Annotated in this window: 114 protein-coding genes, 4 pseudogenes and 1 riboswitch; of the genes and pseudogenes, 43 read left to right on the top strand and 75 right to left on the bottom strand. The window is 57.8% G+C overall.

The genetic code is table 11. The annotated features are described in order from the left end of the window. The first annotated feature begins 69 nt into the window (after window positions 1-69). Window positions 70-573: a GAF domain-containing protein gene (locus EOJ32_RS17525; RefSeq protein ID WP_127899658.1), complete on the top strand. Its 504-nt coding sequence runs from the start codon at window positions 70-72 to the stop codon at window positions 571-573. A gap of 75 nt (window positions 574-648) precedes the next feature. On the opposite strand, the gene EOJ32_RS17520 is transcribed toward EOJ32_RS17525, so the two are convergent. From EOJ32_RS17520 to EOJ32_RS17505, 4 genes are all read right to left on the bottom strand, one after another. Beyond that, on the bottom strand, window positions 649-1230 hold the full coding sequence (locus EOJ32_RS17520; RefSeq protein ID WP_127899657.1) for a histidine phosphatase family protein: 582 nt from the start codon (window positions 1228-1230) through the stop codon (window positions 649-651). Window positions 1231-1436: 206 nt separating this feature from the next. Further along, entirely contained in the window at window positions 1437-2084 is a 648-nt protein-coding gene (locus EOJ32_RS20185) for a TetR/AcrR family transcriptional regulator (protein ID WP_164871498.1), read from the bottom strand. 317 nt (window positions 2085-2401) lie between these two features. Further along, entirely contained in the window at window positions 2402-3703 is a 1302-nt protein-coding gene (locus EOJ32_RS17510) for a YsnF/AvaK domain-containing protein (protein WP_127899656.1), read from the bottom strand. A gap of 31 nt (window positions 3704-3734) precedes the next feature. Further along, on the bottom strand, window positions 3735-4559 hold the full coding sequence (locus tag EOJ32_RS17505) for a PhnA-like protein (protein ID WP_240542577.1): 825 nt from the start codon (window positions 4557-4559) through the stop codon (window positions 3735-3737). Window positions 4560-5014: 455 nt separating this feature from the next. Here EOJ32_RS17505 and EOJ32_RS17500 point away from each other — a divergent pair, with 455 nt between their 5' ends. Then, a complete protein-coding gene (locus EOJ32_RS17500; RefSeq protein ID WP_045983943.1) occupies window positions 5015-5998 on the top strand; it encodes a mechanosensitive ion channel family protein in 984 nt (327 codons plus the stop codon). Window positions 5999-6118: 120 nt separating this feature from the next. Then, window positions 6119-7429: a sodium:proton antiporter gene (locus EOJ32_RS17495; protein WP_127899655.1), complete on the top strand. Its 1311-nt coding sequence runs from the start codon at window positions 6119-6121 to the stop codon at window positions 7427-7429. Between the two features lie 77 nt (window positions 7430-7506). On the opposite strand, the gene EOJ32_RS17490 is transcribed toward EOJ32_RS17495, so the two are convergent. The 11 genes and pseudogenes from EOJ32_RS17490 to EOJ32_RS17440 form a co-directional block, all read right to left on the bottom strand. Then, window positions 7507-8199, bottom strand: a complete 693-nt coding sequence (locus EOJ32_RS17490; RefSeq protein ID WP_127899654.1) for a ferritin-like domain-containing protein — start codon at window positions 8197-8199, stop codon at window positions 7507-7509. Window positions 8200-8296: 97 nt separating this feature from the next. Continuing rightward, complete coding sequence (locus EOJ32_RS17485; protein ID WP_164871497.1) at window positions 8297-8932, bottom strand: phosphatase PAP2 family protein; 636 nt, start codon at window positions 8930-8932, stop codon at window positions 8297-8299. Between the two features lie 249 nt (window positions 8933-9181). Further along, window positions 9182-9352 (bottom strand): annotated as a pseudogene (locus EOJ32_RS20465) (Y-family DNA polymerase); the annotation flags it as partial. A 10-nt stretch (window positions 9353-9362) separates the two neighbouring features. Continuing rightward, window positions 9363-9797 carry a LexA family transcriptional regulator gene (locus tag EOJ32_RS17475; protein WP_127899652.1) on the bottom strand — a complete coding sequence of 145 codons (435 nt, stop codon included), beginning with the start codon at window positions 9795-9797 and terminating at the stop codon, window positions 9363-9365. A gap of 110 nt (window positions 9798-9907) precedes the next feature. After that, entirely contained in the window at window positions 9908-10234 is a 327-nt protein-coding gene (locus EOJ32_RS17470; RefSeq protein ID WP_127899651.1) for a hypothetical protein, read from the bottom strand. 61 nt (window positions 10235-10295) lie between these two features. Then, window positions 10296-10766, bottom strand: a complete 471-nt coding sequence (locus tag EOJ32_RS17465) for a thermonuclease family protein (RefSeq protein WP_127899650.1) — start codon at window positions 10764-10766, stop codon at window positions 10296-10298. A gap of 189 nt (window positions 10767-10955) precedes the next feature. After that, window positions 10956-11726 (bottom strand): helix-turn-helix domain-containing protein, encoded by a 771-nt coding sequence (locus EOJ32_RS17460; RefSeq protein WP_240542576.1) that lies wholly within the window; start codon window positions 11724-11726, stop codon window positions 10956-10958. Window positions 11727-12026: 300 nt separating this feature from the next. Then, on the bottom strand, window positions 12027-12425 hold the full coding sequence (locus EOJ32_RS20720) for a hypothetical protein (RefSeq protein WP_127899649.1): 399 nt from the start codon (window positions 12423-12425) through the stop codon (window positions 12027-12029). A 500-nt stretch (window positions 12426-12925) separates the two neighbouring features. Next, complete coding sequence (locus EOJ32_RS17450) at window positions 12926-13633, bottom strand: recombinase family protein (protein ID WP_240542575.1); 708 nt, start codon at window positions 13631-13633, stop codon at window positions 12926-12928. A gap of 243 nt (window positions 13634-13876) precedes the next feature. Beyond that, window positions 13877-15085: an HNH endonuclease gene (locus EOJ32_RS17445; RefSeq protein ID WP_240542574.1), complete on the bottom strand. Its 1209-nt coding sequence runs from the start codon at window positions 15083-15085 to the stop codon at window positions 13877-13879. Next, window positions 15082-15990, bottom strand: a complete 909-nt coding sequence (locus EOJ32_RS17440; RefSeq protein WP_127899648.1) for a Dam family site-specific DNA-(adenine-N6)-methyltransferase — start codon at window positions 15988-15990, stop codon at window positions 15082-15084. Before EOJ32_RS17440 ends, EOJ32_RS17445 begins: the two co-directional genes overlap by 4 nt. 93 nt (window positions 15991-16083) lie before the next feature. Here EOJ32_RS17440 and EOJ32_RS17435 point away from each other — a divergent pair, with 93 nt between their 5' ends. Next, window positions 16084-17400, top strand: coding sequence for a site-specific DNA-methyltransferase (locus EOJ32_RS17435; protein WP_127899647.1), 1317 nt, complete (start codon window positions 16084-16086; stop codon window positions 17398-17400). Window positions 17401-17596: 196 nt separating this feature from the next. Here the strand turns inward: EOJ32_RS17435 and EOJ32_RS17430 are convergent, their stop codons facing one another. Continuing rightward, complete coding sequence (locus EOJ32_RS17430; protein WP_127899646.1) at window positions 17597-18217, bottom strand: autoinducer binding domain-containing protein; 621 nt, start codon at window positions 18215-18217, stop codon at window positions 17597-17599. A gap of 86 nt (window positions 18218-18303) precedes the next feature. Here EOJ32_RS17430 and EOJ32_RS17425 point away from each other — a divergent pair, with 86 nt between their 5' ends. From EOJ32_RS17425 to EOJ32_RS17350, 16 genes are all read left to right on the top strand, one after another. After that, window positions 18304-18603: a hypothetical protein gene (locus EOJ32_RS17425; RefSeq protein ID WP_127899645.1), complete on the top strand. Its 300-nt coding sequence runs from the start codon at window positions 18304-18306 to the stop codon at window positions 18601-18603. Then, complete coding sequence (locus EOJ32_RS17420) at window positions 18569-19198, top strand: acyl-homoserine-lactone synthase (protein WP_127899644.1); 630 nt, start codon at window positions 18569-18571, stop codon at window positions 19196-19198. The genes EOJ32_RS17425 and EOJ32_RS17420 overlap by 35 nt, the downstream gene beginning before the upstream one ends. A 567-nt stretch (window positions 19199-19765) precedes the next feature. Next, window positions 19766-20386, top strand: coding sequence for a lytic transglycosylase domain-containing protein (locus tag EOJ32_RS17415; RefSeq protein WP_127899643.1), 621 nt, complete (start codon window positions 19766-19768; stop codon window positions 20384-20386). Beyond that, window positions 20383-20703: a TrbC/VirB2 family protein gene (locus EOJ32_RS17410; protein ID WP_240542572.1), complete on the top strand. Its 321-nt coding sequence runs from the start codon at window positions 20383-20385 to the stop codon at window positions 20701-20703. Before EOJ32_RS17415 ends, EOJ32_RS17410 begins: the two co-directional genes overlap by 4 nt. A 5-nt stretch (window positions 20704-20708) precedes the next feature. Next, complete coding sequence (locus EOJ32_RS17405) at window positions 20709-20987, top strand: type IV secretion system protein VirB3 (protein WP_127899642.1); 279 nt, start codon at window positions 20709-20711, stop codon at window positions 20985-20987. Beyond that, window positions 20977-23355: an ATP-binding protein gene (locus EOJ32_RS17400; protein ID WP_127899641.1), complete on the top strand. Its 2379-nt coding sequence runs from the start codon at window positions 20977-20979 to the stop codon at window positions 23353-23355. Before EOJ32_RS17405 ends, EOJ32_RS17400 begins: the two co-directional genes overlap by 11 nt. Further along, complete coding sequence (locus EOJ32_RS17395; protein WP_127899640.1) at window positions 23348-23572, top strand: hypothetical protein; 225 nt, start codon at window positions 23348-23350, stop codon at window positions 23570-23572. The genes EOJ32_RS17400 and EOJ32_RS17395 overlap by 8 nt, the downstream gene beginning before the upstream one ends. Continuing rightward, window positions 23559-24761, top strand: coding sequence for a transglycosylase SLT domain-containing protein (locus tag EOJ32_RS17390; RefSeq protein ID WP_164871496.1), 1203 nt, complete (start codon window positions 23559-23561; stop codon window positions 24759-24761). The genes EOJ32_RS17395 and EOJ32_RS17390 overlap by 14 nt, the downstream gene beginning before the upstream one ends. Window position 24762: 1 nt before the next feature. Further along, complete coding sequence (locus tag EOJ32_RS17385) at window positions 24763-25551, top strand: type IV secretion system protein (protein WP_127899638.1); 789 nt, start codon at window positions 24763-24765, stop codon at window positions 25549-25551. Next, the gene (locus EOJ32_RS17380) at window positions 25548-26258 is read left to right on the top strand and encodes a virB8 family protein (protein ID WP_240542571.1); all 711 of its coding nucleotides are present in this window, start codon (window positions 25548-25550) and stop codon (window positions 26256-26258) included. The genes EOJ32_RS17385 and EOJ32_RS17380 overlap by 4 nt, the downstream gene beginning before the upstream one ends. Window positions 26259-26326: 68 nt before the next feature. Beyond that, a complete protein-coding gene (locus EOJ32_RS17375) occupies window positions 26327-26968 on the top strand; it encodes a TrbG/VirB9 family P-type conjugative transfer protein (protein ID WP_371706260.1) in 642 nt (213 codons plus the stop codon). Beyond that, on the top strand, window positions 26965-28368 hold the full coding sequence (locus tag EOJ32_RS17370) for a TrbI/VirB10 family protein (protein WP_127899637.1): 1404 nt from the start codon (window positions 26965-26967) through the stop codon (window positions 28366-28368). Before EOJ32_RS17375 ends, EOJ32_RS17370 begins: the two co-directional genes overlap by 4 nt. A gap of 2 nt (window positions 28369-28370) precedes the next feature. Continuing rightward, the gene (locus tag EOJ32_RS17365) at window positions 28371-29381 is read left to right on the top strand and encodes an ATPase, T2SS/T4P/T4SS family (RefSeq protein ID WP_371706225.1); all 1011 of its coding nucleotides are present in this window, start codon (window positions 28371-28373) and stop codon (window positions 29379-29381) included. Further along, on the top strand, window positions 29374-29913 hold the full coding sequence (locus EOJ32_RS17360) for a hypothetical protein (protein WP_127899636.1): 540 nt from the start codon (window positions 29374-29376) through the stop codon (window positions 29911-29913). The genes EOJ32_RS17365 and EOJ32_RS17360 overlap by 8 nt, the downstream gene beginning before the upstream one ends. 1 nt (window position 29914) lies before the next feature. Continuing rightward, window positions 29915-30976, top strand: coding sequence for a type IV secretion system protein (locus EOJ32_RS17355; RefSeq protein ID WP_127899635.1), 1062 nt, complete (start codon window positions 29915-29917; stop codon window positions 30974-30976). A gap of 66 nt (window positions 30977-31042) precedes the next feature. Then, complete coding sequence (locus EOJ32_RS17350) at window positions 31043-31366, top strand: H-NS family nucleoid-associated regulatory protein (RefSeq protein WP_127899634.1); 324 nt, start codon at window positions 31043-31045, stop codon at window positions 31364-31366. A 48-nt stretch (window positions 31367-31414) separates the two neighbouring features. Here EOJ32_RS17350 and EOJ32_RS17345 read toward each other — a convergent pair whose 3' ends face one another. The 3 genes from EOJ32_RS17345 to EOJ32_RS17335 are packed head-to-tail and all read right to left on the bottom strand — an operon-like array spanning window position 31415 to window position 35931. Next, on the bottom strand, window positions 31415-33460 hold the full coding sequence (locus tag EOJ32_RS17345; RefSeq protein WP_127899633.1) for a type IV secretory system conjugative DNA transfer family protein: 2046 nt from the start codon (window positions 33458-33460) through the stop codon (window positions 31415-31417). Continuing rightward, window positions 33453-35366, bottom strand: a complete 1914-nt coding sequence (locus tag EOJ32_RS17340; RefSeq protein WP_127899632.1) for a relaxase/mobilization nuclease domain-containing protein — start codon at window positions 35364-35366, stop codon at window positions 33453-33455. Before EOJ32_RS17340 ends, EOJ32_RS17345 begins: the two co-directional genes overlap by 8 nt. Further along, the gene (locus EOJ32_RS17335; protein ID WP_164871495.1) at window positions 35353-35931 is read right to left on the bottom strand and encodes a helix-turn-helix domain-containing protein; all 579 of its coding nucleotides are present in this window, start codon (window positions 35929-35931) and stop codon (window positions 35353-35355) included. Before EOJ32_RS17335 ends, EOJ32_RS17340 begins: the two co-directional genes overlap by 14 nt. An 828-nt stretch (window positions 35932-36759) precedes the next feature. On the opposite strand from EOJ32_RS17335, the gene EOJ32_RS17330 reads away from it, so the two are divergent. Genes EOJ32_RS17330 through EOJ32_RS17320 form a run of 3 tightly spaced genes read left to right on the top strand, consistent with a single transcriptional unit; the run spans window position 36760 to window position 38622 of the window. Beyond that, on the top strand, window positions 36760-37515 hold the full coding sequence (locus EOJ32_RS17330) for a ParA family protein (protein WP_045983120.1): 756 nt from the start codon (window positions 36760-36762) through the stop codon (window positions 37513-37515). Window position 37516: 1 nt separating this feature from the next. After that, complete coding sequence (locus EOJ32_RS17325; protein ID WP_127899630.1) at window positions 37517-38212, top strand: hypothetical protein; 696 nt, start codon at window positions 37517-37519, stop codon at window positions 38210-38212. Next, window positions 38209-38622, top strand: coding sequence for a hypothetical protein (locus EOJ32_RS17320; protein ID WP_127899629.1), 414 nt, complete (start codon window positions 38209-38211; stop codon window positions 38620-38622). Before EOJ32_RS17325 ends, EOJ32_RS17320 begins: the two co-directional genes overlap by 4 nt. Before the next feature lie 391 nt (window positions 38623-39013). Here EOJ32_RS17320 and EOJ32_RS20180 read toward each other — a convergent pair whose 3' ends face one another. The 4 genes from EOJ32_RS20180 to EOJ32_RS17310 all read right to left on the bottom strand — a co-directional run bounded on the left by EOJ32_RS20180 (window position 39014) and on the right by EOJ32_RS17310 (window position 41113). Further along, a complete protein-coding gene (locus tag EOJ32_RS20180; protein ID WP_164871494.1) occupies window positions 39014-39178 on the bottom strand; it encodes a hypothetical protein in 165 nt (54 codons plus the stop codon). Next, a complete protein-coding gene (locus tag EOJ32_RS20175) occupies window positions 39175-39348 on the bottom strand; it encodes a hypothetical protein (protein ID WP_164871493.1) in 174 nt (57 codons plus the stop codon). The genes EOJ32_RS20180 and EOJ32_RS20175 overlap by 4 nt, the downstream gene beginning before the upstream one ends. After that, on the bottom strand, window positions 39345-40232 hold the full coding sequence (locus EOJ32_RS17315; RefSeq protein WP_127899628.1) for an ArdC family protein: 888 nt from the start codon (window positions 40230-40232) through the stop codon (window positions 39345-39347). The genes EOJ32_RS20175 and EOJ32_RS17315 overlap by 4 nt, the downstream gene beginning before the upstream one ends. Before the next feature lie 659 nt (window positions 40233-40891). Beyond that, on the bottom strand, window positions 40892-41113 hold the full coding sequence (locus EOJ32_RS17310; RefSeq protein ID WP_240542586.1) for a hypothetical protein: 222 nt from the start codon (window positions 41111-41113) through the stop codon (window positions 40892-40894). A gap of 225 nt (window positions 41114-41338) precedes the next feature. Between EOJ32_RS17310 and EOJ32_RS17305 the strand changes: the two genes are divergently transcribed. Next, on the top strand, window positions 41339-41842 hold the full coding sequence (locus EOJ32_RS17305; protein WP_127899627.1) for a GNAT family N-acetyltransferase: 504 nt from the start codon (window positions 41339-41341) through the stop codon (window positions 41840-41842). A gap of 150 nt (window positions 41843-41992) precedes the next feature. Continuing rightward, on the top strand, window positions 41993-42883 hold the full coding sequence (locus tag EOJ32_RS17300; RefSeq protein ID WP_127899626.1) for an alpha/beta fold hydrolase: 891 nt from the start codon (window positions 41993-41995) through the stop codon (window positions 42881-42883). Window positions 42884-42961: 78 nt separating this feature from the next. Here the strand turns inward: EOJ32_RS17300 and EOJ32_RS17295 are convergent, their stop codons facing one another. The 4 genes from EOJ32_RS17295 to EOJ32_RS17280 form a co-directional block, all read right to left on the bottom strand. Beyond that, a complete protein-coding gene (locus tag EOJ32_RS17295) occupies window positions 42962-43678 on the bottom strand; it encodes a peptidoglycan peptidase (protein WP_127899625.1) in 717 nt (238 codons plus the stop codon). Between the two features lie 176 nt (window positions 43679-43854). Next, window positions 43855-44502, bottom strand: a complete 648-nt coding sequence (locus EOJ32_RS17290) for an HD family hydrolase (RefSeq protein ID WP_127899624.1) — start codon at window positions 44500-44502, stop codon at window positions 43855-43857. A 166-nt stretch (window positions 44503-44668) separates the two neighbouring features. Then, window positions 44669-45178: a GNAT family N-acetyltransferase gene (locus tag EOJ32_RS17285; protein WP_127899693.1), complete on the bottom strand. Its 510-nt coding sequence runs from the start codon at window positions 45176-45178 to the stop codon at window positions 44669-44671. A gap of 51 nt (window positions 45179-45229) precedes the next feature. Continuing rightward, complete coding sequence (locus tag EOJ32_RS17280; RefSeq protein WP_164871492.1) at window positions 45230-45928, bottom strand: aspartate/glutamate racemase family protein; 699 nt, start codon at window positions 45926-45928, stop codon at window positions 45230-45232. A gap of 294 nt (window positions 45929-46222) precedes the next feature. On the opposite strand from EOJ32_RS17280, the gene EOJ32_RS17275 reads away from it, so the two are divergent. The 5 genes from EOJ32_RS17275 (at window position 46223) to EOJ32_RS17255 (ending at window position 50238) form a co-directional block, all read left to right on the top strand. Next, entirely contained in the window at window positions 46223-46795 is a 573-nt protein-coding gene (locus EOJ32_RS17275; RefSeq protein WP_127899622.1) for a recombinase family protein, read from the top strand. A 341-nt stretch (window positions 46796-47136) separates the two neighbouring features. Beyond that, a complete protein-coding gene (locus EOJ32_RS17270; RefSeq protein ID WP_127899621.1) occupies window positions 47137-48042 on the top strand; it encodes an ABC-three component system protein in 906 nt (301 codons plus the stop codon). Beyond that, the gene (locus EOJ32_RS17265) at window positions 48036-48278 is read left to right on the top strand and encodes an ABC-three component system middle component 6 (protein WP_127899620.1); all 243 of its coding nucleotides are present in this window, start codon (window positions 48036-48038) and stop codon (window positions 48276-48278) included. Before EOJ32_RS17270 ends, EOJ32_RS17265 begins: the two co-directional genes overlap by 7 nt. Further along, the gene (locus EOJ32_RS17260) at window positions 48275-50002 is read left to right on the top strand and encodes a DUF2326 domain-containing protein (protein WP_127899619.1); all 1728 of its coding nucleotides are present in this window, start codon (window positions 48275-48277) and stop codon (window positions 50000-50002) included. The genes EOJ32_RS17265 and EOJ32_RS17260 overlap by 4 nt, the downstream gene beginning before the upstream one ends. Before the next feature lie 41 nt (window positions 50003-50043). Further along, entirely contained in the window at window positions 50044-50238 is a 195-nt protein-coding gene (locus EOJ32_RS17255) for an NUDIX hydrolase (protein ID WP_127899618.1), read from the top strand. A 104-nt stretch (window positions 50239-50342) separates the two neighbouring features. Here EOJ32_RS17255 and EOJ32_RS17250 read toward each other — a convergent pair whose 3' ends face one another. From EOJ32_RS17250 to pyrF, 9 genes are all read right to left on the bottom strand, one after another. Continuing rightward, window positions 50343-50528 (bottom strand): hypothetical protein, encoded by a 186-nt coding sequence (locus tag EOJ32_RS17250; protein WP_127899617.1) that lies wholly within the window; start codon window positions 50526-50528, stop codon window positions 50343-50345. A 105-nt stretch (window positions 50529-50633) separates the two neighbouring features. Beyond that, window positions 50634-51260: a LysE family translocator gene (locus EOJ32_RS17245; protein ID WP_164871491.1), complete on the bottom strand. Its 627-nt coding sequence runs from the start codon at window positions 51258-51260 to the stop codon at window positions 50634-50636. Window positions 51261-51379: 119 nt separating this feature from the next. After that, entirely contained in the window at window positions 51380-52015 is a 636-nt protein-coding gene (locus tag EOJ32_RS17240; RefSeq protein WP_371706252.1) for a DUF2268 domain-containing putative Zn-dependent protease, read from the bottom strand. Next, window positions 52012-53457 carry a DUF4942 domain-containing protein gene (locus EOJ32_RS17235; RefSeq protein ID WP_127899614.1) on the bottom strand — a complete coding sequence of 482 codons (1446 nt, stop codon included), beginning with the start codon at window positions 53455-53457 and terminating at the stop codon, window positions 52012-52014. The genes EOJ32_RS17240 and EOJ32_RS17235 overlap by 4 nt, the downstream gene beginning before the upstream one ends. After that, window positions 53454-53906, bottom strand: a complete 453-nt coding sequence (locus EOJ32_RS17230) for a hypothetical protein (RefSeq protein WP_127899613.1) — start codon at window positions 53904-53906, stop codon at window positions 53454-53456. The genes EOJ32_RS17235 and EOJ32_RS17230 overlap by 4 nt, the downstream gene beginning before the upstream one ends. Continuing rightward, on the bottom strand, window positions 53903-54358 hold the full coding sequence (locus tag EOJ32_RS17225; RefSeq protein ID WP_127899612.1) for a hypothetical protein: 456 nt from the start codon (window positions 54356-54358) through the stop codon (window positions 53903-53905). Before EOJ32_RS17225 ends, EOJ32_RS17230 begins: the two co-directional genes overlap by 4 nt. A gap of 29 nt (window positions 54359-54387) precedes the next feature. After that, window positions 54388-54645 carry a hypothetical protein gene (locus EOJ32_RS17220; protein WP_127899611.1) on the bottom strand — a complete coding sequence of 86 codons (258 nt, stop codon included), beginning with the start codon at window positions 54643-54645 and terminating at the stop codon, window positions 54388-54390. Between the two features lie 512 nt (window positions 54646-55157). Further along, window positions 55158-55319, bottom strand: a complete 162-nt coding sequence (locus tag EOJ32_RS20170; protein WP_164871490.1) for a hypothetical protein — start codon at window positions 55317-55319, stop codon at window positions 55158-55160. Window positions 55320-55328: 9 nt separating this feature from the next. Then, on the bottom strand, window positions 55329-56228 hold the full coding sequence (gene pyrF, locus EOJ32_RS17215) for an orotidine-5'-phosphate decarboxylase (RefSeq protein ID WP_045983955.1): 900 nt from the start codon (window positions 56226-56228) through the stop codon (window positions 55329-55331). A 506-nt stretch (window positions 56229-56734) separates the two neighbouring features. On the opposite strand from pyrF, the gene EOJ32_RS17210 reads away from it, so the two are divergent. Further along, window positions 56735-57418 (top strand): IS6 family transposase, encoded by a 684-nt coding sequence (locus EOJ32_RS17210; RefSeq protein WP_127899610.1) that lies wholly within the window; start codon window positions 56735-56737, stop codon window positions 57416-57418. Window positions 57419-58095: 677 nt separating this feature from the next. Here EOJ32_RS17210 and EOJ32_RS17205 read toward each other — a convergent pair. The 6 genes from EOJ32_RS17205 to adh (EOJ32_RS17180) form a co-directional block, all read right to left on the bottom strand. After that, window positions 58096-58665 (bottom strand): plasmid pRiA4b ORF-3 family protein, encoded by a 570-nt coding sequence (locus tag EOJ32_RS17205; RefSeq protein WP_127899609.1) that lies wholly within the window; start codon window positions 58663-58665, stop codon window positions 58096-58098. Beyond that, the gene (locus tag EOJ32_RS17200) at window positions 58662-60188 is read right to left on the bottom strand and encodes an IS66 family transposase (RefSeq protein WP_127899608.1); all 1527 of its coding nucleotides are present in this window, start codon (window positions 60186-60188) and stop codon (window positions 58662-58664) included. Before EOJ32_RS17200 ends, EOJ32_RS17205 begins: the two co-directional genes overlap by 4 nt. 59 nt (window positions 60189-60247) lie before the next feature. Continuing rightward, window positions 60248-60595, bottom strand: a complete 348-nt coding sequence (tnpB, locus tag EOJ32_RS17195) for an IS66 family insertion sequence element accessory protein TnpB (RefSeq protein WP_127899607.1) — start codon at window positions 60593-60595, stop codon at window positions 60248-60250. Continuing rightward, on the bottom strand, window positions 60592-60957 hold the full coding sequence (locus tag EOJ32_RS17190) for a transposase (protein WP_127899606.1): 366 nt from the start codon (window positions 60955-60957) through the stop codon (window positions 60592-60594). The genes tnpB and EOJ32_RS17190 overlap by 4 nt, the downstream gene beginning before the upstream one ends. An 872-nt stretch (window positions 60958-61829) precedes the next feature. After that, the gene (gene eat / locus EOJ32_RS17185; protein ID WP_127899605.1) at window positions 61830-63215 is read right to left on the bottom strand and encodes an ethanolamine permease; all 1386 of its coding nucleotides are present in this window, start codon (window positions 63213-63215) and stop codon (window positions 61830-61832) included. Between the two features lie 359 nt (window positions 63216-63574). Continuing rightward, the gene (gene adh, locus EOJ32_RS17180) at window positions 63575-65101 is read right to left on the bottom strand and encodes an aldehyde dehydrogenase (protein WP_127899601.1); all 1527 of its coding nucleotides are present in this window, start codon (window positions 65099-65101) and stop codon (window positions 63575-63577) included. 417 nt (window positions 65102-65518) lie between these two features. On the opposite strand from adh (EOJ32_RS17180), the gene acs reads away from it, so the two are divergent. Continuing rightward, window positions 65519-67474: an acetate--CoA ligase gene (acs, locus tag EOJ32_RS17175; RefSeq protein WP_127899604.1), complete on the top strand. Its 1956-nt coding sequence runs from the start codon at window positions 65519-65521 to the stop codon at window positions 67472-67474. A gap of 125 nt (window positions 67475-67599) precedes the next feature. On the opposite strand, the gene EOJ32_RS17170 is transcribed toward acs, so the two are convergent. The 6 genes from EOJ32_RS17170 to EOJ32_RS17145 form a co-directional block, all read right to left on the bottom strand. After that, complete coding sequence (locus EOJ32_RS17170; protein ID WP_127899603.1) at window positions 67600-68142, bottom strand: cysteine hydrolase family protein; 543 nt, start codon at window positions 68140-68142, stop codon at window positions 67600-67602. 260 nt (window positions 68143-68402) lie between these two features. Then, a complete protein-coding gene (locus EOJ32_RS17165; protein WP_127899602.1) occupies window positions 68403-68732 on the bottom strand; it encodes a DUF779 domain-containing protein in 330 nt (109 codons plus the stop codon). A 254-nt stretch (window positions 68733-68986) separates the two neighbouring features. Continuing rightward, window positions 68987-70513 carry an aldehyde dehydrogenase gene (adh, locus tag EOJ32_RS17160; protein WP_127899601.1) on the bottom strand — a complete coding sequence of 509 codons (1527 nt, stop codon included), beginning with the start codon at window positions 70511-70513 and terminating at the stop codon, window positions 68987-68989. A gap of 127 nt (window positions 70514-70640) precedes the next feature. Further along, window positions 70641-71597 carry a GAF domain-containing protein gene (locus tag EOJ32_RS17155; protein WP_205963227.1) on the bottom strand — a complete coding sequence of 319 codons (957 nt, stop codon included), beginning with the start codon at window positions 71595-71597 and terminating at the stop codon, window positions 70641-70643. 117 nt (window positions 71598-71714) lie between these two features. Continuing rightward, entirely contained in the window at window positions 71715-72500 is a 786-nt protein-coding gene (gene eutC, locus EOJ32_RS17150; RefSeq protein ID WP_127899600.1) for an ethanolamine ammonia-lyase subunit EutC, read from the bottom strand. Further along, window positions 72497-73882 (bottom strand): ethanolamine ammonia-lyase subunit EutB, encoded by a 1386-nt coding sequence (locus tag EOJ32_RS17145; protein ID WP_127899599.1) that lies wholly within the window; start codon window positions 73880-73882, stop codon window positions 72497-72499. The genes eutC and EOJ32_RS17145 overlap by 4 nt, the downstream gene beginning before the upstream one ends. Window positions 73883-74573: 691 nt before the next feature. On the opposite strand from EOJ32_RS17145, the gene EOJ32_RS17140 reads away from it, so the two are divergent. After that, window positions 74574-74906 (top strand): SMR family transporter, encoded by a 333-nt coding sequence (locus EOJ32_RS17140; protein ID WP_127899598.1) that lies wholly within the window; start codon window positions 74574-74576, stop codon window positions 74904-74906. Window positions 74907-75196: 290 nt separating this feature from the next. Here EOJ32_RS17140 and EOJ32_RS17135 read toward each other — a convergent pair. The 6 genes and pseudogenes from EOJ32_RS17135 to dctP all read right to left on the bottom strand — a co-directional run. Beyond that, a pseudogene (locus EOJ32_RS17135) lies at window positions 75197-75638 on the bottom strand (trimeric intracellular cation channel family protein); the annotation flags it as partial. 167 nt (window positions 75639-75805) lie between these two features. Then, the gene (locus EOJ32_RS17130; RefSeq protein WP_127899597.1) at window positions 75806-76234 is read right to left on the bottom strand and encodes a heme-binding protein; all 429 of its coding nucleotides are present in this window, start codon (window positions 76232-76234) and stop codon (window positions 75806-75808) included. 197 nt (window positions 76235-76431) lie between these two features. Further along, the gene (locus EOJ32_RS17125; RefSeq protein ID WP_127899596.1) at window positions 76432-77685 is read right to left on the bottom strand and encodes an FAD-binding oxidoreductase; all 1254 of its coding nucleotides are present in this window, start codon (window positions 77683-77685) and stop codon (window positions 76432-76434) included. A 177-nt stretch (window positions 77686-77862) separates the two neighbouring features. Further along, window positions 77863-79173: a TRAP transporter large permease gene (locus EOJ32_RS17120; RefSeq protein WP_127899595.1), complete on the bottom strand. Its 1311-nt coding sequence runs from the start codon at window positions 79171-79173 to the stop codon at window positions 77863-77865. Continuing rightward, the gene (locus tag EOJ32_RS17115; protein WP_127899594.1) at window positions 79170-79787 is read right to left on the bottom strand and encodes a TRAP transporter small permease; all 618 of its coding nucleotides are present in this window, start codon (window positions 79785-79787) and stop codon (window positions 79170-79172) included. Before EOJ32_RS17115 ends, EOJ32_RS17120 begins: the two co-directional genes overlap by 4 nt. 115 nt (window positions 79788-79902) lie before the next feature. After that, window positions 79903-80877 carry a TRAP transporter substrate-binding protein DctP gene (dctP, locus tag EOJ32_RS17110; RefSeq protein ID WP_164871489.1) on the bottom strand — a complete coding sequence of 325 codons (975 nt, stop codon included), beginning with the start codon at window positions 80875-80877 and terminating at the stop codon, window positions 79903-79905. A 250-nt stretch (window positions 80878-81127) separates the two neighbouring features. Between dctP and EOJ32_RS17105 the strand changes: the two genes are divergently transcribed. Next, complete coding sequence (locus EOJ32_RS17105) at window positions 81128-81760, top strand: helix-turn-helix domain-containing protein (RefSeq protein ID WP_127899592.1); 633 nt, start codon at window positions 81128-81130, stop codon at window positions 81758-81760. A 217-nt stretch (window positions 81761-81977) separates the two neighbouring features. Here the strand turns inward: EOJ32_RS17105 and EOJ32_RS17100 are convergent, their stop codons facing one another. The 4 genes from EOJ32_RS17100 to EOJ32_RS17085 form a co-directional block, all read right to left on the bottom strand. Then, complete coding sequence (locus tag EOJ32_RS17100) at window positions 81978-82616, bottom strand: trimeric intracellular cation channel family protein (protein ID WP_127899591.1); 639 nt, start codon at window positions 82614-82616, stop codon at window positions 81978-81980. 427 nt (window positions 82617-83043) lie between these two features. Then, window positions 83044-83230: riboswitch (cobalamin riboswitch) on the top strand. A gap of 77 nt (window positions 83231-83307) precedes the next feature. Further along, window positions 83308-85071, bottom strand: coding sequence for an acetate/propionate family kinase (locus EOJ32_RS17095; RefSeq protein WP_127899590.1), 1764 nt, complete (start codon window positions 85069-85071; stop codon window positions 83308-83310). A gap of 114 nt (window positions 85072-85185) precedes the next feature. Then, complete coding sequence (locus EOJ32_RS17090) at window positions 85186-85653, bottom strand: hypothetical protein (protein ID WP_127899589.1); 468 nt, start codon at window positions 85651-85653, stop codon at window positions 85186-85188. 136 nt (window positions 85654-85789) lie between these two features. Further along, a complete protein-coding gene (locus EOJ32_RS17085; protein ID WP_127899588.1) occupies window positions 85790-86968 on the bottom strand; it encodes a phasin family protein in 1179 nt (392 codons plus the stop codon). A 1031-nt stretch (window positions 86969-87999) separates the two neighbouring features. Here EOJ32_RS17085 and EOJ32_RS17080 point away from each other — a divergent pair. Further along, complete coding sequence (locus EOJ32_RS17080; protein ID WP_127899587.1) at window positions 88000-88284, top strand: HU family DNA-binding protein; 285 nt, start codon at window positions 88000-88002, stop codon at window positions 88282-88284. Between the two features lie 236 nt (window positions 88285-88520). Here the strand turns inward: EOJ32_RS17080 and EOJ32_RS17075 are convergent, their stop codons facing one another. From EOJ32_RS17075 to EOJ32_RS17055, 5 genes are all read right to left on the bottom strand, one after another. Then, window positions 88521-89102 (bottom strand): hypothetical protein, encoded by a 582-nt coding sequence (locus EOJ32_RS17075; RefSeq protein WP_127899586.1) that lies wholly within the window; start codon window positions 89100-89102, stop codon window positions 88521-88523. A gap of 601 nt (window positions 89103-89703) precedes the next feature. Continuing rightward, the gene (locus EOJ32_RS17070) at window positions 89704-91578 is read right to left on the bottom strand and encodes a ParB/RepB/Spo0J family partition protein (RefSeq protein ID WP_127899585.1); all 1875 of its coding nucleotides are present in this window, start codon (window positions 91576-91578) and stop codon (window positions 89704-89706) included. Between the two features lie 260 nt (window positions 91579-91838). Next, on the bottom strand, window positions 91839-92252 hold the full coding sequence (locus EOJ32_RS17065) for a DUF3768 domain-containing protein (protein WP_127899584.1): 414 nt from the start codon (window positions 92250-92252) through the stop codon (window positions 91839-91841). 846 nt (window positions 92253-93098) lie between these two features. Further along, entirely contained in the window at window positions 93099-93527 is a 429-nt protein-coding gene (locus tag EOJ32_RS17060; protein WP_127899583.1) for a hypothetical protein, read from the bottom strand. Window positions 93528-93642: 115 nt separating this feature from the next. Beyond that, window positions 93643-94842 (bottom strand): DUF1173 family protein, encoded by a 1200-nt coding sequence (locus tag EOJ32_RS17055; RefSeq protein ID WP_127899582.1) that lies wholly within the window; start codon window positions 94840-94842, stop codon window positions 93643-93645. 176 nt (window positions 94843-95018) lie between these two features. On the opposite strand from EOJ32_RS17055, the gene EOJ32_RS17050 reads away from it, so the two are divergent. Continuing rightward, a complete protein-coding gene (locus EOJ32_RS17050; protein WP_127899581.1) occupies window positions 95019-95225 on the top strand; it encodes a hypothetical protein in 207 nt (68 codons plus the stop codon). Window positions 95226-95347: 122 nt separating this feature from the next. Here the strand turns inward: EOJ32_RS17050 and EOJ32_RS17045 are convergent, their stop codons facing one another. Beyond that, window positions 95348-96394, bottom strand: a complete 1047-nt coding sequence (locus tag EOJ32_RS17045) for a Y-family DNA polymerase (RefSeq protein ID WP_127899580.1) — start codon at window positions 96392-96394, stop codon at window positions 95348-95350. Window positions 96395-96580: 186 nt separating this feature from the next. Between EOJ32_RS17045 and argC the strand changes: the two genes are divergently transcribed. Genes argC through EOJ32_RS17030 form a run of 3 tightly spaced genes read left to right on the top strand, consistent with a single transcriptional unit; the run spans window position 96581 to window position 98680 of the window. Next, window positions 96581-97558, top strand: coding sequence for an N-acetyl-gamma-glutamyl-phosphate reductase (gene argC / locus EOJ32_RS17040; protein WP_127899579.1), 978 nt, complete (start codon window positions 96581-96583; stop codon window positions 97556-97558). Between the two features lie 12 nt (window positions 97559-97570). Next, window positions 97571-98218, top strand: coding sequence for an HD family hydrolase (locus tag EOJ32_RS17035; RefSeq protein WP_127899578.1), 648 nt, complete (start codon window positions 97571-97573; stop codon window positions 98216-98218). 45 nt (window positions 98219-98263) lie between these two features. After that, window positions 98264-98680 (top strand): VOC family protein, encoded by a 417-nt coding sequence (locus EOJ32_RS17030; protein WP_127899577.1) that lies wholly within the window; start codon window positions 98264-98266, stop codon window positions 98678-98680. 165 nt (window positions 98681-98845) lie between these two features. Here the strand turns inward: EOJ32_RS17030 and EOJ32_RS17025 are convergent, their stop codons facing one another. Then, the gene (locus EOJ32_RS17025; protein WP_240542589.1) at window positions 98846-99175 is read right to left on the bottom strand and encodes a GFA family protein; all 330 of its coding nucleotides are present in this window, start codon (window positions 99173-99175) and stop codon (window positions 98846-98848) included. A gap of 300 nt (window positions 99176-99475) precedes the next feature. On the opposite strand from EOJ32_RS17025, the gene EOJ32_RS17020 reads away from it, so the two are divergent. After that, entirely contained in the window at window positions 99476-99901 is a 426-nt protein-coding gene (locus EOJ32_RS17020) for a GFA family protein (RefSeq protein WP_127899576.1), read from the top strand. Between the two features lie 406 nt (window positions 99902-100307). Continuing rightward, window positions 100308-101456 (top strand): MFS transporter, encoded by a 1149-nt coding sequence (locus EOJ32_RS17010; RefSeq protein ID WP_164871488.1) that lies wholly within the window; start codon window positions 100308-100310, stop codon window positions 101454-101456. Window positions 101457-101695: 239 nt separating this feature from the next. Here EOJ32_RS17010 and EOJ32_RS17005 read toward each other — a convergent pair whose 3' ends face one another. The 8 genes and pseudogenes from EOJ32_RS17005 to EOJ32_RS16970 form a co-directional block, all read right to left on the bottom strand. Continuing rightward, on the bottom strand, window positions 101696-102406 hold the full coding sequence (locus EOJ32_RS17005) for a haloacid dehalogenase type II (RefSeq protein WP_127899574.1): 711 nt from the start codon (window positions 102404-102406) through the stop codon (window positions 101696-101698). A 157-nt stretch (window positions 102407-102563) separates the two neighbouring features. Continuing rightward, complete coding sequence (locus EOJ32_RS20455) at window positions 102564-102860, bottom strand: hypothetical protein (RefSeq protein WP_127899573.1); 297 nt, start codon at window positions 102858-102860, stop codon at window positions 102564-102566. After that, on the bottom strand, window positions 102860-103438 hold the full coding sequence (locus tag EOJ32_RS16995) for a recombinase family protein (RefSeq protein WP_127899572.1): 579 nt from the start codon (window positions 103436-103438) through the stop codon (window positions 102860-102862). The genes EOJ32_RS20455 and EOJ32_RS16995 overlap by 1 nt, the downstream gene beginning before the upstream one ends. Window positions 103439-103649: 211 nt before the next feature. Further along, entirely contained in the window at window positions 103650-105833 is a 2184-nt protein-coding gene (locus EOJ32_RS16990; RefSeq protein WP_240542583.1) for a hypothetical protein, read from the bottom strand. Beyond that, on the bottom strand, window positions 105826-106839 hold the full coding sequence (locus tag EOJ32_RS16985) for a site-specific integrase (protein ID WP_127899571.1): 1014 nt from the start codon (window positions 106837-106839) through the stop codon (window positions 105826-105828). The genes EOJ32_RS16990 and EOJ32_RS16985 overlap by 8 nt, the downstream gene beginning before the upstream one ends. Window positions 106840-106896: 57 nt before the next feature. Further along, a pseudogene (locus EOJ32_RS16980) lies at window positions 106897-107142 on the bottom strand (Y-family DNA polymerase); the annotation flags it as partial. An 11-nt stretch (window positions 107143-107153) separates the two neighbouring features. Further along, window positions 107154-107588, bottom strand: a complete 435-nt coding sequence (locus tag EOJ32_RS16975) for a LexA family transcriptional regulator (RefSeq protein ID WP_127899570.1) — start codon at window positions 107586-107588, stop codon at window positions 107154-107156. Window positions 107589-107692: 104 nt separating this feature from the next. Beyond that, on the bottom strand, window positions 107693-108328 hold the full coding sequence (locus EOJ32_RS16970) for a recombinase family protein (RefSeq protein WP_127899569.1): 636 nt from the start codon (window positions 108326-108328) through the stop codon (window positions 107693-107695). A 333-nt stretch (window positions 108329-108661) separates the two neighbouring features. Here EOJ32_RS16970 and EOJ32_RS16965 point away from each other — a divergent pair, with 333 nt between their 5' ends. Continuing rightward, on the top strand, window positions 108662-109009 hold the full coding sequence (locus EOJ32_RS16965) for a type II toxin-antitoxin system Phd/YefM family antitoxin (RefSeq protein ID WP_240542582.1): 348 nt from the start codon (window positions 108662-108664) through the stop codon (window positions 109007-109009). Further along, window positions 108999-109418 carry a hypothetical protein gene (locus tag EOJ32_RS16960; RefSeq protein WP_127899568.1) on the top strand — a complete coding sequence of 140 codons (420 nt, stop codon included), beginning with the start codon at window positions 108999-109001 and terminating at the stop codon, window positions 109416-109418. Before EOJ32_RS16965 ends, EOJ32_RS16960 begins: the two co-directional genes overlap by 11 nt. 142 nt (window positions 109419-109560) lie before the next feature. Here the strand turns inward: EOJ32_RS16960 and EOJ32_RS16955 are convergent. Both EOJ32_RS16955 and repC read right to left on the bottom strand, forming a co-directional pair. Then, window positions 109561-109784: pseudogene (locus EOJ32_RS16955) on the bottom strand (transposase); the annotation flags it as partial. A gap of 121 nt (window positions 109785-109905) precedes the next feature. Further along, window positions 109906-111123 carry a plasmid replication protein RepC gene (gene repC, locus EOJ32_RS16950; protein WP_127899567.1) on the bottom strand — a complete coding sequence of 406 codons (1218 nt, stop codon included), beginning with the start codon at window positions 111121-111123 and terminating at the stop codon, window positions 109906-109908. Between the last annotated feature and the right edge of the window lie 12 nt (window positions 111124-111135).

Below are 111135 nucleotides of genomic sequence, written 5' to 3'. Positions count from 1 at the left end.
TGCTTTGCGTGCGATGAAATTGCGCGCCTCACGTATGATGATCTCGTAACGCTCACCACGAGGATCGCCATGCCACAAGAGCCCACACCACTGTCCGCTCTTTCCGCCAGCCCTGCCGACAGTGCGGCAATTCAGAATACGCTTGATACCGTGCGCGAGACACTGGGAATGGAAGTCGCCTATCTCTCCGAATTCGTGCAGGAACGGGCGGTTTTTCGGGCGGTCAGTGCGCCTGGCCTCGAGGCGATGATCCGCCCGAGCCAGAGCATGGATCTGCGAGAAGTCTACTGCAAGCACATCCTGGATGGCGGTCTGCCCAGCTTGATCACCGATACCAGCCAGCACGCCATCGCGACCGATCTACCGATCACGCAGATGATCCCGATCGGCAGTCATCTGTCCGTGCCGGTCAGGCGGGCCGATGGCAGCGTCTTCGGAATGTTCTGTTTTCTTAGTCGCCATGCAAGGCCCGACCTTGGGCAGGAAGATCTGACCATGGTGCTGGCACAGTCTGTGGGTGTCGGGACACGGCTCTTCGGAGCACCGGATCGTGCCACCGACAGGGAGTGTTAGCCGAACACTCAAGTTCCAAACGGTTCAACGCGGGGGGCAGAGCGCATTGACCGCTAAGTCTCCTAACGTTTGAAATCAAAGCGCTTCCATGGGTCGCCAGCCTTTTAGAGGTAGACGCAGGATGCTGTCGAACTCAAACCAAACCCCTCCTCCCATGTCCTGCACATGATCCCGGTCGATGGCGTGGCCTGACAGGCCGCAATACAGCAAAGCGCCCACGCCGCCGTGGCCCACGATGAGGACATCACCAAGGAGGTCTCTGTCCAGGCAAGCGTCAACCTCCGACATGATCCTCCGCTGTGCGGCTGAAGCCGCCTCCCAACCCCGCACGCTTCTTTCAGGCTGAGAAAAGTATGCCGAAGAAGCCTGTTCGAGTTCGCGCTTGCTGAGAAAGCCGGTCGAGGATCGATCATGCTCGCGCATGTTTTCACGGATATCGACAACGAGACCCAGAGCTTGCGCCAGAGGGGTAGCGGTTTCCATGGCCGTCTTTTCCGGACTGGAAACGATGTGGCGCGTGAATTGCAGGCAACTCTGCCGGGACGCCAGTCGTGCGACACGCAATGCGCCAGTCGAATTCAAGGACCAGGATCGGCTGTCTTTGGTGGGTTCGATCAAGATCTGGGGGTGTGTAAGGTAGCGGACAGCCGGCGCCATGACAAACCCCTTGGGCTCATGCGACTGATCGACTGTCGTCCCGCAAGGCCGCCCGGTCAAGAGCGATGATGAGTTGGCATCCTACCCGTTGTGAGGTGCCGCACGCTGGCGTCAGCGGCGGAACAGGGCTATGACCGCAACCGTCGCTCCTCCAGGATCGGCAGAGACGCGACATTGAGCTGTGTCAGCCCCAACCTTCACTGTCCTCAGGTCGCAGCGGCCTCCTCGAGCGGCATTGCATATGCAGACAGAAAGAGACGCGTTGCTCCAAGCACGATCTCTTCTCGCTTCGCCTTGGTCGGTACCGAGCCGGTAAACAAGGCATCTTGCTGAATTTGTCCCGCAACCATCGCCACGAGCTGACGCGCCGAGAAATCAAAGTCATGGGCCTTGATCTGCCCCAACTTGATCCAGCCGTCGATCATTTCGGCAAGCGGGTTTGTGATGCAAATATGAACCGCTCGCTCATACTCGGCTGCATCTTGCGGAAAGCGGAGCGCTTCTGCCGTCATGAGCCGTAGCAAGCTGAGACTGGGTTTGCTCGAGGCCCATTCCACCAAAGCTGTCAGCACCTTCGGAAGTGCCTTGTCGGCCTTGCCATTCCGAAACTGCTCGAATGACACCTGGCTGGGAATATCAGCGATTGCTGCCCGCACGACCTCCCGAAACATCACCGATTTATCCGGAAAATAGCTGTACAGCGTCGCTTTCGAGACCTGCGCCTCTCGCGAGATATCGTCGACACTGGCCCCGGAATATCCGTCACGAAGAAACACGACCGCAGCACCGTCACGAACCTGTTCAAGTTTCCGACCCGGCTTCATCGTCCGTTTTAGTTTTTCTTCGGTCGTCATCGTCATCCTTAAAGCTTTGGGGCAATGCACATGATGACGCCTGATCACGTCTGAAATGCCTGAATGGCAAAGATTACCGGCATGAATTTTTAAAACGGCAGAGTTTCGCTTGCGTCCATTTTAAAAAATCATATGCGATGATCATCTCACTGCTGGCGAGGACAGGTTTCAATACGGGATCGATCACACGCGCCTCAGGTGCAGATCATATTGCCGAAGGGTTTTTCAATAGGCTCTTCCTGAAGTTGAGAGGGGTAGCTCGTGCTACCCCTCTCATTTTCTGATCAATCAGTCAGTGCGACATAATCGCCAGCTGATTAGAGATCCTTGGCGGGACGAGCAGCGCTATCTCCAGCCACGCGCTCGTCATCGATCTCGACTTCGGTATGGCGCAGCGTGTCCCGGACGGTCTCGGTGCGTTCACTGGCTTCCGTCTCCAGGCTGATCTCCTCGACGACACGGGCTTCCTTGGACACGACAGCCTCTTCGTGACGCTCTGTGGCCTCAACGGTTCGCTCGGCGAAGATGCCATCGCCGGGATTTACCGCGCGGTCGACGGGACGCCGCGTGACGTGGACAGTTTCATCGCGCAGCGTCACCTGCTCTTCGACAGGGGTCTCGACGACATAGGACCGGATGCGCACACGGCCATGATCGGTTTCCCGCTTCCCGACGCGCAGGTTCTCCTTCATGACCTCGATGGTGCCCTCATCGGCGCCCATAGCTGGGGTATCATAAGGTGCGGTAGGTGCCACACCTGCGGTGCTGCGTGCGGCAAGGGCCGCTGCACCGCCATCCCAGCCTTCGTTGCGCCATTCGGTCTCGCGTTGGTCCATGTCGATCGTCCCCTCGTCATCGAGGATGTCGATGATCCGATCCCGGTTGGCCGCAGTGGTCTGCACCGACACCAGGTATCCGCCGCGATTCAAGCCTTCAGCATAGGTATGCTTGTCCTCGTCGGGCATGAAGAAATCTCCGAGGGCTTCAAAGAAGCCCCGGTCCTCGTCACGAGCGGTCGTGGTTGACGTTGCAGTCGTGTCACGGCCTGCGACGATATCGACCTTCGAGGAGGACAGGCCTTCGGCTTCGATGCGGCGTACCGCGTTGGCAGCCTCCTTCTGAGTGTCGAAGAAAGCGGTGATCTGCTGGCTGTTACGCTCGGTAGACATATCGTCGGTGAAAGACATTTCTCTGCTCCTGGTAAGGGTCCCGAACACTGCGTTGGGACCGGTTCGTTCGATGGTGGCAGTCTGTTTTCGCAGCTCGACGTCGATGCTCTTGGTATCGATCGACGTGATGGACCGAATATGAAGCTCCTCCTTCACCAGAAGGCGGATTTCGGTCACTGCGACTTCTTCAATGACGGGAACCACATACGTGTCACCCTCGTAGCGGGGTTGGGGGGCTGGTTCGCCCTTCTCCAGCATGCGGTTCACCGCCATTCGTTCGATCACTGTCTCGGTCCTTGCGAGATCGACAACTTCCTGATGGACGTCAGAGGATGTCGTCGCGCGGACCGTGACCTTTCCCGTGACCACGTCGTTGATGATGATCTTCGCGCGCTCCTCTGCGAGAGCGATGGTTTGCACAGAAGTCGTCTCAACTGACTGACTCTTCATGGGAAAGATCCTGTTCTTATCGACGAATGGGTCAGATAGTGCGGCGACGAGCCGTGACGACGGGCTCGACGACGCCCATCCGCCCACCGAACCATCCGGCCAAGGCACCCAGGATCAACACGACGGCTGCCAGAAGAGCACCACGCGTGGCAGCCTTCGTGGCCGTGTCAGCAGCCTCCGTCGCAGCAGCCTGAGCCGTATTCACGGCTTCGGTGAACTGCGCTTGATACTCCTCGATCTGCTGCTGGGCTTCGGGAACGGGAATACCTTGTGCCTGGGACAGTGCCTGAGCCGCCTGACGGCGGGCCTGTTCGGCTTCAGCTTCGGTTCCGGTCAGCGCGGTACGCACTGCGGCGATGGCCGCATCACGAGCAGCTTCCGGATCGGCATCGGCGGGCACGGAACCGCGGATCCGCTCTTCAATCGCCGTGAACGGATCGTTGGGAATGGCCGAGCCGACGACGGAACCCGCGGTGCTGGCGGCACCTCCCACAACGTTTCCAACCGTACCGACCGCACCGCCGACAAGGCTCGTGACGCTGGAGCCGATCAGGTAGATTACGAAGATCGTGGAAATGGCCCAAGCCGTAAGACCATGCCATCCGGCTGTGGACGGTTTGGGTTTGCCCGACAGACGACCTGCAGCCACACCACCCAACAGAGCTGCCAGGATGGTAGAGATGGCAAACCAGATCCCTGCACCGATCCCAAACGCGCCGGCTGTCGGATTGTCACCGGTGCTGGGGTCGAGCGTCGCCGCGCCCACACCGACGCCCACCATGTTCAAGACGACCTGTGCGGAAACGGCGATGACAGCACCTGCAAAGATCGCCCCCCAGGAGACCTGATTGATCATCACCGAACGGGCATCCTCCGCAGGCGTCACCGCGCTCATTGAGATATCAGACGTCCCACTATCAGAGGAATATCCTGATCTCGTATCTGAGGTTTGAGCCATACTGCATTCTCGCTTTTTCATGGATGTCAGAGGATGGTTAGGCCGCCAAATACGAATTACAAACCAAGTAAAAACCATTTACATTGCGCGAGGATAAAATGACGGCCCGTTCAGGGTACGATAAGCGCATTCGTCCCTTCATGGCTTGTTAACCAAGATGGCTTTAGGATGTTCCAATAACAAAAGGCATATTGAGCGGTTTGCCGAAAAAAAAGTCGAACCTTTAAGGCGGTACGTTTTTCGGCGCTCAGAGCCTGAACTATTCTGGCGCAACACTGTTCTTCCGGCGACCGGTCGCATTCACCGGAGAGGCGAGGATTATCGCCTTAGCATCTCAAAGGACCCGGAACGGCATGGACGAACTGCTTGATGCAGACGGCGGGCTTGGACCGATCGTGACGAAACTCGAGGCCTGGACCGAGGGACTCATTCGGCTGACACCCAATCTGATCAGCGCCGTCCTTCTCCTGCTGGTCCTCTACGTCGTCGCTCGCGCATTCAGTTATAGCGTCAGTCGGACGTTGAGGTATCGCGGCAGGCCCGCACTTGCCAATGTCGGCTCCGCCCTGGTGCGGTGGTCAATCATGATCCTGGCCCTGCTTCTGGCCGCGACGATCGTTCTTCCCTCGCTCCGCCCCGGAGACCTTCTATCAGGACTGGGGATCGGCTCGGTGGCCATCGGCTTTGCGTTCAAGGATATTCTGCAGAACCTGCTCTCCGGTATCCTGATCCTTCTGCGACAGCCTTTTCGTGTCGGCGATCAGATCGTGGTCAACGGCTTTGAGGGAACCGTCGAAGACATCGAGACGCGGGCGACATACATCAAGACCTACGACGGACGGCGCGTCGTCATTCCAAACTCTCAGATCTACACGGGGACGTTCACGGTCAACACGGCGTTCGACTTCCGGCGGTCGGAATATGATGTCGGGATCGGCGCCAGCGATGACTGGGACAAGGCGATGCAGCTGATGGTCGAGGCCGCGGCGTCGACTGAAGGCGTTCTCGCCGATCCGTCCCCCGAAGCATTTCCCGTCGGTATCGACGCTTATCAGAACACCATTCGTCTGCGCTGGTGGACGAAGCCTGATCGCGCCAGCGTCATCCATACCCAAGGCCGGGTCATCCTGGCGGCCTTCAAGGCGCTCAACGGCGCCGGGATCGATATGCCCTATCCGACGCAGGTGCATCTTTGGCACGACCAGACAGAAGACACCGACGGTGATCGCAAAAGACAGCGCGAGGGGTGGCCTGCCGGCAGAGGCGATGTCCCGCGCTCCCGGTTCGATGCCGCGAAGGAGGCATCGAGGGAAAACCAATCGTCCAGGTCAGACTGATAAGGTCTCCATGATGAAATTTTCCTGATGAGGCGGGATTCACCCCGTCTCTCTGAATGATCCACACATGTTGTTTTGTCCAAAAGCCAAGATTGGCTCAAGAATTGCAAGAGCAGACCGATGCTAGAGAAACTGTCTGAAGCGCCTGATCCCTATATCCTTGTCCTGATGGCATTCGGAGTGCTTATCGCCCTCGTGGCATGGCTGCCGCTGGTGCTTCGCCGCCTGCCCCTGTCGCTTCCGATCGTGTGTATTCTCATCGGGGTCGGGCTGGGGCTGGTTCCTGGGCTACGGTTCGACCCCTCGCCTCTGAAGTATCCCGAGATCGCCGAACGGTTCTCCGAGTTCGTGGTGATCATCGCGCTCATGGGGGCAGGTCTGAAGATCGACCGGGTCCTCGGACTTCGGTCATGGATGATCACCTGGAGGCTCATTTTCCTGACCCTCCCCCTGGGGATCGCGCTCATCGCACTTCTGGGTGGGACATGGCTTGCCCTGCCGTGGACCATGGCCCTTCTGCTCGGTGCCGTGCTTGCCCCGACGGATCCGGTGCTGGCCTCGGACGTCCAGGTCGGTCCGCCAAAGTCGGGTGAGGAAGATGAGGTCCGTTTCGCGCTGACCTCGGAGGCCGGCATTAATGACGGTGCCGCTTTTCCCTTCGTCCACCTGGCCATCGTCCTGTCAGCAGCGGCCGTGACACAGGAGCCCTGGCTCTGGGACTGGCTGAGCTACAATGTCCTGTGGGAAATCGGTATCGGTGTCCTGGGCGGCTATCTGATTGGCAAGCTCTTCGGGTGGATCACATTCCACATTCCTGCCGAGAGCAAACTGGCCCAGACTGGTGACGGGCTGATCGCGCTTGCCGCGACATTTATCTCCTACGGCTTCACCGAGACCCTCCACTCCTACGGGTTTCTATCGGTGTTCGTCACAGCGTTGACCTTCCGTCAGGCTCATCGGGATCACGATTTTCATACGGACATGCACGATCTGACAGAGCAGGTCGAACGGATCGCGATGATGATTCTGCTCCTCATGTTCGGAGGTGCACTGGCCAATGGACTGTTGGCAGCCCTTCGCCCGGTGGACATCGCAGGCGCGCTGCTCATCCTTTTGATCATTCGCCCCGTGACCGGAATGATCGGCCTCGGTGGCACGAAGGCGACGCTCGGCGAACGCTTGACCATCTCGTTCTTCGGGATCCGCGGGATCGGTTCGTTCTATTATCTGGCTTACGGCCTCAACCACATCGACGATTTGACCCATGCCGCGCGTCTATGGGCTATCGTGGGGCTCGTGGTGCTGCTGTCCATCATCATGCACGGCCTCACAGTGACCCCGATCATGAGGCGACTGGACCTCACGCACGGTCGTGACCCTGATGCGGATGATGCCGTGCCCCCACCGGGCTTTCAGGGGCCTGCTGCCTGACACATGCGGCAGCAACGCGACGCAGATAAAAAAGGGCCCCTTAAGGGGCCCTTGCTAGTTGTTACGATGGAAGAACCTTATGCGTGCTCAGACTCGTCCTCGTCGTATTCCGCAGCGGCGTCGTTGATCGTGTCCTCGGCGAGTTCTGAGAGCTTGCTGTCTGCAGCGCTCTCCTGGTCCAGAATGGTCTCGAGATGGGCCTTCGCCTCGTCCAAGCCGAGAGCATCCGCAAAGGCGCTCATGGAGCCGTAGCGGGTGATCTCGTAATGCTCGACGGCCTGGCAGCTGAAGATGATGGCTGCATCGCCAGCGGCAGTTCCTCCAAAATCTTCAAGCAGGCTCTCGCTCTCTTCGAGGATGCCATCGATGGCGTTGCATTTCTCGGCTTTGGCGCGCTTGCCCAAAAGCGCAAAGATCGCCTCCAGACCCTCGATCTGCCCGGCCGTCTCCTCGCGGTGCTGGGTCAGGGCCTCAACCAGGTCCGGGTGATTGGCCGCCTTGATCATCTTGGGAAGGGATTTGTAGATCTTCTTCTCGGCGTAATACATATCCGCCAGCGCATGTTCGAAGAGATCAGCCAAACCCTTCGTCTCGCTGGCCTGCTTTGATGCCTTGGCGGAGGCCGCTTTGGCAGCGATGGTCTGGGAGCGCTTCGCACGTGTTTCAGCGCTGGCTTTTTCGGCTTTCCCACGTGCAGCTTTGCTCGATTTCGACGCTTTTTCCTTTGCCTTGGTCGACGTCTCGTCAGCAGCCTTTTTCTCTTTTGCCATGATCAGGTTCTCTATCGCGTGTTGGTTGGATAATTGTGGAATTGCCTGCTGAAATGCCGGTGTTTAGGCGGCTGTTCCCATGGCAGCGCGGCATTTGTTATCGGGCAGCCAATCGCGAATGTTCCGCTGTTGGTTTTCGGGTTTCCCGGCCCTGAGGCCAAAAGGCGTGAGCGGCGCACGCGGCGGCCAGACCGAGGACAGCGCCGGCTGCAACATCAATGGGATAATGCTTACCGCGGGGCACCTGAATCCCGGCAATCATCGCAGCAACTGCCAGGGCCGGAACGGCTGTCTGCGGCAGATCACGCGCCATGACGGTGGCCACAGCCACGGCTCCGGCAGTGTGACCGGACGGAAACGAAGTGTCGTGTCCGCCTTCGCTTTCACCCGCCTCGCATTCATAGGTCTGCTCTTCGATCATGACTTTCGGGCGTGTCCGCTTGAAATTGTTCTTGATGATCCGTTTGACAGAGTTTGCAAGAACATGAGCGGCCATCATCTTGAGGCCGACCTGCGTCATCTGTGGTCGATGGGTAATCGCCCCTGCCCCGATCATTGCGGCACAGACGATCGACAGCGGGATCTGATCAGCAATTTCGCTGGCAGTACCGAGTGTTTTGACCACTGGATGATGGCGGTGGCGCGCAGCAGAGCGTGCAACTTCCTTGTCCGCTTCTTCGACTGTGGAGGCGACGTCAGACGACGGATCATTATTTTGGCTGTTCGGGTTCATTGCTGATCGCTTTCTTGCTGATCTTGCGCCGGTCATGCGGCGATGATCTGAAAGCAGATATTTCCATCCCTAGTTCCGGCAATAAAAGATGTAGCGCGAGAAGCAGGGGTTATTGTCCCTCGCAGATTCTTGCGTGATGAAGGTTCATCAACCGTTGTTCTGACGCATGATCCAGGCGGGCTACGATGGCGGAGGTCTTTGCCCGCCCGGATCATGCTTTTCCATCGCGAGGCGTTTGCATCAAATCAGAACTCTCACGTTTAATTCCACATAATCATCGCTGCGGGCGACGGCGCAGCCGTCATTGTTCGACAGGACAATGACGGGGATGCCGCGCAACGACACATCAAACACGCGCTCGCAGCTGACATAGAAATTGTTGCAGTCGATCAGCGCAATGGGGCGGTCGGATTGCTCCACCGGGCCTGCCCTATTCGATGGGCAGGCGGCGGACGACGCCGGCGACAACCCCCCATATCTCGGCCGTCTCCGTGACCGGGATTGTGGCATAGCCATCCGCACGGGCGCGCGGATCGAGAAACCAGACACCATCGCGCTTGGCGAGCTTCTTGACGGTAATGGCGCCATCGACCACCGCGACGACGATGCGGCCATGGCGGCGCTTACCCGCGCGATCCACGGCGATCAGGTCGCCGTCCAGGATGCCCTCGGCCTCCAGGCTGTCGCCGGACACGCGCCACCAGAAGGTCGCATGCTCATGCCGCACCACCCACTTGATCGGGTCGATCGTATCCTCAAGATCATCCGCGGCGGGTGACGGAAAACCGGCCGGAACCGGCATGGATGCCAAGGGCACATGCCGGTCTACGAGCGTGATCTTGATAGGGCTGAGGTGCAGGGTCATGACTATTAGAACAATACGGGAACACCAGCCATAACCCGAACACCCCCTGCGGCGTCAAGGACAGATCATAAAAGTTAGCTCTTAGGCTTAACGTGGGGCCCGTACTGCTGTCAGATTGTCTGCATGGGCTTAATGTTCAAGCCGATGGTTTCACCCGCGTAGCGTGCACCAAGCATGAAGCCCGCCGCCCAGGTCCTGATGCGGTTATGGGCTTCGATAGGGTTGTGGGTTTCGTCCTCGGAAAGCAGAAGCTCATAGACTGGAACCGGGTTTTCCCCGTCTCTAGTGTCGCAGAGGCTGAGCCTGATAACACTGTCAGACATTGTTTGCTGACCGCGATCCTCCAGCTCAATAGCTGTCAGATGCTCCAGAACCAAAAAGCCTTTCGTCCCAGGTGGGGGCAGCACAGGCATGAACAGCATAAGGTTCTCTCTCATCGCTTCCTCCCGTCTTGAAAGCTGCGCAACAGGTCATGGAAACCTTACCTGTGTCAATTAGTCAGTTTCCTCTACGCCAATCCTTCGGAAGCTCGAATGTTCCTGCCCAGATCCCCCGCCGCGCTACCTTAGCGCGATCAGCTCCTGCTTCGTGCCTGTCGTCGCGGTCATAGTAGGGCACCGCCCAACCGTTCTCGATCATCCATCCCGAAAGGCTGATATTGGCTACGGCACAGTCTCCGAGGATACGGCGGTAGCGGTCCTTGCCCTGTGATTGGCAAGTTACGGGTCTGCGGGCGATGAAGTCTGAAAGAGCTAGTGCCGCCTGCTGACCGCAGCGCCATGCCCGGCCTTGGCGGTCAAAACAGGGTTGCCGTGATTCAGGCGCGTCCATGGATACCAGCCTGATCCGCTCGCCATGAATTTCAATTGTGTCTCCGTCGATGACGCTGGCCTGCCCGGCAATGCTGTTGGCTAAGCCTGGTCCTGCTACGGAGCAGCACAGGACAGCGACTAAGAAAAACCTATTCATCCGGCGCTTCCTTCCTTGAGACATTCCTGTAGGGCTGACCGGCCGCAACAGGCTGTTATTCACAGCCATGCAACAGTGCTGCTAGGGCTTCCGGTTGATTAGACGCGCATGCGTTGCCACCGTCCCATCCTTCCTCCGCTTCCTCGATGCGCCGTAGGGGCATAAAACGTCCGCCTGGCCCCATCTGCGTCATGATCTTGCATAAGAATAAGAGGTAGATTGGTATTCAGTCCGCTTGGCAGACTCGCGTAAATCAATGGCCTTACCCATCGCGGCCAAAGCCTTTGCAAGATTGGAGTCCTCGATCTTGAAGGCTGCCAGTCCAGCAAGGTCGAGCGTCTTTACATGCTCCGCTTCCATAGCGGAGCGATCCTCACGACCTACTTGTTCATCATCCGGCGTAGCTGGACGGCCAGCCCACCGACCAAGAAGCGCAAGGGCGCGCTTAGGGGCGGACAGTCGATAGGCATTACTGACCTGTCGGACCTGCGGCCCCCGGCCCTCGTTCGGGGCAGGCTCAAAGCGGCGCAGCCAATCCAGAAAGCCGTGTTCACGCAGCGCCTTCAGCGCCCGGACAACCGCGTCACGCGACCGGCACAGCTTGTCAGTGATGTAATCAAGGGACGGGTCCAGTCGGCCCGACTTGAAGTTCACCAGATTGGCAAACAGCGCCAGGACCTCCAATGCCACGCCTCCAAGGGGACCGTTCCGCTTGCCAGGCTCCTTGTTGGCCCGCTCATAGTGTCGAGCTGCCATAAGGAATTTCTGCACGTCTTGACGCGACGTACCGCGCCAAAATGATCCCTCGCATGATCCTTTGCGAAGTGAATTGCGACGGATCGGTCTGCGATCTTCCGCACTGCCGTCTGCGCGCGCGCCATCAATAACGCCGTCTATGCGCCTGAAAAAACTGCCGCGTTCTGCGGCCTCTCCGGTATTCATCTGCTGCTCCTCGATCAAGAAGCGCGGTGTCCGCAGGCAAGCCGTATCCGTTCGCACAGATGCGCTTTTGCTCTTGATTTTCGGGAGTGGGAGGATAACTATAGCAGGTGAAAGTGCTGCTAATTCAGGTCGCCAAACCTGTGTTACCAAACCCAAGCCCCCTCGTGCGGACCCCCGCGCGGGGGGGTTTTCCTTTGGGCTGGTGGTTTTATCTGATTCTGCTCGTCCCTCCCTTTGCGGGCATTTTGCCGCACAGCCTACGCGAGAGGGACAGGTGCGGCAATTCATAGTGTGCGGGTCGGCGGTCAACTACAACCATCAGTAAGTCTCCCAGATAACTTCAGAAATCTGACCACTGTAGTCCGTGGTTCGCATAGCAATGCCGCGCCGTGTTCCAGTGTGCTCTCCGCCTTGAAAACCAGCTCGACTACGGACCCAAGACGGCGTGTCCTGTAGGCGGACGCTGGTCCAATGGAAGTCGCCGTTCTCGTCGTAGAAGCCGCGTTGCGTCGAGTCGAAGACCTCAACGCCACCGCTGTTTCGCTGAACGCGATAGTTGACGTGATAGACCTCAATGCCGTCGCGATAACTTCTAATCTCGTCCGTCAGACCATCACGCCCCTCGTTGGGTAGAGGCGGTAGGCCGCTGGCACGCAAAGGACAATTCCAAAGCTGCAACGGCGGCTCGACAGGCCAAGGCGTCACGCGCCGGATCATCTCAATCCTAGCGGCTGTGCATTCGGCAGACGTAGGAAAGCCACCAGCCAAGCAGAGCAAGATCGCGCAGTCGATAGGATACGCATGCGCTTTTGGCGCAGACACTAGCGCCGCGGCACAGGCTGCGGCAGCGAGAATATTTAGCTTCATCGTAAATCCTCTCGTCGCGAAGATGATCTAAGTTCGCTCAACATAAAATACAATTATTGTTGTTATGCAACCGTTTTAGTTTCGCATGAACTGTTCTTGGTATCTTTCATGCCAAAATCTTCCTTTATCGAGGATGTCGGCCTGAGACTTCTGTAGGCACACAAGGTATGCGTTTAAATCATTGAAATATCTTACGTATTCATCTTCTGGGTCTAAGCCGTGGCGGGCACGTGCATACTCGTCCTCAATCGGATCGGCAGGTGGTGCGCACAGGTGGAGTGGCTGTGGCGCCGTGGCGATGGGTACAGAACCCGCCAGCTGCAAAATTGCTATGATTGCAGCCATGCCCATCACACTGCTGCGTCTGTATTAGTGGCAAGGGCTCGTATGAGGGTAGCGCGACTGACCCCAAGAGCCTTGGCGGCCTGAGCTTGTGTCATTTGCCTGGACGTCAACCATGTTTGGGCCTGGGCAATCTGGGCAGGCGCTAGTAAGCGTCGGCGTCCTATAATCCGGCCACTGGCGCGCGCGGCCTCCAGACCTGCCCGCGTCCTTTCTGCGATCAGGTCACGCTCAAACTGTGCGATCATCGCAAAGACATGAAACATCATCCTGCCCTGCGGGGTGGTCGTGTCGATCTGTTCATTCAGGGACCGCAAGCGAACCTTCCGCTCGGCAAGCTCGTTGGCAATTGCGATCAGCTCTTTGACGCTCCGCGCTAACCTGTCCAGCCGCCAGACAACTAGAGTGTCATCACTGGAAAGGGTGGATAGCAGGCGCTGCAACTGTGGCCGGGCGTTCTCGTCTGCTCCGCTTCCAACCTCTGAGACAACATAGTCGCACCCTGCTGCCTTTAGAGCATCGAGTTGCAGACGATGATCCTGACCGCTGGTCGATACCCTGGAATAGCCCACTACCGCCATCGCCTGCCTCTCCGATGTTGCAAAAGCCAGCCCATATTGGGCATGTCGCAAAATTCGCCTTTGCGACGGCTTTTGCAACATGTTTGACGCTGTTGCGCAAACGATCGATTTTGAACACAGGGCAGAAGAGGTCATTGATCCGTCAAACAGCTAATGATCGGCTCTTCTGCCAACTAGCTAAAAATAAAGGAAGCCTAATGCAATTTTTGGCTAATAGGATAGAACTATTAGCCAAAGTACATATATAGCTTGACATTACCTCTATTGCCTCAGCTGGAGCCGCTGAGGGATTCAATCTCCGCGAAAGGTGAAAAAGCAATCCTAAGAAGACATAAGCACAGGCAAAATAATTTCAAAAAAATGGTTTATTTAATCACCTTATTTAAGGCTCCGTCGTCTCTTCAAATATTCCACTTTGGGTGGATTGGAAACAGGGAGGCTAATTTTAGAGCCGTCTAGATCTTTGAATATATCTATGAGCTTATTGTCCTTTCCTAACTTGGCAAAATCAACTGAAACAGTAAGGTCATCATTTATATTTATAAAGCCGTTTTCAAAGGCCTTATCTACAAGTAAAGAAAGGCAAATACCATTGGAAGGATCTAAACGGATACTCTCATCGAGACTCCACGGAACAATATGCGATGCTATCAAAAATTCGCGAGTTTTTATTCCAGTCAGTGCGCAAGTATTACGGTAGTTTCTCTTAACAGCGTTGGCAAATGCCCGTTGTGCACTGCCACGCGTTTTAACTGTCGCAGTAGAGTTAGCTACAGCATATGATTGCTGATCAATGAGCTCTTCGAAAGCCAAAACTTCTTCTTTTGAGAATGGAAGCGACTCGGCAGATGTATCACTATCTAGCCCCAGGGAGTGCGATTTATGATCAAACAGCGGAGCTTCGTTCTCTGATATTTGGTGACCGAACGGTGTATTCGACCACGGCTTAACTTTCTCACTAGGATCAAAATAAAGACCCATACTCGTATCGCTTTCCGAAAATAACTTCCACGCAAGTGCCGAGTTTTGACTGGTTTGAAAAGCTACCGCTTTAACCACCTCTGGTGCCTTATCTAAAGATGCCCACTCAAATTCCGCGGTCGGTTTATCAATAAGGACTCGAAGATGTAAGATTCTTGGCTCGCCCTTTATTTTTACCGCAATCAAGTAAGGTTGTCCAAATTTTGAGGATGATATTTTTGCAAATTCAGCATCTGCATTAGAAGCAGTTGTCTGATCAGGGTTGCCTAATATTGTTTCCGCTGACAGAGGACCTGAATTTAATGACATCTTCCACGGAGGCGGCGCGCTGTTAGTTCCCCACGAAAGATGAGGCCTGTCAGCAGATCGGCGAAACAGTTTTCCCGTCGCTGAGCCAGACGGCCATTGAAATGAAATCGGAATAGAGGATGTCGTTCCGGATATTTCAGGAAATGCCTCTTCAAGGTCACTGATAAAATCGGATTTTCTTGAAAGCTGAATATAGTCTTTTGTATAAGTTCTACCTGATAAACGCCCGTATGTAGCACGGTGCGCAGACTTCCCATAATAGACAACTAAGAGCCACTCAACCTTCTTATAAATCATTCTGTTCTTCCAACCACAATGGCCTCAGGAGACTTATGAGCTTCAACCTCGCGGCCGCTTTGTGCCGCCAAAGCCCGGTGTGTCGTAAAGGCGACGATCTGATGTTTTGAAAATAAGTCTCTGATACCTTCAGTATCTCTATTTGACATTATCCAATGAACACCCCGCCTACTTAGCTCGTCGCATAGTTTTGATAAATCTATAAGATCTGGTAGCTCAAAAGTTTTAGCAGTGTATTTGTTAAATTTAGCTGTAGGCTCCTTTTCAACGCAAGGATTTGAAAATATCGGCAAATATGGCGGGTCAAAGTAAACGAAGTCTCCTTTTCCAGCTGATGATACAACCTTCCTAAAATCCAAACTTGTTATAATTGTGTTCTGCAATATTCGAGAAATTTCATTCAGCTCATCGAGGCTGAAACCTCTAAAGGAACGATCTCCCCATGGGGCATTCATAGCGCCTGTTTTAGAGTTCTCTCTCCACAAATGGTTCCATGATACTCCATTTAAGTAAAGAAATCGCGCGGCCTTTTCTAGTTCGGAAGAGGGCACTGACGATCGTACTTTATAATAATATTCCTTGCTATCATTAGCTAAATGAAAATCAAGATATGGTTTTAATTCCTGAGGATTATCCCTAATGGCCGCCCAAGCTGATATAAGATGTTCATTCAGATCGGACAAATAGGCCGTTCCCGTTATTATATTTCTACAGGCAAGGTATACCGCTCCTCCCCCCAAGAACGGTTCGTAGTAGTTTTTAATTGAGTTCGGCATATGGGGGATTATGCGTGGCAATAGCCTCGTTTTTCCTCCCACCCACCTTACGAAGGGCTTTCTGAGCGCGACATTTTTTCCGGTCAAAAAAAGCTCATCTTGCGCAACCTTGCTGGCACTTCTGCTCATTTGATCTTACACTTAACTTGAGGCTGCGACGAACGCAGGCAACGCGCCGACAGGCACTTTACGGCAGCTATACCTGCCAACTTATGGGGCTACATGGCAGAAGTAACTTTGGAATGGAAGAACAAGCGGCTGGCGCTCTTGGCGTCGGGAGCGACTGCTTACGAGTGGATCGACCCTTCCAGCAAGCTACTTGAACAACCCCCACAACTGATGATGATGACTCCTGGACAGGCCTGTGGGTCATCGAATCTGTTGGCTGTTGGTGACGGTCTTGACGTTTTGGCAGCAATAACTTCCCATACGAGTTTTCTCGAGGGTGGAATCCGTCTCGTTTATATAGATCCGCCTTTTAACACTAACGCTGATGTGCGCTGCTATGGCGATTCTTTAAATCGATCTATGTGGCTAAGTATGCTTCGAGACCGGTTAACATTGCTCAAGCCACATTTAACATCAGATGCTAGTGTCTGGGTTCATTTGGATGATAGCGAAGTACATCATGCTCGCTTAGTCATGGATGAGGTTTTTGGGGACGGTGCGTTCGTAGCATCAGTTATTTGGCAAAAGAGAACTACGCGAGAGTCTCGATCAGCGTTTTCAAATAATCACGATACAATACTTGTCTACGCTCCAAATGGTGCAAAAAAATGGAAGCTTTCAAGAAACTTAATTAAAAAAGATTATGCTGAACTAAAGAATCGTGACAATGATCCTCGCGGGCCGTGGACAGATGCTCCATTTACGGCCCCGGGATTTCGCGCTGCTCAGCAGTACGAAATCAAGACTCCTTCTGGTGAAGTTTTAACGCCACCTAGAGGGAGGTCTTGGTATGCCACTGAAATAACTTACCGGCGCCTTCTTTCTGAGGGTAAAATTTGGTTTCCTAAAGGTGGAGCTGGCTCTCCTCGCATAAAGATTTTCAGTAGCCAACTTCGTGGTTTAGTGCCGTTCACAATTTGGGGAAGTTCCGAAACAGGTACTAATGATGACGCAAAGCGCCATTTGCTGTCCCTTTTCCCTGAATTTTCTGTTTTTGATACTCCCAAACCAGAAGAGTTATTAGAAAGAATTATTCATATCTCTACTAATCCTGGAGACTTAGTAGTAGACTTGTTTGGAGGAAGCGGAACAACGGCATCGGTCGCACAAAAAATGGGGCGTAGATGGCTTTTGGTTGAGCGTAGCGAGCGGACCGTATCGCAGTTTACTCTTCCACGGCTACAGGCGGTTGTGAATGGTTTGGACCCATTTGGTATTACTGAGCAATTAGGTTGGGTTGGCGGTGGAAAATTCGAGGTAACTTACGTCCCCCCACGGCTTGGCAAGTCGCTGTCCCAGAAGCAACTACACAAAATCATCAGTATGATTGAACACCCTAAAACCAAGAATTTTCTTGCCACTGCTGTCTGATAACTCGGCATGAGGCATATCTCATAGCTGCTGCTTTCTCTGACATAATAGATCTGTTGTGTTAATTAAAAATGATCGCTGTATCAATATTATGTATCAACCCCAGATAGTTATTATATTTCTATCTGGGGAATTTTTTGTGCTTTTGGTCGAGTACAGATAATCTATTTTCTATACACTATATTGTTTTTCACCTTTAAATAAGGTTCATGCGGACTGCTTGGCTTACTGCGCTCGTAGTGTTACGGACGCCCAATTTCTTTTGAGCGCTATCGAGGCGTGCCTTAAGGCCTGATACACTGATCTGCAGTATGTCGGCTGCTTCACTCTGCCTGAGGCCGCTGTGCATGAGCTTGAGCGCTTCGAGTTCAGTATCGGATAGAGCGACACGAGCACGGGTGAACAAATGCGCCCATGACTCGATCTTGACCATCAAGAGGTTCATTTCATCATCGGTCAGCTCTCGATCATGCCTAGCAATAGATAAGAACGAGCGTTTCGACCCAATCTTGGTTACGAACGTAGCCCCGTACACCAATCCAAAGTCTGCCGCATGCTTGAGAATGCCGCGAAGGTCCGGAAAGCCGCACTGTGACCATCGCATCGATCCCTCCCGAGCGATGGTCCAGACAGCAACAGGATCACCAAAGAAATAGTTCTCCTCTTCGTAGATGTCCGTCCATGCCTTTGGGTAGCGGTTTAAGAAGAAGTCAGGCTGACCAAAACGAAGCCCAAAGCCGAGGAAAAATCCTGACGTGCCAATGGCTTCTAGCTGAGAAAGCTCAGCTTCGTGATTAGGAATTGCAATTTCTAGCATGGCGTAAATGTCAAGCCTTCCGTGTAAACTGTCTTAAAGACCTGTCGAAAAAGCTAGTCCCGTGTCAACCGCGAAACGATGGTCTAATGCTGATCCAGAGCAAATCGGCGGAAAGCCACAGGGGGGGACAGATGGCTGACCTAACAAAAATGATTCGGCCAAGGGGTGTAGTGATAGCGGCGGAAGCCAATTTCACCATCGACATGGCGCAGAACCTGCTGTCGATGTTCGCCCACCTTCAGGAAGGGCAGGAAGTCACTGTGAAGCTGTCGAACAAGGGCGTGTGGGCTGTGACGCCCGAAGGCATCCGCCTGTTCATCGGTTCGACCGAAGTTTTTGAGGTAGGCAACAATGGTCAAGATGCAGCCAAGCCGCATGTTCAGTGATGCAGCCCGCAACGGCTATCAGGTCGAAGTCATCCGTTGCCCGGAAGACTTGGACAGGTGGCACCTGGTCAATGAGTACCTGAAACTGCGAAAGCAGGTTTTTGTGGACCGCCTGGAATGGCCGTTGTTTCACGCCGAAGATCTGGAGTTCGAGCAGTACGACTCTTTCAACACGATCTATGTTGTAGCGACACTCAACGGTGTCGTTGTTGGTGGGGCGAGACTGCGGCGCACCGACCAGATCAGCGGCACCGGCCACATTCAGTACAGCTATATGATCCGCGACGCCTGCTTGGGCGTGCTGCCCGGCTTGCCACGGGAGCTGTGCCATGCAGTGCCGCCGATGAATGAAAAGGTATGGGAAATCACCCGTATGGTTGTCACAGGATCAAAGGATGTGTCCCGCATGATTCTTGCCAAGATCAATACGTTCTTGGGTGAGGAAGGGGCCGATACCGTCCTGTTCTTAGGGTCGCCTGCCTTTCAGCGCATGGCCAATTCCCTGTCATGGCCGGTGAAGCAGCTAGGTCCTATTGCCAGCAACTCGGAAGGATCGTTCCAGGTCTTCGAGTGCCCAGTGCGTAATCTAGGTTAAATTTCACCTTTCAACCACGGATGCTGCATCAAACCGGTTTAGCCGGGCGAATGCACTACAATAATGTCTAGTAAAAACAAAAATTGTTCTTGTTGATATATAAATGTTACTGTTATAGTTCTATTGTAGGAAGAACAGAAGTTGGTGCAGCGAAACTAAGGATAGTGCACAAGGCTCTCGACCAAGTTCAGGGGCCGCAAATGAACAGAGCAAAATCGCCAGTGATAGTCACAGATGAAGTTCGGGACGTCATCGATGAAGGCGGATCGGTTGTTATTGAGTGTCTTTCGTCCGTTACCAAAAAGGGCACCTCCACTGTTGGAGAATGGAGCTTTGAAATTGTTTCAAAGGACCGAAAGACGCGCCAGCCACTCGTATTCAAGCTGACACGACAAACAGAAATAGTTCGATCGGCCGTCGGGGTAATCGCCAAGCTTATTAGCTGGGGACTGCCGACGATTGCCTTTCCTTCGGAAAAGGGACTGATAATTGAAATATATAGCGACGGTCGCTGTATGCCTGTGGGGGGGGCTGACACTTAACGCAAACCCATCTCTCGCACAGGGCATGGTTCTCGTGCCCGGCTCCGATGGAACATTTCAATTCAGAGAGCAGAGCAACGGCTTTGCCCGTCATTTCGGATCAGGCGGGCAGCCGATAATTCCAGAGGCTGAACGCCCGGCCTCCCCTTCCCAAGACTCCATGTCGTTTCTTGCAGAACCGGAAAGCGGTTTTGTCGCGCCGCGTGCAGTTTCCGGAAGCGAAGAAATCCTCAACGCAATTGACCAGACCGCAATGCGCTACGGCGGCCACGTCGCCCTGCGCAAAGCCGGAATGTCAGTCATGGAATGGCGGCATTTCTACCGTGCCAATATTGAAATCGAGAGTGCCTATAACCCTCGGGCGCGGAGCCATGTCGGGGCTATCGGCCTCGGCCAGCTGATGCCAGCCACCGCCGCGACGCTCGGCGTGAACCCCCATGACATGCACCAGAACCTCGACGGTTCTGCACGATACCTGCTCCTTCTTCTTGATCGTTTTGGATCAATGGAGCTGGCACTGGCTGGCTATAACGCTGGCCCCGAAGCTGTTTCGCGCCACGGGGGCATTCCGCCCTACCGCGAAACCCAAGGTCACGTCCGCAAGGTGATGGCCGTCTTTACCCGATTGAACGGAGATACCTTATGACCAAATCAATGCCGGTTTCGGCACTCAACCTGCTACTCTTTGCCTTGCTGGCCATCGGCCTTTTCATGCTGATGACCGAGCCAGCCATGGCACAAGGGCAGATCAACCTTAGCCCCATCACAAGCATTCTGACCGGCATTGCCACCACCCTGACCGGACCGCTTGGCCGGGCCATGGCAACGCTGGCCGTGATCGGCATCGGTGTGGCCTGGCTGATGGGCTATGTCGATTTCCGCACTGTCGTCTATGTCGTCGCGGGCATCGCCATCGTCGCCGGCGCCAGCGTCATCGTGAACTCGATGTGGGGTGCTCAGTAATCGCCATGGTCAAACGGTCCCCCCTGTTCCTCGGCCTCATTCGCCCGGCCCGCGTCCTGGGTCTTCCGATGTTCTATGCCGTGATCTGGATGGTGGGGTCCGTCATGGCCTTTGTGTGGGTCCAGAGTTTCTGGACCCTCATATTCACGGCCCTGTCCTATCCGGCCCTTTGGATTGCCGCCGAATGGGACCCGCATTTCTTCGATGTGGTCACGGTCGTGAGCAAAAAAACCCGCCGAACCAAAAACCGCGACCAATGGGGTGCTGATAGCTATGAACCGTAATCTTCGGATCGGGCCTGCTGCCCTCGATGCCCTGCCCGCATGGGCCAGCCGGGAACAATCGGTGGCTTCCATGCTGCCCTATGTCTCGCTGATCGACGACCTGACCATCCGCACCAGGGGCAATGAGCTGTTCCAGTGCATCCGCGTCTCCGGGCTGAACAGCCTGACCGTCGCTGATGAAAAGTTGGACCGGATGAAGGACATCTTCGCCAGCATCATCGCCCAGACCGGCGACAAGTTTGCCTATACCGTTCACAAGGTATCGCGCCGCATCGACACGGCCCTTCCGCCCGTCGCGGATGATGGGCTTGCGGCGCAGATCGACCAGCGTTGGCAGGCCCATATGGGCCGCGCCAACCTGCGCGAACACACCATCACCATCACCGTCATCAAGCGGCCTGACGTGCTGTCGAAGATCCCGTTCACGCAGCGACAGTCTCAGGACGCGCTCGCCCGGCAGATCGACGGCCAGGTGGCCCAGCTGCAAGAGGTCGTGGAATTTCTCTGCTCGGCTTTGTCAGGCATGAACCCGCAAGTGCTGACCGCATCCAGCGGTGAACTGCTCGGCTTTCTCGAAAGCATCAATACCGGGATCGAGGTGCCGACATTTCACACGTCGCTGGACCGGGCCATCGCGGAAACCGTCAGCAACACGCGCGTCACCTTCAAGGGCGACAAGATATACCTGACCGGGGGCAGCCTGCCGGATCGGGTGGGCATGATCTACTCGATCAAGGAGTTTCCGCGCGAGTCCTTCGTGACCATGTTCGATGAACTGGACCTGCCCGTCGATATGGTGGTGTCGAACTATTATGTTCCGGTCAACAGCGGCATCATGGAAGAGCGGATCGCGCGGGAACTGCGCCGCCGCGCCGCGATCAACGACAAGGCCGCCAACCTGATCGAGGCAGTGCAACAGGCGCAAAACCGTCTGGCTTCCGGTGAGATTTCTTTCGGACAGCATCAGATGGCGGTCGCCGTCTATGCCGACAGCGAAGCGGAGTTGGCAAAGATCAGCTCGATGATCCGCAACATCGCCGTAGGCGCGGGCGTCAAGATGATCGCGCAGGGCTATACGGCCCGCACCGTCTATTTCGGCCAGCATCCCTGCAACCGTGCTTTCCGCATCCGCGAAGGCGCGATCACCAATGAACAGTTTGCCGACTTCGCGGCGCTGCATCGCGCAGCCATGGGCAAGAGCGGTGAGAATGTGCCCTGGGGCACGCCGATCACGTGGTTTCCGACGATTTCACGCAGCGCCTACCGCTTCAACTTCCATGAGGAAGGCGATCCGAAAAAGGAACCGAGCAACGGTCACACGCTGGTCCTTGGCCGCATGGGGTCGGGCAAATCCGTGCAGGCGGCATTTCTGGCCGCACAAGCGCAACGGGTCGGCGCGCGGGTCTTTGTCTTCGACTATCGCCGGGGCATGGAAATGGCCGTGCGCGCCTTGGGCGGCCGGTATTCCGAACTGAAGGCTGGCGAACGCACCGGCCTCAATCCTCTTTGGATCGAAACGGACACGTCGGGACAGGAATGGCTGAGCGATTGGCTCATTCACCTGATGGAAACCGGCCATAGCCAGCTCCACCCGGAACAGTCTCGCGCGGTGCGCGATGCCGTGCGCCAGAACGCCGAGGCGCGAAACCCCAACCTGCGGACCTGGACGCAGTTTGCACAGCTGGTCGGGGCCACCCATGACGGGGGCGCGCTGGCGGAACGGCTGAACGAGTGGACCGAGGGAAACCGCTTCGGCTGGATTTTCGGGCGCGAGGTCGAGGATACCTTCTCGCTGGACGGCCAGTTTGTCGGCTTCGACCTGACGGACATTCTGGACAGCGAAAATCAAAAAGCCCGCATGGCGGTCCTGTCCTACATCTTCCGGCGCATCGAGCGGCAGATCGAGGACAAGCGCCCCACGATCATCATCATTGATGAAGCCTGGAAGGCGCTGGACAACAGCTACTTTGCGGGCCGCATCGAAAACTGGCTGGTCACGGCGCGCAAGCAGAACACGGTCGTCGTGATGATGACGCAGTTTGCGCATCAGCTCCAAGCCTCCGCGCATGGCCGGACCCTGATGCAGGCGCTGCCTACGAAGATGCTGCTGCCGAACAAGGACGCCAGTGCCGAGGACTATGCCGGGCTGCCGCTGAACCAGAAAGAGCTGGAAATCCTCATGGGCGTGAATCCCGGTTCGCGGATCGCCCTGCTGCGGTCGGATGACGGCTCGCATGTCATTGATACCGATCTTTCGGCCCTTGGTCCGCTCTTGACCATCCTCGGCGGCATGAAGGCCGGTGAGGCGCTGGTCGGCGCGGACTACCGGACCCGCCCTGATTTTTGGAAAGGATTTGAGAATGCGTAAGCATGCTCTCTGCGCCGTTTTGGCGTCCCTGGCCCTGTCTGCCTGCGCTGGCACCCAATCGAAGCCGGTCAGCAGCAAGTGCTTTAACGCGCGGGGCGACCTGACCTGCGATCTTCGACCCTTGGAAGAACTGTGGGGCGAGGCGCGACAGGACGCCGTGCGCCAGGTGGGCGTGTATGAGGGTGCGGTCGAGGACGGTCCCTATGCGCAACGGTGATCTTCGCTCCCTGCCCGCGAAAGGCCCGCGCGAGACGTCAAGGATCGAGCAAGGGACTGCGGGCAGCTTTGCGGTGGCTCTGGCGGTCCCTGTTCTTGCCCTGATGCTGTCCAGCACGGCGATGGCCCAGGGTGTGCCGGTTGTCGATCCGGCCAAGAATGCCCGCGAGGCGGAAATCACCCTGCGGCTTGAAGCGGACCTCGTTCGGCAACGGCAGAAGGCCGAGGAAGGCCGCAAGCGCGTTGAAGCCGAACGGGAACAGGTCGAGGCGCTGGAGGCCGTCACCCAAGGAATGACCCTGCCCGATGATGGGGCCGGGGCTGAGGAAACGGTTCGGGGCCTTGAGGAAGGCTTTGCGCCCTCTGCGGAAGTCTATGCCACCGACAACAGCGCCGCTGCGGACAGGCTGTTCAGCGGCGAGCGTGAGAACGTCGAACAGATCATCATCCGCGCAGCACAAGATACCCACCACATGCAGCGTGCCGGGTTGTCGCTGATCCAGTGGCGGTGCTGGTTGCAGGCTCTGATCTGGCAGGAAAGCCGGTTCAATCCCCATGCTCGCTCGCCCGCCGGGGCCTATGGCTTGACCCAGATCATGCCTGAAACCGCCGGTGATCTAGGCATCAGAGACACTTATGAAAGTGATCCCTATGTCCAGGCCGAGGGTGGCGCGCGTTATCTTGCACAGCGGCTGAACGAATTTGACGGCGACATGACCCTGGCACTGGCCGCCTATAACGCCGGGGCGGGTAATGTTCGCAGATATGGCGGCGTGCCGCCGTTCAAGGAAACCCAGAACTACGTCCGGATCATCCCGACCAAGTATCAGGAATACATGGCGGCGCTTGGCGCGGCCGACCAAATCGGCAGCATCGAGGCCAGCTACATGGCCAATGCCGAGAAGGCGATGATCGGCGGGGCCACGGCGGAATATGCCGACGAGGCCGGACAGGACATGGGGCTGGCGATGGCGCGCCTTGAGGAAGCCATGTCCCGTATCGGAGAGACCACCAACGCAGCAGAGGCGATGGCCCTGAACAGCTATGTGCGCGCCGAATTTGTGCGCCTGCTGGTCATCAGGACGCGCCTCGTCGCCACACGCTCCAAGCCGATGACGGCAGAGCAGATCGCGGCTGCTTCTGCCTTTGCGCAGGAACGCGCATTCATGAATTTTGAAGGGGGATTGTAATATGCGGATTGCATTCAAAGGATTGATCGTCGGCGCGGGTCTGTGCCTGTCTGTGGCACTACCCGCCCCGGTCACGGCGCAGGGTGTGCCGACCGTCGATACCCAGTCCATCGCGCAGCAGATCACGCAGATCAGGCGGATGCTGGAAGATTACGGTATCCAGACCGACATGCTGGACCAGCTTGTCGAGCAACTGGCCGAACTGCAATCGCAGACGAACGAGCTGCAACAGATCTATGCCGTCCTGACCGGCAATGCCGACATTCAGGGCCTTCTCATGGGGGGCGGGCTGGATACGGTTCTCGCTCCGAAAATGACCAGCATCCTGCAAGCCGCCAATGCGGCATCGTCCGGCGACTGGTCGGGCCTGTCCTCGGATTACCGTGAGCAGATACAGGCGGCCGCGCAGACGACGATGATCGGGGCGGGCCTCGATCCGGCACGGGTCGAGGCCATGGGCCGGGATGGCAGCGTGGCGGAAAAACGCGCGGCCAACCAAGCCACGACCGGCGCGATGGTGGCGGCCTCGGCCGATACCGCGCAGCGGGAAAGTGCGGTCAGCCTCCAGCGCCTTGACCGCCTGGTCGGGGAAATCCCGCAACAGACCGGCATCAAGGAAGCCATCGACCTGAACACCCGGATGATGGGTGAGGCTGTCAGCGAGCTGATCAAGAACAATCAGCTTCTCGCTCTCCAGAGCTACGGGATGGGCATGTCGGACGTGTCGATTGCCAGTGCCTGGGCGCAGGAACAGCAGATGCTCGATTTCACCATGCCGGATTTGGAGTGAGGCCACCGATGTTCAATCGCAAAAACAATAAGGCGCAAGCCGCAGCCGTCGCTTCCCGGGGTGTCAGTGAGACAGAGGAAGAGCTGATCTACGGCGCGCGGCGGCGCGGTGCCTTCTGGCAGAAGTTCGGGGTCGCAGGATGGGGGTTCGGTGCCATCGGCTGCATCATGGCGGCGGTGATCGCGGCCAGCCATGAGACGCCTGCCCCGGTCCTGGTGCCGTTCGATCCGTCCAGCGGCATGGCGCTGCCGATGGTGAACCTGCAAACGATCTCTGTCAGCAACCGCGATGCTGTCGTGCAGTCGCTGGTCCACGCCTATGTGCGCGACCGGGAAACCTACAGCATGCTCGACAATGACCTTCGGGTCCGCTCGGTGCTGGCGCGGTCGTCGGGGGCGGCGCTGCAATCCATGCGCAGCCTCTGGTCGTCGGAAAACCCGGACTATCCGCAAAGCAAATACGGTGCGAATGCGCGCATGGATGTGGAAGTTCTGTCGGTCACGCAGATCACCAATGATCGGGCCCAGGTCCGGCTGCGCAAGCGGCTGCAGGACAGTGACGGGGAAACTCGGGGTCTGTTCACGGCCACACTGGCCTTTCGCTACGACACCACTGAGGCCCGTTCGCTTGAGGATGTCTGGACCAACCCGTTCGGCTTCTCGGTCTACGAATACGCAATCACCTCTGACAGATCGGAGATCCAATGATGCGCGGCACTTGTCTTGCCATTGCCCTGTGCGCGGCCAGCATGGGGGCATCTACGGCCTTGGCCGAAGTGACCCCCCGGGCGGGCAATCTCGATGCCCGTGTCCGCTATGCCCAATGGGTCGATGGACAGGTCTACCGCGTCCAGACGCAGGTAGGCCGGGTCACGTCCGTGGAGTTCGGCCCGGATGAGGAAATCACCTCCGTGGTCGCGGGCGATACCGTCAGCTTCAATTTCGATGCGGTGCCGGGTGGCAGCGCCTTCGTGATGAAGCCCACGACCAGCGGCGCCGCCACGAACATCAACGTCTATACCAACAAGCGGCAGTATTACTTTGAGGTCTCGGAAACCGCCTCGGCGCAGTTCTCCGTGGTGCGCTTCACCTACCCGCGCGGCTCGGGCAGCGCCACGCCCGCGAACCGCCAGGTGGCCCGTGGTCCGCTGAATCACGACTACGGCGGCAGCATCGTGAACGGCACCACCCCCACGCAAGTCTGGGATGACGGGGCCTTCACCTATTTCAAGTTCCGGCGCAACGGCGAATTGCCCGCGATCTTCAAGGTCACGGCAGGGCAGGAAATCACGGTCAATTCCCAGACCATGCCCGATGGCGTGGTGCGTGTGACCGGCACCAGCCCGTTCTGGATGCTGCGCTTGGGAACGGTTGAATCGACGGTGGGGATGATGAAAGCGGTGAGGTTGGTGCAATGAGCGATCAAGAGACGGCAGACCTGCGCGAACGGCTGGCGGCGCTGGAGAAATCCAATCCTCGTAATCAACCCAAGGCCCGGCCTGCGGCAAAGGCTGCCAAGATGGCCGGGCTTCTGTGCGGCGGTGTGGCTATCGCCGGACTGGTCTATGTCTATTCGCTCCCTGACGGCGCAGCGGATATGACCGTCCGTGAAGCCCAGGAGTTCCAGAACGAGGGCAGCGGCTTTGGCGATCTGGAAAATCCCCCGTCCGCCGTGCCGGCAGCGGTCGAAGTCGCAGAACCGGAACCGGCCCCTGCCCCTGCGGCGGAAAGCGACAATTCCGAAGTGGTCGAGCTGATCCGGGGCTTGCAGGACCAGATCGACCGGCTGTCCGAGGCCCCGGCCGAGGATGCCGATGGTGAACCTGTCGTGGACACGCAAGCTCTCGACCAAATGCGCGGCGAGCTGGACCAGCTGCGCAACGAGGCACAATCGCGCGAGCAGGAACTGAACGAACAACTCAGCAGCCGTAACCTCGAAATTGCCGAGTTGAAGAACGATCTGGACATGCTGCGGCTGCAAAACGGCCAGAGCGTGATGCCGGGTGGCGATGACGATCTGCTCACGCAGCGCCGTCAGGCCGCCGACGAGGCGGCCCAATTGGAAGAGGCCCGGTTGCAGTCCTCCATGGTTGCCCTCGGCGGCGGCGGTGCAGCCGGTGCCGTCGCCGATGCGGCGGGTCTGGGAGACGGGGCGGCTGCGCAGCAGGCGGCGCGTCTCAGCGATGATGCGCAGTTCGTGCGCGATGCCGGGCGGCCGGTGCAGGTCCAGCGCGCAGAGATCATCGTGAACCCGTCCAATACCGTCACGCAGGGCACGATGATCCAGGCGGTTCTGGAAACAGCCATCGACTCGACGCTTCAAGGTCCGATCCGGGGCCTCGTGACAACCGATGTGGTGGCCTATGACGGGTCGCGCATCCTGATCCCGCGCGGATCGCGGCTGATCGGAAGCTACTCGGCTGACGTGGATACCGGCCAGAACAGGCTTCTGGTGGCGTGGGAACGCATCATCATGCCAGATAACCAGTCGGTGCAGATAAGCTCCTTCGGTGGCGATGCCTTGGGCCGTTCCGGAACCACCGGCAAGGTCAACAATCACTTCTTCCGCAGGCTTGGGGCGGCGGCCCTGATTTCCACAATTTCGGCCATTCCCTCGGCCTTGCAAGACGACAGCAGCGACGGGGGCGTGACCATTTCGACGGGCGGTTCCAACGATCCAGCAACAGGCGTGTCCAATGCCGTCAGTGGCGCAACGGAGTCTGCCATCGGCAAGTATGTCTCGATGCCGCCGACCATCACAGTCAACCAAGGCACCCGGATCACCGTCATGGTGGACCGCGATCTGGAGATTTTTTGATCATGAACGACATGACCCATGGCAGCTATCTGGATGAAGCCCTGGCACGCATCGGGGCAGTCATCGACAGCCCTGCATTGGTGGAAATTGCCATCAACCCCGACGGCCGCATCTGGTCGCTGGAACACGGCGATCCGGCGATGAAGCTAGAAACGCGCGCGGCGATGAACCGTCAGGAAGTCATGGACCTGGGCCGCCGCATCGCAAGTGCAGGCACGCTGACCCTTGGCCGGGAAGCCCCGATCATCTCGACCTCCGTGGTCTATCGAGGCCGCCCGATCCGGGCGCAGGTGGTGGCAGAGCCTGCCGTTCTGTCGGGTGCTGCAATCTCGATGCGGTTCTTCTCGTCCCTGCCCCTCGACAAGATCCAGATCAAATACCTGCACGGTCAGGAATACTCGGTGGACCAGGCCCGCGCGGAGACAAAGCGGGAACTGAAAAAACTGGCAGCCTCCGGCGACATTGACGCGGCCATGGCATTCATCGTCCACCACAAGATGAATGCCCTGATTGCGGGCGCGACCGACAGCGGCAAGACGGTCTTTGCGCGCAAGATGCTGTCCTATGTCAGTGACAGCGAACGGATGATCACCATTGAAGACGCCGCCGAGCTGGTGCCGACACAGCCGAACGTGGTGACGCTGATTGCGGACCGGGACAGCCGGACCAGGACGCCGGACATTCTGCTGACCTCCTGTCTGCGGATGCGGCCTGATCGGCTGATCGTAGGCGAGGTGCGCGGCAAGGAAGCCATGACCTTCATCGAAGCCATCAACACCGGCCATGGCGGGTCGATGACGACCATCCATGCCGAAACCCCGAAGCTGGCTCTATCGAAGCTCGCCATCATGGCGCTGAAGTCGGAACTGCCGCTGACCTATGCGGACACGCTGCGCTACATCGCCAGCTCGATCGACGTGGTGATCCAGACCGGCCGCGCCGGCGGCGACCGGGGCGTGCTGGAATTTTATATCCCTGATGCCGGTGACAATGGAGATAAGAACCATGTTTGATCAGAAGACCCTTTTTATCGCTCTCTCGTCGCTTGCTGTCGGTGTGGCGATCGGTGGTGCTGTCCTTAACAGCTGGCTCCCTGCCGAAACTGCATCCACCGCGCGAATGGGCGATGTGCAATTTGCACAAGCCCAGACCGAGCCGCAGCTGACACAGGCCGAGCGGGACTTTATGGATTTTACCATGCCTGATTTGTCAAAACCCCAGGCTGGTGGTGAGACAACCCGTCATGGATGCGTGAAGCCTCCGCGCCCGGAATGGGTAGTTAACAGAACCCCACAGGAAGCTGATAATTCTCTTCTCTTGAAAGCGATTTATGACATGGATCGTCTTCAAGAAATTATTGAGACAAACTCCTGCCCTTGTGAAATTGAGCATCCATCTTGGGATAGTGCAGAGCGTCAATACCACGCTATCGCAGCAGGAAAAGACAGGGCTGAGATACGTGCGCTACGTGCGCCGGTAGTGCAGGAAGTCGCACGAATGACCAAGCAGTCATTGGATATTTGCAGCGAATGGCAAGGACGCTGACATGGCCATTGTTGCACCAATTGTTAATTCAGCAGAAAGTTTTCTGGTAAATGCGGCCAGATCGACATTTCTCGGTCTTGTCGAAGCATCAGGCACCCTTGTCGGATACATGGCCGTTCTTGCGGTCGCACTGGTGGGCATCAACATGATGGTGCAGCTGCGACCGATGGCATGGGGACATTGCCTCAGTCTGATGATCAAATTGGCCTTGATTGGTATCTTCGCTTGGAATTGGAACCAGTTTTGGAATGTTGCCAATGGCATTATGAGCGCCATTGAAGCAACTGCTGGGGGCATCCTGGCGTCCAGTGGGAACGGGCTTAGTGGCCCAACGATCACTAACGGTTTTGCATCTGCCATAGATGAAATGATGTATCAGTTTACTGTGGCATCCACCAACATTGCACAGGAGATGGGGGGATACTTTACAACAGCTATTGTCTCAGGGATTTGCTTGTCTCTTATAGGAATAGTCACGGCAGTATCAACACTACTCATTCTATTCCCGAAAATTGTCATTACTATTCTTCTTGGCCTGGCCCCCATCGTAATTGCATTGACACTCTTTGAAGCGACTAAAGGCTTTTTTGAGAGATGGCTGTCTGCCTGTATCAGCTGGTCACTCTACCCCTTGTTCATTGCGTCTATCTTCTCGATCATGATTTCGATGGGGACTGACATGATTGACCGCATCGGAACCGAAGGCTTTTCTAGCGTAGGCGCGTTCATCCCTTTTATCGTTCTACTTGTTCTTGTTCTGCTTTGTATGGCGCTGCTTCCCGCTCTTGTTACGACCGTTTCAGGAAACATCAACGTGCCTGGACTTATTCAAACGGCCAGCAGATTTTCTAAACAGGCAACAACTGTCAAAAATGCTGGAAGTATGGCGGCACAGGGAACTGCATCACTAGCAAGAACGTCAGCGCAAACGGTGCGTGGAGAGAATGCTGTCGGTCGCGCCGGACAGGCGTTTGCAGCACACCCATCTGTTTTTCAGGCGACCACGGGGGTTGCAGCGTCAATCAATAGAATGCAGGATAAAGCGCGCATACTCGGAAAATAATGTTCGCATAAGCGAGGGACATGAGGGCAGCTTTTGGCTGCCCTTACTTTTGAAAAAGGAACCGCGATGAATTTCGATCTTGATAATATGTCGCTGAAAGAGCTTCGCGATCTTCACAAGGCGGTCGGTCGCCAGATCGACGGCTTTGAGGCCAGGAAAAGAGAACAGGCCATGATGGCCGCGCAAAAGGCGGCCGAGGAGCATGGCTATTCGCTGAAAGACTTGCTTGGAAGTGGGAAGGCCCCCAAAGCCGCCAAAGCGACTGTCGCACCCAAGTATGTCAATCCAGACGACTCGTCTGAGACCTGGACTGGTCGGGGGCGTCAGCCCCGTTGGGTAAAGGGTCATCTGGACGCGGGCGGTAGCGTCGATGATCTGCTGATCAAATAAATCCATTAAGGCCCAATGAAAACGGGCGGCCAATGGCCGCCCGTTTTGTTATTCTGCCGCTTCGACGGCTATGCCATCGTCATCGTCAGCTTCGATGGCATCAACCTTTGTCTGTGATGCCACCATTGCTGCAATCTTTTCGTCGTTGGTATAAACTTCGGTCTGCTGAATTTTGTTATTATCAACCCCTTTTCGCCTCATTGCGAACGGGGCTGGCTGTGCATCTTTAACATTGATCTGGGGCATTTCCCCCTTGTCATCAGTCTTCGATACGGCAACAGGCAACACTGTTTTGGCAAAGCTCGGAGCCTCAAATACCAGCGATGGCAAGGCTGCTTTCACTCTGCTCCGTTTACGGCTTTCCTTAACCTCGTTGGACAGAGCCTCCAACTTGTGAGTGGTCCTGGCCAGATCGCCTTGTAGATCACGAATGGCCAGGTCTTTCGGATCGGGAGCTGGCAACGGTCCCTTCTGCGCCTGGAAGATGGGATTCAGCACCCGGTCCTCAAAATACTTGATCCGGGTGGCCTTGATCGGATGCTGGCCGTTGGCAAGGACGATTACCGTGTCCTTGTCCAGACGACCGGCTTCATCTTCCGACAGCAGATCGCGATCCTCGGTCCGCTCGGAGACGTTCACCCCCGAAAACGGTCCCTTGCCGATGGTCTTTGACCGTGAGGTGACTCGGTGCGTGGTCTTGCCTACCGCGGCGGAAAGCTCCGCCTTGGTGCGCGGATCGGCGGGTGCCAGGTAGATCTTCACCCCTGCCCCGCCTTGCAGCGACATGCGGGTGTCCTCACCATAGATCTTGTCCAGCGCCGGGATGGTCTGAGTGATGATTGCCAGGTTTCCGCCATAAGAGCGCAGGGTCTTGATGCTGTCCGCCACGATCGGCATGCGGCCAAGCATGTCGAACTCGTCCAGCATGATCATCACGGGCCAGGGTTCATCCTCCCCCGGCTCATGTGTGTGCAGGCTGGACAGCAGGTCCGAAAAGAACAGCCGGACCAGCGGCGCCAGCGCCTTGATCTTGTCATGCGGCGGCGCAATAAAATACGCGGTCTGCGGCGTGCGGCGGAAATCATGGAAACTGAAATCGCTCGTTTCCGTCGCCCGGTCGATTGCAGGGTTCGACCACAGGCTGAGGCCCGAGGTCATCAGGAGCGACAGATAGGACGTCAGGGTGCGGTCGTTGGTCGATGCCAGCCGCTCGAACATCAGCCGCGCGGCAGGGCTTTTCACCTTGTCGGCATAGATCAGGTATTGCTTCTGCTTGTCGCCCCCTGCCGATGCCAGCCGGTAAATCTCGCCCAAGGTCGCCTTGTTGCGTTCCATTGCGAAGATGCCGCAGGCCACGAACAGGTCGATGCCGCCATCCAGAAGACCCTTCATGCTGTCATCTTCGGTTTGAAGGAACAACTCTGCCAGCAGACGGATTTCCATCTGCCTCTGGTCCGGGTCCGGAAGCGCCGTGATCCGGTCAAGGGGGTTATAGCGGTGGCTGGGCTTGCCCCAATCCAGCGGCGCAAAGCGCCATACCTTGTCCCCCATCGCCCGGCGATGACGGCTGGTCAGCTCGAAATTCTCGCCCTTCACATCAAGAACAACCGCACTCCCCGTCGAGAGGAGCAGGTTCGGGACAACGAAGTTAATCCCCTTACCCGAACCAGTCGGCGCCACCATGAGGCAATGCGGAAAGGATGCCGAACACAGGAATTTGGCCCGGCTTTTTGGCGATCCCATTTTTGCGACCACAAAACCGCGCCCCGGCTTCTCGAAAAACTTGTTGGCTCTCAATTCGCGACGGCTTTGCCAATGCGAACGACCGAAGGTGGTCAGTTTCTCAGTCAGGACTTTTGCTGAGAACAAAAGCGACAGGATAATAAATCCGCCCCAGATCAGATTGATAATCCGGAAGGCTTGCGGGTCGTTGTTCTTGAGGGCGAAGTATCCGGTCGCAATCCAGGTCCAATCCAGATACTCGCCGTTAAAACCGTAGCGGAATGACAGAAAGCCGGTTCCGACGACATAGGCGAGGCTGGTTGCGACCAGGGCGAACAAAAGGACGCCCCCAAGAAGGTGCAGCTTATTCATGACCGCCTCCTTCATGACCGCGTTCCTGGCGAACGCGGTCACGCTCGGCGGTCAGCGCGTCGCTCACACGCTCGATCCCCTGCTGCGCGCCCGGATCGTTGGTGGCGCGCAGGTAATCGCGTGCCATGGTCAGCTGGTCCTGCCGGTCGCCCACGCCGCGCAGAACCGACGCATCGCCGTTCTTGAGCGCGGCCAGTTCCTCGCGGGTCAACGCCTTCTCGACAGCCTCGCGCAGCTTGCGTTCGTCGTCCGCGCCGACAGGGCTGGCATGCTGCCTGAGATCGGAATGATCGCGGCTGATGCCGTCACGCGAGCCAATGGACGTGCCTGGTGCGTATTCAAGCGCCTCCGTCTCCCGCGACCGCTCAAGCTGCCCCTTGGCATCCGGTCCTGCATCCACCTGACCGGCTTCATTCAGCTGCTCACGGATGGGATGAACATTGTTCACGCCCTGCTCATGGCTAACACCACGCTGTGCCGCCGCGCGCTGATAGATGGCGTCATCGACACCGTAGTCAGCCGCCACTCGGTCGTAGGCATGGTCCACCACCGCGATGGCCTGCTCAAGCTGCGCCGCATCGCGCAGATCAAGCCCACGCAGATCAGCGACAGCCTGCAAATCCTGCTGAACCCAACGGGTTTCCAGCGCCGCGGAATTGGCCCCAAGCCGCATCCGGGCTTCGACCTCGACCGGATTGATGCCGGTCCCGTCCAGGGCTGCACTCAGCTTGTCGCGGCCTTCCAGCGCAAAACGCGTGTTCACCCCCGCGACATTCTGGGCCGAGTAGATGCCTTCCTCGCTGGCGGTTTCGCTCAGATCGCGCGACCGGGCACCGAGCGGTTGCAGATGCTCCACCGAGGACAGCGCTTCGGCCAACTTGCGTTCCATCGCCGGGCGATGGTTTGGTGCCGCGTCTGCAATGCGAACCTCCGCGTCATCGACCGCGCGCCTCAGATTGGCGGCGGCCTTATCAAAGTCTTCTTCGACAGACATGTAAGCGTCTCCCTTGGCTAAAATGACGCCGCCCTGGGACAGGACGGCAGATGCCTTCTCAAATGCGGTAGCAAGATCCTGCATGTTGCTCTGCGAGGCAAAGCTGGCGAGTTCGCGATAGCGCAGGGACCAGTCGCGAACCTCGTCGGTGGCGCGGCGCAGCGCGTCCCCGACGCGAGGCGTCCCCGAAGGGGCCTCGAAGGCAGCGCCTGTCGTCGCTGCCTTTTCCTGTGCCCGCCGCCACGCGCCATCGGTGGGGGGGTAATGAATATGACCACGCTGCAAACGCGACGTGGCCTCAAGCTGAATACCGTAACGGGCGGCATGGTCCACCATCGCCTCCTTGAAGGCTTGATAGGTGTATTCAGTGCCCTGCCGGAGCGTAAAATAATCCCCCGGCTCCCTGCCCCGTCGATTGACGATGATATGGGCGTGCGGGTTCTTGTTCGGGCTGTCAGTGTGGACGGCAATCATGTAGTCGAACCGCCCGCCCAGCTTCTCCTTGCAGATTTCCCCGGCAATCATGCTGACATGCTGGGATTTGGCATCGCGTGGAAACGACATGACCATGTGGCTTGTCCGGGCCGCGTTCATCTGGCCCCGCCAGTCATCGGTCCAGCGCGACACGGCACGCTCGATCTGCTCGGGCGTCAGACGCTTCTCGCCGTCCAGAAGACCGCGTGAATCATGCACGTCCACGCTCTTGCTGAACAGGTAGTTGAACTGCGCCGACAGCTGCCCCTTGGAGGCACAACCGCCCGTGCGGATCATCTTGAAGAACGCGGGCGATGCCCCCTGCGCCGCCCTCGCCATCTGCCGGGCACCGGCAAGCTGACGGCCACCCTTGACCCTGTCCCAACCCTCCTCGAACAGCCGGGTGGAAACACCGGCGACAGAGCTAGTCCGCCCCATCGTCCGCCCCCTTCATCCCGGCCACGAAGCGGCGGACCGTCTCCGAAGCCCGCTTGCCTTCCATCTCGCGAACCTGGGTGGACACACGGTCGATGTGATCCAGAAGATCGCTGAGAACCTGCTGCTGCGGCTTGGTCAGCTTCAGCTTCTCGCCGCGCCGAACCTCATAGTTCTTGGTGGCAACGAGCTGGTTCACGTTCCGCCCGATGGCCGATAGCTCCCGCGCCACGTCGCGCAGGGCATCGGCCAGGTCCGGATCAGGCTCTAAAAACCCGGCCGGAACACAACACACGCGCCGCAGGGCATCGGCCCGGCTCTTCAAGCCAAGCCGTCCCGTGAACGCATCGAAGGCCAGAAGGCTGTCCCGGTTCACCGTGAAGGACACGGGCGCGGTGTTCGTGTCGGATACTTTGGCCTTGTCGTGGAAGCTGCGGATGGCCCGGTAAATGGTCGGCCGCGTCACGCCATAGGTCTTCGCCAGCACGGCCACGGGCACGCCAGCACGGACGGATGCGACGATCTTTTTCTCGTCGGCAGGCGTGATCTTCTTGGTTCTTCCGGCCATGTCCAAAGTGTAAAAAATTACGGTTGCATTTCTTGCCAATCAACCATTCTACCCTCGCTCAAAAGACGAAGACTGTCAAGGAATTCGGCTTTTGAGCGAGGGTAGAATTCAATTTACCGGCGGCTCGTCGTCGGTGCCTGGACCGAGGGTGCAGTGAAGCATGCAGCCGAGGGACAGCCCCAGAGGCGCGGAGAAAGGCGCTGAGGGGGCGAAAGGGCGCTGGCCCTTGTCGGGGTGCGGAAAACCAAAACCCGGCCCCTAGCGCCAATCCAGAGGCTCTACGGTCGCGCCATGGTCTCGCGCTGCTACCTAAGGACCCATGCGGGGGCATATCCAGAGCCCATGACGTGACAGTGTGACATGACATTATGACATGCATGAACGCCATGATTTCATGCCATGACACCATGTCATGTTTTCATGGTATGAACATATGCCATTGTTTTATGCCGTTATCCCATGCCCAACTGTAATGTCATGACTTTGTGTCGAGACGTTATGACATGACAATAATACATGACTTTATGACATGATGTTGGGCCATGACAGTAAGACAGAGCAATGTGCCAGACTAAAAGTCGTGACATTATGCTGTGCCTCTATGTCAGGATATTATGCCATGCCTCTATTACATTCCTACATGCCATGATCTTTGCCTGTTACGTCACGCCATGCAATCATGACATGAACTAATGACGCGCACTAATGACATTCATTCATGCCATGACATATTGACATGACATTTTGGTTTGGCTTACGAGGTAATGGTAGGGGCTAGGGGATCAGACTGCGCGGTCAGGCTGAAACATCCGCAAAGGGAGTGACCGAATGGCAATCGTGATCAGCATGATGAGCAAGAAGGGCGGGGCGGGCAAGTCAACGATGACGAAGCTGATGGCGTCAGCGTTTCTTTTCACCGGCAAGAGATGTCTCTTGATCGACATGGACGAAAGCGACGACTCGGTAGAGTGGTGGCAGACCGGCATCGAAAACAATCTGACAGACGAGAAGCTCGTGGCACGTCGTGCCGAGACGGGTGACGAACTGTTTGAGCTTATCGAAAAGCACGAAGCCGAAGTTGATTTCATCATCATCGACACCAAGGGCGAGGGCGTCGATTATGCTGTGGAGCTGGCAAGCGTGTCGGATGTTCTTCTCGTTCCCTGCATGAATGCCAAGGGAGACAGAAAACGCGCTCATGAAACTCTGTCTTGGTATAACGATCTCAAAGCGCGCTCAGAGGACCCTCGCGCTTTGCCCGTCCTTCATATCGTCATGGCGCGTGTTCAACCTGGTCTGTTCACCCATGTCAGAGGAAATCCAAAGCCGGATAAAGTCGGAGAGCGGGAATTTGAACGCCATTATGAGATAATTGACGAGTTCAATCCCCTCTACACGATGGTGCCAGAAAAAGCGCAATATCGGGAAATGGATGAAAAGGGCGTCCTCGGGGCCATCATTGAAAAGATGCGGGCAAGTGATAATCCAAAGGATCGTGTCAGGGTTACACATTGGGAAGTCGCAATGTCTCACGCGATCACCCTTATCAACAATGTCTTCAGTGGTCGGAAAATGAGGCAGTAAAATGGCACGTCAGTTGATCAAAACAACCCGTGAAGATGCAACGGGCTTTCATAAACCTAAAAAAGCTGCGCGGGAATCCATTCTCAAGCCGCTGGATGAAAATGCAGTCAACGCTTTCACTCAAAAGCGCCAGCAGGTTGTGGAACCGCCCCGACCGGCAGCTGAGATGCAGTCCGAAGATGCTGTGTCTACCGAGGGAACGCCCACACCTGCCCCGAACGATGACCGCAGCCCTGTTACGCCCGAAGATACGGCCCCGACAAGCAACCCTGCTGATGAAAAGGAAGCAGCACCTGACGCTGCCGTCGAGCTGGTAGATCTTGTCGTGCCGCCTCGGAAGCGGAACTCAACAACATTCTCGATCACCCTGCGACTGAGGGTTTTGGAGCGGCATGTCGAACCACTGACGAAACTGCAATCAAGCGGCGTCGATGTTCAAGGCATCATGAGGTCAGCTTTCAATCAGCTTTCAAAAGTGACCTTTGAACCGCGCTATGTTGCCCAGGTTGCTGAGGCATCAGGTGCTGGCGGGTGGAGCCTTCGCACGACGGTCGCCGTCAAATCTGAAACCCTTCAAGCAATACAAGCGCAGGTTCGGGGCGGAGCGAAAGCGCCACGCTCGAAGCTCCTGTTAGGCCAGATTGAACCCGCGTGGTTTTCCAGTCTCGATCAGACCATCAAGGATTACATGAAATGACATTTCGCATTGCTACCGCCGTCATGGTTTTCTGTGCTGTTGCAGCGCCTGCATTCGCATGGGATGAGACGACCGATTTTCGCGGGCTTCACATCTATACTGCATCCGCTGACGGCATCGCCCTGACTGCCGTCTGCGACCCTGACGGCGCATTCATTCCGCCGACCAACCACCTTCAAGTGGACATTCAAGGTCAGTGGTTGAAAGGACCTTATACCCTTGAGTCTGAGGGGAATACCTTCGCGGGCACCATGATCGCTGGAACAGCAGTATCGAGGGACAAAGCGGACTGGCAGCAGATCATTGCTATCTTGCAAAGTGGGTCTGAACTGAAACTGACTGCTGGTGATCAAACCTATCAAGTGAATACCGGGACGCCTTTTCCGGTATCTTGCGGTGCATCCGAGTAAAGCCGACCCAAGGGCTTCTTGTGGAGCTTCTGTCTTTTCTCCGGCATCGCCTGTCTGACCAAGTTGGATTTGTCCACCCGTGGCCCGCCCTGGGCCACGGGCTTGCAGACCGCGAGCGGAACGGCCCCCATAGTGCGAAGGGACGCGAGTGGGCTGTGGTCAAATCCATCCTGTAAAGCGGCACCTTTCCCCATGCACCCGCGGCGGCGCAGCTGCCGCCCAAAGCCGCCGCCAGGCGGCGTCTGCGTGAAACGCACCAGGATCATGTGGCGCGGCTTGCCGCGCTGCGATGTAAGGCGAAGCCTCGGGCGGGCGCGCTGGTGGCGAAGCTGCCGGCGCGCCCGCCCGACATTCTCCCTGCGCGCCAGGACAGAGGGGAAGGGCAGGGGGGTCAGCAGACCCCCACAAACCTTTCGCCACCTTGGCTGTCTATCTCATAGATCAGAACGGGCGATCCGATCCGGGCGGCGCGGCGTCTGCCGCGCCGCTCTGCTTCGGCCAAGGTGGCGCATGGGATGGGCAGGTCGTCGGGGTCGTCGCGGATTTCGTAGGTCACAGCGCGATCCCCGGTTTCACGTTTCCGTCCCGGTCCAGCCAACCGCGCGCCTCCGCGCAACCGATGCAGATGCAGGTTCCGGCTCCCCCGACCGTGACAGGGGCCAGATAGACCGGGGGATTGGTCGTGCCGCATTTGCGGCACGACAGGTCGGGCAGGGGGCCGCTCACGCGGCCGCCCTTTCTTCTTCGACGTGCTGCTGCTTGGTCAGCAGGTCGGCGGCTTTCTGAGCCTCGCTGGCGGCTTTAAAGATCATCCGCTTGTCGTCGTTCAGCGCGCGCAGCCAGCTCTTTATATATGCGCCGGACTGTCCAAAATCAGGCGTCAGGCCAAGCTTGGCGCAAAGCATGGCATTTCCCAATTCCGCCACAAGTTCCTCAAAAGCATAGCTTTTTTTATCAGAAAAGCGGGAAAAGCGATCAAGGCGGGTGCTATGACCAGTGGAATGCACTGCCTCATGTGCCAACGTCCCATAATAGCCTCCCGCGTCGTGGAACGTGGCAATCGGCGGCATGTGGATATAGTCGTCGGCGGGGCTGTAGTAGGCTTGCGGGTCGTCGGTGGTGCGGATTTCCACCCCGATCCCTGCAAAGAAAGCATCAAGCGCCGGGTCGGGTTCGGTCCCAAGATCGCGCGCGGCCTCGGCGGGGCTGCCATAGTATTCCGGGGCCAGCCCCTCGATCTGCTCGGCGTTGAACACGCTGTAAGATTTCAGGTAGGGCAGGCGGCGTTCCTCGCCCGTTTCCTTGTCCTCGCGCTCAAACGTCCCGTATTTGACAACCGTGGCGGATTTCTCGCCCTTGCGGACCTGTCCGCCCGCTTCTTGCGCTTGGCGATAGGTGAACCAGAACGGGGCGCGATAGCCCTTTGCGTCGGCGGCAAGCCAAAGCATCAGGACATTGATGCCGGAATAGGGTTCGCCGTTGCTGCGCAGCGGGAACGGTGCGCCGCCCTTCTCGCCGGTCCACGGCTTGCGCCAAGCGGGGGTGCCGGACTCGATGCTGGCAATGATGCTGTCGGTGACATGCTGATAGAGGTCGAACGATTTAGCCATTTGGCGTTCCTTCTTTTGCGACGATCCGGGCCCGGACTTTGCCCTGTGGCCGGTGCCCAAAATGGGCGGGGGGTCAGGCGAGGAAGCGCGAAGCGCGCCCCTCTCCTGAACCCTTGCCTCCCGGCGAGGGCAGGGGGGGAACCGCCGCAATGGGAAAATCAAACGGACAAGGGGGTGGTGCGGCCCGCAGCGCGCAGCGCGAGGACACGGCCCCGCAGGACGTGCAGCATTTTCCCGTTGCGGTGGGGGACCGGCGGTCCCCTGACGGACAGGCGCGCAGCGCCTGGCCCAGCAAGGGCAGGGGGCGTTTGGCTTGTCCAAATCCCCCCTGCGTCTCGATCGCCGCGCCTCGCGCGGGGATCTCGCTATTCTGAAAGAGGCCGCGGTGGGTCTGTGCCGCAGCTGCCGCAAGCCGCATCCGGTTGACCACAGGCTGACGCTCGATCCCTATGGTCTCGCTTACAGCCTGCTTCGGTCCCGCGCCTTCACTCCCAAGGTCGTTCCCGGCGCGCGACTGGACAACCGGATGCGCCTCGCGTCAGCGGTCCCGCCTTTTGCGCGCATTGCTTTTTGTAAGTCGAGGGGCGTGGCAGTCCAAAAAAACGGCCCCGCCGAAGCGGGGCCTGAGTTTCTCCGTCGCAAAAAGGAGTAGGGTATACCTAGCGCTTTCGAAGGGTCAGCACCACGGTATTGATGCGGACGCCCACGCTGGCGAAGCTCTCGGGCGGCAGGTCGCGCCACTGGTGGCACCGATAACCGCGCGGGGAATGCTGTGCGGCCCATACTCGGAACCGCTCATGCTTGGCGGTCGATCCGACCTCGGCGGACGCGGGCAGGATCGCCCGCAGCTCGCCGCCCGGCGCTGTGGATTGCCACGACAAACGTCCTCACCAATCTAATTAAAGCAACAACTTAAGTTGGCGTTTGCACACATAAACGCCCTTCTTTGCCAATTAAAACTTCCTCTGCCATCGGCAGAACAGCCAATTTCTAGGCGAAAGCAGTCCTTGAAAGGTTGCCAGCCGCATGACGCGAAGAGACTACAGACGACGTTGACACGACGCACTGTCCGAATGAACTTGCACCCTGATTTAAGGGTGTCCAGCATGATCCAGACCGACCGCCTTACCTTGAGAAAACCATGCTCGGCGGATGTGGACGACCTATTTGAATTTCTGGGTGATGACGAGGCCATGGCCTACACCCACAGGGATGCGACATGGAGAGACTGTCGCAAACGGGTGCTCGTCCACGAATGGTTTCGCCGCAAAGATGGCGCTGCGCCTTGGGTGGTCGTCAACCGTGCTGACGGGCGCGTCATCGGTTGGGGCGGGCTTTATCAAGACCCATTTGAACGAGGGTGGGGATACGAAGTTGGCTACTATTTCCACCCTGATGCTTGGGGTCGTGGCTTCGCGTCCGAGCTCGTTGCGCGCGCTCTAGTGGAAGCTGACGAACGGCTAAAGCTTGTAGAGGTCTGGGCTATGGCCCACCCCAGCAATCCCGCTTCAAAACGGGTGCTGGAGAAAGCTGGATTTGTGGAAGAGCGATACCTTCCTGAAAGGCCGCGTTTTCTCCTTCGACGGCCTCGCCCTCCGGTGGAAGCATGATTTCTGGCCAAGAAGTTGCCTGGACGTCCGCTCCGTCCCGCATCGCTGCCACCAAGGCGCTGGACGACATCGACGCTTCGAGCCCATTGCCGCCTTTCGGCCTGTTGGCCTAGGCTTCCGGTGGCAAAGGCAATCCGGAGGAAGTAACGGATGAAGTCGATCAAAGCAGGATGCCTCGACATCCACTACCATGAGGTCGGGCCGGAAGGCGGCGAGCCGGTAATCCTGCTGCACGGGTTCCCTTATGATACCCATGCCTATGATGCTGTCGCCGCAAACCTCGGCGGGCGGGGGTATCGCTGTCTTGCCCCCTACCTGCGCGGTTATGGTCCAACCCACTTTCTCTCGCCTGTTACGATGCGCTCAGGCCAGCAGGCGGCGCTTGGGGCCGATCTTCTGGCTTTCATGGATGCGCTATCCGTTGGCACTGCATTTCTCGGCGGATACGATTGGGGTGGCCGTGCGGCATGTATCGTCGCGGCGCTCTGGCCTGAGCGGGTGCGCGGTCTTGTGAGCTGCGGGCAAGGCTACAATATCCAGAACATTCCGGACGCCGCGAACCCTGCCCCTGCGGTCGAGGAGGCCCGTTACTGGTATATGTATTACTTCCATACAGAGCGAGGCCGCGCCGGATTAACTCACAACAGGCGCGATATCTGCCGCCTTATTTGGTCGCTTTGGTCGCCTACCTGGCGGTTTGACGATGCGGCATGGGAGGCAACTGCCCCCTCCTTCGACAACCCTGACTTCGTGGAAATTGTGCTGCATTCCTATCGCCACCGATTTGGTGGAGTTCCCGGTGATCCGGCGTATGAGGACATCGAGGCGCAGTTGGCCACCCAGCCTGACATTGCCGTCGCCTCCATTGTTCTTCAGGGCCGGGATGACGGGGTTGATCCGCCAGTGGCAGAAGATTTGGATCATTCGCATTTCACCGGGTGCTATGAACGCAGGATCATAGACCGGGTAGGCCACAACCTGCCGCAAGAAGCACCAGAGGAATTTGCCGCTGCGATAGTGGCATTGGCAGAGAAGCATTAGGCATCAGGCTGCTTCGTCCCGCATTGCTGCCGCTAGCTGTAGCTTCCGAGGGTCTGCTATGCGGGACGGAGCTGCCGGTTAAGGGTACACCTGCTCAAGAGCGTCAGACGCGAGGATCATCCCGGGTGTTACGATGGCTAAGTTCCTCATCCACCCCCAGCACATCTCTTCGTCGGTGGCTTCAACACAAGGGTAATGACCTATTCGATCCTTCAATAATGCTTGCCCAAGCGGAGCGTCAGGCCCTGTGACATCTCGAAGCGGCTTGGGCACGACAAGCAGGACGCCAGCGTTTAGAGCTGCTGCAAATGGAAGTTCCGCATTATAGAATTTCCCGTTTTCAAACATCATTTCAGTATCATATGGCATATTCATGGCCAAGATACCGGCAAACAACGCCATCGGTCCTAGATCAAAGCTCTCAGCCCTCACACTCGCCAAGCTGGTAACGCGGAAAACGGTATAGTCTTCCTCAGCAATAAAAAGATCTAACGGTGTCTCTGTAACCCCTTGCTGTTCGTCAACATAGATCGCGACCGGGCCACCGCCAGACGGACGGATCACACCGACAGATGCCCACTGACCATTTTCGTTATCTCTGACGATTTCATCAAAATCGTTAAGGCCGTTCCGAAAAACTAGATCTCCTGGAAACCAGTCCCATGCAGCTTCTGCCGTCATCAAAGAGGTGCTTGGCTGACCCAGTTCCGGCCCAGCCAAGGTGTCGTCTTCCTGCGCCCCTATCGGTGTAGCAAACGCAAGGATTGCCAAGGCGGAAAAGATGGGGCGTTTCATACGCTTCCTTGCTGTTGAAACCTGCCAGAGACACACTAGCCCTGCTACGACTGACCGCAAAGGGCTCTTCGCGTCGATCCTGCCGCGCCTTCTGAGCGTCCGCTTCGGCTGTAACCGGGGGCGCAGCGTGGGTAGAGGACGTTTTGATTGGCCAGAAAGCGGGACGGAGCGGTCGGTCAGAACACGCGCGCCTTAACTTCGATTGGGTCGATGCCCCCGTGCTGCATCTTCTTCTCTGCCCTAGACCTGATGACGGCGAGAAGGGTCATCAGTGCTGTATCGTGGGCGCATTCGCTGTCCATCTTGGTGTAAACAAGGCCCAACTCTTGCTCGGTCCAGGTCTGTAAGTCCGCAAGATTGTGTTGATGCTGTACCTCCAGCTTGTCGAGCGCTCGCGCAAACCTCGCCTCCGGGGTCTCACAGTCCTCGTATTCGCGCCATAGATCGAAAAGCAGTGTTCCAGAAGCCCCTGGAAGCATCCTGCACATTGTCTCCACCGCCCCGGCTTCATCAGCAAGCTTGGTGTCTTTCCGGGCACTTTCTTCAAAGTATGGAATATCCCCGGTGATGGCCTCTGCTATGTCATGAAGCGCGATCAGTTTCAGGGTTTGCCCCAAGTCGACAGGATGCTGAAGATGAGGGGCCATCAAGACAGCCGCGACTGACATCATCCATGTATGTTCAGCCACGCTCTCCTGCCGGCCATTCGACAACCAGCTATGGCGCATCTCGGTTTTCAAATTTTCGGCCAAGGACAACACGTCCACAATGCTCTCAGCATCAGTGTGAGGAAGTGTTGCGTCGTCACGGCTGATTTCTGGCATCTTGGTTCTCCTGAGATGGACAGCAGATTAGCGGCGCTTCCCGGCTGCGACCAGTAAGGGCAAGTTTGGGTTCTTCCTGTCAGCCTCGCCCGAAGCAAGGGCGCTGCCATGCGGGATCGAATTGCAGTTGCTGGATGGTGTTACCCTTGGTCAAACCAAGGTGCTCTCAGTTCAAATGGTATGAATAGACATTGTTCAGATAACCTGCATTTCCAATACGAAAATGGGTCTCACCGACATGCTCGAAACCTTGCTTCAGATAGAAGGCAATCGCAGGGGCGTTTTCGGCGTTCGTTGTCAGCCAAACGGACGGGGCTCCCAGATTGCGACAATGTGTGAATGCTGTATCCAGCAGCCTCTTCCCAATCCCTTTTCCATGATGGCGCGGCTGAACATAGAAGGTTGAGATCTCCATATCGGAGCAGCCGCCCACCGGCGCTGTGCTGCCGGAGGACACTCGGATGAATCCATCAACGCCTTCCTCATTCTCCGAAACAAGGATGAATTGGTTGGGGTCGGCTATTAGCTTTTCGGTTTTTTCGGTGGTGAACTCACTCAGCGCATAGTCGGCGAAAAAGGCGCTGACCCCTCGTTTGAGGTAGGTGCCTATCCATACTTCGATGGAAATTGCAGCGATGCTTGAAGCATCTGTATGTTGAACTTTTCTAAGCGTCATGAGGAAAATCCAGCCTGCTGCGGTCATGAATGCGAAAATGCTTTCGCGGTATCAATCCCGCTTCAGCGCTTGCACCACCGCCGCTCGGCAGTGAAGCTCCGTAGTGGAGAAGGCTGGCAGCGGCGAGTCCTCTGGCCTGAGCAGGAGCGGGATCTCCGTGCATGCCAAGGCCACACAGTCCGCCCCTCGCGCACCCAAAGCCTGGATGATCCGCTGATACTCCTGCCGCGTCTCGTCCCGGAACCGGTTCTGGACCAGCTCGTCATAGATGCTGTCGTGGATGAAGGACTTTTCAGCCTCATTTGGAATGATGGCCTCCAACCCATGCCGTGCCAGGATCTCGGGGTAGAAGTCACTTTCCATGGTCTTGCGTACCCCGAGGATGGCGACCCGCCGCAGGCCTCGCGCCGCAATAGCCGCTGCCGTCACATCGGCAATATGCAGGAAAGGAATGGTGATAAGGGGCTGGATGGTTGGTACGAAGCGGTGAACGTCATTGCAGGTGATGACAATGAAGTCGGCCCCCGCCGCCTCCAGCGCGCGGACAGAGGCCAAGATCTGCTGGCAAGCCGCGGCCTCGTCGCGCTGAACGATCACGGCATCCACATAGTCCTGTCGGTTGACACTCTCCAGCACGATCCGGGCCGAGGACACGCCCCCTGCCGCCTGCTGCATGATCTCATTGGTGCGCTTGTAGTATTCGGCAGTCGAAACCCAACTCAATCCGCCGATCATTCCAATCTTCTTCATCCAACATGCTCCTTTGTCGGGAGCGTAGCCGCGTAGCGGTCTGGCGGCAAAGGGCTCTACGCTACGTTGTCCTAAGAAGTTTGCTCGTGTGACCCTTTCTGTGGTGACTGGCGGATAGGGAGCCGCCTCCTTGGCCATGAGAGTAAAGAAAACGGAGGTTTTCTTTCCCGTGATCTCATCCCACCATGACTGTTGCGAAAACCGCCGGTTCCAAGTAAATTTACTCAGTAAACAAAACTACGGAAACTTAATCTTGCGCATGACGACTTTTTTTACCGATACAGGTGCTCGACCATGAAGATCGGCTATGCACGAGTCTCCACCATCGAGCAGAACCTTGATCTTCAGAGGGACGCCCTGTCGGCGGCTGGCTGTGAGAGAGTGATTACCGATACGGCCTCCGGGGCGGTGGCTTCCCGACCCGGTCTCGAAAAGGTCAAAGAGCAACTGCGCGCCGGTGACACCTTGGTAGTATGGCGGCTAGACCGCCTCGGTCGGTCATTGCGCGATCTCATCGGCTGGACGACATGGCTTGACGAGCAGAAGGTTGGATTGCTGAGCCTGCAAGAGTCGATCGACACCAGCACGACATCGGGCAAACTGATTTTCCACCTGTTTGGAGCCTTGGCGGAGTTCGAGCGCAACCTGATCCGAGAGCGCACCCAAGCCGGCCTGACAGCGGCGCGTTCCCGCGGCCGAAAGGGCGGGCGTCCTCAAGTGCTCGACAAGGACAAACGCGACCTTGCTGTACGGCTCTATCAGGAGAGGAAAACGCCAATTGCCCGGATCTGCACCATGCTCAGCATCTCCAAACCAACGCTTTATGCCTATGTTCGTGCTGCAGAAGCCGCTGATGAAAATCGCTAAAAGCTGGCTTTGACCGGCGGCAGATATGCATCGCCATGAAGAGCCCTTTGCGACATTGGGGTAGCCTGCAGCGAACGCAGGTGCAGCGCGCACCCCAACTGTACTCAACGAAGAGCTAGGGGCCGCATTGCCGCTTCTCTGGAGTTGACATTTGAGCAAGCGCGAAAAGCACATTCAGCAATGAAGCAAAACGCGTGGTAGGCGTTGATCAGGCGAAGGCGCCAGGCGCCGCATGATAGGATGTTGCCGTTTTAGCACAACTACACCATAAAGAGCCAACACGCTATCAAACAAACATTGGACAACATGTTGTAATCCCGAAACTGAAAACACACAACATCATGAAAAAAACTGACTTCGATATCCATTTTGACCATGCATTCGCTACGGTGAACCAATCCAGATTTGAGGACTGGTTCGCACGCATGGCATCTAGAATATACGGGACAGACTTTGAGTTGATAAAGGCTGGCGGCAAAAACGGCGACAAGAAGAGCGACGGCCGGCGTATATCAACCGAAACAATTTTTCAGTGTTACGCGCCTGAATCGCCGAAGACCTTTGCCGAAAGGGCAAAGGCGAAAATTTCTGATAGCTTTCCAATGGTCAAGAACTATTGGCCTGACCTAAAGGAATGGATCTTTGTTCATAACAACATCGAAGGACTTCCAACTTCCGCTAGCGACAAGTTGGAGGAGTTAAGAAGGCAATATTCCGAGATATCAATTTCGACAGCCTGCCGGAACTTCTTGAAAGATGAGCTGCACGACAAATTGTCTATGCAGCAAATGATTGATATCTACCCGTCAGCAAGCTTGAACTTCAATGCAGTTCAAATGAGTCATATAAGGCCACTCCTAAAGAAAATTATAGAAGCGCGCAGTGTTAATCCCGATCCGTTGAACTTCGGCGACATCCCTGATGAAGAAAAGCTCGATTTTAACAGGCTAAGCCCAGACTCAAAATATGATATTCGGCGAGCCCGCCCCCATATCGATATAGTAGATAGATACCTTGATGGTATGCCTAATCCGCAAAATGCCTCAATTATCCAGGCCGAGATGCGCGCTAAGTATCTTGAGCTCAAAGGGTTTGGGTATGACCCAGATGAAATAATGGGTAAGCTTCTAGTATTCTGCGGTGGCGGCGAGACAGCAACAGTATCGGCGGCAGCATATGTAATAGTAGCATACTACTTAGACGCTTGTGATATTTTTGAGAATGTGCCGCAGGGTGCTCCATGTTGATGCCAACTAAACATATTAAGACCGAGAACGCGCTCATAGGCGTAGGTGCAGCGATCCTTGCATTGCTGGACCGCGAAAAAACTGCTTCACGTTTATTCAATGACCTTCAGGAAGATCGACGTGAGAACGCGCTCTCAACGATTCATTTTGACTGGTTCCTGCTATCGGTTGATTTCCTATTCGCCATCGGAGCCATCCGTTTCGAATCAGGCTTGATAAAAAAGATGAACCAATGATTGTTGAGATCACAAGCACTCTTACAACTTTCAAGCCGCTCCGGTTCAAACGGGGGCTGAATATACTCGTTGCTGAACGACATGAAACGTCCGGCGCGAAGGAAACCCGTAATGGCACAGGAAAGACAAGCTTTATTGAGCTTGTACACTATTTACTGACTGAAAAGCGAAATGTAGATGGAGATTTCCACAAGCCAGAAATTATTGGGTCAGAGTTCTGTGGTAAGTTTGCCCGTAGCGGCTCTGAGTTTGTGATCTGTAAAAAAAGCAATCCGAAAACCGATGAACTTAAGAGGGACGGGGAGGTAATAACTCCAAGAAATCTTCGTAAGGAGCTTGCGTTGGAGTGGTTCTCTCTGAGCGAGGAAGACTCCGCACAGACTTACAGTCCTAAGTTCGGGGCGCTCCTTGCATATTTCGTGCGAAAAGAGCGCAATGGTGGATTTGCCAGCCCCAAGATGAACAGCTCTTCGCAGCAAGATTGGGATAGTCAAGTTAGCCTGTCATATCTTCTGGGATTTGATTGGCGGCTTCCTCAGAAACTGCAGGTAAAGAAGGACGAGAAAAAAGACGCCGATACGCTGGCGAAAATGATTAAGAGTGGATATCTGACAGATGGCGCGCTTGACGTAAATAAGATGCAAGCCCGCCTGGACCTGCTTGATACTGAAATCGATGGAAAGCGCAAAGAGGTTGCGGCTGCATCTGTAGTTGACGGCTATCGTCAACATGAGGTCACTGCAAATCAACTAACAGGTCGCATTCGCGATCTGAACGAGGCAAACCTTGAAGATCTAGACCTGCTTGAAAGCATTGATGCGGCACTCAAGGAAGTCGATGATGCATCTGCCGCGGACCTTAAAAGCGTTTATGAACAGGTCGGAATATTTTTCTCGGATCAGATTAAGAAAAGGTTTGAGCAAGTTGAGGCTTTTCACAGGCAGGTAGCGAAGAACCGTGAGCTGCATCTGAAGCGCGAAAGAAGGAACGCGTCGGAGCGACTCTCTTTTCGAAAGACTGAAATAATCAGACTACAAGACGGACTGAAGGACAAGCTCGACTTACTTAAATCTGGCATTGCAATAGAGCGCTTAACGCTTCTGCAGTCTGATTTAAATCGTCTGGAGGCTGAGCAAGCAGATCTTCGCACACAAATCCCTCGGTTTCGCGATGTGGAAGAAGAACGAAAGCGGCTAGGACGAGAAATAGCAGATCTCGTTGATCTTATTGGCCAAGATGTAATCGAGAGAGAAGTAGCCAGAAAGACCGCAGTCCAGATATTTGGAGAGACATCAAAATTTCTTTACGATGAACCGGGGCAGCTAGTTCTCGGAAAGTCAAAAGGTATTGCAGGATTATCAATAGAGACAGATATTGTTGGAAAAAAGAGTGGAGGCAAAAATCACATGCAGGTGTTTTGCTTTGACTGGCTGCTTGTTGAGGTCGCAAAAAAGAATGATCGGTTTCCCGGATTTTTGATCCATGACAGTCATATTTTCGACGGGGTTGATGGACGACAGATCGGACTTGCTCTTAGTTTGGCTCAGAAGAAATGCGAAAGCCTCGGTGTTCAGTATATTGTTGCAATGAATTCGGATGATCTACAGAAGATAAAGAACGAAGAAGAGGTTAGCGGCGAGGAAATCTTCGATCCCTCCGACTACATTATGGATACCCGATTATCGGATGAGCCAAATGGAGGACTGTTTGGCGTTCGGTTCTAGGGTATTGTTCTTAGAGTACTGAAAGAATAATATTACCGCCCATGCAAGAGATACCGATCCGATGCCATGCCGTCAGCTTCGTCGCCGTACGCGTTGTTAACGGTAAGAATGAAGTTCTGCTACTTCGTCGCACCCGATGCCTTCAGGGCAAGTGGTTCCAGATTGCCGGTGCGGTAGAGAAGGGTGAAACCGCGCGGCAAGCTGATGGAAGCTCTCATGACCGCCTGCTGATCTAAACTCAGAGTCAGCTCCGTCCCGCATAGCAGACGGGTCAGGGCGGCGGCCGAGGGGCCGCTTTGCGGGACTAAGCTACCGTCCGCCCCACTCTTGCCAAGAAATGCTATAGTATTCTCGTGGCGAAGATAGCCAAGAAAATCAATATGCCCACCAACAGTCTGGTACTTACTTTTGCAACAGAAGCAAATTTTTCCGGTTGCTTTTTGACACCCATTGAAAGTCCTAGAAAACCGCCTAATCCTGCTCCGATTGGAGTCAATACAATATCAATAAAACTGGCTGCATCCATATTTCTTCATCTATCTCGAAAATATATATTTGGATTTATCTTTAGCGCTTAACATGGCTTGGCTCCTTGCCTCTGGCAGCTATGCGGGATCGAGCAGCGCAGTGATCAGCGCTGTTGAAATGCAAGTCGGATACCAAGAGCGCAATATAGGGTGCCAACCACTTTTCCTTGCCAACGCTGGATAGCAGAGTTGCTGCGCAAAGTTGCTCCGATAGTTCCAGCACCGATCGCTACCAAGAGCGTGGCAGCAGTCCCCACCACTACGAACAACAGACCAAGCACCAAGAGCTGCAGGGCGACATTTCCCTGATCGGCGGCAACAAACTGCGGCAGGAACGCTAAGAAGAACATGGCCGATTTCGGGTTCAGCACCTCAGCGAGACATGCCTGACGAAATGCTTTGCGCGGAGTGATCAGTGGCAAATCAGGCTGGCCTTGAAAAGAAGTCCGCTCGAAGATGCTACGGAGACCAATGTAGATCAGATATCCAGCGCCCAGCAATTTCACTGCCAGAAAAGCATTGGCAGACGCCATGACGATGGCCGACACCCCTATCACGGCCAGCAGAGTGTGGATTACATCTCCCAGGCCAATGCCGAGGCTCGTCGCTACTCCCGCCCGAGTTCCCGAGGTTGAAGCACGTGCCAAAGTCAGCAGAATCGACGGCCCCGGAAAGAAGACGAAGCCGACCAGCACTGCAAGGTAAGTCAGAAGGACAGTCATTTCGGGCATCGTCATCTCCTTATTTTACGCTTTGCAGATGCTAAGGACTAGGGCGACCGTCCGTAAAGGGCTCTTCGCGTCGATGCCCGGTCGCGGCACTGGCGGCAGCCATGCGGGCCAAGCCACCCTCAGACGCCCTCTAAACACCCACGGAAAAGCTGAGCATCTGCGTGAACCAGTCCCGACGCCTTCTGGTAAGGGTTTGCAGACAGGAAGCGCGAAACTAACTGGAAACCAAGGGAATAACCTATCCATCTGGGAAGGTTGCCCGCGCCATAGAACCAAGCGCTATGACCGTAGTTCGATGCTTCCCATTCTTTCAACGCCTGTTTGGCACAATCTCGCACCATCTCTGGATCAACGCTTTCCCATGGCTCTGTTGGGCCGCCATAAACTTCTTGAGCAAAGTGGCCGGCCAAGCCTTCCGTGACCAGAGCCTCTCCCAAGGTAGAGCCATAGCCGGGGCCGTTCCACCGTGCTGCATGATGAAGCTCATGCACAAACATTCGCTGCAAGGATACGTGGGCGTTTTCACGCAAAGCGGGATTGTTCGGGTCCACGGTCAGGAAAATGACACGAGCGTCGGGCGCGTACCCAACGTGCCCCTTTTCTGGAATGACTAACTTTCCAGACCTGACCACCACATCAAGCGGCAGCAAGGGCAACGTGCCTCGCACTTGCCTATAGGCGTCCTTTAGCTGGGAACAGAGCCAAGGGCGAAGTTTGGTCAAGTCGCCGCCTGCATCGAGGAAATGAAGGTTCATGGATGACATACCGAAACCTTACAGGGCATTAAGGCTTGGGAAAATCCCAATGATCGCTGTGGGCTCTTCGCGTCGATCCTGCCGCGCCTTCTGAGCGTCCGCCTCGGGTGTAAACGGGCGCGCAGTGCGGGTAGAGGACGTTTTAATTGGCAAGAAAGCACAAATAGTGGCCAAAAAGCACAACTATCGTGGCAAACCACAGGCGCAAGGAAGTCCCACGCATGTTTGACGTGATCCATGAAATGGGTGCCCGAAAACGGCGGGTTCATCAGGATCAGGTCATAGACCGGCGCAGGCGTCACCGTCAGGAAATTTGCGCAATGAACCTTCAGCGCAGGGTGGGCCATGCCCCGCAATGCCGCTGCCCGGTCCGGGTGGATTTCGATTGCGTCCACGGTCGCGCCCATCTTCAAGACGGGCCGGACGATGGCGCCGATCCCGGCGCTTGGCTCCAGAACGCGGGTGCCCGCCTTGATCGTCAGATCAGAAAGCAATTCTTCGACCGTCGCCGCAGGCGTCGGGTAGAAGGCAAGATCCTTGGCAACGGCAGTTCCAGTGCGGAAGTCGGCGGGCTGCTCGTCGGACCCTGCGGCATCTGCCAGCACGTCGCCGTAATAGCTTGCCAGAACCTGATTGACCTTCCGCAACAGGTCCGCGTCCTTCACCCACAGGTGCAGGTTGCCGTTCTTGAAGCATCGGGCGGTGAAATACTCGGTCTCGATCTCGGTTTGACGCGCCCCCCATCCGCCGCGCCGGGCAGCATTGATCGCGCCCTCAAGGTCGCCATAGCTCCGCTGGCCGGACAGTTGCGAAAACACCCGCTCGACGTCCGCCAGGGTGCGCCGCATCTGTTCGCCCCTGCCGGAATAGGACCAATAGCCGCCATCATCGAAAACCCATGTGAAGATCATGCGTTTGCCGATCTTGAACGCGTCGTGGCTTTTGAAAGCCGGGTCCAGTTCGGAAAAGGCGCGGGCCACGCCCCGCATAAAAATCAGGTCGGCATCGAGGGTCAGGCGTTCCAAGGTGGCGCGGATGTTCTCAAGCGTCGGCTCGGGCATGTCATCCGCGCCCATCTGCTTGTCCAGCTGGTCCCGCTCGGTGCGGTCCATGATTTCCTTGAGGCGGCTTTCCTCAACGATCCGCAGCCAGATTGCGGCATCGAGGGTGCGCTTATACCGGGCCAGGACGGCAACAGGATCAAAGGCGGAAAACAGGGTCGATTTCACGGCCTCGTTGTCGCTGTAGTGCAGATAGCAGGAATGCCCTGCGGTTGCTCCTTTGGCCGTCTCGGCCGCGTCCAGCGCGCGGCTGTAGCCGTCCGACAGGGTGCCGATAGCGTCCTGCATCTGCGTCAGCGCGGCCTCACGGGCGGCGCAAATGCTCATGATGTTCATCGGTGCGACCAGTGCGCCGGCGCTGAATGTGGTGCGGGTGTTCATGCTGCTGCCTCGCTCTCGATGGCTTCAAGGATTTGCTCGCGCAGCTCGGACAGCGGGTGCGCGTCGAAGTCGTCACAGCGAAAATCCTCCGGGTTGTCGTATCCGGGGATTTCATCGTGGATGCGTTCGGCCAGACGGTCGGCAAGATCGGCCAGCGTCCCGGCGACAGTGACAGTCTCAAGGTCGGCATACTCGAACCGGGCTGCCGCGTTCCCGGACAAGGCGGCCAGCGCAAGGCCCGCATCGTCGGCCTCGGCGTCATGGACAAGTCGCCAGCCTGCGCCGGTGTCGCCATAGATCGACCAGAACGCCCGGCCCGCAGGGCTGCAAACCTCGATGGCTTCCGCATCCGTGCCCTCGCGGATCATCCTGACCGGCGACACGCGAAAGTCGGTGAAGGTGGCGGGGGTATCCCCCGCCACGAAACCGTTGAAGGAAAATCCGCTCATGCCGTTGCCTCCTGCTTTGCCGCGAAGGCATCGAGCATCAGATAAAGCGTCTCCATCGTGGGCGGATTGCCATAGACGACAGTGCGCCCGGCCAGTTCGGGGTCGGCTTCACACTTCGCCCGAACGGGCAAATCGTGATCCAGATAGGCGTTCACGGTGAAACGGAATTTCCCGGTCCCGGCGTCGTAGAAATAGACGTGCCACTTCACCAACTGGTCGGGGTTCTCGTCGGCTTCCGCGAACAGTTCTTCCGCTGCGATCCGCTGAACCTCCAAGGATCGGGCGCAATCGCGGATGAAACCATTGCTTTTCGGCCCGCCAAAGGCCGCGCCTTCGCGAATGCCAAACGCGTTTCCGGGGCAACGCTCCCGCACAAGGCGGGCCAGGATTTGGGCACTCCGGGCGCTGCCCGTAGCTGCGACATAGGGGGCGGGGTGCATGTCGATCTGCACGACAGAAAAACGGGTCATCTGCGACTCCCTCACTGGCTCAGCGCCGAATAGGTGCCTGCATCCTCATAGCGGATGATGGCATCGCCGGTCTGGGACAGGCCGCCCCAGAAGGGGCCAAGGAAACCGGCAATCTTGGGCTGGCCCTGCAACTCGGCGCGCAGGTTCGTGCGGGTCTCGGTCCCGGTGATTTCGGTGCCCATGTCATCGACCCATGCGGCAAGGTCATCGGTCACAACGCGGCTCATGCCGCTGTCGTCGGTCATGGTGATGATTTCAAAAAGTGCCATTTGGCGTTCCTTTCTTTGCGACGATCCCGCCCGGTCTTTGCGCCGTGGTCGGGTGCCCAAAATGGGCGTGGCAGGGTGCAGATAGTCCTGCCTTCAGCGGTGGGGAAAATTGCGTGAAATCAGTGGGGCCTGTTTCCGATGCGAAGGCGGGCTTGCCTTTCCTGTCACAAAGGTCTGCCTCTGATGGGCCGCAGCCAAATCTCCAGCGCGTATGCTGATCCGGTCCGACATGTCACGGCGCTCCTTCCTGTTCCGCCAGTGGCGAAGCCATCGCTGCTTTTCACTTTGGATGACCTCATGTCATCCGAAGGGCAAAGCAGGGTGGGCGCAGCCCGACCTGCGGCCGGACGGTGATCTGACACACGGGGCCGGAGCGGTGAAATTGGGAGGGACCCGCGCGCTTGCGCGTGGGAGGAACCGGATTTCTCCGTGGAGGCTGACGCGCAGCGGCACCAGAGCCCGTGTTCGGATCGCCGGCCGGATGGCAGGCGGAAAAATGAAATGAAAGATCGTCAGCCGTGCCAGAGCGAAGCGGAGGCGCGGCTGTCTTCTGGATCAGCGATCGCGGTGCCCGCGATCACCATATCTCTGAAAAAAGCAGCCTCTCGACTGCCAGGCAGCATCGACGAGAAGAGCCCATTGTTGCCGGTCGTGGAAATCCACGCTTCAGCCATGGCTCCATGTCAACCCGATGCGGCTTGGCTTACCGCGTAGTCGTATGTCAGAACATCTTCGAATTGCTGCATCCGCTCCAGGATCAAGTTGCGGTATGCGTCTTGCGACAATGTCCTGTCCTCAACACGGGTCAGCCCGCGAGATACAGGGACTAGCAAATCGCCGGGGCGACTGCCGCGTAAGGAATTTATCGCCGCCGGATCGCCTCCTTGTGCCCCAAGACCCGGCGCGAGGATAATAGAGCGCGGTAGAAGTTGCCTCAGCCGCCGCCCTTCATTGGGGACCGTCGCTCCAATGACTGCCCCGACAGGAGACAAACCATCCGCGCCGGGTGGTGCAAAGCCGCCGATCAGATCGGCGACGCGATCGGATATTGCCCGGTTCCCTGCCATCTTGTCCTGAATCCAACCTGCTCCCGGATTGGATGTCCGGCACAAAACGAAGAGACCTTTCCCGTGACGCACCGCGCAGTCTACGAACGGAGCCAGGGTGTCCGGTCCCATAAGGGGGTTGATCGTGAGGCAATCGGCCTCGAAATCGCCACTGCCGCCTTCCTCAGCAGGCGTTAGATATGCCTTTGCATATGCGGTAGCGGTTGCCCCGATATCGCCCCGCTTGGCGTCCAGAATGACACCCATACCTGCGGCTTTCGCCCTCTTCATCCCTGCAGAAAGTGCAGACAGCCCGGCAAGCCCGCCGGCCTCAAAATATGCAGACTGAAACTTTACGAAGCCCGCGCGCGTCTCGACTATGTCGAGCAGAAAGTCCACGTATCGGCTGATCCAGTGGCCGTCACCGCGCTCGAAGAACTGTGGCAGATCGGCAAGTGACGGATCGATGCCAATGACAAGCTCGCCACGTTCCCTGACATTCGCGTCGACAATTTCTAACCAAGTGGTGCTTGCCATGTCATCTCCTGGGAACCCTTCCTGCAGCTGCGCTGTCGTAGCCGTTCGATCTGCTATGACCTTTGCCAAGAAGAGGCCAGGGCGTCTCTGGCAAGATAGCGAGCCTGGCGTAGCGGATCAACTTTGAGCGTCCGCTTGGTCCCGCATAGCAGACGCTAGCCCGTCGCCGCCGTGCGTCTGCTATGCGGGACCTAGCGGTCGTTCGCTGCACCTGCATCATCGTTGCCTCTGTGGCAGCCAGATTGATCAAACGGGCGGGCAGCTAACCGATTGCAATGCAGCAGAGCATCTGCAGCATTTGCACCCAAGCGGACGCTCGCCCTGCTAGGTCGGGTGTTCCTGGCCAGATACAGAGGAAGTACTGCCTCCAACCCCTTTCTTGTCCCTCACGCGCTACGGCGACGTTAACGATCTGAGGTGTAGCGGATCTGTCGCAAATTTTTCAGCAGGCCTGAGCCGGAAGGATAGGATGGTGTGAGGTCGGCCGTTCTGATGGGAGATGAGCAGTGAGCGTATCATTCAAAGGTGCTCATTTTCCCAAGGACGTGATCCTGCACGCGGTCTTCTTCTACCTGCGCTACGGCGTGTCCTACCGCGACCTCGAGGAGATCATGGCGGAGCGAGGCGTCACGGTCGATCATGCCACCCTCAACCGGTGGGTGGAGCGGTACGCGGGTCAGGTCGCGGCAGATGCGCGTCGGCGCAAGCGGCCCACAGACAGATCCTGGCACATGGACGAGACCTACATTAAGGTGAGAGGCCAATGGGTCTATCTCTACCGCGCCGTCGACAAGTTCGGGAAGACGCTGGACTTCATGCTCTCGGAGCGCCGGAACAAGCCGTCGGCGATCAAGTTCTTCGCCCGCGCAATGGAGGTAAATGGCCTGCCGCGGAAGATCGTCATCGACAAGAGCGCGGCTAACACCGAAGGCATCAAGGAGATCAACCGGATGTTAAAGCGGTTTGGCTGCCCGGTCCCGATCGAGATGGTGCGGATCAAGTATCTCAACAATCTGGTCGAGCAGGACCACCGCTTTATCAAGCGCCGGGTGAGGCCGATGCTCGGCTTCAAGAGCTTCAAGTCAGCGGCGGCGACCATCGCAGGCATAGAACTGGTCAACATGATCCGCAAGGGCCAGTTCAGGCCCGACCTACGTTCGTTTGAGCAGTACTGCAAGCTTGCCGCCTGAAGCAGGGGAGGTCACTGACCCTCTTCACCTCTTCACCTCTTCACCTCTTCGTAATGTTTGCGACGGAGCCTTCGAGGGACTCGAAGCTGCAGTGGCCGAGCGGAGACACTACAGGACGCCGCTACACCACCTGGCACGCCTTCACGAACGGGAGGATCGACCACATGCACGGCTAATCACGGGCACCGTAAACTGGAGAATCTTAACTCGGCACCTCTTGCGAAACTTCAGTGGGCGATGACAAGCAGCGCTAGTCTTGTGATTAACTCGCGCAGCCGCTGGAGCTCCCTTAGCAACTGTATCTGTCAGGTCGTCGCGCGCATCACGGGCATCGTGACCCGCACCGACCTCATCAGCGCACTGGCCCCGCAGGCGAGCATTGATAATGCCTCATTCGCAACGGCGCGTGGGCAAGGCGTAAGCGGAGGCACTTTGGCCCCTATCTCGTTCTTTTAGCGACATCTAGGATATACGCGGCAAAATCCGGGTCATAGCCAGCTAGAAGAATGTTGAGTCGGCGGCGAAAGTCTTCACGTTTGCACCAGTCTTCCATGTACCGTTCCCAAGATGACCATCTACGCGCCTGCGCTTGCGTCATGTGGTTTGAGTAGGTCAGAACATAAGCTCTCTCAAAAAGTGAAATAAGCAATTGGAAAGTAAGCGTCCGGTGACGCCGCTTAGGTAGTCCGCGGCTTCCATTTCTTTGCAAGCTTGAGGACATCAAGGCGGAGCTCATCAGCGTTCGGGACATGTGGATCAAACGGCTCGCCCGCCCATTCCGTCAGTTCTTCGTGGTCAGGATGTTTTGGGTTGCTGATGGCGCTGAGGAAGTTCTCGTATCCTGGCAGGCCGCCGACGTCCTCGGGCGGGCATTTTCCAATGACGTCGAGCAAGCGGGGATAGAGGTTGCCCGGTATCGGGTCACCGATGATCGTTGCCTCGATTAGATGGACCCAGTGGTCTCCGAAGTCGTAAACATAGCGGATTGGGGTTTTTCCGGCGGTGTCGATGACGTCGGCTAGCCTGGCTTTGGCGACCGGCAACGCGTCGGTGCCGAAGTCCGGATCTGGCAGGCTCCAGCGGGCCTGACCTGCCATGAACTCGTAGAGATGGCAGTTCTCCCATCCCATCGCCCCCTGGATAACGAGGTGTAATCTTTCGAGGCGGATGTTTGTCGACACTTCAAGGGTCCGCGACACGACGGGAGCAATGCCTTCGAGCGTGATCTTGAGATGAGCGATGGTCATGTCGGCAAGGGGTCCTTCTTTATGCCGGCCCGCCAGCGCCACGGCAGCAGGTCGTCGATGTGCGTGATCTTATAGTCCGGAATGCAGGCCAGCGTATCGGCCAGCCAGGCCTGTGGGTCGACGTCGTTCAGCTTGGCGGTTTCGATCAAGGTATAAGCAATGGCCGCAGCGCGGCCGCCGGTCTGGGAGCCGACGAAGAGATAATTCTTCCTTCCGACAGCAACTGACCTCATTGCCCGCTCTGCCGTATTGTTATCCAGCTCCAGAATGCCGTGGTCGAGATATGGTCGGAGCCGCTTCATGCGGGTCAAGGCGTAGCGTATCGCAACTGCCAGCGGCGATTTGCCGGATATGCTGGGTACTTGGGCATTCAGCCAGGCTTCGAGACCATCGAAGATCGGCTTCGCGCTGGCTTGTCTGATCTCTACACGCCGGTCGGGCGGCGATCCACGCGCCTCCTTCTCGACCGCATAAAGCTGCGCGATGCGCCGAATCGCTTCGTCGGCGATGGCCGACCCCTGGGCCCTGTGGACATCGACGAACTTGCGCCGGACATGGGCCATGCAGGCGACCTCGTGAATGTCGCTGGACCGGTAGATGTCCTCGAACCCGGCATAGCCATCGGCGTGCATCCAGCCTTGGTAGCCTGAGAGATGATCCTTGGGGTGCTGGCCCTTCCGATCTGGCGAGAACCGATACCAGCTGCCGGGAGGGACATCGCTCCCCCAGGGCCGCTCGTCGCGCCCATAGGCCCATAGCCGCGCTGTCGCTGTCTTGCCGGTGCCGGGCGCCAGCATCTTGACCGGGGTATCATCGGCAAAGATCGTCTGTCCGGCCAGCACATGGCGCCCGATGGCATCGGCGAGTGGTTCCAGCAGCGCAGTTGACTTGCCGACCCAGTCCGCCAGCGTCGAGCGGTCGAGGTCGAGCCCCTCGCGCTCGAAGATCTGGCTCTGGCGATAGAGCGGCAGATGGTCGGCGTACTTGGAGACCAGGACATGGGCCAGCAGACCGGGACCGGGACGGCCGCGCTCGATCGGACGGGATGGCAAAGGGGCTTGGGTAAAGGCTTCGCAACCGGAACAGGCCATGCGGGGACGGACGATCCGGTTCACGATGAACCGGCCGGGAACGTATTCCAGCTCTTCGGTCACATCCTCGCCGAGGCGGCGCAGCGTCCCACCGCAATGGGCACAGTCCCCGTCGCCGGTGGTCAGCTCGATCTCCTGGCGCGGGATGTGGTCGGGAATGGGACGACGCTTCGGCTTGTCCTTCTCTTCCTCATCCGGCAGGCGCAGCTTTGCAGTCATCTTTGCAATAGAGATCTCGGTTGCCTCGAGCGCCAGTTGAAGTTGCTCGATGGTCTCCGACGACGTGCCAAAGCGATGGCTGCGGTGACCGGCCAGCTGGTGACGCAGCTTCTCTATCAGCATCGCCTGCGACTTCACTTCGGCGAGCAAAAGCGCCGTGAACCGCCGCAGTTCTTCAGGATCTTCCGGCAGGGATTTGGCTACGTCCAGCATAGCCAATCATACCAAAACAAGCGCGAAACAGGAATCCCGAACGTGCTGTCGCGCCTGGTTTATCCCGCCTTGAGCGGCCTCCAGCTCCGCCGCGGCAGGCGCCAGTCGATCCCTTCCAGCAGCATCGCCAGCTGCGCCGGCGTCAGAGCAACCTTGCCCTCCTTTGCCGACGGCCACACGAACCGGCCCCTCTCCAGGCGCTTGCTGAACAGGCATGCGCCTTGGCCGTCCCACCAGATGATCTTGATCAGATCACCGCGCCGGCCGCGGAAGACGAACATGTGACCGGCGAACGGGTCCTGCTTTAGCACTGTCTCCGCTTGGGCCGCGAGCGTCGTGAACCCGCGCCGCATGTCGGTCACGCCTGCCGCCAGCCACACGCGGGTGTTTGCCGGGACAGGGATCATCCGGACAGGCCGCGGATCAGCCGGGCCAGCGCCTCGGGATTATAGGCTCCGCTGATCCGCAGTCGGTGGCCACCCGCTGTATCGATCTCGATCGTGCCTGCCGCAGGCACCGGACCAGCGGCGGCTTTGTTATCGTCGTGCATGGGCCGATCAACGATCTCGACGGGAAGGAAACAGGCCTCATCCGGCTCTGCTGAAGCCTCCGGCGCATAGCGCGGGTCGCGAAGCCAGGTGAATATCAGGTTGGCGTTCATCGAATAGCGACGAGCCACCTGCGCGACCGAGACACCGGGTCCTGTCGTCTGCACACAGATCGACCGCTTCTCATCGTCCGTCCAAAGCCGCTTCGTCCGACGCGCCATCACGCACCCACAGTGTCCACTATCCCATAGTGGACATTATCGATCACACTCTACGCGAGGCAGTGCAGCGACGCCGGACGCTTACATTGGAAAAGTAAAAATAGACGTTCTTCTTGTTCCTCACTCGCATCAAAAAGCGCTTCTCGGGTCCAAAGCCTGAGATCAGAGTTTGACAGCGACAGAGTTAAAAAATCGTCGTATTTTGAAGAAAGAGATTCATAGATATACCTGTCATGATCATCAACTTCTTTCCGCCTTTGCCTCAGGTACAAGAATATTGCGAAAGGAAGGCTGAGCGCCGTAATCATTCTAAATAGTAGCTCAATCTCAGGTGTCATTCTCTCTCAGGCCCTAAATTCAGTTCCTTGACGCCGCGTGGTCTTCGCAATTTTTAGATGCGTTCGTGCAGTGAGTACATGGGAAAGGTGTCTAGGTCTTCGGCCTTAGCTCGATTGTGTGCAACCACACCGACGCGGCGCCGATGATCGCCCCGCAGTGAACAAGCGACACCAGCTATGAACAAGCAGGTGGACGCCAGTTCCTGCTCTATCCCGTGGGGCACTATCTCATAACGGCCTGCTTCTTCTTAAGACGGAAGCCTTTTCAGTCATTTCTTTCTGTGGGTAGCCGATCGACAGTTACATGTTTGGCAGCAGCCCTATATGTGCCTCAGCTCAAGATCTCGGGACATTGATCGCTTCCGGGGTGATTCGATGGCGATGCGAAGAGATGCCTGAAGTCGTGAATGAACATCCGGCAGCGTCTAGCACCCCACGGCCTTGAATTGCATAAAGGCGGCCGACTTTATCGAAACCGCCTCGCACATGTGCTGTCTAGTATTTGCAGACCAACCGATCGACTGCTCGGAGGGACTAAGCCCCTTTGAGAAGAGCAAACTCTTCTTCTGCCGTCTTTGCTACCAGATGATGTCTAGAGTAGAGGAAGAAGTAAGAAGCACCGATAGCGAATATCACAAGAGTTAGAAAGAATGCACGTGGATCGAACGCAAACACACCAGTGAGCGCAATGAGAGACAATACCAGTGAGAGACCGCTGGTTACCGTGCCACCGGGGGTAAGATAAGGGCGGGGGAGGTTTGGCTGCGTCTTCCTTAGTCGGATGTGGCTATAAGACATCAGGGCATAGGAGATGGTCGCGCCCACCACGGCCATGGCGAGCATCAGATCGCCTTGTCCGGACAGTGAGGCAAGAAAGCCAAAGATACCTGGAACGATCAGCGCTCGGGCGGGAACCTTGCGCGCGTTGGTAATAGACAGCCCTGTTGGAAGATAGCCTGCACGGGAAAGGGCAAAAACAAGCCGCGAGTACCCATAGATGATCGAGAAGAAGGATGCGACGAGGCCTGCGAGCGCCAGCACGTTCACCAGCGTAGCAAGCCAGCCAATGCCAACTGCAGCCAGCGCATCAACGAGCGGTACACCCGATTTGCCAATCAACTCAGCTCCGGCGGCGCCCGCCAGAAGCACGGTAACAAGTGCGGCCGTTATCAGCAGGAAGACCATTGCGCCTATGATGCCCCTAGGAACATCGCGGGCCGGATCGCGCGCTTCCTCTGCCGCGAGGGGCACCCCCTCGACAGCCAGGAAGAGCCACATTGCGAAAGGCAGCGCTGCCCAAACCCCATAGATCCCAAATGGCAGGAAAGTAGACGCGCCAAATGCATCAGTGGCCGGGATGTTGAACAGATTTGCAGACTCGAAATGCGGTATCAGCGCTAGTGCCGTGGCAAGAATGGCGAAGACCGCTAAGGCTGAGATCACCATCAGAACTTTGAGTGCTTCGCCAACTCCGGCCAGATGAATCCCGATGAAGACGATATAGAAGAACGCGTAAACGATGGGTCCGTTCAAGCCGATGAGTGACTCGACTGCGGCGCCAATGAAGATAACGATGGCGGCGGGCGCGAGAGCGTACTCGATCAACACGGCGAGGCCTGTAAAGAAGCCTCCGGTAGGTCCCATTGCCTGCCTGGCAAAGCTGTAACCGCCGCCTGCCGCAGGGATTGCCGCGGACATTTCAGCCAACGAGAGAACTAGAGAGAAGTACATGATCGCCATAAGGATAGCGGCGATGACAAAGCCACCCCAGCCCGCCACTCCGATGCCAAAGTTCCATCCGGCAAAGTCGCCTGAAATTACGTATGACACCCCGAGGCCGGTCAGCAGCAGCCATCCGGCGGTGCCGCGCTGCAACTGACGTTTTTCCAAATAGGTCTGGTCGACAGGAATGACGGTCATCGTTTCCATCCCTCTGCAGAGATAGCGACAATACTCGTTGCGCTGTTCCTCCAGCAGGAGGCTGGATCCCCGACACGTCGTTGAATTGTTCCCAACATTCACGTTCTTTCGTTGATGAGGCGACAGACAGCGTCATGAGCATGCAGGTGCGCCCAACTGTGCGCGCCATTATGCAGATGAGGCTTGGTATGTGTGTGCCGTACATGCGGCAGAGCGCTGCCGGCCGAAGGACTGGGACTCTGCCTTGGGCACAGGCAACAGCCGTCTCTGATCCGCTTTTTATTGGATCAGCTTATTTTCGATAAAGACGATGATCTTCAACCGGGTTTGCGGCGGCCTTTGGGGCCGCCGCTTGTCGATCAGAAGAAGCCCAGCTTCTTGGGGCTGTAGCTGACCAGCATGTTCTTGGTCTGCTGGTAGTGGTCCAGCATCATGCGGTGGTTCTCGCGGCCGATCCCCGACTGCTTGTATCCGCCAAAGGCCGCATGGGCCGGATAGGCATGATAGCAGTTGGTCCAGACGCGGCCCGCCTGGATCGCGCGGCCGAAGCGGTAGCAGGTGTTCGCATCGCGCGACCACAGACCGGCACCAAGGCCGTAGAGCGTGTCGTTGGCGATCGACAGCGCCTCGTCATGGTCCTTGAAGGTGGTCACCGACACGACGGGGCCGAAGATCTCTTCCTGGAAGACCCGCATCTTGTTGTGGCCCTTCAGGACGGTCGGCTTGATGTAGTGGCCGCCCGACAGCTCGCCGCCGTGATCGGCCGCCTCGCCGCCGGTCAGCACCTCGGCACCTTCCTTTCGGCCGATGTCGAAGTAGCTGAGGATCTTCTCCTTCTGCTCGCTGGAGGCCTGCGCGCCGATCATCGTGGCGCTGTCGCGCGGGTCGCCCTGCACGATCGCCTCAACGCGCTTCAGCGCGCGCTCCATGAACTGGTCATAGATCTTCTCGTGGATCAGGGCGCGCGAAGGGCAGGTGCAGATCTCGCCCTGGTTCAGCGCGAACATCACGAAGCCCTCGATCGCCTTGTCGAAGAAGTCGTCATCCTCACGGCAGACGTCCTCGTGGAAAATGTTCGGAGACTTTCCGCCCAGCTCCAGCGTGACAGGGATCAGGTTTTGCGACGCGTACTGCATGATCAACCGGCCGGTGGTGGTTTCCCCGGTGAAGGCGATCTTGGCGATGCGCGGGTTTGAGGCCAGCGGCTTGCCCGCCTCCAGACCGAAGCCGTTCACGATGTTCAGAACGCCCGGGGGCAGCAGGTCGGCGATCAGGGTCGCGAAGACCATGATGCCCGCTGGCGTCTGCTCTGCTGGCTTCAGCACCACGCAGTTGCCCGCGGCCAGCGCGGGGGCGAGCTTCCACACCGCCATCAGCAGCGGGAAGTTCCACGGGATGATCTGGCCGACCACGCCCAAGGGCTCGTGGAAGTGATAGGCGATGGTGTCGTGGTCGATCTCGCTGATCCCGCCTTCCTGAGCGCGCAGGACGCCCGCGAAATAGCGGAAATGGTCGATCGCCAGCGGGACGTCGGCGGCCATGGTCTCGCGGATCGGCTTGCCGTTGTCCCAGGTCTCGGCCGTGGCGAGCAGCTCGAGGTTCGCCTCCATCCGGTCTGCAATCCGCAGCAGGATGTTCGACCGCTCAGTGGTCGAGGTGCGGCCCCAGGCATCCTTGGCCTTGTGTGCCGCGTCCAGCGCGGCCTCGATGTCCTCGGCGCCCGAGCGCGCGATCTCGCCGATCTCGCCGCCGGTGATGGGGGTGGTGTTGGTGAAGTATTGGCCCGACTTGGGCGCCATGAACTGGCCGCCAATGAAGTTGTCGTAGCGGGCGGCAAAGGGCATGACGCCCACGCCCTTGAACTCGTGCGTCTGATCGTTCGGCATTGGTATCCTCCTCTGGATATCTTCCGGATCTCCCCATCCGGGTGTGGAACAAGAATCCCCAACAGGGTGATTCGGAGCAACGGGGCGCTTAACGAATTGGGACGGAAGCTGTCTCACTCCCGAGACAGTTACGCGCAATTTTCCCCAATCCTCAGCCGCGCCATGCGCCGGTAAAGCGTTGCCTGGTGCACAGCCTCAGGCCAAGCAGGCGTCAAGGGAACAGCGCTCGATCAGCAGATGTGAATGGTGAACAGAATGCTCATCCTTCGAAGTCAGATGTCGTAAAACTATTTTCCAATATCTGGATTAACATCCTGCGAAACTTGTGGCTTACGTCGCGTTCAGGCTGACAAGGCACTGGGCGGATAGCGACATGTGCCTAATCAAGCTGTTGCGCGACTGCGAGGAGGGGATGTCATGAGCGTTGAAAACCTTCAGAAACACGCAATTCCAGAAGGGTTCGATAACGCCCATATCGGCCCCGGGGACTATGCCAGGCTGTACGCCGAATCGATCAACGACCCTGAGACCTTCTGGGGGCGCGAGGGCAACCGGTTGGACTGGAAAACGCCCTATACCAAGGTGAAGGACACGAACTTCACCCTGGGGCAGGTCAGCATCAAGTGGTTCGAGGATGGGGTGTTGAACGCCTCGGTCAACTGCATCGACCGGCATCTTGGGACTCGCGCAAACCAAACAGCGATCATCTTCGAGCCTGACGATCCTGCAACCCCGGCCCAGCACATCACCTATGCGCAGTTGTCGGAAAAGGTGAACCGCTTCGCCAACGTGCTGCTGAGCCAGGGGGTGATGCGCGGCGACCGTGTCGTGATCTACCTGCCGATGATCCCTGAGGCGGCCTATGCCATGCTGGCCTGCGCCCGGATCGGCGCGATTCATTCAATCGTCTTCGCCGGCTTCTCGCCGGACGCGCTGGCGAACCGGATCAATGACTCGGGCGCGAAGGTCGTTATCACCGCCGACACCGCCCCGCGCGGCGGGCGCCGCACGGCGCTGAAGTCGAACACCGACGCCGCGCTGCTGCACTGCTCGGACAAGGTCCGCTGCCTCGTCGTCAAGCACACGGGCGATCAGACGACCTGGATCGAGGGCCGGGACGTCGACGCGAAGGCGCAGATGGCGGCGGTCGCCCCCGACTGCCCGCCGCGCCCGATGGGGGCCGAAGATCCGCTGTTCATCCTCTATACCTCGGGCTCGACCGGCAAGCCGAAGGGCGTGGTGCACACGACGGGCGGCTACTTGCTCTATGCCGCAATGACGCATCAATACACCTTCGACTATCACGACGGCGACGTCTTCTGGTGCACGGCGGATGTTGGCTGGGTCACCGGGCACAGCTACATCGTCTATGGCCCGCTGGCGAACGGCGCGACCACGATCATGTTCGAGGGCGTGCCGACCTGGCCCGATGCCGGTCGCTTCTGGGAGGTCTGCGCCAAGCACAAGGTGACGCAGTTCTACACGGCGCCGACCGCCATCCGCAGCCTGATGGCCAAGGGAACCGAGCCGGTCGAGAAGCACGACCTGTCCAGCCTTCGCATCCTCGGCACCGTGGGCGAGCCGATCAACCCCGAGGCTTGGAACTGGTACAACGAGCATGTCGGGAAGGGACGCTGCCCCATCGTCGACACCTGGTGGCAGACCGAAACCGGCGGCCACCTGATCACCCCGCTTCCCGGCGCTATCGAGACGAAGCCCGGCTCGGCCACATTGCCCTTCTTCGGGGTGAAGCCCGTCGTTCTGGACCCGACCTCGGCCGAGGTGCTGGAGGGGAACGGAGTCGAGGGCGTCCTGTCCATCGCCGACAGCTGGCCGGGGCAGATGCGGACCCTCTGGGGCGATCACGCGCGCTTCGAAGAAGCCTACTTCCAGCAGTATCCGGGCACCTACTTCACCGGCGACGGCTGCCGGCGGGACGAGGACGGCTATTACTGGATCACCGGCCGCGTTGATGACGTCATCAACGTCAGCGGCCACCGCATGGGCACGGCCGAGGTCGAAAGCGCGCTGGTCGCGCATGACAAGGTCGCCGAGGCCGCGGTCGTTGGCTACCCGCACCCGCTGAAGGGGCAGGGCATCTATGCCTACGTCACGCTGATGAACGGCGTCGAGCCCTCCGAGGATCTGCGCGCCGAGCTGGAGAAATGGGTCCGCACCGAGATCGGGCCCATCGCGAAGCCCGACCTGATCCAGTGGGCGCCGGGCCTGCCCAAGACCCGCTCGGGCAAGATCATGCGCCGCATCCTGCGCAAGATCGCCGAGAACGACTATGACGCGCTTGGCGACATCTCGACCCTGGCCGAGCCAGAGGTGGTGGATGATCTGATCTCAGGCCGCATGAATCGCGGCTGACGCCTTGCGGGGCCGCGGCGACGCCCGCAAGGCGTCCCCAGCCTGCCGTGGGAACCGCGACGCATCCAATTGGGCAAGCGAGGCCGCCACGCAGGACGTTCTCTAACTTTCTTCGCTAACCATTCTCAGGTTCTCAAAAAGTCTTCTGTACTGATAACGTCCCCGTACAAGAATGCCAGTGCGCCCATGATCGTCGCATGCACGTGTGCTGCCGGAGACGTTGCACCGTTGAACTCGACATCGCGGGTCGCGCAGGCATCATGAATAGTCGTGGTTTTGTAGCCTAGATCATTGGCAGCCCGCGTGGTGGCATCCACGCACATGTGACTCATGGCACCGATCACAAGAACTTCCTCAACTCCTTGAGTCTCGAGCAGGTTCTTCAGTTCAGTTTCGCGAAAAGAATTCGCGTAGTTTTTGGTTATGACAGGTTCATCGCCTTGAGGCTCCACCGTCTTGTGGATTTCCGCGCCCTTGCTGCCCGGCGTAAACAGTTCTCCTTCGGGGAATTCATGGCGGATGTTTACCACCAGATCCCCCTTGGCGCGTGCATGAGCTAGAATACGGGCTGCATTGGCGGCCGCGTCTTCGATACCCTGAAGAGGCAGGTTGCCTGTAGGCCAATACTCATTCTGCATATCAACTACGAGAACGGCTCGTTTAGACATAACGGCTCTCCTTTAGAGTGCATGTTGCTCGTCCGGACTCCGCCGGACGGAGAATCTTCGCCTTTGGCAAGACCAAAGGGACGATGCTTTTGATTTAGTGCGTTATATTTGGGTGGCGGCTGTGCTTGCCAGTGAATCCGAGGCCGGCCATGAATACGGATCATGGCCCATCCTGAAACCACTCACTTTACCGTTCGTCCCGGACATGTCGCTGTCGTGCTTGAACCTTGTCTAGTCGATGCAGCCCAGGTCTGAAGTTCTCAAATTTTGCAGATCTCGGATCGGGTCAGGAAACGCTTTTCTCGCCCGTTATCCAGACTGAACATGCCGCCCCTCCCCGGTACGACGTCGATGATCAGGTCGGTGTGCTTCCAGGCCTCGTACTGGCTCTCCGAGATAAAGAAGGGCGCGCCGCCGATTTCGCCCAGCTTCACATCTCGTTCGCCCACTTGGAAATCATCTTGGGGATAACACATGGGCGAGGAGCCGTCGCAGCAGCCGCCGGACTGGTGAAACAGGACAGGCCCGTGATCGGACACAATCTCTTCGATCAGCTTCAATGCCTCGGGAGTTGCGGTGACAGTGCTCATAATTTCCCTCTTCTTGTATGTTCGTCCTAGCTGCAAACAGTTTGGCTCTCCAGTCGGCTACGGATGAACCTACTTGATCGAACGCGAGCGACCCTCGGGGTCTCCCTCTAGAACAAGGACTGAGCTTTTACTTCCAGCTGCATCTGTGGAAGTGAAATTGCGGCTTTAGGCTCTCGATGGAGAGTTTCCAATGGTCCTAAAGCAAGTGATCTTCAACCGGGTTTGCGGCGGCCTTTGGGGCCGCCGCTTGTCGATCAGAAGAAGCCCAGCTTCTTGGGGCTGTAGCTGACCAGCATGTTCTTGGTCTGCTGGTAGTGGTCCAGCATCATGCGGTGGTTCTCGCGGCCGATCCCCGACTGCTTGTATCCGCCAAAGGCCGCATGGGCCGGATAGGCATGATAGCAGTTGGTCCAGACGCGGCCCGCCTGGATCGCGCGGCCGAAGCGGTAGCAGGTGTTCGCATCGCGCGACCACAGACCGGCACCAAGGCCGTAGAGCGTGTCGTTGGCGATCGACAGCGCCTCGTCATGGTCCTTGAAGGTGGTCACCGACACGACGGGGCCGAAGATCTCTTCCTGGAAGACCCGCATCTTGTTGTGGCCCTTCAGGACGGTCGGCTTGATGTAGTGGCCGCCCGACAGCTCGCCGCCGTGATCGGCCGCCTCGCCGCCGGTCAGCACCTCGGCACCTTCCTTTCGGCCGATGTCGAAGTAGCTGAGGATCTTCTCCTTCTGCTCGCTGGAGGCCTGCGCGCCGATCATCGTGGCGCTGTCGCGCGGGTCGCCCTGCACGATCGCCTCAACGCGCTTCAGCGCGCGCTCCATGAACTGGTCATAGATCTTCTCGTGGATCAGGGCGCGCGAAGGGCAGGTGCAGATCTCGCCCTGGTTCAGCGCGAACATCACGAAGCCCTCGATCGCCTTGTCGAAGAAGTCGTCATCCTCACGGCAGACGTCCTCGTGGAAAATGTTCGGAGACTTTCCGCCCAGCTCCAGCGTGACAGGGATCAGGTTTTGCGACGCGTACTGCATGATCAACCGGCCGGTGGTGGTTTCCCCGGTGAAGGCGATCTTGGCGATGCGCGGGTTTGAGGCCAGCGGCTTGCCCGCCTCCAGACCGAAGCCGTTCACGATGTTCAGAACGCCCGGGGGCAGCAGGTCGGCGATCAGGGTCGCGAAGACCATGATGCCCGCTGGCGTCTGCTCTGCTGGCTTCAGCACCACGCAGTTGCCCGCGGCCAGCGCGGGGGCGAGCTTCCACACCGCCATCAGCAGCGGGAAGTTCCACGGGATGATCTGGCCGACCACGCCCAAGGGCTCGTGGAAGTGATAGGCGATGGTGTCGTGGTCGATCTCGCTGATCCCGCCTTCCTGAGCGCGCAGGACGCCCGCGAAATAGCGGAAATGGTCGATCGCCAGCGGGACGTCGGCGGCCATGGTCTCGCGGATCGGCTTGCCGTTGTCCCAGGTCTCGGCCGTGGCGAGCAGCTCGAGGTTCGCCTCCATCCGGTCTGCAATCCGCAGCAGGATGTTCGACCGCTCGGTGGTCGAGGTGCGGCCCCAGGCATCCTTGGCCTTGTGTGCAGCGTCCAGCGCGGCCTCGATGTCCTCGGCGCCCGAGCGCGCGATCTCGCCGATCTCGCCGCCGGTGATGGGGGTGGTGTTGGTGAAGTATTGGCCCGACTTGGGCGCCATGAACTGGCCGCCAATGAAGTTGTCGTAGCGGGCGGCGAAAGGCATGACGCCCACGCCCTTGAACTCGTGCGTCTGATCGTTCGGCATGGTTTTCCTCCTCTGAAGGGTGCCGGATCTCCCCATCCGGGTGTGGAACAAGAATCCCCAACAGGGTGATTCGGAGCAACGGGGCGCTTAACGAATTGGAACGGAAGCTGTCTCACCGATGAGACAGTTACGCGCGATTTTCCCCAATCCTCAGCCGCGCCATGCGCCGGTAAAGCGTTGCCCGTCCGATCCCCAAGGTGCGAGCGGCTTTGGACACATTCCCTTCGGCCCGTGCCAAAGCCCGCACCACAGCGGCCCTTTCCGCACAATCAAGGTCACTGAGGTCGTCCTGGCGGCCCAGCAGGTCGGAGGCCGGGCGCGGGCGGAAGGCACCCTCGCGCTCTAGCCCCAGCACACGGCGCGCTGCGCGGGTAGCGCCAATGGCCAGATCGTCTTTGTCCACCGCCAGCAGCACCGCTTGGTCGCCTTGGTCGTCCGGAGCCACCACAATGCGGGCGTCGGGGAAGCTGGAGCGGAAGTACATCGCCTCGATAGCCTTGGCGGTTTGAGCCACCTGGGCCGAGATCAGGCGGTTGTAACGCTCAGTCTGTTCCACCCGAGCACTGCTGACGTCCAGTGCGGCCAACAGCCGCCCATCCGGCCCCCAGATGGGCGCATCCATGCAGGACATGCCGGTATTGCGGGTGCGAAAATGTTCTTCACGATGAATAGTGACCTGCCGCCCCTCGACAAGACAGGTGCCGATACCGTTAGTTCCTTGCGCGGCCTCTGACCAGTCGGCTCCCTTCCACAGGCCCCAGTTGCGGAACTGCTCTGCATCCGCCTCCGACACGCGCTGGTCCAGAACCACCCCCTGCGAGTCGGTCAGCAGCACGTTGCAGCCTGACAGGCCGACAACGGTATAAAGCTGGTCTAGCTGCGGCGCCGCGACATGCAGAAAGCTCGCCATGGCCTGCTGGCGCTCGGCCAGCTCGACCCCGGATAGGCGTTCGGGAGGGCGATGATCGGCCGGGTCCAGCCCATGCTTCACCATCGACCGCCGCCACGATACTGCCAGAGCCGATGTCGCACTGTAGGACTGCGACTGTGTGGCCACTGCGTCCGCATGATTGCGCTTCGTCATGGATCATCCTCCGTGTCACCACGGGACGGCTTACTGGGGGCGTTGAACGACTTGAGTTGCCCCCTAACAGAGCCTCCCTTAGCACATCTGTCGCTCCCGCTCGCCAGGATAGTTTGACTAGTGGCTTATCAGAAAATTCGGGCGCTCCTCGATTGCGACCAGTGCTTCCGCTTCGTCTTTCAGCTGCACCCCTGTCAGTCCCAGCTTATGCGCTTGCGTCATAAGGAAGATCAGCTTGTGAGTTGCTTCGGCGTAGGACAAGCCTGCCACACGCACGTTTGAAATGCAGTTGCGGGCTTCATCCGTCAAGCCGACGCGCGGGCCGTGAGTAAGATAGAGGCCCATGCTGTCGGGCGAACTGAGGCCAGGACGCTCCCCAATCAATACCAAGACCATCCGCGCCCCCAAGGCAGCACCAACCTCGTCGCCAACGGCCACGCGCGCCTGCGTCACGATTGAGAGTGGGCCTAGGCTCCAACCCTGTGCCTGCAGGAGCGGCAGGGCCTGCGACAGGAAGGGCACGGCGTTGGCCGCGATCGCGGTCGCTGAAAGGCCATCGCCGATAACTACGGCCACGTCACACCCACCGGGAACCGGCGCCAAGGTTGTCCGGGATAAGTCTGCGAGACGCCGCCCCAGATCAGGGCGCTGCAAGTAGACGGCGCGACTTTCCGCAGCACTTTGCAAGGACAGGACAGGCAGGCCTAATGGGGCCAGCTGCGCGATCAGGGACGGCACGTCCAGAGCCAAGTGCACCGCCTTGCGGGCGCGGGCATGGGCCAGCTGAAAATCCAAGTGCGGTTTGGTGGGCAGGCTGGTGCCCGCCCGCCCGAGGGCAATGCGTGCAGGGGTCAAATTGCGTAGGGCTGACCAAGGAGTGTGGGTGACGCCGTCCTTGCTCATGCTGCACCTTCAAGAGCTGCGCGGAACATTCCGGGCAGCTGGTTAGCCATGCGCCCCTGTGCATCGAAGATGCCGCTGCCCTGAAGCCAAGCCTCGAATTCGGGCGCAGGACGCAGGTTGAGAGCCTTGCGAACATAAAGGGCGTCATGGAACGAGGTCGTCTGATAGTTCAGCATCACGTCGTCCGAACCCGGAATGCCCATGATGAACGTGATCCCTGCCACTCCCAGCACCGTCAGCAAGGTGTCCATGTCGTTCTGATCAGCCTCGGCATGGTTCGTGTAGCAGATGTCGCAGCCCATCGGCAGGCCCAGAAGCTTGCCGCAGAAATGGTCCTCCAGCCCCGCACGAAGGATCTGGCGGCCATCGTAAAGATACTCGGGTCCAATGAAGCCGACTACAGTGTTCACCAGAAGCGGCTTGCTGACGCGCGCCACCGCATAGGCACGCGCCTCAAGCGTCTGCTGATCGACTCCGTGATGTGCGTTGGCCGACAAAGCCGAGCCTTGACCTGTCTCCAGATACATAACGTTGTCGCCGACCGTTCCCCGGCCTTGAGACAAAGCCGCCTCCCGCCCTTCAGCAAGCACCGCGAGGTCAATGCCGAAACTGCGATTGGCCGCCTCGGTTCCGGCAATGGACTGGAAGACCAGATCCACCGGAACCTTGCGGCGGATCAGCTCAATGGAGTTGGTGACATGCGTCAGAACGCAGGATTGAGTAGGAATCTCATAACGTGCGATTACATCATCCAACATGTGGAGGAGCTTGGTAACCGCAGGCAAGGAATCGGAGGCCGGGTTGATGCCGATAACAGCATCCCCGTTGCCAAACATCAGCCCGTCGAGGGTTGAGGCGGCAATGCCTGCCGGATCATCGGTCGGATGGTTCGGTTGCAGGCGCGTCGAGAGCCGGCCCTGCAGGCCAATCGTGTTGCGGAACTTCGTCGTGACTTGGACCTTGCGCGCAATCAGGATCAGGTCCTGGTTGCGGCAGATTTTGCTTACAGCCGCCACCATCTCGGGCGTCAGGCCGGGAGCCAGTGCGGCCAGCGCTGCGCTGTCTGCTTCATCCGACAGCAGCCAGTCGCGGAAGCCGCCAACGGTCAGATGAGCCACCGGTGCGAAAGCGCGCGTGTCATGAGTGTCAATGATCAGGCGCGTGACCTCGTCGGTGTCGTAAGGAACGACAACATCATGCAGAAAGGAGGTCAGCGGAAGGTCGGCCAGGGCCAGCTGCGCTGCCGCGCGTTCCTCATCATCGCCTGCAGCTATCCCGGCCAAATGGTCGCCCGAGCGCTCCGGGCTGGCCTTCGCCAGCAACTCGGCCAGGGTTGCGAAACGCCAGGTCTGACCTCCGAACGAGTGTGCATAGGTTGGCATTACGTGCTCCTTTCCTTTGCTTTCAGAGGGAGGACAGGCGCCCTCTGTGATGATCCGGTCAGCCGATCTCGCGCTCGATCTACAGGTCCAGCGTTGCATCGAGGCAATGCGGCTCAAACTTGCGAAACGAGACGTCGCCCTGGCACCGGGACGACCTCACCGTTGTCGGGTGAACGATTCGAAACAATCTAGTGACGCGCACTGAAGTGCTGAAGATGTCTCACCCCTGAGACAGTCGCGAACATTTTTTGCTGATCTGAGCTCCGGTACGGCCTAGGCTCCGCCTCATTAACATTTGCAGAGTGTACCACGGCAGGACTAGATGAGGCGCTCCTAGTCGTCCGCAACATCAGGTACTGCAGAAGGCAGCTCTACAACCTCGACCAACACCTTTTTGCTTATATGATCGATTACAATGAATGCCCCATGCGACTCGCTGACCCGTCAACCGCTAGTTTGCAATGATCCGATCTTTTCTTCGTCTGCCTCAGCCTCACCGTCTAGTGGAGCGATGCCGGCAAGCTTCATGGTAGCGGCAGACCCCTAGTCCTCGCTTGAAAGCAGGTGAGTTACTTCCTTTTGCTGACCATGTGGTGGAAGCTAAGGTTCAGCCCTAGCATCTGACTGTGACACCAGTCGCATTGCATGATTTGTGCAAACCTGCACGCAAAGTTAATCTGGACTTGGAAACATGCCTCCTTTCGTCTTACTCGGATTCGCTATCCTCAGCGAAGTAATCGCTACAACCGCCTTGAAGTCAGTTGAAGGCTTCACTCGGCTCGGCCCGTCGCTTATCGTCGTCGGGGGGTACTCCCTGGCTTTTTATCTCCTTTCTCAGGTGCTCGACCATATTGCGGTAGGCACGGCCTACGCAGTCTGGGCTGGTGGCGGTATCGTTCTAGTGGCTCTAGCTGCATGGGCCGTTTATGGGCAACGCCCTGACGCTGCAGGGTTCTTTGGTATCGGACTGATTGTTGCGGGCGTGCTTGTTCTGAATTTAGTTTCGGACACGAGCGCCCACTGACAGCACTATTGCTGTTCTCTTGGTGCTGCTTGGATGTTGAGCCTGTCGTCCCAGGTTTTCTTGACCGTGACTTCGAGATTGAACGGAAACAGGCATTTGTTTCGAAGGTTGCTGACCGATTTCGCAACTTGCCGCAGGGGCGCATAAAGGGCTCCATCATATGGACAGGCTTCATGAGCAGCGCCTAGTTATACGTTGAAAGCCGACCTCTGCCCTGGTGCAGAGGAGTGTTGGTCAGATGACAGGTATGCGGCCTAAGAACCCGTGCTGTTCGCTAAGGGGGTTCTGCGCTAGCCGCTTGTCCGGGGCGGGCGGGAGCGATAGACGGGCAGCTGCCAGCCAAACAGCAGGCTGCCTGCGCGCAGACTCCACACCATCAGCGCGCAGGCAATCAAGGCATGTGGCCGCACCAGCCCCAGCCATGCCAGTGTAACGGCGACCAGCGCCCCCCGAAGGCTGCCGTCAGATACAGCTCGCCCTGTTTCAGGACCAGCGGCACCTCGTTGCCCACCACGTCGCGCATCAGCCCACCGAATGTACCGATCACGACCCCCATGATAACCACAATAACTGGGCCAAAACCGCCTTCCATCGCCACCCCACACCGGCCGCGGCGGCCACGGCCAGTGCAACGCTGTCCAACCAGATCAACCAAGTGTAGCGACTCTCGAAGAGATGTGCGGTCCAGAAGACGACCAGCGCCGCCGCCGCCGCGAGGACCACGTAGGCGGGCTGTGAGGGTCCTGTAATGAACCGCGAGCCAGGAAACCTTTCGCCTGACACAAATGAACCCGCAATCGGGCGCGCTTGATGGTACAGGCGCCGTAAGGTCATGCTGTACAACGGATACTGAGCCTGGTTCCAGTGTGCAGGCACGTCTTATGAAGAGCGCCGGCCGCCTAGCTGGCTTGCTCTGCGAGCCACCCGTTGACCCCTGCCTGAGCAACGGCCAAATCCTGTTCCGGCGTTCCAGAGGACACGCCGATGCCTCCAACCACTTGTCCATTCCAAGAGATCGGCAAGCCACCGCCCACAACCATCAGCCGCCCGCCTATAGCGGAGTTGATGCCATAAGCTGGAGCTCCGGGCTGGCTGGATACCCCATACTCGTGGGTCGCCTTCTTGGCAGCGGCCGCTGTGAATGCCTTGTCGATAGCGATGGTGGTTGAAGTTACTTTACCGCCCTCCATCCGCTCAAAGGCGACGAGCTGGCCACTTTCGTCGGTGATGGCAATGCACATCGGAACACCGATCTGGTCCGCATGGGCCGCGGCACTAGCGATCAGCTTGTGGGCGTCGTTCAGATCGATCCGAGTCACAGTCTTCATGTTATTCTCCTCAGGATGCCTTTGCTGCGCAAGGCAGGGCATGCAGCGGTGGATGGGTTCAGCGGCTGGTCTTATTTCAAAGAACTGGCCAAGTTGAATTGAGTTGGAGAGATGGGAGCCGTCAACGGTACGTGACGTTCAAATTTGCCGCATGGGATCGCGACAACTGGGTTTTCTCTGGAAGGGGCAATGAAACACTATCTTGATGAGAAACCTTGCCCTTTGAACCTTTTGCAAGAAAACGGAGTGATGTCAGTAGGTGTAGCTTGTCCGGTTGCTAAGCACGCGACAATTTCACCAGTTGTACCGGCGAGCGTCAGGCCAACATGCTGATGACCGAAAGCATAAATCACCCTGATTGAGTGTCTTGAGAAGTCAAGCACAGGCAATCCATCTGGGAGTGTTGGTCGGAAACCCATCCATTCACTACTGGGCCCGCTCAAATCAGGCAGAGCTTCTCGGGCAGAGCGCCCGATATGGCGCAAAAGCCCGGTGTTGCGTTTCAGGGAAAATCCTCCCAGCTCGACAGTACCGGCGGCTCTTAGTTCTCCCTCCATTGGCGTCATGTAGATGCCACGCTCTGCCCAACCGCATGGCCGAGACAGAAGACTTTCGCCGGCTTGAAAGGCCACATGATAGCCGCGTTCGGTATCTAGCGGAATGACATCGCCGCAGCTTGCAGCCAAGCTGCGAGATTTCGCCCCGGCGGCAACGATCACGCGGTCGAAGGCCATAGGCGCACCAGCCTCGAAGTGCAGTATCGCGGATACATCTTGAGGTTCAATTCTACGTGCATTGTCGCGGACAATTTGCACATCATTCCGTACAAGCATTTCTGCCAACTGCAGCAACAACCGATGCGGTGAGCGGAACCTCCAACTCCCCCGGAATAAAACGCCTCGGGCGAACCGGGGCGCCAGTGCAGGTTCCAGTGCCCGAACCTCACTCGGTCCCAGAAGGTCGAACGCAGATCCGAGCTGATCACGAAGATCAAGGTCCGGTCGCGCCGCAGCGAAAGCGGTCTCCGTTCCGTAAAGATAAAGGCATTCCTGCTCGTCAATCAGCTCTCTGCCTAAATCATTTAGGATAGGATCCCACCCTGCTTGGGCTTGCCCCAACAAAGTGGAAAGTGCTGCCGAGGAAGCCCGTGAATTCACTGTAGTTGAGTGGTGCAGGAACGCTGCCAGCCAAGGCAGCATACGTGGCAGGTAGCTGGTCCGTAGGCGAAATGGGCTGTCCCTTGATAACAGATAGCTGGGAATATTAGCAAAAACCGAAGGATGGTTGACCGGTATGCTTGCATATGGAGCGAACGTTCCCGCGTTGCCATACGAAGCCCCAGATACCGGGCCGCTCTCGTCAACAATGGTAACTCGACACCCAGCACGGCGAAGATAGAATGCACAGGCGAGACCAATGGCGCCTGCTCCGATCACCCCAACATGCGTCATGATATCTGTCTCATCATATTTTATAGGCGTGTGGCATCACCAGACCTGCGTCAGTAGCCGTACCCAGTTTATGTCCCGCACATTCGCGATGCGCCGAGCTGATTAACCGCGCCATTCAATGACGGGCACGAGATAGAAAAGTCTGATGGGTCGGTCTTTGCGACCGATCCATTTTACTTAGCCGCCGTAGCCCAGCACCAGGCGCGGCAACGCCAAGGAGAGCGCGGGTATGAACGTTGTCAGAAACAACACCGGAAGATAACAAATGACGATAAAGGTCATTGTCGGTTTCAGCATCAACGGCAGTGTTGTCTTTCCGATCATTCCCGCAAAATAGAGGATTGGTGCTGTCGGCGGCGTAATGAGGCCCATGCCAAGACTAACGCCCATGATTGCGCCAAACTGGACGGGGTCAACGCCAATCTCCTGCACCACTGGCAGCAACATCGGTCCAGCAAGGAGGATGCCGCTAGCGTCATCGAGGAACATCCCAACGATGATCAGGAAAAGATTGATAAGCAGCAGCAAGCCTATCTTGCTCTCGGTGATAGCCAACAGTGCTTCAAGGATTGTCTGCGGTACGTTCTCCATCGTGAAGAGCCGCGCCAACATAGCGGCGAAGAAGATTAGGAGGATGAGCAGCCCGCTTGTTGCGCCGGCTTCCCATACCGCTTGGTAGAAGGTCCGGCGGTTAAGGCCCTTATAGACGAAGAATCCGACGGGGATGGCAAAAGCCACAGCGACGCTGGCCGCTTCAGTCGGCGTTGTAATGCCGCCGTAGATACAGCCGAGGATGACGATAGGCAGGAGTAAGCCGACAGAGGCCCTTTTGGTTTTGTTGGCGACGTCGGCGACGACCTCACGAGCGGGCACCGAAGCGGGCACTATGATTGGCATCCGCCGGGTAAGAAATTGGTTCACTGCGCAATAGAGGACGACCAGGATCAGGCCCGGCACGATAGGCGCAAGGAAGAGTGCAGTGATCGAGGTATTTGTTACCCAGCCGTACAGGATCATTGAGGCACTGGGCGGGAACAGCAGTGCGAGAACGGACGAACAGGCGACGAGGGAAGTCGCATAACCCCGATCATAGCCAAGCTCCACCATTCGCGGAATGAGAATAGAGCCCACCGCAGCAACGGCCGATGAGGCCATTCCAGAAATCGCGCCGAAGACCGCCATTGTCAGGACGACAACAATACCCATTCCACCACGGAAGCGACCGACCAGGCTTTCCGCCAGATCTACTAGACGTCCGGCCAGCCCACCGTGGATCATGAGGTTACCGGCAAGAATATAGAGCGGGATAGCAACAAGGACGATTGAGGAAATCTTGCCGAGGCCAGCAGGCACTAAGAACGTCGCCGAGCCATAATCGCCGACCAGGACCAAGAACAACACGGCGGCGGCGAAGCAGAGGGCGACCGGAACCCCGATCACCATGAGGACCATAAGAATAGCCACGTCAGCGAGTAGCACAGAGATCACGACCGGTCCTCCCCGAGTATTACCATGCTCACAGAAGCATTCGGGGTCGGCCGATTATCCCGTTCTTCGTCCACCGAAGTCCCCTGCGGCGTGTAATTAGTACCGCGAAACAAGCTTATGAGGCGCTCAATTGCTTCGATGATGAAGTAGAGCGACATCAGTGCAAGACCGATCGCCACCGACACATGGACGTAGACCATGGAAAAACCGAATTCGAGAGACACCATTCCTCGATCGTGCACCCACAGGACATATTGGACTGCCCAGACAGACATCCAGACGGACAACACCGCGGTAATGACCGAAGTTACAAAACCAGTATAATCCCTACTGCGACCCTCCGGCAGCATCACATCCATGAGACTGGCGGAGACGTGGCTGCGTGTATAAGCACCATACGCTGCGCCAATGAAGTAGAACCAGACGGCGAAAGTGAGTGCCATCTCCTCGAAACCATAGACAGAGCCGGAGGTGAAATATCGGATCATAACTTGGGCAAAAATCAACGCAGCGACCAAAATGCCCGTGATGAACAAGATGATGCGCAATATCCCCAGCTTCAGGCGCCAGAGGACAATCATTGCTCTGCTGATTATCTTGAGACTGCTTGTCATGCTCTTCTTGCCTTATGGAGCTCGTTCAAAGCTCGTTTGACAGGCTCAGCTTCCTCACTCCGCACAGGAGAACCGTAAGGCGCGAACTATGCGCCTTACTGAGTGGTGGATCATCTTAGTTTTCGAACCGCGCTAGAAGTTTCTCGAAGTTCTCTTCGCCGATCTCACCAGCGATCTTCGGCCAAACCTCCTCTCGTGCAACCCTGGCGAACTCGTCGAGTTCTTCCTGCGAGAAAATCACGACTTCGGCTCCGGCTTCTCGCAGCGCTTCGAGATATCGCGTATCCCGCTCCTCCATCTCCTCCATGCTGGCCAGCGTCATTTCATCCGCAACATCTGTGATGATCTGCTGGTCCTCAGGGGGGAGCGAGTCGAACGTGACTTTGTTTACAACCAGGAAATGGGGTTCAAAATGGTCGTTGTATTGCACCCAAGTTGTGGTCACGTCACGGAACGACTCGTACTGCATCTCTGCCGTTCCCCCGATGAGCCCGTCGACAATGCCGGTCTGCAAGCCAGTGTAGAGCTCGGCCCAAGGCAAGGGTGCAGTGGAGAAGCCGAAGCGTTCCATGAGTACGCGATGCGTCTCGCCGCCAGGCCAAACTCGCAGCTTCAGACTGTGCTGTGTGTTCGGGTCACCGGGATTTGGGACCGGCTTGGTAAAGCCGGCTCCGCCCAGCCCGGATCCGTAGACCCCTAAAAGCTCTAAATCCTGCTTCACAAGCGCTTCGGCAATCACCTCCGACACGTAGCCGCCGCGCGAAAATGCCTCCCGAGCCGAGTCGTAGTCGGTGACCGTGTAGGGAAACCAGCTCAAGGCTATGACTTTGTCAAACTTTGTGCTGAGTGACTGCGAAGCCATGTCGACGGCTCCCTGTATCACTTGCTCATGGACCTCGACCCAGTCGCCAAGCTGGTTTGCTGGGTAAACTGCGATTTTGATACGGCCCTCGGTGCCTTCCTCTACCTTCTTTGCAAACGTTTCAACATACGTAAGATGATCCGAACCAAGTTCGGCCATGGTCGACAAACGTAGCGTCGTTTGGGCGCTTGCAGCGCTGCTGAGGGCCAGTAGCAGGAGACCCGTCAAGCTGATTGCCCTGGCGGGTCCCGCAACAGCACATCGATCTAGTGTCGGCATTATTTCCTCCCTGTTTTATGGCCACTGATGGATTGCGACCATGGAGAACCCTATGAGCCGCTGATCTGAGTCGTCAATATAAACAAATTTTTTGCATATAAGGAAACTATCTTGCGCGTTCGCTGCTGGTGTGTGAGGCGTTGTTGAACAAGGAGAAGAGATCTTTCTTCTGCTGTCTTGCGCTGAAAAGAGGCCAACCTTGAAACAGGATCCGAACACTCGGGAGGCTGGGCCTCAGCCTGGAAGGGCCGGCAGCAACGGTGTTGCGGTAGCTATTGCGAGCATCCGTGCCGAACGCCGGATGACCCTCATGGATTTGAGCCGGCAGTCGAGCGTGGCGGCTTCGACAATCTCGCGGATTGAAAGCGGGCACACATCCCCGACGATTGCAGTGCTGACAAAGATTGCGGACGGCCTTGGTGTTTCAGTTTCTGTTCTGATTGAAGGGCAAGGGCCGCGTTTCGCACCGGGCTGCCGCACCATCATCCGCGCCGGTGACGGGCCGTGGCATAAGAATGCTCGGGGATCCTACAGATGGCTCGCAGCCGAAATTTCCAAAAAAGGCATGGCACCCGCCCTTCTGCGACCTCCAACAAGTTTGTCAATGTTCAGCGGGCATGCAGGCGAGGAATTTTTTATGGTCATCAACGGCTTGGTTGAGTTCCACATGCAGTATTATGCACCCATGTTGATGGAGACGGGCGACAGCGTCTATTTCGACGCTACTACACCTCATGCCGTTGTCAGTGTCGGCGGTCACGAGGCGACTATTCTGTCGATTGTCTCTCTTGCCGGACAGAACCATAGTGAAAATGATCTGATCTTAGGCTGACGGACCATCCTGTCCCTCAGTGATCCGTAAAAGCCAGAGAGAGGGGCGACTAGATTTCTCTCAGCAAGATCCCTGAGAAAACTCTAATGAAATCGGCGGGAGTTAAGGAACTCTACGTGCTAGCGATCCTGCGCCTAGCCGAAGGCAGCATTGCAGTAGCACGAGTTGTGCTGCGAATATGGCATGCGCACGGCGGCTTCGAGAAGGCGGGCCTGCGCTAGCCGCGCTTCCGGGGCGGGCGGGGACGATAGACGGGCAGCTGCCAGCCAAACAGCAGGCTGCCTGCGCGCAGACTCCACACCATCAGCGCGCAGGCAATCAAGGCATGTGGCCGCACCAGCCCCAGCCATGCCAGTGTAACGGCGACCAGCGCCCCCCCAAAGGCTGCCGTCAGATACAGCTCGCCCTGTTTCAGGACCAGCGGCACCTCGTTGCCCACCACGTCGCGCATCAGCCCACCGAATGTACCGGTCACGACCCCCATGATAACCACAATAACTGGGCCAAAACCGCCTTCCATCGCCACCCCCACACCGGCCGCGGCGGCCACGGCCAGTGCAACGCTGTCCAACCAGATCAACCAAGTGTAGCGACTCTCGAAGAGATGTGCGGTCCAGAAGACGACCAGCGCCGCCGCCGCCGCGAGGACCACGTAGGCGGGCTGAGCCACCCAAAACACCAGGTCCCGCCCAAGGATCAGATCGCGCAGGGTCCCCCCGCCGACGGCCGTCAGTGCAGCCATAAAGACAAAACCCACTGGGTCCAGCTGCGCCCGGCTGGCCACCAGCGCTCCGGTTAGCGCAAAGATCAGCACTGAGCCGAAATCCAGGATCGTCACCAGAGTGCCGAGGGTCATGTGAACGGCGCCACTTTAGCGCGAGCCGTTCCTCGCAAGCTTGGGAAGAGGGTGGAAGGAAAGCGAAGCGACGCATTCATTCTGAGAACAGCTCGATTTCAGGTGTCATCTATTTGAAAGGCAGCAGATAGTTTCCAATCTCATCGAGGTCCATATGGATAATGCCATAACTTGGTCATCGACGAAGCACGTGGTGATTAGGTGAAGGCCTTGGCTGAACGCTGCCGGATCAAGGGGGCAGTTCTGCCGCAGCGCAGCTTTCCAAAACCGGTCACTTGAGTGTGCTGCAGCATTTCCTGCAGGTAGTTTCGCCTGTGCGAATACGAGCGATATCTGCACAATCGAGACGCTGGCAGTCTTCGATATGGTTGTCTACCGATCCAGCGCAACCGCGCCTGCATGCTTCGAGAGGCAGCATCTGATTGCTTTATCATTTGGTGCTGTTAGCTTCCTCCTGTCCGGCATGACCGGGGAAGTCGCTTGGAAGCCGACGCTGCCCCCGCAACTGTACGCGGCGAGCCGGCCTCGCGATGCCACTGGCCTTTTGGCTTGGAAGGTGAGGGTCCTGTAATGAACCGCGAGCCGGGAAACCTTTCGCCTGACACAAATGAACCCGCAATCCGGCGCGCTTGATGGTACGCCTATGCGTCAAAAAAATTCCTTCCGTCAACCAGAACATCGACCGGCGTGACTACAGAACTGTGGTTGCCGTCGTAACCAACGCACCTTCGGCTGCGCCCGCGATGCCGGCGGCATTCGCCTCATCCGTATCTATATGCATCTCCATCACAATTCCCGGCGCAACGCGGATCAGGACGCGGTGGAAGACGAGATCCCGGCCTCCAGGAGCGGCGATGCGAACATTGACGAAGCTGCCGTCCTCGACGCCCAAGGCTTCTGCGTCTACCGGGTTGGTATGGATGTGGCGCGCCGCAACTATCAGGCCGTCGCAGGCGCAGGATCCTGCAGGACCAACCAGGCGCACCAACGGCGTACCGTCGAGCTTGCCGCTGTCGCGCACCGGCGCGTCAAGGCCGAGGGCAAACCCGTCTGTGCGGGAGATTTCGGTCTGCGTGCGCGGGCGCATTGGACCGAGGATGGCAACGCGATCCAGCCGCCCCTTGGGGCCTTCCAGCGCAATCCGCTCCTGCGCGACCCAGTTGCCGGGCTGGCGCAGGGGTGCGCCCGGCGTCAGCTGATAATCGGGACCGAACAAGGCCTCCACCACCTCGGCCGACAAGTGAACATGACGCCCCGAGACGGCAACCGGGATGCTGCGCTGGATAGGGGCAGGTCGCGCCAGAAGCTGGCGCACCTCGCGCGCGATCATCAGCTGTTCGGCTGTCTCCGTCACAATCACGGCGACGCGGCTACCCTGCGCCTGGATCTGCGGCGCCGCCTGGTCGGAAAGGTCTGGCGCCCGGTTCCGGTCGTCGTCCAGCATCAGCCCGAGAAATTCGAGCCCGTCGCAGATCCGACGCCGCATCGAGGCAGAGTTCTCGCCGATCCCGCCGGTGAACACCACCGCGTCCAGCCCGCCCATTGCCGCCGCATAAGCGCCAACATATTTGCGGGTGCGGTAGGCATATATGTTGATTGCCAGTTGCGCTGCGGCATCTCCTTCCGCTGCTCGTTCCTCCACGTCACGCATGTCCGAGCTGCCGGCCAACGCCTTCAAGCCGCTGTCGGCGTATAGCGCGCCCTCGATCGCCGAGACGTCCAGCCCCAACTCGCGCTGTAGGAAGCCGAAGGCGCCAGGGTCGACGTCTCCCGAGCGCGTGCCCATCACCAACCCCTCCAGCGGAGTCATCCCCATCGAGCTGTCGATGCTGCGCCCGTACTGCACCGCGCAGGCGCTGGCGCCATTGCCCAGATGAACGCTGATGATCCGCAGGTCCGAGGCTTTCTGACCAAGCGCCTCGGCCGCCCGCTCGGCAACGTATTTGTGCGAGGTGCCGTGAAAGCCGAAGCGTCTGAGGCCAGCTTCCCGCCAAGTGGCGGGAACGGCATAGGTGGTGGCGCGGGCCGGGTTCGTCAGGTGAAAGCTGGTATCGAAGACCGCCACATGCGCAAGCGCCGGCCAGAGATCCCGCGCCATCCGCACCGCATGAAGCATGACGGGGTTGTGAAGGGGTGCGAGCGGCGTCTGCGCCTCGATCTCGGCTATGACATCATCGTCAATGCGCGTTGGACCAGTGAACTCGACCCCGCCATGGGCGAGCCGGTGGCCCACAGCTTCGATCCCTGCCACATCGTGCTGATCCAGAAGCGCCGGGACGGCTGCGATCGCGGCTGCAAGATCCCGGTGCGGCGCACGACTCTTGACGCCCACGACTGTCAGATCGCAGCCCTCAGGAGTGAACCTGTCGAAGCCGGCCTTGAAGACCTGCCGCTTGCCGTCGAAGACGCCAAGCTTCAGGCTGGAGCTGCCAGCGTTGAAGACAAGGACTCTCATGCGGTGTTTCCTTTCGGACGGCGCTTCCGGAGGGCGGCGTTACGCGATCCTGATGCGCTACATGGTCACGGTGCACTTGACCCAGATTCGATGTCGCTGAGAAAGATCGAGCAGCTATGCCCGGATCTGGCTCAGACGCTTTGCGTTGGCCGTGACCTGCTGGTGCACCGGCGCCAGGGCGAGGCCGCCTACATCCATGCTTCGCGTGACCATGCGGGTCATGTGTGACAGCCAGGCCTCTGCGATGTCGCTCATGCCACGCCCGGTTACCGGGCGCACCGTGACGAACAGTCTGCCGAGCTGCTGCGCTTGCTCGGTGGTTTCGGTACACATCGCCGCCCATTGCGCCACAAGCGCTTGGTGGACCTCGGACAGGGCGACCAGTTTTTCCTGCACCATGCCGCCGATCTCCGCATAGTCGGCTTTGGCGGGATTAGCGGCCGCCTGGCCCATGATGGTCATGCGCGCGCCGATGACGCTGCCGGAGGCTGCCATCATCTCGTTCATCTGAAGGCTTGTTGTCACCATGGCGGAACTGGCCTTTGCCAGCTCGGCCCAAGCATTGGTACCTGCTACGATCAACTTGATTATCCTTGCATCCTTGGAGAACAAGAGGCGGGCGCGGCACGCTGCGCCGCCGCCCGCCCCTTGGAGTGCCGGCACATGGTGCGCCGCTGCGGTGGTGCAGCGACGCGCGTCTAAGCCGGCGGTTTTGACGTTACGCCGTTTCGCGGATGCGCGTCTGAAGTGGGCTCAGCGCCTGTTCCGAACTGCGCTGCGCGATCTGCAGCATGGCCGTGCGGCGCTCCATCCAGTTTTGCATGGTGGTGGTGGCAAACTCGCGCTGAAGTACCGCGACGTCCTTTACCGACTTTGCGCCAAGCAGCTTCTGCGACGCGTCCGCATTGGCGCGAGCGGTCTTCTCAAACCAGTTCGACCAAACCGAGGTGGCATCTGACACGGCCTGTGCCGTGGCAGAGGACGAGGTTGTCACAACCTGCAGGTCCGCGGCCAAAGTTCTTGCCGCGTCGCTGTAGATCGTCAGCGCCTCGCGGCTGTCCGAAGCAGCCTGCTGGGTCCGTTCGGTCAGGGTTTCGGTCAGCTGGCGCGCCTCGTTCTGCATCGCGGCCGCACCACGCTGCATCGTCTCGGCTCCCTCGCGCGTTGCTCGCTCCGCCTCTTTCCGAACCCGCGCCGCCGCACGCTCGGCCCGTGCAGCCTCTTCGGCCGCCTCTTCCTGACGCTCGGCTTCAGCGCGTTCATCGCGCTTGGCCTGGCGTGCCGCCGCGCGCTCGTCCGCTGCGGCTTGCTCTGCTTCCTCAGCCTCGCGTTTGGCCTGTGCCTGCTCTTCGCGCTTCTCGTTGCGCTTGGCGGTCTCGGCCTCTTCGACGGCGCCCTCCATGGCGGCAGCAACGGAAGCGGCCTCATCGTTGTTCAGCACCTTCAGCGCCGCCGGAAGCAGGTCCTTGCGCTCGCTCTGGACCAGCTGCTGGAAGCTCTTGTTCAGGTCCGTGACGGCGGCGAGGAACGCATCCTGGTCCTTCGGCACCCCAGACAGCTTGTCCAGAGCAGCCCGGAGGTCCTTGTTGCCCTTCAGGGCATTGACGGCCATCTCCTTGGTGTCGTCCTGCTTGCGAAGCAGCGGAAGAAGGTGCGCTTCCGCGACATCGACATAGCGCGTCAGCGCGCCATTCAGCTCCGAGAGCAGGCTCTCGCGGCTCTTCACGGCCTGATTGGACGTGGCGGCCAGCTTGGTGAGCAAGGTCGCGGCATTTTCCGAGGAGGCTTGAATGGTTTGGCGAAGGGTCATTGGATAAATCCCAGGCGCTCTCCTGAACCCGAAGCCCGCCGCAAAGCCCCCGCCGAAGTGCAGGAGCATCACATCCAGGTCGTTCAAGGAAGCTCAAGCAGGATCATCCGAGAAGGATTCTTCGCATGTCTTGCTGCAGTGCAACATAGGCCAAAAACAGCGTAAAACAAAGAGGTATATTGCTATCGAAGCAAAGGTTGCCGGTACTTCCAGTATAAAATGCTGCAGCGCAGCAAAGAAGTTCCACACAAAGAACACGTTGGCGGATTATCCGCTACGCAAATTTATTTTTCGAAGCCTTAGCCCAGTCAAAACGCCCCTGTAGAACCACGGCAGTGAGGTGCAGTTGGCTTCGCGAACTCCCGATCCGACGGCGGGAGCATTAGCCTGTCCAGTGGCAGGATGTTAGCGAGTGCTTCAGACGCTGGCATCGATTGGAAAGCACAATTTGCCCAGATCCAAGAGGCCGTCTACGCTGCGGTGAGTACCAATGGCTGCTCTGGGGCAGCCGCACCGTGGTAACCACGGGCACGTGGCGGACGGCCTTGAGCCACTTCTTTTGCTGCAGCTGCATTCGCTGCAGCCAGCGTGAACGGCGGAGATGGGCTCTTCGCGTCGATGCTGCGCCGACTGCTGACCGTCCGCTTTCGTCAATCTAGCAAACCCGAGAGGCAGACTGCCTGATAGAAAAGGCAGAACTATGTGCCACAGAACATGGGCGAGGGGTCAGGCGAGGAAGCGCGCAGCGCGCCCCTCTCCTGAACCCTTGCCTCCCGGCGAGGGCAGGGGGGGAACCGCCGCAATGGGAAAATCAAACGGACAAGGGGGTGGTGCGGCCCGCAGCCGAAGGCGAGGACACGGCCCCGCAGGACGTGCAGCATTTTCCGGTTGCGGTGGGGGACCGGCGGTCCCCTGACGGACAGGCGCGCAGCGCCTGGCCCAGCAAGGGCAGGGGGCGTTTGGCTTGTCCAAATCCCCCCTGCGTCTCGATCGCCGTGCCTCGCGCGGGGATCTCGTTATTTCAAATAAACCTGGGACCAAAATAGGAACAGATAAGATCGCGTCGGGTTGTGATCAGCTAATCCCGTGACCTTGAAGTTTTTGCTGAGGTGGACTGCATGGTTCGTTCTGAATTGATAAAGAGAATTGTAGCTGAAAGACCTCATCTTCCATCAAGGGACGTCGAGGCCGCAGTTGATAAGATCTTTGAGGCAATTATCGCGAGCCTTGCGCGTGGACAAAGGGTTGAGATCAGAGGATTCGGTGTTTTTGAAGTCAGACCTAGGGTAGCGTTCACCGGTCGAAACCCCAAGACCGGGATAGCGGTATCCGTACCGCAAAAGTCCGTGCCTTGGTTCAGGGGTTCTATCATGCTCTATGACAGACTTAATCTAAAAGATTAACAAAAGCTGTCTCACAAGATAATCAGGATGCGCGTGGTTTGCGTCAGCGGTCCCGCCCGTCAGGGACGAGATGGGCGGGGCAGGGCGCCCAGGACCGGTGTGCGGGGGGATGGCTCGGGACGAGACATTCACCCGTGCAGCGCAGCCGGGCGCATCGCCCCGACCAGCTCGGGTGGAGGCCGGTCTTGCCGGCCGGAACCGGGGGCGCGGCCCGAAGGGGACGCCCGGATCGCTGTCTATGACCGGGTTTCGGGCTTGATGATGTCATGAAGCCAATTCGCAGCTTCTTGGCCCTTGGCGACCCATTCCTCAATGACATTCTCAGACATGTCCTGCCTCAAGGATTTTATCGACTGATCTACGATTTTCTTTTGTCGCCGACTTGCTTCCCGCATGTCAGCGATTTTGAGCATGGGATATAGCCTGCTCATTCCAGACGACACGCAAAGTTCTTCCAGCCTGTATTCTATCGACTGTTCATCGCTTGGCAGCTCGTCGTGGCGATCCAGATACAGCGCGGAACAATGCAACGCTTCGTGCAGGATCGTGTCGAACAATTCCAGCTTGTCGCCTTTGTGTTTGAGGACATTCAGATAAATTATCGGCCTCTGACCTTTGGGATAGAACGAGAGTCCGTATCGCCTGCTTTGACCAACAGTTTCGGGCTTCCAGAACGTATCTGCTCGGACAACTGCCACGTGGCTCATGATACGGGTGGCCGCGTTTATCATATCTGCATTTGTAAAAACTGCTGGATCGAAGTCGATGCTTTTTTCCATGAAGTAGTGCGCTTTATCTTCAAGGCTCATGTCGATCATAATATTTCCGGCTGTTGAATAGAGGTTTCTCAAAAGACATTGCTTTGATAATAACTGCGGACCAACATGGCGCAAGGGATGCGAAGCATCACCTGCGCCATGTTTTTTCTGCTTTGATTCTTATTCTGCCGTTTCTGTATCGCGGTGCTGCCTTGCTGAAGGCAAGGCTCCGCCCGAAGGGCCGGGCCTGGCGGTGGGGGCCGGCGCAGACGGCCACCCCCGCCAGGTCATCAAGACGCCGCCCATTCCTGGCATTCGCTCTGCTTTTTCTTGCCCTGTCACGACATAAGGCGGCGATGAAAAAAAGGCCCCGCGCGAGGCGGGGCCAGTTGAACCTTCGTCGCAGAAGGATGGGCGGGGCCGCGCTCTACTGAACAGGAGCTGCGGCGGAAATGTCGGTTTGAGCGGTAGTAAAACAGGGGCGGGCGTTCTTGTGGATTGCAGCGGCGGTGAGCATCGCCTGCCGGTCTTCAATAAATGTTTATAGCTCGCTGCGCGGGTCTATTCAGGTGTTGCCATCCCAATAAGTTGCAACATACATTCGGGTTCTTCCTCCTGTTGGATTGAAGGGGCGGCTATTCTCCCCGCCCCTTCATTTTTTTTAGAAGCAGTCCGGGGTCCAAGCCTCGATGCGGGCCTTCTTCTCCGCGTCGATCTTCCATGCCTTCTGATATTCGGCATCGCTGAACAGCCGCTCCATGCAGTATGCCTTTTCAGCCTTCTTCTGCGCCTTGTGCGCCTTGAAGCCGTTCCCCTGCGGATCGCAGCCGGTCAGTTCCAGATGCAGCGTGTCCAGATAGTCGGCGCTGACGCGGCTGAAAAAGTTCTCGGCGGTGGGCGTCCAGACCTTGCGGACACCGGCCCCGGCATCGGCCTCGATCAGCCCAAAAAACTCCGCACTGCCTGCGCCGTAGGGCAGGGTCCGCGCCACGCTCTCGACCAGCGCCGCGTTGCGGGCTTTCTTGCCAGCGGCGATGAACGTGCGGAAGGCGGTCGCCAGATCGTCCACCCGTAGTTCCCGGCGGCTCCATGCCTCATGTCCCGCAGGGGCATGGGTCAGCCGTTCGGAAAACTCCAACCCCTCGGGCTTGCTTGGGCAGTTGTTGGGGCGTCCCGGCGACAGGTCGAAAACATGGGTGCTGACACCCGATGCCAGCGACATGCCGAAGGCCAGCAGGTCAAAGATCATTTCCGGCTTGTCCAGCAGCGCGGTCTGGATCGCGGCCAGCCGCACGGCCTTCATGTCCTCGACCAGCGCACCGGAATAGGGCGACTTGGGCGCATCCTCGACGCTGGCCGCGCCGTGGCGCGTTGCGGCATGTCCGGTCAGAACCTCTGCCTCGATTGCCTCAGCGCGATCCTCGGGCCGAACCCATGCAGCCGTTTCGCCCAGGGTGCCATCATTGCGGACGTAGATGAAAACCCCGGCAACCGCGCGCTGCGCGTCGGTGAAACCGCCTTCAACGATGTTCGTCAGGTCGGCAAATTCCGCTTGTCCCGCCTCGTCCAGAACGTCGCCCTCGGCCAGCTCCGCCAGTTCGTCGTAACGCTCGCTCTGTTCCTCGCTTAGGACGCCCGGAACAGGATAGATGCGGTCCAGCTTCTCGGCAGTGCCGTAGGGCACATAGCTGTCGGGCATGGCCTCGACCCACTTCCAGACTTCACCGATCTTTGCCGCTGCCTCGTTCATCTTCTTGGTGAACAGGCGAGCCAGCAGATCGCCATCGTGAAGCGCGGTGGTGTCGCTGAACAGATCGCGGTTCATCCGCCCGCCCGCTGCGGTGTAGGCGTCCAGTCCGACAAACAGGGCGCGGCGGTCGGTGCCGCTGATCGCTTCCGGCTGCAAAGCCTGCTTGATGCGGTATTCGGACACGTCACGGCCCATCACCTCGGCCAGAACCTGCAAGGTCAGGGCCTCGTCCTGGGACACGGTAAAGGCTTTCGCCATGCCAAGGCTGATCTGCCCCGCCTTCAAGGCGTCCAGAACAGCGGCGGGCAGTGCTGCCAGCGAAAGGCGGCGGTAAACATGCGCCTCGGTCTTGCCGAAGCTGCGGGCGATGGTGGACACGTCTGCGCCTGCATCCTTCATCCGGCCATAGGCACGGATTTCATCGGCGGGTGCCAAGTCCTCGCGGGCGGCGTTCTCGGCGCTGGCCCATGCCCGCGCGGTCGCCTCGTCAGGGGCGATACGGACCGGAACGGATGCCAGTTCCGGGTGGCGCTTGGTCACGGTCGGATCACGCTCGACCGCGCGGGCGATGGCGCGTAGCCTGCGGCCCCCGGCGACGATGCCGACGCGGCCATCCGCATCGACGGTGCCGGAAAGGTTCTGGATCAGGCCGATCATGGCAAGGCTGTCGGCCAGCAGGTCGATCCCCTCCGGGTCCGCGTCCTGCCGCGGGTTCATGTCGGAGACATAGAGTTGGGCCAGCGGGAAATACTGGATGGCGGCGGCGGCGATAATTTCGGTTTTCATGGGGTGTATTCCTGTGTGCGACGATTATGTTATGGGTGCCTTGTCCAGTGTGAGGGCAGGACAAGGCGGGGGGCTTAAACGGCCCCGTACTGGTTCAGGAAGCGGCGGCCGATCCCAAAATCATCGCCCTTCCTGACAAGCGCCCATGCTTCCGCGAGGCGCTGTTCAAAGATTGCTTTGCTCATGTGTTCACCCCCTTTCCGGTTGAAGCTGCGGGAAGCACCGGCCTGCTCACGGAGCGAAAGCAGGCCGATCACTGGTCAGTGTTCGGACGGCAGGTAGAGCGTCAGGACACGGCGCGTCTGGTCGGGGTCACAGGCGCAATCGGGCATCGTCGCGCCGTAGGTGTAGGCGGTGTCGTAGAGGTCGATCTTCCAAAAGATCGCAGCACCATCGGCCTCCACGCGACCAAAAGAATGATCCTCCCAAGGGTCGTTTTCCTCGGTGAAGTCGGTGAAGTTGATGACCTTCTCCATCAGGGCAGATTTGGTCGCCACGGGCAGGGCCTCGAAACCCGGCGTGACGACAGCGCGGCCTTTCAGATGATGGTCCCGCCATAGGGCGGCAAAGCCCAGGCAACGGCGGAAGGCATCGTTCTGCTCTGCGATCAGCAGTCGCAGCATGTGGTCGCGGGCCTGCTCGGCGGCGGTGTCGGTCTGGTTTGCTTGTGCCATTTGGCGTTCCTTCTTTTGCGACGATCCCGGCCCGGACTTTGCCCTGTGGCCGGTGCCCAAAATGGGCGAGGGGTCAGGCGAGGAAGCGCGCAGCGCGCCCCTCTCCTGAACCCTTGCTCCCGGCCGAGGGCAGGGGGGGAACCGCCGCAATGGGAAAATCAAACGGACAAGGGGGTGGTGCGGCCCGCAGCGCGCAGCGCGAGGACACGGCCCCGCAGGACGTGCAGCATTTTCCTGTTGCGGTGGGGGACCGGCGGTCCCCTGACGGACAGGCGCGCAGCGCCTGGCCCAACAAGGGCAGGGGGCGTTTGGCTTGTCCAAATCCCCCCTGCGTCTCGATCGCCGCGCCTTGCGCGGGGATCTCGCTATCCTATGAGCGACAGAGATTTATGCTCTACTGACCCTCTATCGCGCGCGCCTTGCGTCAGCGGTCCCGCCCGTGAGGGACGAGATGGGCGGGGCAGGGCGCCCAGGACCGGTGTGCGGGGGGATGGCTCGGGACGAGACATTCACCCGTGCAGCGCAGCCGGGCGCATCGCCCCGACCAGCTCGGGTGGAGGCCGGTCTTGCCGGCCGGAACCGGGGGCGCGGCCCGAAGGGGACGCCCGGATCGGTCAGAGAAACAGCGCAGAAATCTGCATCAGCATGCCGAGGCCCGAAAGCATCAGCATAAGACCCCAGAAACTAAAGCCTGATTGTTCCTTATCTGAAGGAGTCGGATCGTTTCTGAACACGCCACAGACTTCGCACGCCGAAGGTGTTTCAGACGTTGTGGCACAAAATTGACAACAGTATTTCATGATAATCTCGCTTTTTGTTGGTTATCTTTTACTCTGAAACCAACTTTCAGTAACGACTATTCTGCTTACTTAATTTGACGCCTTTGCCAGTGCCGGTCGGAGCGATCTTCAACCGCAATCCTGCGCCGATGATGAAGCTCCTGAGAATATCCGGTTGTATCTGCGCAGCCTCATTCAGCATATCTGCCAGGATGCCTGTATTTTTCTCGGCTTCACGTTGGAAGATCCGCCGGTAATCCCTGCTATCGAGATAGAGGTTGAAGATTTCGTAGTCGATGTTCTTGGCGCATGAGACCATGTAGGCGGCGATATAGGGGATGCCTTTCTCTACCATGTAGTTCCGAGGCAGGCCATTGTCCCGAATGAAGTCTAGGCAGAAGTTCTCTGCGCCCGTGATTGCAAGCCTCATCTCATCATCGCCATTGGACAGATCGCCTACAGAGTTTATGGCAACAACCCATTGAAAATGGTTCATCCTCGGAGCCTTTCAATCCTCAATTTGACATTCAATGCCTCTATTCACACTAGCTTTTTGGTCACTCCTATACCAATAAACAAATGAACTAATAAGAAACCGCCGTGCCAAGCGATTATTTTGACTTGCCTGGGATACCAGGCAAGTCAAATTCTTCGGGTGCCCACAGCCACGGTGGATAGACGCCATCGGCGGCGATCTTTTGCAGCGCGGTAAACTCCTCCTCCCCGAGGTCATGATTGGGGGCGAACATGGCGACAGGCGTTCCAGTATCCAGCAGCAGGGCATTGGCGACGGGGGCTTTGGCCGACAGGTTGTATTTCAGGCATTTGATGAAGTCGCGCTCGGCCAGGGCGTCCAGCAGCTGGTGTTCGCGGTCGTGATCGAACGGAATCCATTGCCCGTTGACGGGCATGACGGCAATTTCGCGGATGTTGCCGTGGCTCGGCTTCGGGCTGAAGGTCGCGATGACGATCAGGTGGCTGTTCGGTGTGGCCTCGATCGTCTCGATCTTGTCGGCCGCGATCCTGTCGAACCGCTTCCCGGTCTCCTCGTCCAGAAACATGGGATAGTCCGGCAGATGCTTGAGGATCAGCTTTCGACCGTAGGTCGAAGGCTCATAGCCTTTGTATTCCGCAATGACGATGCCAAGGGGTGTGGGCTTTCCTGCAACCGGCTGAAGCCGGTGCAGGAAGCGCCGCCGGTCGGCGGCGAGCCTTTCCTTTTCCTCGATCGAATAGAGCGGAGGGACAAAGAGATTGCCCGAAATCGGCCCGGCCTTCGTGCTGACTTTTGCGGCCGCGGCCATCAATTCACGGTGGATGATGAACCAGCTGCGGCGGCGGCCGTAAGTGCTTCGCCACTTGTTCAGACCTGCGGCTTCCCAAAGGTAGTGCAGCATGGCCAGCAGGCGCAGTTTTGCCGGGCTGGCGACGGCGGATGATGCGGCCTCTCCCGGATCGGCCACGGGGGCGGCCCGTCCACCCTTCACCGATAGCGGAAAATCCAGCTTGAGCATCGTGCCGCCCGCCTCGTCGGTCACGATGGCCTGACCGTTCACCTGGCCCAGGCCGGACAGTTCCGGGGGTGGATCGAATGTCTCACAAACCGGATCGTGAAGATGCCCCGTTCCGGGCATTCGTTTCAGGATATATTCGTTCCCGACCTTGGCGATATACATTGCCGGTTCCTGACGGCTGCATTGGCACAGAGGCCTGGCCTTCTTATCGTATGCGCCTTCCAAGATCCGCTGCAAACCTTCGGTCGATGCGCTGAAAAGCGAATGACCGAGGCGATAAGTGTTTTCGGCTGCCATAATGCTCTCCTTCAATAAGAAAGAGAATCGCCTATATCAGCCGTAATTTCCAGAGAATATTGCTGTGTCTGGTTGTGAATTGGCCCGGCGATGATTTAAACTCGGGGAATCCGTATCATGCTAGATGGTCGATACCAAAATATGAAACGCATTAACCAGACAGGTGCGCATACACAATGAAAGTCACCCATACCGAAACCACGTTCACCATGACCGGCAGGTATTGGTCAGGCACATATCCCATCAGCGAGCTTCCCAAATGGTTCAGCTTCTATCAACGGCTTCGCGCTGATTTCCCAAAATCAGGAACGGCATATGATGAATGTATTGAGGAACTGGAACAGTTGACACAACAGTTGCGCACCGGAAATACAGCTTCCTGACGGTGACACACATGAACATGGCAGATTGCATGACAAAGTTTTGGTATGCTCTCGCCTATTTTTCTATATCGGTAATATTCCTTGTTGTCGTTTGGGGTCTGAGCAACCCTGCTCAACCTGTATCAAACCTTTAGGGTTGGTAGCTCGCTGATCCTCGTGGTGTAACGCGGCGAACGGTGATCCGCTTTTGTCGCCCAGGATCGGTCAACACCTTCCCGCGCCAGCACCATCGTCTTCTTGCCAAAACGGTCATTGATCGCATCGAGCGCGTCCGTCAGGCGCGCGTCGCGTGGCCTTTCCGGTGGAAAAAGCATGGCAGGCTGGTCGCCTTCGGGCAGCAAGTCATCAAGGATGATCCCGGCCTTGGTGTAGCCATAGCCGTTTCCTGAAGGATCGCCCTTCCAGCCCCCCCGCGCAGCTGAGACAGCGGCATCTACCAGGTCGAACGTATGGTTTGACATGGGCCGCAACCGCACGCTGCGGGACGCAGAGTGTTGTGGGCGGTCGGACTTGTGCGGGTTCGTGTGAAAAAAAACGGTCAGCGCCCCTGCAACCAGCTCGTGCTGGCGCAGCTTCTCGGCCGCCCTTGTGGCATGCGCGGTGATGGCCTGGGCCAGCGTGTCGAAACTGGTCATGGGCGTGCCCGCAGAGCGGGTGACGGCCATACCCTTGCGCTGTGGGGGCACGTCCTCAAAATCAATGCACGACAGCCCGCGCAGCTCGGCCACTAGGCGTTCAAGGACAACCGTGCCGATCTTGCGGCCAAGGGCCAGAGGCAGATCCCGCAAGTCGGCGGCAGACTTGATCCCCTGAGCCTTCAGTTTGGCCTCGGTCGCGGACCCGACGCCCCAAATTTCTCCGACAGGAATGCGACGCATTACATAGTCCCGCACGTCCTCGTTCATGAGATTGCAGACCCCGGAAAAGATCGGGTTCTTCTTGGCGGCGTAATTCGCCAGCTTGGCAAGCGTCTTGGTGGGCGCGATGCCGACACATGTTGGGATGCCTGTTTCGGTTTTGACTGCATCCCGCATTTGGGCCGCATGGGTTTCCATGCGATCTTTGAACCCGCTCAATTGGACGAATGATTCATCAATTGAATAATTCTCAATGCGCGGGGAATAGTTTTGCAAGACTGCTGAGACGCGTCTCGAAAAATCTCCATTTATGTGGAATAGAAGTCAATCCCCGCCAGTCTGTCGCGGCAGTACGCTGAACCTTTTATTTTGCCGCTTCCATGGTCCGGGGATCGGCAGCGGATTTGTGTGGGAAGCGTGGACAATGGGGCGTAAATCATCGAAGTTTCCAGTGAACTTGCTGATTATGTTTACCGCTTTTGTAAGTAGGACATCACCATGAGCATTCGCGTCGGCATTGTCGGCATCAGCGGTTTTGGCGGCGGTGAAGCGCTGCGCCTGATCGCAAGCCACCCGTCGTTCGAGCTGGTCTATGCCGCAGGCGAGGGTAGCGCCGGCAGTCGGTTGATTGATCGCTTTCCTAGCGTGCCCGACAAGCTGGCCGACCTGGTGATCGAGAAGTGGGACCCTGCTGCGCTGCCGAAGCTAGACGTGCTCTTCGCCTCGCTGCCTACGGGCACATCGGCCGAAGCACTGGCGCGCGTTCCGGATGGGGTGAAGATCGTTGATATTGGGGGCGACCACCGCTACGCCGAGGGATGGGCATACGGATTGGCCGACGTCTGGCCTGCACAGCTCGAAGGTCAGAGCCGCGTCGCCAACCCCGGCTGTTTTCCTGCAGCTACGCTGAATGCGCTGGCTCCACTGCTCGTAAACAAGCTGATCGCGCCCAGCAACATCATCATCGACGCCAAGACCGGCATTTCTGGCGCAGGTCGGGGCGGTGGTGACAGCAAGTTCGGATACGCAGAGAGCAACGAGAACTTGCAGCCCTATGGTCTGCTCAAGCATGTCCACATGCCCGAAATAGCCAAGACCATCGAACAGCTCAGCGGTGGCGACGCCTCGGGGCTGGTCTTCACGCCGCATCTGGTGCCGATGACCCGTGGCGTGCTGGTCACTATCTACTGTCGAGGAGCCGCGACCACCGATCAGTGCCTAGACGCGGCAAGGCGCTACTATGTCGACCGTGCCTTTGTGCGGGTGACCGATAAGCCGCCGCAAACAAAATGGGCTTCGGGCTCGAACCTTTCATTCGTCAGCTATGCAGCTGATCCAGAGCGAAACCTAGTGATCGCGATGGGTGTGGTGGATAATCTCGGCAAAGGTGCAGCCGGTCATGCGGTGCAAAACGCGAACCTGATCTGCGGCCTGCCAGAAACCACCGGTCTGGAAGGCGCATCTGTTTGGCCGTGACAGGAGGGCCCCATGACAGAAAACAAATGCGATAGCGCGACACTTCCCAGTGCCGATGCTGAGGGCATTGTGGACGTGTTGAGCTTGGCCGAAAATCTGAAGACCGAGATGCGCCATAGCTGGCTATCGAATGGCCGGCAGGAAAGTGTCGCGGAACATACGTGGATGATGTCAGTGGCGGCCGTCCTGATGGCTCCGCACCTTCAGCATCCTGTTGATCTGGGGCAAACCCTGAAGCTGATCGCGCTTCACGACATAGCAGAGGCCATCACCGGGGATATCCCTTACTTTGAAGAAAGCGCCCGTAAAGACACCAAGCTTGCCGATGAAGCTGAAGCTATGGAAGCAATGCGAGGGATGCTTCCAGCAGCTTCGGGAAGACTGCTCATAGAGCTATGGCGCGAATACGAGGACTGTGAGACCCCCGAGGCGAAGTTTGCACGCGCCCTCGACAAACTTGAGGTGCAGCACCAACACAATCTTGCGGATTTACAGACCTGGACCGAGCAAGAGTTGGGTCTCGTCTACACAAAGATGGACCGCGAATGCGCCCATGACACGGCATTGATGACCTTGCTTGCTGTCATCAGATCCAAGGCAGAGAAGAAGATGCGGCAAGGTGGAATTGACCCAATCGAAATCAAAGCACGCGCGCTCTGACCGGCGGCTCTGTTCCGTATCATCCTCTGACAATGGACCTGTTGTATGATCAGCTATATCACCGTCGGTGCCGATGACATCCCGCGCGCAAAGCGATTTTACTCTGCATTCCTGCCTGCCCTCGGCTACGAACTGGTAGAAGGCCCGGAAGGTCTAAGCTACGAATTCCCCGAGCTTCCTGATGAGCCTGCCGTCTTGCCAGCATTTTACGTCAAACCCCCATTTGACGGACGTCCGGCATCGGTTGGCAATGGCGCGATGGTCGCATTCCAGACACGAAGCCAGCAAGAAGTCCGTGAACTTCATTCGGCAGCGCTCGCTGCCAACGGCAGGGACGAAGGCCAACCTGGCTTCCGCGATGGGTATGGCCCTCATTTCTACGTTGGCTACCTCCGGGACCCTCAGGGAAACAAGATTGCGCTTTATTCCAACAATCCAGATGAGCCCGGACGCGACGGTTAGGCCGCCCTTTTGCACAAGTCGTTGAGAGCCCTCTTCGTCCATGTCCCGCAAAGCGGCAAACGACGCGGCGCAGGGTCATCGACTTGAAGAGCCCATAGCCGCCCGTCAGTGCCGAAGTAACTATCAGCGACGGGGTTAATCTACCGTAACCGGGGGCTAGGCGTATCAGTCAATATGCTGGTTCGACTCCTCGAATTCCGCTTGGGTTTTGCGTGGGTGATCGCCCTCCAAGCGAACTGAAGCCATGGCCTTGTCTGTGTAAATCTCAGAACGGAGCGGCCAGTCATGAGCTGCATCAAACAACCCAGGCATCAGCTCGTATTCTGCTGCCTGATCATCGGTATTTCGCATCCAGAGATGCGTTCCGCACGTGCCGCAAAACGCACGCTCAGCAAACGAAGTGGACTGAAAACGCCTGACGGGGCCTTCCACCGTAACCGCTTCGGCAGCGGCCGTGAAAGCAAGGAATACCCCGCCGGACCATCTTTGGCACATACGGCAGTGACATGCACCTGGCTGTGCGTCGTGCTGACCGTCAACGCTCACTACGACTTCGCCACAAAGGCAATGCCCTGCAAACTTCCTAGAGCTATTCATCTGCACTCCCCATCCTTAGGTTTGCACCAGAAAGACAGAGAACATGGTGCGTATAGCAGTCCAAGTGTTGGCTGGCGACTTTGTTCCGAGAAGCTTCTAATAGGTGCGCCCGGCGACGTCTGAATAGAGCCCTTGGCCATCATTGCGACTAGAAGAAGTGGCGTTTACGCTTTACTCTAAGCAAGGAGGTTCCCCCCGATGAACGCTCAACGAAAACAGCACTATGCAGCCTGTCATTGCGGCTCTGTGCAGTTCAGGATCCGACTGACGGACGAGTTCAACACGATCCGGCGGTGTTCATGCTCTTACTGTCGAATGCGGGGGGCCATTGCCGTCTCGGCACAGCTGTCGGATATAGAATTTGTCGCTGGCGAAGATAATCTCACCCTTTATCGATTCAATACAGAAACGGCGAAGCATTACTTTTGTAAGACCTGTGGGATCTATACTCACCATCAGCGCCGCTCAAACCCAAGCCAGTTTGGTGTCAACGTCGCTTGCATTGATAACATCAGCCCATTTGATTTTCCTGAAGTTGTGGTGATGGACGGCGTTTCTCACCCCGCGGATTCTAATAATGGTCCCAAAGTTTCAGGAATTTTGCGATTCAGTCCTTCTGAATAAGTGCAAGCGGCGAGCGTCCGCTCCGTCCCGCATAGCGGACGCCACCGAGCTGCGGCGACAGCTACCTGAAGAGCCCTGAGCGGTCATTGGGCCTCGGCGATCTAGGAGGCTATGCGGTCGCGTTCTCACCAATCGCGTTGTCATAGCCTATGATCGCGCTCGCAGGTGGATAGATGCAGGATTAGTAGGGGTGTTCTTTACCTTTGCGGGGGTCAAATTGCTTACAAGCCGAACCTGATATGGTGAGGAACCATAAAAATCTGCGACGATCGGCATCATCTGGAAGATTGGGACATTTTGTGCTCCCTGTCCTCTTTGGCAGGGCTACGCCGCTTACGACATGTACTCATTTTCACGACATGGACTGATTTCCTGCGGCAGCAGTTATTTTTCGGAGAGACTGAGGATGGTGTTCTATGCGTTCTATTTCGCGCTTTATGCGCAGATCGCTATCGGGATCACCTTCATGCCCCTCTGGCTGAAGGATCAGGGGCTCAGCGAGGCGACCATCGGAACCTGTCTGGCGGCGGCGGCAACTATCGCCGTGGTCGTCAACCCATTGGTCGGCACAGTCGCGGACCGCACGCATCGGAATAAGGCGATATTGATCGGCCTTATCGTCTGCGCGACATTAGCGACGCTTGCGTTGACGGCAATTAGCGGGGCGGTTCTGGTCGCCTTACTCTTTCTCACCTATCGGTCGTTCATCTCGCCGCTGGTGCCGCTGGCTGAATCCATTCTGATTGCAAATCTGACCGCTTACCGGCTGGATTTCGGGCAGGTTCGCGCTTGGGGTTCAGCATCCGTTGTCGCAACAACCTTGCTGTGCGGGTTTCTTGTCGACTGGTTTGACACCAGGGCGATCCTCTGGCTGCTTCTTGCGATCCTGCTGGCGCAGATTGTGACATCGAAGGGGCTTCCAGCCCGCGCGCGGGATGCCCAGCCTTTGATAACGACCGCCGCAATCCTGAGCGCCCTGAGCAATCGTGGCTTTCTCATGTTGCTGGGCAGCGCGGCGATTTCCCAGGCATGCCATGGCGTCTTTTACGCCTACAGCACTTTCCGCTGGCTGGAGGCGGGACATTCAACCTCGACCATTGGCATTTTCTGGAGCATCGGCGTGGGGGTGGAAATCGTTGCCTTCGTGTTCGGCGGACGCATTACGGCCCGGCTTACGTCAAGAAAGATCATAGTCATCGCGTGCATCGCGGGCATCCTGCGATGGGGCATTTTTGGCCTGTCGGCCGAGCTTGCGCCGACCCTTGTCGTTCAGATCCTGCAAGGCGCCACGCTTGGTCTGACCCAGATCGGCGTTGCCTCATATATCCGGCAGAACATCGCGCCCGCGTTTCTTTCAAGTGCAACGGGCGTCTACTGGGCCTCGACGGGGCTTATCACGGCGCTGGCCATTCTGATAAGCGCGCGGCTCTATCCGATCAGCAGCAGCTATGTCTTTCTTTTCACAGCGATGCTTTGCGCCGTTGGAACTGTGGTTGCTGCTCTGATGATGGAGAAAAGCAATCGCGGCAACGATGGTGGGGCTTCGCTGCCATAGTGGACTACGCAATCAGTGCGGGTTAGAGATCGGCACCAAACAGACCTGCCCCGCGACCTGCTAATGATGTGCCAAGATCCCCGAATGACCTACTCCCGGCGAGGACTACTACTTTAAATTGAGGCGAGCGGCCGCTTGGTCCCGCATAGCTGACGCACGGCGGCGATGGGCAAGCGTCTGCTATGCGGGACCAAGCAGACGTATGCTAAGTCGAAATTCTTCAGAGCATTAGTAGAAGATCACAACTGCTCTTCGATCTTTCTTGCTAGATCAGACAGGTCAGCCGCTACGAAATCCCAGTCCCCATCAGGGACAAGATTGGTTTTTTGCCCTGGGCCATGCTCATTTGCTCGGGGAAAGAACGCGGTTCGAAGACCCGCCTGGCTTGCAGCTGCTAGATCACCGTTGTGCGCTGCAACCATCACAACACGCTCCGGGGGCAGGGCAAGTGCTTTCGCAGCAGCGAGGTATACAGACGGGCTAGGTTTATAATCCCGTGCCAGTTCTGCACCGCAGATTGCATCCCACCTGAAGTCTGCGTACCGGGCCATCCGAACTGACATCGCGATCGAGGCATTCGAGCAAGGCGCAAGAAAACCTAGCGGTTGAAGACGTGCCATCCCCGCGCAGACGTCCGGCCATGGCGGCAGACGCTCCCACGCCGAACTAAGATCTTTCCGCGCTTGGTGATCGAAAGCATCGGCAATGCCGAACACTTGGAGTGTTTCATCCAGGTTTTCACGATGGAGTTCTTCAAGCCGAACATAACCACGACTGCCTGAGCGAACCCTGTCCATCGCTGGTCCATACAAAGCGCGCCAGTAATCAGAGAACGCTAATGGATCGATACTCAGGCTACGCATTTCGAAAGCATGTTTGAGCTGTGTGGCTACCCCTGTGCGCCAGTCTAGAAGCGTCCCAAAGACATCAAAGATGAAGGCTTGGTTCATTATGCGGCCACCTTTCCGACGGCTGCCACAGTACAAACGTAGGCAAGGTCTGCAATGGGCTCTTCGTGTCGGTGCATGAGTGCTGCCCTTCCGTCTACTTCGCGTAATGATCCTTTTAGCCGACAGAACGAACTTTAATCCTATTAGAACTCGCGCCCTACTCCGCCTGCGGTCGGCCGACAGGAAACATATCCTCACCATAATAGTGTAATTTGACGTGATGGCGGCGGCAGAGCCACCGCACGCTCAATGGTTCATCATACCGGTCGTGATGAGCATCGACCTTTGCAGCCCCGCATACCTCGCAGACCTGTTTTACTAGGGCACCCGAGGTAACCGCCCGCTGAACAGCAAGGTGAGCCTGATACTTTGGCGGATTGGTACGCCGCCAGTTGGTTTGACGGGTCTCGCTTTTGAGCGATGGTGCGCGTGGGGGCTTTGGCTCATCCGCCATTAAGCCGCCGCCTGCCGGTCTAGGGTGCGATACACAGTCGGCCGTGAGATCGAAAATACCTCAGCCAGATCGGTGATGGAATACTTACCAGTGTCATACATGCGCCGCAGCTCCTGATGCTGTCGTTCTGACAACTTCGGCTTCTTGCCGCGCAGCTTGCCCTTGGCGCGGGCCACTGCCATGCCTTCTCGGGTCCGCATACGGATCAGGTCTGCCTCAAACTCAGCGAAGGTCGCCAGGATATTAAAGAACAGCTTGCCCATGGGGTCTGCTGGATCATGGATGGAAGCACCAAGTTGAAGCTTGATCCCGCGTGCAGCGAGGCCGTCGGCAATGTCGCGAGCATCAGGGACGGAACGCGCCAGCCGGTCCAGCTTCGGCACAATCAGTGTATCGCCCTCGCGCAAGGCTGAAAGCGCTTGATCAAGGCCAGGGCGGGCACGGTTCGTTCCGGTAAAGCCGTAGTCAGTGTAGATACGATCGGCAGTGACCCCCAGGCTGGCAAGGATGCCTTTCTGAGCAGCGAGATCCTGTTTGTCCGTGGAGCAGCGGGCGTAGCCAATCAAAATCTGTGTCATGCCATTAATTGTAACGATAGACGCCCCTTCATTGCAAAAGAAATCGGACTAGTCATCTGAGACTTTTTGCAGCCAGCAAATGTTGAGCCGTTCTGAGTTCTTCAAGGCCATAGATGGCCATCCGGTTAAGGATCCTCTTACGGACATCGATGATACAGGGGCCTGTCCGATCCTTTTGCAGCCGCTCGCTTACGTAAAGCTGGCCACCTTGCTAAACGTCTTTTATCTGCGGGCTTTCAGACTGGCTAATTTGTGTTGGTGTACGCCCATCCGGGGTAGCCACTCCGCTTAGCTTATCGATGAACGAGGCAATTTTTTCGGCGTCACCTTGTACGATCAAGCGCTCATCAGCGCTCAGGGGCACCTCTTCAAGATACCGCCGAATTGAGGCCTGACTTTCCAAGGCATGCGCCCGAGCACTGGTCTTTGGCACATTGAAATCACATCCAGCGCAGGCCATCCGATGCGGGCATGCGCTCCAGAACGGATTTGAGCAGTACGAGTCGCCTAAGTCATAGAATGCGTAAGGCTCGTCTGATTTACGCGCGATGGCATCGTGGTCGACAAGCACTGCCACCATATGTGCCATGTGATCAGCCTGCGCGAACGACGCTGCCAGGCGGGTTGGTCGAATGCGGATGTAGTGCATCGTCGACTTGGGAGATGTGTGCCCTGACCACTCCATGAGCTCTATCAGGGACATGCCCTTGGTGACGCTGGCAAGCGCTGTCACCGCCGATGCCCGGCCGCGGTGGCTGGTGATCGCTCCCATGCTATCATTTGCAGGCAGCCCCGCCTTGGCGCACAGGATCGGGATGATCGTCATGTTCATCAAAGCCGTGCCCACCCGCCGGCCGCGATACTGGAACAGGAACTCGACGCGCTCGCCGGTCCGTTCATCAATTAATGGGGCCTGATGAGGCGGCCGCTGTGCCGCCCAGGCATCGATCCTCTCCTTCACAACGCCGGCAACGGGTTTCACATAGGCACGGAAAGTCTTGCTCGCAGGGACATCCAGATAGCACAACGTGCCCGCTGTCACGACGCTGCCGTCCTCGTTGACGATGTCCTCGGACTGTGCCTTGGCACATCCCATTGGGAGCCGAAAAATCTCATTCTGCCGCAAGCCACAATGCGTCCAGATCACAGCCAGCGCCTGTATCAAAGCCAGTGGGTACCACCGATCAGATAGAAGATCCTCCTGTTCGATATTAAGGCTGGCCCAGATCAGCCTTAGCCACATGGCATCGTCGATGACCCGCGGCTTGACGCCGCTGTTGAAAGTCACTGCCCTCGGTGTCGCGAGATGATAGCGGGGGCTGAAGCGCAGGGATGCCCACCCCCAGAGCTCGATATCGATGAAAAAGCGCCTCATAGCGTGGAGGAATGTTCGCTTTGAATTGGCTGCGATCTGCGCCCCACGTCTCTTGGTCTCGCGCAACGGCGCAGACTTAAGCCGCCATTCACCAACGGTCATGCGGTCCACCGCAGCGAGAAACGCCGCGCATGTCGGTTTGTCCCAGTCCGCAGGGGACTTGACCTGCGGATGTTCTTTGGCCAGCCAAAGCCCGATGCGTAGGATCAGGCTGTAGTTGCTTTCGCGGGTTTGCGGCCGAAGAGTCGATGTCTCACGCCAGCGGGCGCACCACTGAGCCCATTCGGTCGATACCCCATCGGTGCTTTTGTCCCTCCATCCAACATAATTGCGCATCCGCAAGGGCGTTTCGATGATACCCATGGCAGCCAGGCCATTCGACACCTTGCCAATAGATCGTGCGATGCTGTCATTGCGACTGGCTTGACCCTTCTGCAACAACTCGACCGTGAAGGTTTCGAGCCGGGGATCCCCATTTTCGAGCATGAGGTGGCCGAGGACACTTGTCAGGACAATCTCAAGATGCTGCCCACTGTAGCCTAGAGAACTCAGAGCCGTCATAAGCCGCCCATGTTCCCGCCAGAAAATGTCAGACCCATAGATCGCTCGAGCATAAAGACCGAGATTTCTACGTTTTGTGAGACTCGTAACGTCGCGCAGGCCACCAAGATGATAAGCGATCGCGGTCAGGTACGGACGAGACGTAGATTTCTGATTCTGCAGCGCAAGCCATCTCGCCTTGTCCCACTGCCAATAGGGAGTTTGCGTCGATGCCATCGCGTTCATTATGGCCATGATGCTGTTTTCACGCTTGGCAGCAGAGACGTCCCCCCATTCACCGATCGCTAGCAACGGATCAACAAGGCGGGGGATGGAGAGTTTGAGGTCTTCAACGAATGCCTCATCTCGGCCGCGTAAGGCGATGAGCTCATCCACCGTGAGCTTTCCGGCCAAATTAAGGGACGCCGGGTCGAAGAGCGAGTAGTGCCCGCCAATCAAAGTTTTTGCACGGTCACCCATGGTGTTCACCAAACAACGAAGTAGTTACCCGAGCGTCGATATGCGCAACCGATTGTGCCATGCGCCGCGCCAGGTCAGCTCCGGCTATATGTAGATAGACCATAGTCGTCTTTGGATCCGCATGCCCGGCGTAAGCTGAGAGCTCGTGAAGATGCCATCCTGCCCTGGCGAGGTGTGTGAGGCGCAGATGTCGGAGAGTGTGCGTGCTAAAACTATCCACTTTGGCGTCCGCGGCCCACCGCGCGACGATCTTGCTCCACGACCATATCGACAGCTGTGCGCCACGATTTCGATCTGATTGCGAACGAAACATGGGGCCAGCCTGTCCGCCGCTCCTCACGAGAGTATTGAGATGACTGATAAGAGTTGGAGCGACCTCCGGGCTATAGGACACCACGCGCGCCCGTTTACTTTTAGTGGTCTCGGCACGCAGCGACACTAACCTGTGCGCGAAATCAAGATCGCTGACACGCAGCGAGACCAGTTCCTCGCGCCGCAATGCCCCATAATATCCGAGGGCCAGCATCAACCTGTTGCGCACCGTATCGTGGGCGGCGACCATGAGAACGCGCTCCCAGTCTGGATCAGAGGGCACGTGAGGGAGCTTGACCAGGCGAGGGACCAGTCCACGGCTGAAGCCTGAGTGCCCAGGGATATGCCGGGCTAGAGAAATGTGCCCGCGCGGCAAGGGATTGGTCGAACGCAACCCTTCGTAGATCAGGTGATCATACCACAAACGGATGGCACTTAACCGCTGATGCAGTGAGGCATTCGCAATCCGGCCCGTACCCTCCGATAGGGTTCGGACATAAACTGACAAATCCGCAAGTGTCGCCGCCTCGGCGGCGACACTTGCGGCCTCGCAGTGCGCGAGAAAATGGCTGACACCACGAGCATAGGCATCGAGCGTTGCGGGTGCGCGACCGAGGTTCCCGAGCAGCTCCAGCCACTCGGCCAGCAGTGGATATTTCACCAAGGGGATCTGTAGTGACGGCGCATACTGCATGACGTTTCTCCGCCTGCAGAGGGTACCACGCGTGCAGGCATTCCACGTAACTAACTAAAGCGTGTAGTTCGATGACAGCGCCTTGACCCCATGCCGCTTCATCAGATCACGGATCTTGAAAACCGGCTCGCCCATCTTGATCCCAAGGGCCTTGGCTTCGTCGCTCCGGGCGACGGCGCAGCCGTCATTGTTCGACAGGACAATGACGGGGATGCCACGCAACGACACATCAAACACGCGCTCACAGCTGACGTAGAAATTGTTGCAGTCGATCAGCGCAATGGGGCGGTCGGATTGCTCCACCGTGGCTGCCCCTACTCTATGGGCAGGCGGCGGACGACACCGGCGACAACGCCCCATATTTCGGTCGTCTCCGTGACCGGGATTGTGGCATAGCCATCCGCACGGGCACGCGGATCGAGAAACCAGACACCATCGCGTTTGGCGAGCTTCTTGACGGTAATGGCGCCATCGACCACCGCGACGACGATGCGGCCATGACGGCGCTTGCCCGCGCGATCCACGGCGATCAGGTCGCCGTCCAGGATGCCCTCGGCCTCCAGGCTGTCGCCAGACACCCGCCACCAGAAGGTCGCATGCTCATGCCGCACCACCCACTTGATCGGGTCGATCGTATCCTCAAGATCATCCGCGGCCGGTGACGGAAAACCAGCCGGAACCGGCATGGATGCCAAGGGCACATGCCGGTCTACGAGCGTGATCTTGATGGGGCTTAAATGCAGGGTCATGGCTATTAGAACAATACGGGAACACCAGCCATAACCCGAACACCCCCTGCGGCGTCAAGCCGCTAACTGATTTAGGTGAAACGGGTGCCCAAGCTGCGACCAGCTTAGTTGCGAGCCTGTTGCAGGGGGATGCCATCAAGCAAAGCCTGCCCTGCAGCCTTCGGGCTGCCGTCCCCGTTGACGTAGGCATAGAGGGTGGTGGTCGTGATCCCAAGGCGGCGCGCGACCTCTTTGGCAACGGCGTTGCGGTCGGACATGGCTGTCATCGCCATGCTCAGGGTCGTTCTATCCATCTTGCGCGGGCGTCCTCCAAGCCGGCCACGGGCACGGGCAGCGACAATCCCTGCTTGCGTCCGCTCAACGATCAGCTCCCGCTCAAACTCTGCAAATGCGGCGAAGATGCCGAACGCGAGCCTGCCGTTGGCGGTGGTCGTGTCGATCTGCGCGCCCGCACCGGCCAGAACCTTCAAGCCGACGCCCCGCTCTCTCAAGGCTTCGGCGGTGGTGACCAGGTGACGAAGATCGCGGCCAAGCCGATCCAGCTTCCAGATGACCAACGTGTTGCCCGGCTGGAGTGACTTGAGGCAGGCCAGCAGACCAGGACGTGCGTCGAGGCGACCAGAAGCCAGATCCTCATAAATCCGGTCCGGATCGACACCCGCCGCTAGCAGTGCGTCGCGCTGCGGGCTGAGCGTTTGGGTGCCGTCCGATTTCGAGACTCTCATGTAGCCGATAAGCACCGCGCACCCCGCAAGAAAAGACTGCGCATACCCTGCAAGGTGTCATTGATTTTCGCAACGGGTTTTCTTGCGCCTAGGCTCCCCGATCGAGCCGGGCACAAGGATCGCAAGAAAACCGACCGCTTCTCTGGCAGCGCTCTCCACGGGCAGCAAAGACTGACCACACACGAACCTCTAGGTCACTTCCGCAAGCGATAGGTTTGCATTGCGCTTCACCAGACAAGCGGCTGCAAGAATAGCGCTGGTTCTTCTGACATTCTCTTAGCTTCTCTAAACAGTAGCCGAGAGGGCGGCTGCTTAACGAGTAGACGGCCGGCAATCCGTTGAGGACAGATGCTAGAAGCCCTAACCCGCACTTTATTTCTGGCAGCACCACTTGCCATATATTCAGAATATCTGTATATCATGGGTAATACCAACATTTATGGGGCTGTTGCTATGAGAGAGTTTCGTGCTGCTGATCTAACTCGTAACACAGGCGATCTCTTCGAGGCTGCAGCCTTGGCACCGGTCGCGATCACCAAGCATCGCAAACCACGTTTCGTGGTCATGTCGATGCAGCAGTACGAGGCTATGACATCCGATCACGGCTCACAGGTTGCGGTAGACGTGGCAGACATGCCCGATGATCTGGGCACCCTCTTGGACAAGGGCATCGAGGGCCATTTTCATGGCCGATGATTTCCCGAAGGCCGGGCAGGTATTCGGCTATCATTACTTATGGAAATGGCAGGCCACGCGCGGCGAGGCAGAAGGCCGCAAGAAACGCCCGAGCTGTGTTGCAGTTGTGGTCGTCAACGAAGCTGGCAAGCATGTCTTGTTTATTGCCGCTATCACCAGCAAAGAGCCGAGACCAGATCAGGTCGGCATCGCTGTTCCCGAAACAGAGGCCCGGCGCGCCAAGTTGGATGTCTCCATTCCCCTCTGGGTTATGGTGAACGAGCTGAATGCCGATGTGCTGGAATCCTCCTATACATTGGATGAACGTTCGCCACGCGGCGCGTTCAGCCCGGCCTTTACCGACAAAATTGTGCGCGGAGTCCAGTCTGTCCGCCAAGCAGGGGCGCTGCGCCTGACGCGCCGCACATAAACAAGCTAATGGTTTAGCTGGGTTCTGTTGCACAAAGCGGCTGAGGTTCGAGGTTCCCCTTTCCATGGGCCAAGTTCATCCCACGGCTTCAGTGACGGGCATGCCGGGTGCGTTGAAGCCGTTCAAGAATGTCTGTCATCTACCTGAGCGGCATATCGAACAACACCTTCATCGTCAGGCAGGTCTGGATAGTTGCGTCACTATAGTCAGGCCGTCGGCCACATTTGCCAATTGGCTCGGCCTCCACGTTATCTCGGGATCGAACCAGATTGTCAGCGAGCCACGTCGCTTCAGACCTTCGTTACAGATGGGCCAGTTCCTGGTCTTGTAGGGGGTGTGGGTCTGCTCATCTGCCCCATCTACTATGCGGGATTCGCGAAATGAATGCCATGACCGATTTTTTGCAACAGAGCCTACCAGAGCCGCTTTTAACAGGTGTAAAGTCGCACCGGTCTAATTCTTCGCCCTACTCTGCACTTAACAGCTGTTAAGCCGCATTTTTCTTACTTATTAGCGCCATCACCATAGGCCCACACGAGAACTTGCCTGCAGCGGCCTTGGATGTGAGCGCGCGCAAGTAGCCTCCAGGTGATTTTATATCGGAAAACCGCTCGAGCATGGCAACTACGACGATCGACGCCTGTTCGGGGCCCATAAATCGCTGTGCTTCCTCCCAAACAGAGGCGCTAATGCCCATGGCTGGTCGCACACTGCAAGCAGCGTCATAAAGTTGGTGCCAGTGTCGAATATCTCCTTGGTAGAAAGTGGCCAGCGTTGGGCAGCCTGCGATCACCAAATGAAGGGGAATATTTGGCCCTAGTCTTTGGTCGGCTTCCACGATGTCAGCCTCAGACTCATCAGGATAATTTTCAGGTTCGGCGGCCGCGGCCACGGCCCCACCTTTTTCTAAGGCCGGTTCAAAATCAATATATTCTTTATCTGAATTATGATGGTGGCGCTCAGAGTGGGCACCATTGGTGCTCAATTTTTCTGTTTCAGGTCCATCAATTATGTTGCGTGCCTGGTCGAGAAGGACTTGAAGATCCCCGCGATAAGCGAAGAGTTCCTCGAGTGAAAGCTTGCGGCGGAGTGCGCGAGCCGTGACTAGAGAAGTGTTGTGGATCTGATCCCAGAACCCGAGCCCAGGATAGATATCCTTACCAAACACAGCCAAGGCCGCGAGATCGCGCCGCATGAGGCTCACGACCTCTCTCAAGCGACGCACACGTTCCTCTGCCTCTCGCACGGCATCTGCGGCTCGTGCGATCTGCTCTGCTCGGCAGTAAAGTGGTGACAGATCTAAGCCAAAAGCCACGCGTTCATCGCCTCGCCTGCGGGCATAACGCTTCCCGTTTGGGCTGTCATGCCGTATGAGCAAGCCCGCTCCCACCAGACGGGCGAGGTGGCGACGCATTGTAGAGCAGGGCATCCCATTTAGCCGCTCACAGATTGCCTTGTTCGAGGGAAACACGACCATCTGGGCATTCTCACCAAGTGCATCATTCGGAAAGAAGCTGAGAAGACCCTGCAGGACGGTCAAATCGCGTTCGGAGATCCCAAATGTGGCCTGCGCCTTAGACAGCTCGCGGAAGAGTTCCCATTTGTTCACCGGCCTGCCAGAGACAGAACCCTCAGGTCGCTCGACCAGGCGCAAATGGGCGTGCGAGATCGGCCGCATAAACGGCGAAATTGGTGTGTACTCCATGATGTCATTCAC

Source organism: Paracoccus sp. Arc7-R13, from assembly GCF_004010775.1.
Taxonomy (GTDB): domain Bacteria; phylum Pseudomonadota; class Alphaproteobacteria; order Rhodobacterales; family Rhodobacteraceae; genus Paracoccus; species Paracoccus marcusii.
Note: the sequence above shows the minus strand (reverse complement) of the source record. Positions and strands in the feature narration are given on the sequence as shown.

Excerpts from the sequence above, each read along its gene's own strand:
- EOJ32_RS17030 (WP_127899577.1), top strand. The coding sequence starts at position 98,264 with ATGATCAGCTATATCACCGTCGGTGCCGATGACATCCCGCGCGCAAAG.
- EOJ32_RS17065 (WP_127899584.1), bottom strand. The coding sequence starts at position 92,252 with ATGGCACAAGCAAACCAGACCGACACCGCCGCCGAGCAGGCCCGCGAC.
- EOJ32_RS17360 (WP_127899636.1), top strand. The coding sequence starts at position 29,374 with ATGTTTGATCAGAAGACCCTTTTTATCGCTCTCTCGTCGCTTGCTGTC.
- EOJ32_RS17305 (WP_127899627.1), top strand. The coding sequence starts at position 41,339 with ATGATCCAGACCGACCGCCTTACCTTGAGAAAACCATGCTCGGCGGAT.
- EOJ32_RS17340 (WP_127899632.1), bottom strand. The coding sequence starts at position 35,366 with ATGGGGCGGACTAGCTCTGTCGCCGGTGTTTCCACCCGGCTGTTCGAG.
- EOJ32_RS20170 (WP_164871490.1), bottom strand. The coding sequence starts at position 55,319 with ATGGCTGAAGCGTGGATTTCCACGACCGGCAACAATGGGCTCTTCTCG.
- argC (WP_127899579.1), top strand. The coding sequence starts at position 96,581 with ATGAGCATTCGCGTCGGCATTGTCGGCATCAGCGGTTTTGGCGGCGGT.
- EOJ32_RS17255 (WP_127899618.1), top strand. The coding sequence starts at position 50,044 with ATGCAAGAGATACCGATCCGATGCCATGCCGTCAGCTTCGTCGCCGTA.
- EOJ32_RS17450 (WP_240542575.1), bottom strand. The coding sequence starts at position 13,633 with ATGACCTCTTCTGCCCTGTGTTCAAAATCGATCGTTTGCGCAACAGCG.
- EOJ32_RS17525 (WP_127899658.1), top strand. The coding sequence starts at position 70 with ATGCCACAAGAGCCCACACCACTGTCCGCTCTTTCCGCCAGCCCTGCC.
- EOJ32_RS16975 (WP_127899570.1), bottom strand. The coding sequence starts at position 107,588 with ATGACCCTGCATTTAAGCCCCATCAAGATCACGCTCGTAGACCGGCAT.
- EOJ32_RS17285 (WP_127899693.1), bottom strand. The coding sequence starts at position 45,178 with ATGACGCTTAGAAAAGTTCAACATACAGATGCTTCAAGCATCGCTGCA.
- EOJ32_RS17060 (WP_127899583.1), bottom strand. The coding sequence starts at position 93,527 with ATGAACCATTTTCAATGGGTTGTTGCCATAAACTCTGTAGGCGATCTG.
- EOJ32_RS17385 (WP_127899638.1), top strand. The coding sequence starts at position 24,763 with ATGCGGATTGCATTCAAAGGATTGATCGTCGGCGCGGGTCTGTGCCTG.
- EOJ32_RS17345 (WP_127899633.1), bottom strand. The coding sequence starts at position 33,460 with ATGAATAAGCTGCACCTTCTTGGGGGCGTCCTTTTGTTCGCCCTGGTC.
- EOJ32_RS17050 (WP_127899581.1), top strand. The coding sequence starts at position 95,019 with ATGAAAGTCACCCATACCGAAACCACGTTCACCATGACCGGCAGGTAT.
- EOJ32_RS17190 (WP_127899606.1), bottom strand. The coding sequence starts at position 60,957 with ATGGCGCGTCGGACGAAGCGGCTTTGGACGGACGATGAGAAGCGGTCG.
- EOJ32_RS17490 (WP_127899654.1), bottom strand. The coding sequence starts at position 8,199 with ATGGCAAAAGAGAAAAAGGCTGCTGACGAGACGTCGACCAAGGCAAAG.
- EOJ32_RS17290 (WP_127899624.1), bottom strand. The coding sequence starts at position 44,502 with ATGCCAGAAATCAGCCGTGACGACGCAACACTTCCTCACACTGATGCT.
- EOJ32_RS17495 (WP_127899655.1), top strand. The coding sequence starts at position 6,119 with ATGCTAGAGAAACTGTCTGAAGCGCCTGATCCCTATATCCTTGTCCTG.
- EOJ32_RS17370 (WP_127899637.1), top strand. The coding sequence starts at position 26,965 with ATGAGCGATCAAGAGACGGCAGACCTGCGCGAACGGCTGGCGGCGCTG.
- EOJ32_RS17240 (WP_371706252.1), bottom strand. The coding sequence starts at position 52,015 with ATGAACCTTCATTTCCTCGATGCAGGCGGCGACTTGACCAAACTTCGC.
- EOJ32_RS17020 (WP_127899576.1), top strand. The coding sequence starts at position 99,476 with ATGAACGCTCAACGAAAACAGCACTATGCAGCCTGTCATTGCGGCTCT.
- EOJ32_RS17170 (WP_127899603.1), bottom strand. The coding sequence starts at position 68,142 with ATGTCTAAACGAGCCGTTCTCGTAGTTGATATGCAGAATGAGTATTGG.
- EOJ32_RS17320 (WP_127899629.1), top strand. The coding sequence starts at position 38,209 with ATGACATTTCGCATTGCTACCGCCGTCATGGTTTTCTGTGCTGTTGCA.
- EOJ32_RS17145 (WP_127899599.1), bottom strand. The coding sequence starts at position 73,882 with ATGCCAACCTATGCACACTCGTTCGGAGGTCAGACCTGGCGTTTCGCA.
- EOJ32_RS17415 (WP_127899643.1), top strand. The coding sequence starts at position 19,766 with ATGGTTCTCGTGCCCGGCTCCGATGGAACATTTCAATTCAGAGAGCAG.
- EOJ32_RS17325 (WP_127899630.1), top strand. The coding sequence starts at position 37,517 with ATGGCACGTCAGTTGATCAAAACAACCCGTGAAGATGCAACGGGCTTT.
- EOJ32_RS17130 (WP_127899597.1), bottom strand. The coding sequence starts at position 76,234 with ATGAAGACTGTGACTCGGATCGATCTGAACGACGCCCACAAGCTGATC.
- acs (WP_127899604.1), top strand. The coding sequence starts at position 65,519 with ATGAGCGTTGAAAACCTTCAGAAACACGCAATTCCAGAAGGGTTCGAT.
- adh (WP_127899601.1), bottom strand. The coding sequence starts at position 65,101 with ATGCCGAACGATCAGACGCACGAGTTCAAGGGCGTGGGCGTCATGCCC.
- EOJ32_RS17500 (WP_045983943.1), top strand. The coding sequence starts at position 5,015 with ATGGACGAACTGCTTGATGCAGACGGCGGGCTTGGACCGATCGTGACG.
- EOJ32_RS17080 (WP_127899587.1), top strand. The coding sequence starts at position 88,000 with ATGGTTCGTTCTGAATTGATAAAGAGAATTGTAGCTGAAAGACCTCAT.
- EOJ32_RS20185 (WP_164871498.1), bottom strand. The coding sequence starts at position 2,084 with ATGACGACCGAAGAAAAACTAAAACGGACGATGAAGCCGGGTCGGAAA.
- EOJ32_RS17465 (WP_127899650.1), bottom strand. The coding sequence starts at position 10,766 with ATGAATAGGTTTTTCTTAGTCGCTGTCCTGTGCTGCTCCGTAGCAGGA.
- EOJ32_RS17220 (WP_127899611.1), bottom strand. The coding sequence starts at position 54,645 with ATGGCACTTTTTGAAATCATCACCATGACCGACGACAGCGGCATGAGC.
- EOJ32_RS17010 (WP_164871488.1), top strand. The coding sequence starts at position 100,308 with ATGGTGTTCTATGCGTTCTATTTCGCGCTTTATGCGCAGATCGCTATC.
- EOJ32_RS17485 (WP_164871497.1), bottom strand. The coding sequence starts at position 8,932 with ATGAACCCGAACAGCCAAAATAATGATCCGTCGTCTGACGTCGCCTCC.
- EOJ32_RS17025 (WP_240542589.1), bottom strand. The coding sequence starts at position 99,175 with ATGTGCCAAAGATGGTCCGGCGGGGTATTCCTTGCTTTCACGGCCGCT.
- EOJ32_RS17125 (WP_127899596.1), bottom strand. The coding sequence starts at position 77,685 with ATGACGCATGTTGGGGTGATCGGAGCAGGCGCCATTGGTCTCGCCTGT.
- EOJ32_RS17095 (WP_127899590.1), bottom strand. The coding sequence starts at position 85,071 with ATGAGAGTCCTTGTCTTCAACGCTGGCAGCTCCAGCCTGAAGCTTGGC.
- eutC (WP_127899600.1), bottom strand. The coding sequence starts at position 72,500 with ATGAGCAAGGACGGCGTCACCCACACTCCTTGGTCAGCCCTACGCAAT.
- pyrF (WP_045983955.1), bottom strand. The coding sequence starts at position 56,228 with ATGGCAAGCACCACTTGGTTAGAAATTGTCGACGCGAATGTCAGGGAA.
- EOJ32_RS16965 (WP_240542582.1), top strand. The coding sequence starts at position 108,662 with ATGCTAGAAGCCCTAACCCGCACTTTATTTCTGGCAGCACCACTTGCC.
- EOJ32_RS17265 (WP_127899620.1), top strand. The coding sequence starts at position 48,036 with ATGTTGATGCCAACTAAACATATTAAGACCGAGAACGCGCTCATAGGC.
- EOJ32_RS17505 (WP_240542577.1), bottom strand. The coding sequence starts at position 4,559 with ATGATCAATCAGGTCTCCTGGGGGGCGATCTTTGCAGGTGCTGTCATC.
- EOJ32_RS17425 (WP_127899645.1), top strand. The coding sequence starts at position 18,304 with ATGCTGATCCAGAGCAAATCGGCGGAAAGCCACAGGGGGGGACAGATG.
- EOJ32_RS17395 (WP_127899640.1), top strand. The coding sequence starts at position 23,348 with ATGCGTAAGCATGCTCTCTGCGCCGTTTTGGCGTCCCTGGCCCTGTCT.
- EOJ32_RS17165 (WP_127899602.1), bottom strand. The coding sequence starts at position 68,732 with ATGAGCACTGTCACCGCAACTCCCGAGGCATTGAAGCTGATCGAAGAG.
- EOJ32_RS16995 (WP_127899572.1), bottom strand. The coding sequence starts at position 103,438 with ATGACACAGATTTTGATTGGCTACGCCCGCTGCTCCACGGACAAACAG.
- EOJ32_RS17245 (WP_164871491.1), bottom strand. The coding sequence starts at position 51,260 with ATGCCCGAAATGACTGTCCTTCTGACTTACCTTGCAGTGCTGGTCGGC.
- EOJ32_RS17155 (WP_205963227.1), bottom strand. The coding sequence starts at position 71,597 with ATGACGAAGCGCAATCATGCGGACGCAGTGGCCACACAGTCGCAGTCC.
- EOJ32_RS16990 (WP_240542583.1), bottom strand. The coding sequence starts at position 105,833 with ATGGGTGACCGTGCAAAAACTTTGATTGGCGGGCACTACTCGCTCTTC.
- EOJ32_RS17100 (WP_127899591.1), bottom strand. The coding sequence starts at position 82,616 with ATGACCCTCGGCACTCTGGTGACGATCCTGGATTTCGGCTCAGTGCTG.
- EOJ32_RS17075 (WP_127899586.1), bottom strand. The coding sequence starts at position 89,102 with ATGATCGACATGAGCCTTGAAGATAAAGCGCACTACTTCATGGAAAAA.
- EOJ32_RS17350 (WP_127899634.1), top strand. The coding sequence starts at position 31,043 with ATGAATTTCGATCTTGATAATATGTCGCTGAAAGAGCTTCGCGATCTT.
- EOJ32_RS17280 (WP_164871492.1), bottom strand. The coding sequence starts at position 45,928 with ATGAAGAAGATTGGAATGATCGGCGGATTGAGTTGGGTTTCGACTGCC.
- EOJ32_RS17055 (WP_127899582.1), bottom strand. The coding sequence starts at position 94,842 with ATGGCAGCCGAAAACACTTATCGCCTCGGTCATTCGCTTTTCAGCGCA.
- EOJ32_RS17250 (WP_127899617.1), bottom strand. The coding sequence starts at position 50,528 with ATGGATGCAGCCAGTTTTATTGATATTGTATTGACTCCAATCGGAGCA.
- EOJ32_RS17315 (WP_127899628.1), bottom strand. The coding sequence starts at position 40,232 with ATGGCTAAATCGTTCGACCTCTATCAGCATGTCACCGACAGCATCATT.
- EOJ32_RS17430 (WP_127899646.1), bottom strand. The coding sequence starts at position 18,217 with ATGCTAGAAATTGCAATTCCTAATCACGAAGCTGAGCTTTCTCAGCTA.
- EOJ32_RS17475 (WP_127899652.1), bottom strand. The coding sequence starts at position 9,797 with ATGACCCTGCACCTCAGCCCTATCAAGATCACGCTCGTAGACCGGCAT.
- EOJ32_RS17270 (WP_127899621.1), top strand. The coding sequence starts at position 47,137 with ATGAAAAAAACTGACTTCGATATCCATTTTGACCATGCATTCGCTACG.
- EOJ32_RS20720 (WP_127899649.1), bottom strand. The coding sequence starts at position 12,425 with ATGATCCGGCGCGTGACGCCTTGGCCTGTCGAGCCGCCGTTGCAGCTT.
- EOJ32_RS17520 (WP_127899657.1), bottom strand. The coding sequence starts at position 1,230 with ATGGCGCCGGCTGTCCGCTACCTTACACACCCCCAGATCTTGATCGAA.
- EOJ32_RS17445 (WP_240542574.1), bottom strand. The coding sequence starts at position 15,085 with ATGATTTATAAGAAGGTTGAGTGGCTCTTAGTTGTCTATTATGGGAAG.
- EOJ32_RS17275 (WP_127899622.1), top strand. The coding sequence starts at position 46,223 with ATGAAGATCGGCTATGCACGAGTCTCCACCATCGAGCAGAACCTTGAT.
- EOJ32_RS17235 (WP_127899614.1), bottom strand. The coding sequence starts at position 53,457 with ATGAACACCCGCACCACATTCAGCGCCGGCGCACTGGTCGCACCGATG.
- EOJ32_RS20455 (WP_127899573.1), bottom strand. The coding sequence starts at position 102,860 with ATGGCGGATGAGCCAAAGCCCCCACGCGCACCATCGCTCAAAAGCGAG.
- EOJ32_RS17115 (WP_127899594.1), bottom strand. The coding sequence starts at position 79,787 with ATGACAAGCAGTCTCAAGATAATCAGCAGAGCAATGATTGTCCTCTGG.
- EOJ32_RS16985 (WP_127899571.1), bottom strand. The coding sequence starts at position 106,839 with ATGCAGTATGCGCCGTCACTACAGATCCCCTTGGTGAAATATCCACTG.
- EOJ32_RS17035 (WP_127899578.1), top strand. The coding sequence starts at position 97,571 with ATGACAGAAAACAAATGCGATAGCGCGACACTTCCCAGTGCCGATGCT.
- repC (WP_127899567.1), bottom strand. The coding sequence starts at position 111,123 with ATGGAGTACACACCAATTTCGCCGTTTATGCGGCCGATCTCGCACGCC.
- EOJ32_RS17390 (WP_164871496.1), top strand. The coding sequence starts at position 23,559 with ATGCGCAACGGTGATCTTCGCTCCCTGCCCGCGAAAGGCCCGCGCGAG.
- EOJ32_RS17440 (WP_127899648.1), bottom strand. The coding sequence starts at position 15,990 with ATGAGCAGAAGTGCCAGCAAGGTTGCGCAAGATGAGCTTTTTTTGACC.
- EOJ32_RS17260 (WP_127899619.1), top strand. The coding sequence starts at position 48,275 with ATGATTGTTGAGATCACAAGCACTCTTACAACTTTCAAGCCGCTCCGG.
- EOJ32_RS17200 (WP_127899608.1), bottom strand. The coding sequence starts at position 60,188 with ATGCTGGACGTAGCCAAATCCCTGCCGGAAGATCCTGAAGAACTGCGG.
- tnpB (WP_127899607.1), bottom strand. The coding sequence starts at position 60,595 with ATGATCCCTGTCCCGGCAAACACCCGCGTGTGGCTGGCGGCAGGCGTG.
- EOJ32_RS17300 (WP_127899626.1), top strand. The coding sequence starts at position 41,993 with ATGAAGTCGATCAAAGCAGGATGCCTCGACATCCACTACCATGAGGTC.
- EOJ32_RS17365 (WP_371706225.1), top strand. The coding sequence starts at position 28,371 with ATGAACGACATGACCCATGGCAGCTATCTGGATGAAGCCCTGGCACGC.
- EOJ32_RS17470 (WP_127899651.1), bottom strand. The coding sequence starts at position 10,234 with ATGAGAGAGAACCTTATGCTGTTCATGCCTGTGCTGCCCCCACCTGGG.
- EOJ32_RS17335 (WP_164871495.1), bottom strand. The coding sequence starts at position 35,931 with ATGGCCGGAAGAACCAAGAAGATCACGCCTGCCGACGAGAAAAAGATC.
- eat (WP_127899605.1), bottom strand. The coding sequence starts at position 63,215 with ATGACCGTCATTCCTGTCGACCAGACCTATTTGGAAAAACGTCAGTTG.
- EOJ32_RS17435 (WP_127899647.1), top strand. The coding sequence starts at position 16,084 with ATGGCAGAAGTAACTTTGGAATGGAAGAACAAGCGGCTGGCGCTCTTG.
- EOJ32_RS17330 (WP_045983120.1), top strand. The coding sequence starts at position 36,760 with ATGGCAATCGTGATCAGCATGATGAGCAAGAAGGGCGGGGCGGGCAAG.
- EOJ32_RS17205 (WP_127899609.1), bottom strand. The coding sequence starts at position 58,665 with ATGACCATCGCTCATCTCAAGATCACGCTCGAAGGCATTGCTCCCGTC.
- EOJ32_RS17295 (WP_127899625.1), bottom strand. The coding sequence starts at position 43,678 with ATGAAACGCCCCATCTTTTCCGCCTTGGCAATCCTTGCGTTTGCTACA.
- adh (WP_127899601.1), bottom strand. The coding sequence starts at position 70,513 with ATGCCGAACGATCAGACGCACGAGTTCAAGGGCGTGGGCGTCATGCCT.
- EOJ32_RS17230 (WP_127899613.1), bottom strand. The coding sequence starts at position 53,906 with ATGAGCGGATTTTCCTTCAACGGTTTCGTGGCGGGGGATACCCCCGCC.
- EOJ32_RS17070 (WP_127899585.1), bottom strand. The coding sequence starts at position 91,578 with ATGAAAACCGAAATTATCGCCGCCGCCGCCATCCAGTATTTCCCGCTG.
- EOJ32_RS17420 (WP_127899644.1), top strand. The coding sequence starts at position 18,569 with ATGGTCAAGATGCAGCCAAGCCGCATGTTCAGTGATGCAGCCCGCAAC.
- EOJ32_RS17400 (WP_127899641.1), top strand. The coding sequence starts at position 20,977 with ATGAACCGTAATCTTCGGATCGGGCCTGCTGCCCTCGATGCCCTGCCC.
- EOJ32_RS16960 (WP_127899568.1), top strand. The coding sequence starts at position 108,999 with ATGGCCGATGATTTCCCGAAGGCCGGGCAGGTATTCGGCTATCATTAC.
- EOJ32_RS17140 (WP_127899598.1), top strand. The coding sequence starts at position 74,574 with ATGCCTCCTTTCGTCTTACTCGGATTCGCTATCCTCAGCGAAGTAATC.
- EOJ32_RS17005 (WP_127899574.1), bottom strand. The coding sequence starts at position 102,406 with ATGAACCAAGCCTTCATCTTTGATGTCTTTGGGACGCTTCTAGACTGG.
- EOJ32_RS17510 (WP_127899656.1), bottom strand. The coding sequence starts at position 3,703 with ATGAAGAGTCAGTCAGTTGAGACGACTTCTGTGCAAACCATCGCTCTC.
- EOJ32_RS17410 (WP_240542572.1), top strand. The coding sequence starts at position 20,383 with ATGACCAAATCAATGCCGGTTTCGGCACTCAACCTGCTACTCTTTGCC.
- EOJ32_RS17405 (WP_127899642.1), top strand. The coding sequence starts at position 20,709 with ATGGTCAAACGGTCCCCCCTGTTCCTCGGCCTCATTCGCCCGGCCCGC.
- EOJ32_RS17355 (WP_127899635.1), top strand. The coding sequence starts at position 29,915 with ATGGCCATTGTTGCACCAATTGTTAATTCAGCAGAAAGTTTTCTGGTA.